Here is an 89,304-nt window from a genome sequence, read left to right as displayed (position 1 = left end):
CGGCGGCTTCGCCGCCGCAACCCACCACCAAAGAAGACAAGTACCGCTCTGCCGAAGGCAAAAAGAGCTGTTACGCGGCTCCTCCGTAAGGTGACTGCGTAAGTCCTGGAAATGCGAGGAGGGCAAAGATGCTCGATGAAGTCGCACGAAAACCGGCGTCGCTCAACCACGCCTTGCCGTGATTGCGCGACGCGCCAGCGCCGGATGCGCAGGCAAGCCCCCAGAGGGGGCTTGCGCGTTCTCAGTGGGGGCTTATCGAGTTTGAGCACATCATCCGGCATCGCCCGGTCAAGCCCACACAGGCGGACTTCGCTTCCCGTAGCCCGCAGCGGATGAAGATTCAGTATTTATCTGGATATACCGCCAGAGGCGCGCCGCCGCTCGTGCCCTGAGCCTGCCGAAGGGCGGGCGGCGGCGTATGCCGAACTTAATGCCTGCGCGCGCGAGACAGCGTCGGCGCAGGCCGACGCTGTCTCGCGCGCGCCCCAAGGCGCGGTTTCAACCGCCAGCCAGGGTATGCCGATGTTATAGTTCATCTCCATCAGCCGCCGGACGGGGAGAATCCGCCATCCGCCAGATTCCCTATTGCCACTGGTTATGGAGTCGTGCTAAGATGGAACGTGTGCTCGATCTGCTGCGCAGCATACTATACTATGCACGCGCAGCGCAGGGGTAGAGGGATATGGCGAACGTGAGTCACGACGCCGATCACGAGGAGCGCGTCGTTGAGTTACATTTGCCCAGCCGTCTTGGCTACGAAAAAGTCGCAATGGACGCTGCTGCGTCAATTGCACGGCGTATGGGGTTCAGCACGGATCGCATCGAGGGGCTGCGCACGGCTCTGGCTGAAGCGATAACCAATGCTATCGAGCACGGAAATGCCCACGACGCCGGTACGCGCGTGCTGGTCATCCTGACGGTGCGACCATCTGAACTCGTCGTCAGTGTCGCCGATCAGGGGTGTAAGCCGATTGACCAATCACAACTCGCTCCAGCGCCGCGCATCGAAGACTTGTTTGCCCGCGCCGATAAAGGCGGCTGGGGCATCTGGTTGATCCGCGAGTTGATGGACAAGGTGGAGTTCACCACAGCGCCAACTGGCGGTAATCAGGTGCGGATGGTCATTTATCTCGAGAAGCAACCATAACCTATGTCTGACGTATCTCCCCCTCTCTCTCTTGAGTTGTCGATTCCTAGCGAGTTTGGGTATGAACGAGTCGTTCGCGAGGCAGTGGCTTCATTTGCGCGTCGCATCGGTTTGAACAGCGAGCGGGTCGAGGATTTGAAAACGGCCGTCAGCGAAGCATGCCTCAATGCGATTGAACACGGCAATGCGCAGATGCCGGAGATGCGCGTCGGCGTTAATTGTGTCTGGGAGAACGACGGTCTGACCATCAGGGTGTTGGATCACGGCTTGAAACGATATGCCGGTCACGTGGCGCCATGCATCGTGTGCAAGGTGCATGGCGAGGCGCCGCCGCGCGGTATGGGGTTGTACCTGATTGCGCAACTGGTCGATACGTGCGGTTTCGAGACTTCGCCCGATGGCGGCAATGTGCTATGTATGCGTATGCATACCCGTTCGATGGCGTGATGGACGTGATGCGCGCCTGATCATCGTTATCAGGGAGCACTGGTGCGACGGATGCATGATTGCGTCGATGCCAGGATGAGGAGCACGGGCATGCTGGACGATGAGTTGCATGTACATATTCGTGAGCGTGAAGGGGTGGCGATTATTGATCTGGTCGGTGATGTGACGACCTTCGCCGAGGACAAGATTATCGGCGCCTACAATGAGGTTTCGCGCAAAGGCGCACGAAACATTCTGCTCAACTTTCGTCAGAACGATTATATCAACAGTGCTGGCATCGCCATCCTGATCGGAGTCGTCACCGAAGTCAATCGAAATAATCAGCGGCTGGCTGTCAGCGGATTGTCGCAACACTTTCAGAAAATCTTTCGCATGGTCGGTCTGGCGCAATATATCGATATTTATCAGGACGAAGACGAGGCGATTCGCGGCCTGACCGCCGCAATGGCTTGAGTCAGCGGGTGACGATGGACGGTTTTCTCTTGTTCGTTCTTTTCGCGGCAATTCTGCTGCTCGCTGCATATCTGTTGTGGCGCTATTGGGCTGCTCTGACGGTGGCGACGCCGGGAGAAGAGCGTTTTGAGGAGCGTATCGCCGCTTTGAACGAACGTCAGGCGCACCGTTACAGCGATGAGGAACTGACAGCGCCGGTCACTGAGGAGGATGCCTGGCGCACGATGGTCGAACGCGGACGGCGCGCAACACGCCGTGAACGCTCGACAGGCGATGTGATGCGTCGTCGCGCCAGGAAAAGCCTGACGGAACAAACACCTCGCTTGCTGCCTGGCCGCCGCGTCACGACGCCACCTCCCGACGAGGAGTGATCGCTGGCGGGGCAAATATCAGCAACGCCGCACTTCCAAGCAACGCTCCGATCAGATATGGCGCCGCCGTTCCTGCCCGATCAAAACTGACCCCCGCCACGACCGGACCGGCGATCATCGTCAGGTTGAGCAGTGCTGCGGTTCCGCCCATCAGGCGCCCCTGATCGGCGGGCGATACCCGCAGCGAGAGCCGGCTGGTCAGCGCCGGGATTGCCAGGCCGCTGCCGAACGCAATCAACCCCACCGAGGGGTAGAGCACCCACGCTGCTGGCGCCAGACCGGTTGCGACCAGGGCGCCTGCCATTACGGTCATTCCAATGCGCGCCATGCGCACATCTCCCAGCCAGCGCTGCATAAGCCCCAGCAGCAACCCCTGGGTGGTCACCGCGCATACGCCCACGAATGCAAAGAACAGCGCATTCTCGAACATGCCCCAGCCGAAGCGCGCGGCGGTAAAGAGCGGAAAGTTGCTATACAGCCCCGAGAACCCCAGATTCAGCAACACCACGACGATCAGCAGACGGCGAACCGCCGCAATCTGCAACAGGGCGATCAGGTTCGCCAGAGGGTTTGCAGTGCGCAGCAATGCGCTCAATCGCCCTTGCTTCGTGTTATCGAGACGAAATGATCGACGGCGTTCGGGCGGCAGCGACTCGGGGAGCATAACGAGGGCAAACAGCGTATTCGCCAGCGCCAGTGCGGAAGCAACCAGCGCCGGGGCGCTCAGATCGGTCAGGCTCAATACACCGCCCAACACCGGACCAACCATCAGCCCCAGCCCAAACGCTGCGCCGACCAACCCCAGACCGCGCGCCCGGCGATCCGGCGTGGTGCTGTCGGTGATGTACGCCTGCGCAATGCTCAGATTGCCGCCGGTGACGCCATCGATCAGCAGCGCCAGCGCCAGCAACGGCAGGCTGTCGGCGACTGCCAGGAGCACGTATGCCAGCGACGTTCCGCTCAGGCAGGCAATCAGCACCGGACGGCGACCAAACCGATCCGACAGACTTCCCAGCATCGGACCGACGAGAAATTGCGCTGCGGCATAAAGCCCGCTCAGAATGCCGACCAGTGTGGCGCCAGGGGCGATGCGCTGCACGTAGAATGGCAACAGCGGCACGATCATCCCGTAGCCGACCAGATCGACAAAGACCGCAAGAAAAAGAATGGCAAGCGTGTTGCGTTTCATGAGACGTTCAGCGACATACTGGCAAAGAATCATAGCGCAAAACCGGCGTTTGACAGATGTGCATAAATGTTCTATGGTGTGTTGACCGGTCAAAAAGGTGAGATGCCGCTGTTGGCGCCTTCCGTGCGAATGATGGTGATGAGACGTGGCAACCGATCACGGGTGACATTGAGTATGACCCGTCGCCGACGAATGAGATGCCACAGAGCGACTTTTCTGTCCTGCGTCGCGCCGTAGCGGTCGATATGCTTGATTCGAGCGGCGTCTACTTCAGCGCAACCGGCGGGCAGGTGTATGTCTCGCCGGATTCAGGTGATTCCTGGAGGTCCATTGTCCGCGATCCGCCGTCGATGCTTCTGGTCGTGGTTCAGACAATCCGATGATTGGAAAGGTGATCTATGGATGCAAACGCTTTTCGCCATCTCTACGAGTACCATTTTGCCGAAAATCGCAACCTTTGGGATGCCTGTGCCACACTCTCCGATAATCAATTCACGCAAGCGATCGCCTACTCGCACGGGTCGGTGCGCAATCAGATCGTTCATCTGATGAGCGTCGATGATACGTGGTTCAGCGGGTTGCGCGGGGTTGAGATTCCAGAGCCGCTCAACCCCGCCGGCTTTCCTGATCGGGCGAGCATTCGCGCGTATTGGAACCGTGTCGAGGGAACGATGCGCGCGTACCTGGCGGAACTGCGTGATGATATGCTCTTCGAGCGACCGCTGGAGGGAGAGGACCGGGATCTGATGGTGTGGCAGGTCCTGATCCACGTGGTCAACCATGGCACGGATCATCGCGCCCAGATCCTCCGAATACTCCACGATTTCGGATTGAAGACCACCTCGCAGGATTATATCTTTTTTGTTTATGACCATCTGTAGAAGGGGCAGGTCTGCGACCGACCCTTGCAACGGTGATGACCACGGCAGGGCAGGTCTGCGACCGGGCCCTTCTATGGATTGCGGTCGATTGCAGTAAGGGTTGCGCCTTCTCCAATAAATATCTGGTATCATGTCCCCATTCCGAGAAATCTTTCACTACACTGGCATTCCCATTCTATGACCATGAACATCGTCTTTCTCTCGCCGCACTTTCCGCCAAACTGGCATCTGTTTTGCGTGCATCTGCGTCGCCTGGGCGCGAATGTCCTTGGCATCGCTGATGAGCCATATGATCTGCTGCCCCCCGAACTGCGCGCGGCGTTGACCGAATATTATCGCGTGTCAGATTTGCACAACTACGACGAGATACTGCGCGCTCTTGGCTATTTCACGCACCGCTACGGCAAAATCCAGCGGATCGACTCGCTGAACGAGTACTGGATTGAAACTGAAGCGCGGTTGCGCACCGATTTCAATATCGAAGGACCGAAAATTGCCGATCTGCCCGGGATCAAGCGCAAATCGGAGATGAAGCGCCTCTTTACCCGGGCACAGGTGGATGTGGCGCGCGGGATTCTGGTCACTTCGCCTGCCCAGGTACGCGCCTTTGCCGCCGAGGTCGGCTACCCGGTCGTCGCCAAACCTGACATCGGCGTTGGCGCCAATCATACGTTTAAGATTACCAATGAGAACGAACTCGATGCATTCCTGGCGCGCCGACCGGAGGGGTTCTTGATCGAGGAATACATCCACGGCGTTATTCAGACCTTCGACGGACTGGCGGACCGAAATGGCGAGCCGGTGTTCTTTACCTCGATGCAGTACAGCGACGGCGTGATGGAGATCGTCGTCAACGACGACGACATCTACTACCTGACCGAGCGCGACATCCCGCCCGACCTCGAGCATGCAGGGCGCCGCCTCCTCGCCATGTTCGATGTGCGCGAACGCTTCTTCCACTTCGAGTTCTTTCGCACTCCCGAAGGGCGGCTGGTGGCGCTCGAAGTCAACATGCGCCCGCCAGGCGGGTTGAGCCTCGATATGTTCAACTATGCCAGCAATATCGATCTGTACTATGAGTGGGCGAATGTGCTGATCAACAACCGTTGCAGCGCTCCGCTGGCGCGACCGTACCACGTCTGCTACGCCGGGCGCAAACCGTTTCGCCCCTATGCCCTGACCCACGAGGAAGTGCTTATGCGCTTCGGTGACCGCATCATTCACCATCAGCCGATGCCGCCGTTGTTTCACCGGGCAATGGGTGCGTATGCGTATCTGATTCGTTCGCCGGATCGTGAGGAAGTAATTGCGATTGCGCGGGAGATTCAACGGTTAATACCGTAGCCCAATCCGTCCATATCGGTCTCGATCAATCCGCATCCGTGCACATAGCGGAGATTGGTGTCACTGGCAACGCTCTCTGGCAAGGTTCGTCATTTCTTCTCGATATAGCGCACCCCTTCGATATTGGCGAAATGAACGTCTTGAGTCCAGAGTTCAGCGTCATATGCGCGCGCCGTGGCAAGAATGACGCTATCCGCCATCGCCAGTTTGTGAGCGCGTGAGAGGAGCGCAGCATTCAACGCGATGTCCTTCGTCAGGTCAACGACCAGACCGGCAGACATCCAGACGATCGCTGCCAGTGCATCTTCTTCGCCGCGCTGTTCAGCGACCCGTTTATATACCTCGTACAGACAGATGGTCGGCACGATAAGCGCATCCGTTGCCCTGATCACCGGCGCAAAAAAGTTCGCATTCGGTCCGTTGCCGAAATATTCCAGCCAGCCTGACGAGTCCACGACATTCAACGGAGTTCATCCTCCTCTTCTCGCTGAATGTCGGTGTCAAGACCTTCAAGGAACCCCTGCGCTTCTTCGATGGGAGGCACAATCACCATGCGAATACTTCGCTTATAGGGAATGAACACGACTTTCTGCCCTGGCTTCAATCCGAACCGTTGCCGCACTTCGAGCGGAATAACAACCTGATACTTGGTTGAGATTGTTGTGGCGTACATTCTTACGATCTCCTTATCCAATGAACGATGTAATACATTATATCCGGCTGAACTCTTCGGTGCAACGTCAATAGTTCTCCACTCTTGCACAAACCGCAATCCTCGGCTACACTACTGCGCGCATCTGTTCGATGGCAGGGTGCTGGCTATGATTCCGCGAGCGCTGACGCTGCAAAACTTCATGTGCTACCGCGAAGGGTTGCCGCCGCTCGTGTTCGACGGCATCTCGATCACGTGTCTGGCAGGCGATAACGGCGCCGGCAAATCGGCGCTGCTCGACGCGATCACCTGGGCGCTGTGGGGCGCGTCGCGCCTGAAGAGCGACGATGACCTGGTGGCGCTCGGCGCCACCGAAATGATGGTGGACCTTGAGTTCACCCTCGATGGGCAGGACTACCGCGTGATCCGTCGCCGCATCCGCGGCAAACGCAGCGGTCAGAGTCAGCTTGATTTTCAGGTGCGCGACGAGAACGGCTGGCGCTCGCTGACCCCCGGCGGCATCCGTGAAACGCAGCAGTTGATCATCCAGACGCTGCGCATGGATTATGAGATCTTCGCCAACTCGGCCTACCTCCGCCAGGGACACGCCGATGAGTTCACCCGCAAAGAACCGGCGAAACGCAAGCAGGTGCTGGCGGATATTCTTGGTCTGAGCGTGTATGAGGACCTTGAGAGCCGGGCGAAAGAGCGCGCCCGCCTAATCGAGGGGCAGATCCGCGGTCTCGAAGGGCAGATCGGCGAACTGCGCCGCCAGGCGGAACGGTGCGACCTGCTGACGGAAGATGTGCGTGTTGCCGAACAGCGTGTCGCCGATGTCACCGAGCGCGTCGCAGCGGCGCGGCTGGCGCTCGAGACAGCGACTGCCAGGGTCCAGGAACTCGAAACGGTGCGCGCCATCCGCAACGACCGCCAGGCGCAGATTCAGCAACGCCGCACCGAACGTGATGCGCAGGCGCAGAGTCTGGAACAGCAGCTGGCAAGGCAAAAGCGCGCTGAGTCCTTGATTGCGCGCCGCACCGAAATTGAAGCAGGCATCCGCGCCCTGCGCGCCGCTGAAGCGGAGCGTGACCGCCTCGGCGCCCTGCGCGACGAGTACGACCAACTCCAGGCGCGCCGCGCCACGCTCGTGCAGGCGATTTCCAGCGTTGAACACACCCTCCGCGCCGACGTGCGCGTTGCCGAAACTCAGGTGCAGACACTGCGCGAACGCGCTGCCCGCCGTCCCAGGCTGGTTGCAGACCTGGAGCGCCTGTCGGCGCACCTGGCGGGTCAGGCGCCGATTGCAGAAGAGTTGTCCGCTTTGCGTACCCGCCGCGCCGACCTGACCGACCGCCTCCGCCGCGTCAACGAACTGTTGCGCCGCCGCACGACGCTCGAAGGCGACATCAAACTGAAACACGACTCGCTGGTCGCCACCCGCGAAGAGCAGAAGCGTATTTTGCGCACCCTGGCGGATCAACTGAAACACGAAGCGCAGTGGCATGACGATCTTGCTGCGGCGCTTGCAGAACGTGACCGGCTCGAGGCGACTGCTGCCCGTCTTGAAGCGCTCCGCAACGATGAGCGCACCCTTGCCGAGCAGATCGGCGCAATGCGCGCCCAATGCGAGACCGTTCAGCGGCAGGGTGAACAGATCAACGACAAACTGCGTTTGCTCGGTCCTGATGTGACGGTGTGCCCGCTCTGCAAAAGCGAACTTGGGCACGACGGCATTGCCCACATCCAGGCGGAGTATGAGCGTGAACGCCAGGCGCTGCGCCAGCAGTACGCCATTGCAAAACGTGACGCCGAACAACTCGAAACGCAGCTCAAACGCCTGCGCGGCGACATTCGCGCCGCAGAAAAGCGCCTTGCCGCGCTCCCCGCTCTCCAGGGAAGCATTGCGCGCCTGGAAAACGACCTCGCCAGATGCGACACGCTCCGCCAGCAACAGATCGAGGCGCAGCGCTTGCACGACGATGTGGCGCTGCGCCTGATGAAGAACGATTACGAAACGGCGGCGCGCGAGGAGTTGAAGCGCATCGATGCCGAGATCACCGCGCTTGGCGCGGTCGAGACGCTCGATCGCGAGATTGCCGCCGTCGAACGGCAGGTTGCCAGTCTCGAGGATCGCAGCCGTGAACAGGCGACGCTCCAGGCGCAGATTGATGCGCTACGTCGTGAGATCCGGCAGATTGATGATGAAGACCCGGCGTTGCACGAACAAGAGCAGATTGTCGCGGCATTGACCAGGCGCCTGGCGCAGGACGATTTTGCGCACGACGAGCGCGCGGCGCTTGCCGCGCTCGATGAGCAGATCGCGGCATTGGGGTACAGCCGCGAGCGGTACGATCAGGCGCGGGCTGAAGCGCAGGCGTTGAGTCATTGGAAAGACGACCTGGCGCGCCTGCAACGCGCCGAAGAGTGGCTTGCCGAGCATGAAGGCGACATCGCGCGCGCGGCGGAGCGCCTGCGGCAGATCGACGCACAGATCGCCGCTGACGAAGCAGAGGTGCAGCGCCTCAACGAACGGCTGCGCGACCTGGCGCCCGCCGCGCGCGCGCGCGACGAAGCCGACGCCAGATTTAACGAACTCCACCACGAACTGCTGGCGCGTCAGAAAGACCTTGGCGAACGTCAGGCGGACCTGCGTCGCGCCCAGGAAGCTGCGCGCAGCCTCGCCGACGCGGAAGCGCGTCGCCTGGCGCTTCTTGAACGCAAGAGCCTGTTCGATGAACTGACCCTGGCGTTCGGGAAAAAAGGCATCCAGGCGATGCTGATCGAAACTGCCCTCCCCGAACTTGAGCGCGAAGCCAACCGCCTGCTCAGTCGAATGACCGACAATCAGATGCATTTGACCTTCGAGACGCAGCGTGACACCAAGAAGGGCGATGTCGCCGAAACGCTGGATATCAAGATTGCCGACGCGCTTGGCACGCGCGTCTACGATGCCTATAGCGGCGGTGAGGCGTTCCGCCTCGACTTCGCCATCCGAATCGCGCTCTCGAAACTACTGGCGCGTCGCGCTGGCGCGCGCCTCGAAACCCTGATCATCGACGAGGGGTTCGGCTCACAGGACGCGCGCGGGCGTGAACGCCTGGTCGAGGCGATCATCTCGGTCCAGCACGACTTCCGCTGCGTGCTGGTGATTACCCATATTCAGGAATTGAAGGATATGTTTCCGGTGCAGATCGAAATCGTCAAAACATCCAACGGCAGTATCTGGACGATTGCGTAGAATCGCATGCGCCGGAACGTGTACGTGGAAGAGTGTCGATAGCGCCCATGGCAGTGTCAGCTCGTTTGGAACGGAAGAACCTGATTGTCATCAATCAAGAGGGACCGATGAGTCATACTGGCTTTTCCGATCTGTTGCCGGATTTCGTCTTTGTGCCGTCGCAATCGTTCGTCATGGGCACTCCCGAACATGAACTCGGAACGCTGGCAAAAACCTTTGGCGGCACACGCGAATCGTACCGCGAGGAGTCGCCACAGCACACGCTGATCCTTCCGCCGTTCGCTATTGCGCGCACACCGGTGACCAATGCACTCTTCGCTGCATATGTCGCCAATACAGGCGCTCGCTCGCTGCTTATCTGGCGTGGCGCGACGCCTCCTGTTGAACTGTGCGATTGTCCGGCGACCGACGTGAGTTGGGAGGAGGCGCAGCGGTTTTGCCGCTGGCTGAGCGCAAAGACAGGAGTGCCGTATCGGCTGCCGACCGAGGCGGAATGGGAGTATGCCGCGCGCGGTGGCGATGGACGGCGCTTCCCCTGGGGCGATGGCTGGGACCCGGCGCGCGCCAACACCCGCGATGGCGGCAGCGGCAGGGTGATGCCGGTTGGAGTGAATCTGTCCGGCGCCAGTCCGTTCGGTTGCCTCGATATGGCAGGCAACGTCTGGGAATGGACTGCATCGCTCGATGCACCGTACCCCTATCGCCCCGATGATGGACGTGAAGACCCTCGTGCTCCCGGCAGACGCATCCTGCGCGGCGGTTCGTTCGCCAACCCGCGCGGTTTTGCCCGCTGCGCCTGTCGCTTTCGCCTTGCGCCGACGGTGTGCAATGAGTTCCTTGGGTTTCGACTGGCATTTAGCGTGGTCTGATATGAAACGCTCGACCATCAACGCCATCCTGCGCGCCGCCGATGCGTTCATCCGTGAACGCGGCTTCTACCTGCCGCCATTTGCGTCCTGGATGCCGGAAGAGTGGCGCACGCGCGGACCCGAATGCGCCGAGATCGTTGAGAACGGTCTCGGTTGGGATGTCACCGATTTCGGAACCGACGACTTCGCGCACACAGGACTGACCCTGTTCACCCTCCGCAATGGCAATCCCCGCAATCCTGCCCGGAAACCGTATGCCGAAAAACTCCTGATCGTCGAAGATGGACAGATCACCCCGTTCCATTTCCACTGGCGAAAAACCGAAGACATCATCAACCGCGGCGGCGGCGCGCTCGCCGTTCAACTGTACGCTTCTACCCCCGACGAACAGCTCGATGAGGCGCAGACCATCGACGTTTCCCTCGATGGCGTTCGCTGCACCGTCGCTGCGGGCAGCATTGTGAGGCTTCGCCCCGGTGAAAGCATCACACTCCCGCCACGACTGTACCATGCCTTCTGGGGAGAAGGAGAGCGCGTTCTGGTTGGCGAAGTGTCTTCGCTCAACGACGATGCCGCCGATAATCGCTTTCTCCAACCGATCGGGCGGTTTCCGATCATCGACGAGGATGAGCCGCCGCTCTACTTGCTCTGCACCGACTACAAGCGATTCTATGCTGCGTTTGACGAACGCCTGAGAAACCTTGACCATCCCTCATAAGCGTGTTACAGTAAACTGATACCTATGACAGTGTGTCATACACGATGGCAACAGTCACATTGCATCCCGGTAAAGAACGACCTGTGGTTCACCATCACCCATGGGTGTTTTCTGGAGCGATTGCACGCATTCAGGGACCGTTCCCTGAGCGCGGTGAAGTGGTCGATGTGCAGGCCGCCAGCGGCGAGTGGCTGGCACGCGGCTGCTGGAGCGACGGATCGCAGATCCGCATCCGCCTGTTTACGTGGAACCCGAACGAACCGCTTGACGATGTGCTGATCCGTCGCCGTATCGAACGAGCCATCGATGGTCGCCGCAGACTTGGCATGCTCACCGAAGACGGTGCGTGCCGCCTGGTCTACGCCGAGTCCGATGGCATCCCCGGATTGATTGTTGACCACTATGCCGGGTTTCTGTCAGTGCAACTGCTGACGCAGTCCATGGCGCAGCGCAGCGCGGCGATCACCCGCATTCTGGCGGAGACGCTGGCGCCACGCGGCATCTACGAGCGCAGCGATGCCGAGGTCCGTGACAGGGAAGGTCTTCCGCCCGCATCGGGCGCGCTGTGGGGCGCAACGCCGCCAGGGCGCGTGCGGGTGCGATTCCCCGGCGATCTCTGGCTTCCGGTCGATCTGTGCAGCGGGCAAAAAACCGGCGCCTATCTCGACCAGGCGTTCAACCGGTTGCGCGTCGCCGCCTATTGTGCCGGCGCGGAGATGCTGGACTGCTTCTGCTACACCGGCGGCTTTACCATTGCTGCAGCGCGCTCCGGCGCCCGCCGCGCAACGGCTGTCGATACGAGCGAGACTGCGCTGAACATGCTGCGCGATGGCCTTACGCTCAACGCCATCACCATGCCGGTCGAAACGGTGGCTGCGGATGTGTTCCAACTGCTGCGACGCTACCGTGAGGAGCAGCGGCGCTTCGATGTGATTGTGCTCGACCCGCCCAAGTTCGCCCATTCGCAAGCGCAGGTCGAGCGGGCAACCCGCGGCTACAAAGATATCAATCTGCTGGCAATCCAATTGCTGCGCCCCGGCGGGATTCTGGCAACGTTCTCCTGTTCCGGTCTGGTGTCGAGCGATCTGTTCCAGAAGATCGTCTTCGGCGCGGCGCTCGATGCGCGCCGTGAGGTGCAGATTATCGAGCGCCTGGCGCAAAGCCCCGATCATCCGGTGTTGCTGACATTTCCCGAAGGAGAGTACCTGAAAGGTCTGATCTGTCGTGTGTGGTAGATCGCCATGAGTTACAATATTATCGAAGACGGTCATATTTCGAGTCCGGCAGGATTCCGCGCCACCGGCGTCTCCTGCGGGCTGAAGGAAATTCGCGCGCGCGATCTGGCCATCGTCTATTCGCAGTCGCCCTGCCGTGTCGGGGCGCTCTTTACAACCAACCTGATCGTTGCCGCGCCGATCTTTTTCAACCAGGCGATCCTGGCGCGTAGCCGCGACAACATTCGCGCCATCGTCATCAATGCCGGCCACGCCAATGCCGGTACAGGCCGGCCGGGGCTGGCGACGGTGGTGGAGTGCGCCAAGATCGCTGCGGATGAACTCGAAGTGCCGCGTGACAGTGTGCTGATGCTTTCGACGGGGCAGATCGGCGTCATGCCGCCGCTCGACCGCATGCGAGAAGGAATCCGACGCGCCGCGTCCGAACTTGACAGCAATGGGGGACGCCGCGCCGCACTTGCTATTCTGACAAGCGATACGCGCCCGAAAGAACGCGCTTTCCGCGTGTCGCTCCGTGAAGGGCGAACGGTGACGCTGGCGGGCATGGCGAAAGGCGCACATATGGTCAGCCCGAACCTTGCCACACTGCTCTGCGTGATCACCACCGATGCGCCGATCGAGTCGCGCTTGCTGATGCGTGCGCTCGACCAGAGCGTGAGCCGTTCGTTCGGAAGACTGCACATCGACGGCGATATGAGCCCGAATGACGCGGTGTTGGTGCTGGCAAACGGCGCTGCTGGAGGACCTCCCATCGTCGATGGATCGCGCGAACTCGGCGTCTGGCAGCAGGCGCTCGACGCGCTGTGCCACGACCTGGCGCAGCAGGTGTTGCGCGATGCGGCTTTGGGCGGCAAACATATCTTCATTACGGTGCGTGGCGCTTCCACAGATGCGGCTGCCTCGCAGGTCGCGCGCGCGGTGGCGCGGTCGATGGCGGTGCGCCACATGTGCGCGCGCAATCTGCCCGATTGGGGCGGGATGCTCGTCGCGGTCGGCGCAAGCGGGGTGGATCTGCGCCCCGATCTGCTCGAGTTGCGCATTGGCGCCGTGACGGTGATGGATGATGGCGTGCCCGCACGTTTCGATCAAACGGCGCTGGTTCAGGCGTTATCTGGACCAGAAGTAGAGTTGTTGATTGACCTGCATACAGGCGCCGGTACGGCTACGGTATGGACGTGTACGGCCGGTGTGGAGCCATAAACCTATGAAATTACCCCTCTTCCCGCTGCATACGGTGCTGTTTCCGGGCGTACCGATCTCGCTCCATATTTTCGAGGAACGGTACCGCCTGATGATCGGTCAGTGTCTGGCGCAGCAACAACCGTTCGGGGTTGTGCTCCTCCGCTCCGGCAGCGAAGTCAGCCCCGACGACCCGTTCATTCGCAGTTTGCGCCGCCAGCTCGATGTGGACGATGACGATCCCGTGCGCGAGGCGGTTGTGCCATTCGAGATTGGCACCATTGCGCGCATTACCGAAAGTCAGCAGTTCGACGATGGGCGCTACCTGCTGATCGCAGTGGGACAACGCCGCTTCCGCGTGCAGTATATCATTCAACATCAGCCGTACATCATTGCCTCGGTCACACAACTGGCAGAGGACACGTCAACCCTTTCGAGCGCAGAAATCACTAAAGTGCGCCAGACATATGAACGGTACTGGGCGACGATGACGCGCGTCACCGGGAGAGAGTACGAGTACGAGGAATTGCCCGTCGATGCCGTCGAACTCTCCTACTGGCTGGCGCATCGCTTACATGTGGACAATCAGCGGAAGCAGCGCTGGCTCGAAAGCGACGTTGCTACGCGCCTGCGCGAAGCGACCGGCATGCTCAATGTGGAGATTGCCATACTCCCGCGCACCGGTTATCAACGCGCCAGCGATGTCTGGCCCTGGTCGTGGAACTAACCTGCCAGCATTCGAGCCATGATTGTTGCAGCCTGCATGGTCACTCTGCGTTTGCCCGGCATTCGCTCGTTGAAGGAGAAACGGAGCATCGTGAAATCGTTGCTGAGCCGGATGCGCAACCGCTTCAACGTTTCGGTCACTGAAGTCGATGCGCACGACAATCATGGGCGCGCCGTCATCGGCATCGCCTGCGTGTCGGGATCGGGCGATTATGTCGAAGGGCAGATCCAGGCGGTGCTGCGCTGGATCGAGGAAGAACGTCCCGACCTCGAAATTCTCGCTGCCGACATTGAACTGCTGTGAGTGCTGGCATGGAAGAGGCGCTCCCCTACCCATTCCTGGCGATTGTCGGTCAGGCGGAGTTGAAGACAGCGCTTGTGCTGGCGTTGATCAACCCGCAGGTCGGCGGCGTGCTTCTGATTGGTCCCTACGGCGTCGGTAAAACGACCGCTGTGCGTGGGTTGCTCGACGTGATGCCGCTGGTTGAGGTTGAAGAAACCGATGAGGCGGGCAATCCGGTCAAACGCCGTCGTCCGATGCGCATCATCGAACTGCCGCTCAACGCTCGCATGGAAGACGTGGTTGGCGGCATCAATGAGCGCGTGGCGCTCGAACAGCAACGGGTGATGCTCGAAGAAGGCGTTCTGGCGCGCGCGCATCGCAATGTGCTCTACATCGACGAAGTCAACCTGCTCGATGCGCGGGTTGTTGATGCCATTCTCGACGCTGCGGCGCAGGGGCGCACCTTTGTGCGTCGCGGACCGATGACGCGGCTCTATCCATCGCAATTCGTGCTGATCGGTTCGATGAATCCGCAAGAAGGGACGCTACGCCCGCAAATCCTTGATCGTTTTGGATTGCGGGTATGGGTGGCGCCGTTGATGGATCGCGATCAGCGACTGGAGATCTACCGGCGCGCGCGTCGCTTCCGCGAACACCCGGAAGCATTTCGCGCCGGCTATGCTGATGAAACCAGCAAACTCAAGCAAGAGATCGCCGCAGCACGCGAGATTCTGCCCCAGGTGACGATCGACCCGGCAGCCGAACAGTTCGCCATCGACTGCATCCAGCGCCTCGCCATTCCTTCGCATCGCGCCGAGATCGCGCTCTTCGAAGCCGCGCGCGCGCGCGCCGCCGCTGATTTTCGCCTGATCGCCACGATTGACGACATCCGGCGCGTGGCCATCCTGGCGCTCCGGCAACGACGCAGTGTGCAGATCGATGAATATGCCGCTGCAATCGCACTTGAAGATGCCGCTATCGAGCGTGTGATGAACAGCAACGGCGCTGTTTCGCCCCGGCGACGGCACTCGCGCAAAAAAACGTCTTCCGACCGCGCTGAAAGCGTCACCCTGCCCATGCCAGCAGATGCTGCCTATCAGGATCGCTTGTCAGATACGTGAGCATTTGATCGGGAACGTCGCGCAGACGCCAGATCAAGCGCTGCGCCACCTGATGATCGAAGGCGATCTGCGCATTTCGCAGCACATCCTCCGGGTCGAACAGCCCACGTCCTCTGGCATCGAAACTGTTGGCGACGTAGCGCATGACATCCTGGCGTAGACGAGGCGTCAGCGACATGCCTGCGCGCCTGAGCGCAACAGCCAGCGGCTCGGAACATTCCATGCGGTTCCACTGTGTCGAACCAATGATCTGAAACAGATGCTCACGGGCTGCAGCAGCATCACGCCGGCCAGCGCGCAGCCATAGGCGCTGCACTCCGACCGGCGCCGGCGCCGGCGCATGTGACACAGAATGGCTGACCTGCCCGGCGCGGAAGGCAATGATGCCGGCGCGACGCAGCACATCGCCGCTCAGCACACCCACGCCCTTGACCGTATTGATAGTTGCTGTAATCGAGACGTTCGAGGGCACAATCGGGCGCTCATCGTCGGGAATGCCAGGGAGACTCAGGCGCGTGCGACCTTCCTCATCAACGCTCAGCAGTGTTGTGAAATAGTAGTTCACCTCGGCCGGATGCATGCCATCGAAGCACACGACGAACACTTTGCCGGCGCTGCCCGGATCCGCCGCCTCCTGCAACAGTTCGAGGAAGCGCAACGAGGTAAAATGATCGAACAACGAGCGAAACGAGCGCTCATCACCGGTTGCCTCGAGCCAGGAGGCATTACCGTTGATCAGCGCATACTGCGGGCTGTCATGGCCAAGGAGCGTCTCGGCGAACAATGTCACCAATTCGGTCTTGCCGGCGCCCTCGATACCGGTCAGCACCACGAACGGATTGGTTTTCAGCGACACATAGTACGCAACGATCAGCGTGCGGGAGAATGGCAGTCCAGCAGTGCGCGCAAGCGCCACCATGCGCTGGATCAACTCCTGCTCACCAAATGCGGCATCCCAGTTATCGCGGCTGCTCAGACGCAACAACGGCGGTCGCGGACCATACCGGGTCGCCTTCCGCAGGCCCTCGCTGGCCACTCCCCCGGCAACGGCGCCGGCGGGATTCGGAAAGTGCAGCATACACCACCTTCAGATTTCGCTAATGTGCGGTGCGTCCGTAGCGGATTTCAGAAGAGTCTCCGACATTGAGTTCACGGAAATCACCCAGCACAACCGCGTGATCGCCGATCAGACTCGATTGCAGCGTGGCGGAGACGATCTGCGCATCGCGATTGATAATAGAGTCGCGAATGATCGAGTCCTTGACGACCGCTCCCGCCGCTATCGAGACATATGGACCGATGATCGAATTGATCACCTGCGCCGTATCGTCGATATAGACGGGCGGAATAATGATCGAACCATTCAATCGAGCGGGATCGACATGATCTCGCCCGTGATTAAGCAGGTACCGATTCGTTTGCAACACCGTTTCCGGTTTCCCGCAGTCTTCCCAGACATCGACCGTCGGCGCGGTGAAGCGGGCGCCATTCTCAACCATCAACTGAAGGGCGTCGGTCAGGAAGTACTCGCCTTTTGTCTGAATGTTGCGGAGCATGAGCACTTCAATCGCGCGCATCAGCCACTGGATATCGCGCAGATAGTACAGACCGATCATTGCCAGTTTCGAGTCATCGGTGGCCGGTTTTTCCACGAGCCTGGTAATGAACCCATCCTGGGTGAACGCCACCCCGAAGCGGCGCGGATCGTCCACTTCCTTACAGAAGATGGCGCCATCGATATCCTGTTCGGTCAGATGGCTCAAGTCCGCCTCGAAAATCGTATCCACGAACAGGATGAGCGTGGGACCATCAACGACTTCGCGCGCCAGGTAGACGGCGTGCGCCTGACCTTTCAGTTCGGTTTGTTCGATGAACCGCGCCGGGATTTTGTAGTGCGACGTGACATAGTCGGCGATTTGATTGCCCAGATACCCGGTGATGAAGATCATCTCGTCAATCGAAAAGCGCGTCAACGTATCGAGGATATGTCCGAGGACGGGCTTTCCGGCGACCGACACCAGTGGCTTGGGTTTGCTGTACGTATGCGGACGCAGGCGTGTGCCAAGCCCGGCGGTGGGAATAATGACTTTCATAGATGTCCTGTTCCTGGCGCTCTTGAGTCAGTTTTGACCGCTGCGCGAGGCGCAACCGCAGCCGCCGCCACAACACGCGCTGGTTGGCGGGTCGCCCGAGCGCCTCGATGCTGCATCCGTTCTAAGGGCGATAACGGAGATTGTGCGCCGTACCTGAGGACTGCCACACACGGGACAGTCGAGGATCTCGTCGGCGCGATGGAATGGTCGCAGCGCATCGAAGACGTGCGCGCAATCACTGCACTGATACTCGTAGAGCGGCATAGGACGTGTTGCGTTCAAGCGGAAACCATATACGTTGATTATAGCACGATTGTCGAACCATTGGAACAGCGGCAACCCCAGGCGGGGACGGTGGTGTAGCGCAGCGCGCGCAACGGTTCGCGTATCGTCCTGAACCGCAGCCCGAAACCTGTGACCTGTGCATGGCGCCGTCGGCGTGGTTGCCAGCCGTTGCGCATCGGGTGAAGGTGAGAAACGTTCAGCGTCAACGAATGGCGTGCGACAGATGAGCCTGGGGGCACGCCATCCGCGAAAGGCGCATCAGCCGTCTGGTCATGGCAAGAGCGAAGGGTGCATCACTGTGTGCGGGATGGATGAACGAAAGGAAGAGGAGTCGCGCGCCAGAAAACTCAACAACAGCATATTGAACTGATCCGGCTCGTCGAGAAACGGGAAGTGGCGACTCTTTGGCATCACCACAACCTGCGCCAGTGGCACGTGATGGAACAGATCCGCCTGATTGGGATTGACGATTTCATCACGCCCGCCGTGGACAATCAATGCCGGAACTTGCAGACGTGACAGTTCCGGGCGCAGATCGGTGTACAACATCGAAGCAACGGAACGTTGCAGCGTTCCCGCAGAAGATTTCAGACTGTCATCGAGGATCTCGTGCACCGAGGGGTCGTTGGTTTCGCCCAGAAAATGGCGGAATAGCAGGCGGCGCAGCCAAGGTGTACTGGCAAATACATTGGCGATCGGGCGATGATAGGTCAATTTAAGGAACCATGAGAGCGAGTTGCCGACAATCGGCGCTCCTACCGTCACGACTTTGGCAATGCGGGTGGGGTAATCGAGCGCTGTTTTGAGCGCCACCATGCCACCCATCGAATGGCCTACCAGCAAAACTTTATCGATCCCTAACGCATCGAGGAAGCGGATAACCTGATGGCTATAGTTGTGAATACTTTCCGACGGGCTTTTGTGGCGCGACTCGCCGAAACCCCAAAAATCGAACGAGTACGCACGGTACTTCTTCTTCACCTCTTCGATCGTCGGGTACCAGTAGCGCCAGCTCCCCATCCAGCCGTGCAGAAAGAGGACCGGACGACCACGCCCAAACACTTCGTAGTGTACCGTCTGGTTGTCAATGACAATGATGCTCATAGGTATATCGTACCATCTTCTGAACGCCTGATCATCAGGAATCCAGTCCTATATCGAGAGAACATCTGTTACGCGCCGCGCATAGTGACGGTATCGGTCAAACGGGTGCGCACCAGCGTCAGATGCTGTTCGCGCTCGCTTAACGACCGCCGCAGCCGGTGCTGCAGCGTGGCGATATCTTCCGAGATAGCGCGCAGTTGTTGCATCTCGCGCTCGAGATCATCGAGCAACTGGCTGGCTTGCAACGCTGCCATCGCGTTTGCGCGGTCACGCGACAGCGCCCACAGGCGATCCTGGATTGCCGCCAGCAACCCCATCAGATTTGCCCAGGCTTCGTTATCCTGGCGATCACGCGCCTGCAAACCGTGCTGTCGCCCATTGAGCCAGGACTGAATCTGCTCCTGGAGGTCGCTCAGCCGCAACTCCAGTTGATCGATGGTGGCCAGCAGATCCGGCGACGTTCGGGCGATGCCGCCGTTCTGCGCCAGCGCCTCGAGGCGTCCCTGCAGCGTCGAGAGGGATGCGCCGAGTTGCGCCTGGCGCATGGCGACTGCTTCCTGTTCGTTGAGCAGGTCGAGTAGCATCTCACGCAGTTGGGCGGTCTCACTGGCGACCCGCGCCGATTGCTGATGGAGCAGATGCGGCACGAACCAGAGCAGCAGCGCAAGCAGTGCCAGCACCATAATGCCAAGCGCAACGAAGAGAACAGACATACCATACACCCCCTTGTTCACTCCTGCCATTCATTATACGAGGATGCGATTACCAGGGTCAACGGTTCCTGGCTTCGCAGGATGACATGTGGATTACACCGGCTTTGACAACTTCTGTTTCGACTTCTATAATGCCACTCGCCACACGGTTCACAGAACAGCGACAGATAAGAATGCACAGAACAGACACGAAGATGCTCAGTCGTATTCAGCGTATCATCCGGCTGATAGCGATCCTCACTGCCAGCGCAGTCCTCGTTGCCTGTAGTGTTGGATCCAATACGTCCCTCTATGTGCCCGATCTTTTGGATCGCCCGCAGGAGTTTAACGGCAAAGACATTACCGTATCCGGCGCGTATCTGGATCGCGATGGACGCCAGGTGTTGGCGCTCGGCGTCAGCACCCTCGATAATGGTCTGGACGCACAACCGCTCGGCGAGACGATCTGGCTCGAAGGATTCCCGCGCGAAGCCACGACCGAACTCCACCGTCCTGGCGATGCCGTCTATGGGTTTGTGCGCGTGCAGGGGCGGTTTGAAACCGGCGGTCCATTCGGCGTTGACAATGCTTACCGGCATCGAATCATCGTGGCATCCGCCGAACCGATTGAACGGGTACGCCGTCAGGAATATCGGATCGAGAACCGTCCGCTTGGCGAAGGCAAAGTCAGTCTGTTCGATCTCGTCGCCGATCCAGCGCGGTATAACGGTCAGACCGTTACGACCCAGGGATACTATTTCTGGAACTCGCTGATCTATGTGCTTGCGGAAGGGGTTTCGACAGAAGAAGACGGGAGTAGCCCACAACCGATTGGCAAAATGGTCTGGATGGAAGGATTTCCGCCAAGCGTCTCTGGTGAACTGAACGTGGGACCGAACAATAGTTTCGTCTGGGGGCGCGTTGAAGTGACAGGTCTCTTCCAGGGCGGAGGGAATTTTGGTAAAGACGGCGCCTACCCGGCGCAGTTGCTGCTCGACCCCAATAACCCGGCAAGTGCGCGTCCGCTCGACCCAAAGAAATAAAAAGAAATAAGACGATACGAGACTGCGGTGTATTACTTCGTCGAGCGCATGACCGAAGACGATATCGATCAGGTGCAGATGATCGAGCGCGCCAGCTTCAGCACGCTCTGGTCGGTCAACACCTACCGCCACGAATTGCGTTCACCGGCAACGAGCCGATATATCGTCGCTCGCGCGTCGCCGACACCTCCGCCGCCGCGCGCGGAACGTCCCTCTTTCCGACGCGGGCTGCTCGCGCATCTGCTCTCGGGGTTTTTTGGCCAACCACCATCTCACACCCATGATTTTCCGATCGTTGGCTACGGTGGCGTCTGGCTCAGCGTCGATGAAGGGCATATTACGACGATCGCCGTAGCGCCAGCCTATCGTGGGCATGGGATCGGGGAACTGCTGCTCAACGGGTTGATCGATCAGGCGCTCGAACTGAATGCCGACGTGCTGACGCTCGAGGTGCGCATCAGCAATATCGTCGCTCAACAGTTGTACCTGAAGTATGGCTTTCGCCCTGCCGGAACGCGCCCTCGCTATTATACAGACAATGGCGAGGACGCGCTGATTATGTGGACGGATCCGATCCGCAGCCCTGCGTATCAGGAGAAGCTACGGCAACTCCGTGAGCGATTGTTTGCCCGGTTACGCGAGGAGGCGAATGAATCAGGACCGCTGCACAACGATCTCCGCCTCGAAATGGAGTAATACCTCTGTCTACACTTCCATCACGACCGGCAGCACCATTGGGCGGCGACGAGTCTGCCCGTAGAGATAGTCGCTCACCACATCCTTGATCTTGCGATTGACGAAGGCGCTGTCCATCTCTGTCTTGCCGCCGCCATTGCGCCTGGACAACGCATCCCGCACGATGTTCTTGGTCGACTCGATCAGATCGTCGGACTGACGCATATAGACGAACCCGCGCGAGACGACGTCCGGTCCTGCCACCAGTTCGCCTGTTGTCCGGTCGATGCTGACGACCACCATCAGAATGCCGTCGCGCGCCAGGAGTTGTCGGTCGCGCACGACCACCTGCCCCACATCGCCAACCGTTGTTCCGTCCACATAGACGTATCCCACGGGGACTTTGCCTGTTGTCCGCGCATAGTTGCGGCTGAATTCCATGACCGCGCCGTTTTCCGGGATGATCACATTTGAGTCGGAGAACAACCCGCCCATGCCAAGCGCAAGTTTCCGGTAGAGCATCATATGGCGATAATCGCCGTGAAACGGCACGACAAACTCCGGGCGCAGAATGGCAAGCGCCATCTTGAGCTCTTCCTGTGCAGCGTGACCTGAGACGTGCACCGCAAGCCCCGACGGGTTGTCGCTATAGATGACCTCCGCCCCCAGGCGAAACAGGTTGTTGATCACCCGATTGACCGACACCTCATTGCCGGGGATGGGGGTTGCCGACACCACGACCGTATCGCCTTCTTTGATCTTAACGTGCGGATAATCGCGGTTTGCCATGCGCGCCAGCGCCGACATTGGCTCTCCCTGGCTGCCGGTGCAGATGACCGCCACCTGATCATCGGTGAGACCGGCCGCCTCCTGCGGACGGATCAGCGTCCCCTGTTGTGCGCGCAGATACCCGAGTTCGAGTGCGATGCGCGTTGTATTCTCCATGCTGCGTCCGGCGACGACAACTTTGCGCCCATATGCTTCTGCCGAGTCGATCACCTGTTGCACCCGCGATACGTTCGAGGCGAAGGTTGCAACGATAATTCGCCCGGGTGCGGTTGCGAAGATCGAGTCGAACGCCTCGCCGACGACCTGTTCGCTCGGCGTGTATCCCTTCGACTCGACGCGCACGCAGTCGGTGATCAGCAACAACGGCGATCGCCGCCCCAACTCCGAGAGTTTGATCAGATCGGTTGGCCGTCCATCGACCGGCGTATGGTCGAACTTCCAGTCGGTCAGGTAAATTGCCAGTCCGACAGGCGTATCGATGGCCAGACCGACCGTATCCGGGATCGAATGCGCCACGCTAAACGGTTCGATAGAGAAGGAACCGACAGTAAATGGCTCGCCTGCCTGCATTTTTATCAGCCTGGCGTGATCGAGCAGGCGATGTTCCTTGAGTTTGCCCGTCAGCATGCCCAGGGTCAGCGGCGTACCATAGATCGGCGGAAAATCGAGTTCCGGCACCAGGTAGGGCACTGCGCCCATGTGATCTTCGTGCCCGTGGGTCAGCACAATGGCCTTGATTTTGTCCTTCTGGTCACGCAAATAGGTGATGTCCGGCAGCACCAGATCGATGCCGAGCATGTCGGCTTCCGGGAACATCACCCCACAATCGAGCACCAGAATCTCATCGTTTTGTTCCAACACCCACATGTTGCGGCCCACTTCACCGGCGCCGCCGAGCGGAATTGCACGTAATCTGTTTTTTGCCATAGGTGCATATGAGGCGACAACGCTTCGGTTGTTCCCGCCTCGCTCCTTTCCTTTCCGGCTGCTCCTGGAGCAGCCCCACTACAATGCAATCGACTATTGCACAGGCCGAAGCTCTCAGCCTGTTATGCCCCTGATAATGCCGGCTGCGCATCGTTCAAGCCGGCGTGCGCGCGGATTTCGCGCAACAGATCATCACGGTTTTCAACACCGGAGTAAATCGGCAAACGCCCGGCGCCGCATGCCTGCCGATGCAGCCAGCGCACTAGCGGATTGCGAATCCGAATCGATGGATCATCACGCAACGTCACCTCATCGAGAGGATCATCTGCATCGTCATTGCAGCGCCGAATGCCAACCACACTGCTCCATGGGCAGGTGAGCGCAATACCAAACGACGTAAAGCGCAACCCGGCGTCGGTCGGCGTATACTGCGCGCCCAACTCCTCGAGGATGCTCCACGCCACCAGTGGCGTCGCTACCAGCAACACGACCATGAGCAATGCGGGGATCATCTGACCAAGCGACAGCCCGCGGTCAAGGTTTTCGCGCAATGCCTGAAGCAATCCAGTAGAAGGATCACTACTGGTTGCAATCGAGATGCGCAGCGTCCACAGTGCAAACACCCAGATCAGCAGCGCGCCGATCAACAGCGCCATGGCGCTGCGCCGTGCAGACGGAGAGAGACGATACGTCGTCATGGGCAATCAGAACAATGACAGTTGTTGAACTTCGGGTTCATCCGGCTTGTCAGGAGCGACAGCCGGCTGAGCGCTCTGTGCTTCCGCCTGCGCAATGAATTCTGGCAATCGCCGAAAATCGGCTTCGATCAAGGCCCGATACTGCGGTTGATGAAGCGCCGCAGCCGGATGCATCATTGGAATGATCATGCGCCCGCCGATCCAGCGCGGCTGACCGTGAATGCGGGAGATTTTTTCGCCGGGGAACCAGCGCGCCATCGAGAAGCGCCCGAGGGTCACAATGACCAACGGGTTCAATGCTGCAATCTGCCGATCGAGAAACTGGCTGCATGCGGCGATTTCGTCCGGCTGCGGGTCGCGATTATCCGGTGGCCGATGTTTGATGACATTGGCGATGAAGACTTCACTGCGCCGTAGACCGGCAAGCCCAAGCAACTCTTCGAGAAACTGCCCGGCAGCGCCAACGAACGGCCGTCCCTGGCGATCTTCGTGGAAGCCGGGCGCTTCGCCGATGAACATAACTTTTGCGTCTGCTGGTCCTTCGCCTGGAACGGCTCTCATCGCCGACTGATGCAGCCGGCATGCGGTGCATGCGCGCACTTCGTCGGCAATTTGCTGAAGCATGTTGGCTGCGCTCAACGCTGCATTCCTCGATGGTTATGAACTTTCTTTGTTTATTATACCATCTTCGCTGCGCAATGCAGAGTCAGCCATCTGCTCTCCTGGTAGAGCGCTATTGTGATTCGATCCGGTCTCGGTATGCGTAGGCGGGACTGATGAGGGATCAAGACCGCTCCAGAGCGCAGGAGAAGGTTCCTGCCGGGGCTGGCGCCGCCACTGGCGTGCAAGGCGCACGGAATGGCGCTTCGATACTATGTGCTGGAGCACAACCAGAAGGATGCTGGCAACCAGAAAGACCCCAAGAAAGACGCTCCATGGCAAATCAGTAAACAGGCGCTGAAGGATGAAGGCTTCGACCGCAATGGCCGCCCCGACCGCCAACGCCGTTTTCAGAACGCCGTTCATCCACACCGGCTCTCTACGCTCCACGCCAATCGGATACGCTTTCAGTCGCGACGCTCTTCCTCGGGACGCACTTCGCGCCCCTGGTCGAGCGTGTAGTTCGCGGTGTCAAGGTGCGTGGGTTTGGCAGCCTGTTGCACAATGATGCCCAGCTTCAACGCGACAATAAATCCGCCAACGCCAACGACAGCAAGTATCAGGATCAAGCACAAAATCGTTGTGAGCATCGTAGTCATCGCCTATTCTCCTTGTGTATCGGACTGCAACCGGCTAATGATATCATGTCATGCTCAACATACGCATCTGGCGACGCCACGTTTCACCTTCTGCAAGTAATAATCGTTCCGACGTGCATGGAGATACGGTCTGTGCCATAATACCCAATCGACGCAGTCCCGGCGGACAGGAGTTGCACCGCATCATGTGGTAAACTCATAGAACAATCAACCCAAACCTGGACGAACAAGGGCGTGGAGCGGCTTGGGCTGCGACAGGCTCAGCCAGCGTCAGCCGCAAGTCGGTCAACACCGGCAATGATTGTGCAACATCTGATTGATCGCTCCATAAGGACCATCGTGGCGCTGGAGCAACGTATGTGTTCGGGTATGCTGGCGATATGGCTCGTCTTGCAGAAATGACGCTGCCTGCATCACTGCGCGAGCGACTGGCGCAGGGGCATCCCTGGGTGTATCGCGACCACGTTCCGGCTCACGTGCGCCTGCCATCCGGCGCCTGGGTCATCGTCCGCTGCGGCGCGTGGCGCGGGTATGCGCTGTGGGATGCGGAAGGTCCGATTGCGCTGCGGATCTTTTCGACGCGACGTCTGCCCGATACTGCCTGGCTGTGCGAACGGCTGACTGCTGCGTGGAATCTGCGCGCACCGCTGCGTGCTGTGGGTATTACTGCATATCGTTGGGTCTTCGGCGAAGGGGACGGACTGCCCGGCATTATTGTGGATCGTTACCACGACGTGGCCGTGATTCAGGCGTATTCCGCCGGTACGCTGACGCTTGTCGATGACGTGGCAACCATGATCCTCAACGTCGATCCGACGGTGCGTCGTGTGGTGCTCCGCACAGGAGCAGGGCTGCGCTCGGCAGCGCATGAAGGTGACGAGGAAGATGGCGCTGCGCGACTGCGACCGCTACGCGGCGAGCCGCCACCGCGCGAGATGGTGGTGGTTGAGCACGGGATGCGTTTTGCTGTTGCGCTCCATACTGCACAAAAAACAGGCTTGTTCCTCGATCAGCGCGAAAATCGACGGTTTATCGAAGGACTCGCTGCCGGGCGCACGGTACTGAATTGTTTTGCCTATACCGGCGGGTTTTCGCTCTATGCGCTGCGCGGCGGCGCACGGCAGGTCGTCAGCGTCGATATCGGCAAAGGTCTGGCAGCAGCGACGGCGCGTAACCTGGCGCTCAACCGTCTCGACGATGGACGCCATCGCTTCGAGACGGCCAATTGCTTTGAGTTGCTGGAACAGTACGCTGCCGCAGGGCAATGCTTCGATCTCGTCATCCTTGATCCGCCCAGTTTTGCGCGGCGAAAAGAAAGCCGATATGCAGCCCAGCGCGCCTATGCGCGATTGAACGCGCTCGGGATGCAGTGCGTCCATCCCGGCGGTTTGCTGGCGACGGCAAGTTGTACCACGCAGGTAGGACCAGACGCATTCCGGGAGGCGCTGGCGGCCGCAGGCGTCCTTGCCGATCGACGCTTGCGGATCATTCACGAAGCCGGGCAGCCGCTCGACCATCCGGTTCCGGCGCACTTTCCCGAGGGGCGATACCTGAAGTTCGTGGTTGGGCGGGTGGAGGAAGCGGTGTAAGTTGCGTGGGGCGCGCCGCTCATGCGCTTGTTGGGTAGGCGAAGGCATTGCCTTCGCCTACCCGGTCGCACTTCGGTCAGTGATTGTTCGGATAGGCTCGGAGTCACTCCCCGGAAGAAGAGAGATCTGAGGGGTCCTGATGCATCAAACGGGTGACTCAACAAAGGGCTGGTCGGAACAATCGACCCTTGTGACCACGAAGGTCACAAAGGGACACAAAGGAAATGCGCTTCATTTTCACCTTCGTGCGCTTCGTGTGCTTGATGGTTAAGCCTTTGTGCAGTGGACTCAATTATACGTTCTATTGTTTATATCGACGCATTCGTGCATTCGTCGGCATGACCCTGACTCTTATTGCGGCAATGCTGCTCTGTTCCTGCGGTTCAGCAGTTCCTGAAGGAGGCGGAACGATGACCTTCACTCTCACAAGCTCGTCATTTACCGAAGGCGGCGCAATCCCGCGCGATCATACGTGTGATGGCGCTGACCGTTCGCCGGCGTTGCGCTGGGAAGGTGCGCCGTCAGCCGCCAGTTATGTGTTGATTATGGACGATCCAGACGCGCCTGTCGACACATTTACGCACTGGGTGTTGTACGACATCCCCGGCGACCGCACAGAACTGGCGGAAGGGGAATCAACGGTCGGGTTGGCAGGCGGCAACGATTTCGGCAGGCGCGGCTATGGCGGACCGTGCCCGCCGCGCGGCAGGGGCGCGCATCGCTACTTCTTCCGTCTTGCGGCGCTCGACATTCCATCGCTGAATCTGCCGCCCGGCGCCGCCCGGCGTGATGTCGAAGCCGCCATGCGCGGTCATGTGCTGGCGACTGCCACGTTGATGGGGCGGTATGAACGCCGGTGATCATTACTGCGATGAGCGCACTGTCACCTGACGTGCGGCGTATGCGATCAATCCGATGCCGATCAAGATCAACAGCGCGAGACCGATCAGCTTGGCATCGGGGCTGATGTCGGCGATGCCAAGCAACCCGAAGCCTGCGCTCAGCCCCCAGTAGAGCGCCAGAATCTGGCGCAGTGACATGCCGCTGTCGAGCAGGCGGTGGTGGAGGTGGTCGCGTCCGCCGCGCATCGGTTGTTTGCCGCTGGCAGTGCGCGCGACAATCAGCCAGGCAACGTCGAGGATCGGCACCCCCAGCACCAGCAGCACCGTTGCCAGTTTCGCTCCGCCGATGATCGCGCTAACGCCGAGGATGAACCCGAGAAACTCTGCGCCGCTGTCGCCCATGAAAATGCGTGCGGGGGGAAGATTGAAGATCAGGAACCCGGCGCATGCCCCGGCGAGCGCGAGCGGCAGCAGCGCGATCGTCGTTTGTGGTGGGTCGAGCCGGAGGGCGTGCAGCGCCAGCATCACCGCTGCGATCAGCGACACGCCGGCCGCCAGGCCGTCGAGGCCGTCTGACCAGTTGATAGTGTTTGCCATCCATCCCAGCCAGAAGATTGTCGCCAGGATTGTCAGCCACGGACTGACATCCCATAGACTGACCTGGCCGACAAATGGCGCGTTGAAGGCGGTCAGGAGAATGCCACGCGCCTCGGTGGGCAACCCCAGCGCATCGGGATAGCGCCGCTGATCCCAGAGGTATGGACCGACTGCAATCAGTGCTGCGCCGATCTGAGCGATGAATTTAGGGAGCCACGGGAGTTCGACGACATCATCGAGCCACATCACCAGGAAGATGAGCGTCCCGCCAGCCAGGAGCAACCCGATGCGCAGCACCTCGAACTCCGAGCGACGCAGCGCCGGATCGAGCGTACTGAAGATGAAGGTGGCAAGCAGCGCAGTCACGAAGCCGGCATAAATGGCGATACCCCCGACATTAGCGGTAGGGCGCGCATGGGTGCGGCGTCCGCCGGGGCGCTGCACCCATCCACGTCGCTCACAGAGGCGAATGACCGGGGGAACCGTGAGTGCGGTCGCAACAAAGGCGATCAAAAAGGCGCTTATCAGCGCCACAATGGTCAAAAGTGACATGACGCTTCGCAAGTCGGCGGCGCCGATGCATCATCCTGATAGAGCGTGTGAGCGTGTGTCCGACAACGCGCCTTATGAGGCGTGGTTGGGCAGGCGAAGGCAACGCCTTCGCCTGCCCTGTTGACTTTTTCAGACATGCGCTGAGACATCTGGAGCGCTTCCACATTACCCTGTGCCGAACAGCCGGTCGCCTGCATCCCCCAGACCGGGAATGATATACCCGCGATCATTCAGATGATCGTCGAGCGCCGCCAGATGGATCGGCACGTCGGGATGCGTCTCGTGCAGCGCCCGTACTCCTTCGGGTGCGGCGATCAGCCCGAGGAACTTGATCCGGCTTGCGCCCCATTCCTTCAGTACGGTCACGGCGGCAACCGCTGAGCCGCCGGTGGCGAGCATGGGATCGAGCACCAGGCAGAGATCGACATCCACCTGCGGCGGCAGTTTGTTGTAGTACGTCACCGGCTTGAGGGTGGCGTGGTCGCGGTAGAGACCGAGGTGCCAGACATGCGCCGTAGGAATGAGGTCGAGGATGGGATCGACCATCCCCAGACCTGCGCGCAGAATCGGCACCAGACCGATGCGCTCGGCAATCTGATGACCGTGGTAGGGCGCGAGCGGCGTCTCGACGCTGTGTTCCTGAAGGGGCAGATCGAGGGTTGCTTCGTACAGCAGGAATTGCGAGAGTTCGCGCACCAGTTCGCGAAACTTCTTCGGTTCAGTCGTCGCACGGCGCAGCAGCGTCAGTTTGTGATGGACGAGCGGGTGCTGCGAGATACATACCTGTTTCATAGCGCCTCCGGTTGCCATGTTGTCGTTCGCGCTTTTCGCAGGAGCGCGGATGCGTTGCCTGTCAGCGACGGGAGTTACGTATTGACCTCACAGACAAGCCGCGTGACGGCTTTTTTACCTTCGGCAGAGCGGTACGTGTCTTCTTTTGCGGTGCGGTGCGGCGGGGGTCCATGAATTGTCAGACGGCAAGCAAGCGCGTCTCTGCTGCGCTGCGCCCTGGCTGGCGACTGAAGTCGCGCCGGGCGGGCGTTCCGCCGGGCGTCCACCTGCGTGGACACTGTCGTTCCCGTCCGCGCAGGCGGACGGTCGGCCGCAGGTCCATCAGGGGCGATTTCAATCGCTGGCAGCCGGAGCGTCGTTTCCTGACACCTCATGCCTGCACCCGTGCGGCGGCAAAGCCGCCGCACCGCACCGCCTTAATCGGGAGCGCCACACTGCCGCAGGCTCTGGCGAAGCCAGAAAATGCACTTCTGCGTAAGTTCTGTCAGCGACAGGAGTTACGCATTAACCTCACGGACGAACCGCGTGACGGCTCCTTTTGCCTTCGGCAGAGCGGCGCTTATTTTCCTGCGGTTGGCGTTGGCTGAGCCTGTCGAAGCCAACGCCAACCACACGACGATCAACTCGGTCAAGATTGTGCAACCTCTGATGACGGCTCCGTGAGAAAACCCTTCAGATGCACAGTATAGTCCCCAGAACGACGCCGCCCGCCGTATAATACCATGTGATTGATAGATTCATATGAAACGATAGGACCAATGAACGTTGTACGACGACTCTTCCGAGTTCAATTGCCAATCTGGCTGGTGACGCCGCTGCTGGCATTCGTGCTGACGATGGGGGTCGGAGGCGGCTATCTGCTGGCGTTGCGCGTGACCACTCCCTGCCCGCTTCAGGCGGAAGAGTGCGCCGCGCTGAACAATTTCTGGCGCGTCTGGCAACTGGCGCGCGACAACTTTGTTGACCCTGCCGCCGTCGATCCGCAGCGTATGAGCGATGGCGCCATCAACGGCATGCTCGATAGCCTGGGAGACCAGGGGCACACGCGCTACCTGAATGCCGACGAAGCGGGGCGGGAGCGTGAGGCGCTTTCCGGCAGGTTCGAGGGGATCGGCGCCTACATCGATGTGCGCGATGGTCAGCCGCGGATTGTCGCTCCTATCGAAGGATCGCCAGCCGAACGCGCCGGGTTGCGCCCCGATGACCTGATCCTGCGCGTCGATGGAGACGATGTGCGGGGAGTGACAGTTGAAGAATTGCGCAATCGGGTGCGTGGACCGAAGGGCACACAGGTGGTGTTGACGATCCAGCGCGCCGGTGTGGCGGCGCTGTTCGATGTGACGATTACGCGCGAGGAGGTGAATGTTCCCAGTGTGACCTGGCGCATGCTGCCCGACCGGGTCGCTCTCATCAAGATCAACCGCTTTGCCGAGCGCACCGGAGCGGAACTGCAACAGGCGCTGCTGGAAGTGCGGGCACAGGAAGCGCAGGCGGTCATTCTCGATCTCCGCAATAACCCCGGCGGGCTGGTCACGCAACTGGTCGCCGTGGCAAGCCAGTTTATGCCGGAAGGAACGACCGTGCTGATCGAACAGGACCGTGACGGGGCACAACGTCCATACACCACCGGCGAAGGCGGGCTGGCGCTTGACATTCCGCTGGTCGTGCTGGTGAACAGCAACAGCGCCAGCGCCGCCGAGATTCTTGCGGGCGCGTTGCAGGAGAATGGACGCGCGCGTGTGATTGGTCAGGCGACATTCGGCACAGCGACGGTTCTGCGCCCGTTCGATCTGGAAAGCGGCGCGCAGGTGCGTCTGGGCACATCGCAGTGGTTAACGCCAAAGGGGAAGGTCGTGCGTGGCGTCGGCATTCAGCCCGATGAACTGATCGCGCTGGCGCCAGGCGTAGCGCCGCTCACCCCGGCTGAGGCGGCGGCGCTCAACCTGGAGGAACTGCAACGCAGTAATGATATTCAGTTGCGGCGCGGATTGGAAGTGGCGCGTGAGGCGCTGGTGCAAAAAACGCCGTGACATGCCGTTCTTTCTCATCGGTATCTCAACGTGCAACAAGAAGAGAGGAGAAACCGCGTGCCATACATCCGACGCTCTGGATTCGTCTGCCTGCTGCTGGCGGCGCTTCTGCTAATGAGCGCCTGCACCGGACCGTCAACAACGGTTCCTACGACCGTCGCGCCCACGACTGCACCCGCCACTGCGCCACCCTCCGCCGGGTCGCCGACCGCTGCGCCTGCACCTGCTACTCCACCAGCGGCTACAGCGATGCCCGCGCCAGCAAATGCCATCTTGCCTGCGCCGCTCTACGTCCTCGACACCGGGCAGATTGTGCGTGTCGAGCGTGACGGCATGACACGCAGGCAGATTACGAATGAGGCGCCGCCTGCGCCGGATGCACTGGCAATCGTGCAGTTCGATGCGTCGCCTGTGGATGGCACGCTGGTGTACATCGTCCAGGGGGTTGGAACGCCGCCGGTACTGGTGCGCACCGCCGCCGACGGCGGCAATCGCACGGTTCTGCTCGATACCCTGCCCGTCGCCGCACCCCTTCTTTCGCCCGATGGCGCGACGATCGCGTTGCGTGTCTTCGAAGACTATGAGCGTCCAGGAGTGAACACGCCCGGTCTTTACCTGATGCCGGTCGCTGGCGGCGAACCGCGTCTGCTCCTGGCGGATGAGCCGGTGACCGATCCCTCGGTCGAACGTGGCGATGGACGCGGCTTCGAGGCGGTTGCGTGGTCGCCGGATGGCACGAAATTGCTGGTGAACGCCTTCTCGCTCTCGGTCGAAATCTGTGAACTGGCTATCGTCGATGTCGCCAGCGGCGCGATCGTCTATCTGAAGGCGCCTGAGCCGGATCTGGTCGCCGCCTGCACTGCCGCCGCCTGGACGCTCGACAGCAAAGCGGTCTACTTCAGCATCGCCAATCCGGGGAACTGGTTCAACGAACCGGGCATCTGGCGGGGTGACGCCAGCAGCGGCGCGGCAACCGCTGTGCCTGTCGAACCGGCAAACGCGCTACTGCGTATGCCGTTTTTCGCAATCGACCGGTTGTATGCGTTTGTTGCGACTGCGCCTGGCGACAACCCGGCCTACTCGCCTGCCGCCGATCCGTCGGAGATGATGGCGCTCTCATATACCATGAGCAGCGTGCCGTTGACCGGCGGGACATTTGCAGCACTGCGCAGCGATGCCTATGAAATGTACCAGGGCTTATGGGCGCCGGACGGCTCAGGTGCGGTCATCTTCGAAAGCAGCGATCCGTCCGCGGTTCGCCTGCTCTGGCTGCCCACCGATGGATCGCCCGGTGTTGAGCTGGACAAAGGAACAGACCTGTACTCCGTGCGTTGGGGCAAGCCATAGTTGCGAGCGATCAGAGCGCCCCGCGCTGTTCCAGTGCATAGGCGATGCCCTGCTGCAAACTGCGCAGCGCGACCATTTCACTCATCTCTGCACCGATATGGACGAGCGTCTGCGCTATTTCGGCGCTGATCCCGCTAAGCACAACGCGCGCGCCGAGCATGCGCGCCGCCTGCGCAGCGCGGACCAGCGCCCCGGCGACCTGTGTATCAACCACCCGAACGCCGGTGATGTCGAGGATGGCGATGTCGGCGCTGTGGGCGGCGATACCTTCCAGGAGCGTCTCCATGATCTGCTGGGCGCGGCGACTGTCGATCGAGCCAATGATCGGCATGACGACCACGCCCTCCGCAATGGGCATCAGCGGCGTGCTCAGTTCGCGCAGCGTCGCCTGTTGCGCTTCGATGATCTGTTGTTGCAGGGCGCGTTCGCGGATGGCTTCCTCGGCGCGCCGTCGCACCGTAATGTCAGTCAACGAGACCATACCGTAGGCGATGCGTCCCTCCGCATCACGAATCGGCGCGCCGTGGATCTCGATGAGAATACGGCCATCAGGGCGCTCGATCTCCATATCATCGACCGATGACGTCTCACTGCTCAGCGCGCGTACCAGCGGCATGCGCTCGGTGGGATAGAGTTGATCGGTTCCAGCGACGAAAGCGCGATAGACCTCGGCAAGCTGGTCGGTGGTGGCATCCGGCATAATGCCTTTGCCCAACAGTTCGGTTGCGCTGCGATTGGCGTAGAAAGGGCGCCCATCAGGTTCGACGACGAAGACGCCGACCGGTAGGGCATCAAGGAAGCGCAGCAGGCGCTGTTCACTTTCACGTAGTGTCGCTTCGATCTGTTTGCTCTCGCTGATGTCGCGCAGCACGGTCGAGAAGTGCGTCACCTCACCGGCGGCATTCTTGTGCGCAATAATGACCTGCGCAACCGGTCGCTCCCTGCCCTGTGCATCGAAGACGGCGGTTTCGCCGCTCCAATATCCCTCGTGCGCTGCGTGCGGCAGGGCTTCGTTGAGGATCAGCGCCGCCGCCCAGTCCGGGTGGAATTGCGGGATGCGCTGTTCGCTCATCGCCGGATCAGAGGGCGCGCCAAGCAGGCGTCGTCCCGCCTGATTAATGTACACAATCCGCCCTTCTGCATCAGCCGTGCTGATAGCGTCCGGCGTATTTTCGATGATCGCGCGCAGGCGTTCGGTTACTTCATCGTTCTGCCGCTGCTGCTCCAGCAACGCTTCAAGTTCGGCGATGCGACGGCGCAACTGTTCGGTTTCAGCGGTTTGATCATTTATCGATGACATAGAGCGACTCCTGATGCTTCGGATGCCCCCGGTTCCGGCAGCGCCACACGAATGAGTCCACTGCACACAGGCTTAACCACCAAGGACACGAAGCGCACGAAGGTTCATAAACATGAAGCGCATTGCCTGTGTGTCCCTTTGTGACCTTCGTGATGAGCTTTGTGCCGTGAAGTCAACAATGAGTCCACTGCACACAGGCTTAACCACTAAGGACACGAAGCGCACGAAGGTTCATAAACATGAAGCGCATTGCCTTTGTGTTCCTTTGTGACCTTCGTGGTGAGCTTTGTGCCGTGAAGTCACGAATTCAATATAGACGATTGCGATCCCTCACGACGCTTGCGCAGCGCCAGCATGACATAGAGCGGGTCGGAGCGATCAAACCGTTCTTCGAGCGGATGGATCAGCCATGCCAGCAGCAGGTCTTTCAGCACCAAACGGCGCCAAAACCTGGTCAGGCGAGTCTCGTGGTATCGTCCGTTGAGGATGCTGCGCCCGAATGCGCGACGTTCGACGACCTCAGCATTTGCTGGTTCAATGTAGGTCCGGCGAATGTCATCATCGGTGTAGAAGCGGAAGAACGACCCGGGTTTCCCTTCCTGCACAAAGGCATTGCGCATCACCTGTTTGAACGGGCGGATTCCGGCGAAGAACGAGGTTCGCTCGCTTATGGTGAATGGCAGCGTCAGCGCCACAACCCCGCCCGGCGCCAGCACCCGCCCGATCTCGCGCCCGACGGCAGCATCGTCGGGGATGTGCTCAAGCGACGAAACGGCGCTGATGTACTGGACCGCCTCATCGCGGAACGGCAGCCGGGTGGCGTCGGCGACGATCGGCAGCAACTCGCCGTCGCCGGGGCGCGCCGTTGCGCGGCGTTTGTCGCGCTGCCAGCGTACGCGATGTTGTTCGATCTCGACCACCACGACATTCACGCCTTCTTTCGCCAGCATATGCGGAAACGAAGAGGTGCCGGAACCGATGTCAACGACAGTGTCGCCCCGCGCGACGCCGAGCGCACGGGTAGCCCAGGGATACTCGATGAGCCGCCAGAGGCTGAAATCGTTGACTGTTTCCCACAGAACGCGCAGACTGTTCAGCGCAACTTCGTACAGCACACAGCGCCACGCCGGAAGCGAGACCGGACTGCGACGCGCTGGCGCTCGTTCAACCGCAGTTTCGGCAGAGACCATACCATCCTTCCTTTCAACAGGCGCTCAAGTATAGCATATCTGCGGGAGAACCAGGAACTGAGAACTGAGAACTGAGAACTGAGAACTGAGAACTGAGAACTGAGAACTGAGAACTGAGAACTGAGAACTGAGAACTGAGAACTGAGAACTGAGAACCGAGAACCAGGAACCAAGAACTGATACTAAATCGCGGTCATTCGTGCAATACTGCCGGGGCGCTGCGGGCGAAAGCCCTTGTTGAGGACGCGGTTCGACTGCGCTCACCGCACGTGCAAGCCCCGCTGGGGCTGCTGATGCCAGGGCGCGGTCAGCGTCCACGACTGTCGGTGCGCGTTGACCGTTGCGCCTTGCCAGCCGCGTCCGTGAGGGGTGGGTCTAAGCCCCGCCTCCGTCTGATTTGGTGCGGGCGTTCGCATTTGCGTGGGTGTCGTCTGCCAGAGATGCTGTGGTTCCGGTCGCATCGTGCTGGCGCGCCAACACTCTGGTTCCTTGACAGCGCCACGATCATCGTGTACGATCTCAGGCCAGTGATTGATTCTATCATTTGGGAGACAACCGGCATGGCGGAAAAGAAGTCCAAAACCGACGTTACTGCCCGTGACAAGACCGGTCGGGCCACCAACCGGCATTGCAATCACTGCGGGCAGCGGATTATGAACGACCGCGAGATGATTGTGATCATGGACGGACGGCGTTGCAACAAGACGTACTACCGTCGAGACTGCTTCAACCGTCTGGTTGGCGCAGAGCGGGAACTGGGGCTGGATGGATCGCAGACCTGCCCGCTGCGCTGATCCTGTTGAAAAAGGGATGTATTATGGCGAAGTGTGATCTTACTGGCAAGAAAGTCGCCTTTGGGCGCAATATTCGTCACAAGGCGTCGGGAGGATGGGCGCGCCGCGCGCCGAAGACAAATCGCACCTTCCGTCCCAATGTTCATCGCCACACGATCTACGTGCCAGAGATTGGGAAAAGCGTTACTCTCAATCTGTCGACGAAGGCGCTCAGAATTATCAACAAGAAGGGGTTGCTGGCAGCAATACGCGATCAGGGGCTGTCGGTCGAAGCATTTCTCAAGGAGCACGAACGATGACATCTCAAGATGGAGGACGGCGTATGCGCGGACGTGTCGGGCGCAAGAAAGTCTGTGAGTTTTCGCGTCTTGGTATTCTGCCCGATTATAAAGACCCAGAGCGGCTCAAGCGGTTTCTGGGACCGACGGGAAAAATCCTGCCGCGCCGTCGCACCGGTCTGACGGCGAAGATGCAGCGGCGGTTGACGATTGCAATCAAACGCGCCCGGCATATGGCGCTGCTGCCGTTTGTGGAACGCTCGATCACCGACCGGCGGCGCTAAATACTGTACCCTCGCAAACCCCTTGAATTACTGGAAATGCCTCGTATAATCAGGATATCGGGCGCATGGCGAGCGTTTACCTGGTGAAAGGAGGCTTTCCGTGACTCATACCATCCACGATCCGCATTCTCATGTACACAGCGAACATTGCGGACATCTGCGCATTCTGCACGACGGGCATGTTGACTATCTCCACAATGGGCATCTGCATCACCCGCACGAAGGACATTACGACGAGCACGTGATCGCTGTGAGCGCCGAGAATCCAGACGGATGCGCACCTGTTACGTGTCAGTGCGGGCATGACGATTGCGGGCATCCGCTGGTTCCACACGGCGATCACGTCGATTATCTGGTCAATGGGAGACTGCACCACCGTCATGGTGATCACTGTGATGACCACGGTCTGGTGACGGTGCTGTGAGGATGTTGTTCCTGCAGGGCGGGTCTGAGACCCGCCCCTTCGGGCCTGCCCCTCGATATCTGCCCGTGTCCGGGCGGGTCTGAGACCCGCCCCTTCTATGCCAGATCGAACGTCCGCGCCCTGGGGCCGCGATCGCTCGCTTCAACCGTCACCGAAATCTGATCGCCTTCCTGGATCGACCGGCGCACCTGGCTGAAGAGCGACCCATGGACGTACACATCGAACTGCGGGTTGTCGACGCGGGCAAAGAGAAAGCGCCCGGCAGGATCGATCCGCACAATCGTGGCATTGACCGGACCCGATGGCAGCGGGCCAGTGTATGGTTCGCGATCGCGCCGCGAGCGGTCACCCGACCAGCCGCGCGACTCGCCGCGCGGACGATCATACGAGCGCGACCAGTCGTCTGAACGCCGCGAACGCGCTGCGCTGCTGGCTTCGTTCGCTTCGTCAGTGATGCGTCCCTGACCGGAGACATCGTTTGGGCAGATACGTCCGCCGGCGATGTCGGTTAAGCTTCTCCCTTCCTTGCGCGCCCGACGCCCTGCCGGACAACGGGTCGGATCGTTGGTGAAACCTTTTTGTGCGTAGAACTCCTGCTCGCCCGCCGTGAAGATGAACTCGCCACCGCAATCCTTGCACGGAATGCGCCTGTCCTTAAAACTCATAGCCGGTGTCCTTACTGTCTCCTTGTTGTCCTGATGCGCCCGGATGCGGTCGTTCCTGTGTGCGACGAGCGAAGGAGAGGTGTTGCGCGCCTGTCGTCAACCTGTCCACAACCAGTGGAGAACCGATGCCGGGATGGAAATGATCTTGCCTATCATTTGCATGATGTATGATACCGTATCAGGTAAGCGCCTGTCAAGGATGTTTGTGCGGGCGGGCGTGGGTTCTGATACTCATGAGCGGTCATTCGTGCCATATTGCCGGGGCGCGCAGCGAGACGCCGGGGCGCTGTGGGCGAACGCCCTCGCTGAGGACGCAGTTCGACCATGCTCACTGCATCCGGTTCGACTGCGCTCACCGCAAGTGAAAGCCCCGCCGGGGCTGCTGATGCCAAAGCGCAGTCATACACCCACGACCGCCAACGCGCGTTGTAGAGCGTTACGCCTTCGAACATCGTGTCTGACTGACCGCACGTGAGTATGATTTGCCAGGAAACGCCGTATTGCTTTCAGTGAATCTGCGCCGCTCAGTCGCGCGCCCTCAGCGGGCTAAAGATGTGGAAGCCCCCGCAGAGGCTTCCCGATCTCAGTCAGGGCTTATGGAACATTAAGAATGAGCCCACTGCACAAAGGCTTAACCACCAAGGACACGAAGCGCACGAAGGTTGATAAAAATGAAGAACATTTCCTGTGTGTCCCTTTGTGACCTTTGTGGTTGCTTTTTGCAGTGAAGTCAAGAATGAAATCCGCCAGATCCTGCGCAGGCAGGCTTCGCAACCGTAGCCCGCGGCGTCAGCCGCCGGGCGCCGGGCGAGTGCCGGATGCTTTTGTGCATGTTCATCAGCCCGCAGCATCCGGCGATGTTACCGCTACTTGAGCATGAACGTCGTATACAGCCCGACCAGAATAAAGAAGGCAAACCAGGCGCCCAGCATGCCGGTGGCAATCGAACCAAACCGCTCCACTCGCGGTGACACCTCGCTATTGCGCGTTGTTCCACCCGACTGATACAACACCAGCGCCAGGTAGGTCACCACGGCAACGCCGACCAGCGTCGTCACGCCAAACACCAGGATCGACCCCCAGTCCATGATGTACGGATAGTTCGAGACGCTGTACCCGAAGCGTGCCAGTGAGACAGCGCGAATACTCTCCCGCACCACGCCGACGGTCAGCAGCGCGACGATCCAGACCAGCAATGTGCGTGGCGCTTGCTGCATCGGTTGCTTCAAGAAGAAAAAGTAGCCGGTGAGCGCCAATCCGACGGCGGCAAGCGCAATCCCAACCGGCACGCCAATCCCGAACTCGACCCCCTCCGTCGCTGCCCAGAGCAAACCGGCAACCGCGTACAGCGGACTGATCACCAGCCCCAGCCATCGTCCCCGGTCGGCAACCCAGTTCATGAAGGGTGCGTCTTCCTCGATACGCCGGAAGTACCAGGCGAACAGCGTCAGCACGACGGACAGGCTCAACCCGGACTGGAGCGGCAGGAGGAATATCAGGCGCGGGATATTCCAGGCGTGGAACGCAATGCCGCGAGTGTCAATCACGCCATTCGGGGCGTACCAATCCATCCAGCGCTCCGGGCGGATCGATACGGACGCCAGGACGTGCATCACCCACCCGGCAAAGAAGAGCAGCACGAACGATGCCACCGCCGACCAGAGCAATTTCCCGTCGGCGCTCCCCTTCAAGTAGAACAGATATGCCAGGCTATAGCCGCCCATCACCACGAAGATAAAGCTCACCGACCAGAACCCGCTCAGGGTATTGCTTGCATACCAGATGGGGTCGTAGATCGTCTGCACGAAAAGCAGCGGGGCAATCCCGGTGACAATGCCAAGCCCGACGGCGTTGGGCGTCAGGCGCGCTGCGACGCGCGCCAGGCGCAGACGATGCTCACTCGGTCGCAGAAAGCCCAGGATCGAGTACGCGCTTGATCCAAGCGCCAGGGTGACGAAGAAGATATGGAACACCCACGTGACGACCAGCAAGACCTGCAATGCCGGCGGATAAAACGGCGCACCCAGCGGATCGCGCATTCGTTCGAGCATATCGCCGATGTCCATGGTTCACCTCCTGGCCTGCGCCTGTGGCTGTGGCGCATGCTGTTGTTGCACGAAGTACTCCAGATACAGCGCCATTGCCGCCCGCTCTTCGGGCGTGCCGATGACGGGATGCATGTAGGGAAACGCGCCAATACCGTTCAGATAGGTCTCGATCTTCGGTGCTGTCGTCATTTTGCGCCGTTCGAGCAACTGCGCCAGTGAACGCAGTGCCAGGCGTTGATCGAACACAGTGATCGCCGTTTGATTGCTCACGTTATGACAGGCGGCACACTGTTGAATGACCAGCACCCGCCCCATGGCGACCTGATGACCGGCGCTATTCGTCGCGGCAACCGAAATCTGTTCCGGCCGCGGCAGAAACGGCAGCGAGCCGAGCATGCCGGTCTCGTTCAACTGCTGCTCTTCGCGCAGAACGCCACGCGCAGGAATATCGTTGAACACCAACTGGTTCGACGACATATAGCCGGCAATGATGTCGGGCTTGCGAATGACCTCGCGCGTGCGCTCGGCGCCGAAGATTGCGGCGAACAACACCAGCATTGCGCCTAGCGCGATGATCTGATGCTGACGGCGCGGCATGACGAGCGCAAACAGCAGCCCGAGGAATGTGGCGATCAGCCCGCCGATGATGATGGTGAACGTGATCGGCGGAATGGCCGGAGAGCGCAGGATAGTCTTTGCATGCGCCGGCAGCGCGGGGTAGTACCAGAAGAACCAGATGCTTAACGCAACCGCCAGCCCGCCCAGGCCCATCACTGCGGCGATGCGAATAATCCGCTCACGCGCGAAATACTCCCTCGGCAGCCCGGTTACGATCAGCAGCGCCCATGCCGCCGTGATGGTGAACATCAGAGCGAACCGCATGAACAGTTGGGGCCAGAAGGTTGGGTTGAAGAACCCGTTCAGGCTTTCCCCCGTGGCAAACCATAAGCCAGGCGTCAGTTTGAAGGACAGAATACCGACGATGATAGCCAGCGTACCGGTGCCGCCCAGCGCCAGAATCCATGCCAGGCGCAGGTGCGTCTTCGGATTGACGCGCTCGAAGGTGTAGTAGTAGGTGATGATCCCCACCACATCGATGAGAAACATGTACCACTCCGACCCCCAATAGAGGACGAAGTTGTGGATGAGGGTGGAGATGCCGCGTGGGTTAGCGGCAGTGGTCGTTTGCCAGATGCCCACGCCTGTCATAGCGCCGAAGACATACGCAAACACCAGCAAACCCAATGCGCTTCGCTTGAGGTAGACGTACAGCTCCGGGCGATTCTCGTATACCGCGCGTCGCTCCAGGTACAGATTGAACCACGCGGCTGCAACCGTCAGGTGCGAGGCAAGCACGTGGAACGCGGACACGACGGCAACGAACATCGCCGAGTGAATGAAAAGACCTTCCCATACCGGATACATATGCGCTCCTTGTGGTTGAGTGCTACGACCGCCACAAGATCGTGATGAACTTCACGATCTTAGTATTGTAATAATAATCACAAAGTATCCGGCTGTCGTTGCGCTGGTGCAAGTTGACCCAACTGCGAGGTGTTGCAAACAGTTGAGGATCGTTAACCGAACAGGAGGTACGCGGTCGACTCACTGGCGAGCCGCGTGATGACTCTTTCTGCCTTCGGCAGAGTGGTACTTGTCTTCTTTTGTGGTGCGGTGCGGCGGCAACGCCGCCACACCGCACCACCTTGATGGGAGCGCCACACTGCCGCAGGCTCTGGCGCAACCAGAACAGGCGCCGCTGTGCAAGTCCTGTAACTGATACCAATGTCATTCGTGCAATACTGCCGGGGCGCTGCGGGCTAAAGCGGGCTAAAGCCCTCGCTGAGCAAGTGAAAGCCCCTCTGGGGCTGCTGATGCCAGGGCGCAGTCATGCGTCCACGACACGCCTGCCGGTGCGCGTTGTGGGTTGCGCCGTGCGAACCAGGCGCCTGAACATCTTGTCTGACTGGCCGCCACTTGTTATGAGAGAGTGCAGATTAATCAGGTGCGGTATCCGCAAGCGTCATCAACCGCTGGCGGTCAATGATGACGACTCGCCCCCGCTGCGCCTGCACCAGTCCTTGCTGCTGCCAGAGGTGCAGCAGGCGGCTGACGGTGTAGTGACTCACTCCAATCAGATCGGCGAGATCGCGCTGCATGAGCGGGAGCGTCACATGTTCCGGGTCGTCTGCCGGCAAACCGTGGTGATCCGCCAGACGGATCAGCGTATGCGCCAGACGCTGTTCCACATGTTCGGTTGCCAGTTCGAGCAGTTGCTGTTGTAACGTATCACGATATTCGGCGAGTAACTGAAGACTATTGCGCTGGAGCGCCGGATAGCGCCTCATCAAGTCCTGGAGATCATCGCTCTGCCATACCATCAACCGGCACACCGAGATCGTTTGCGCCGAGAGGGTGTAGCGCGCATCGGGCAAAACCGCACTGATGCCGACAACGTCGGTGGGACCGGATAAACGTATCACGCTCTGTCGTCCATCGACTGCAATCTTGTAGAGACGGATCCAGCCTTTCTGAATGGCGTACAGTCGTGCAGCCGGCGTATCTTCTTCCAGCAGAACGACGTCGCGCTGAACATCAAGAAGCCGCGCATACGCGGCAATGTCGTCGAGCGCCGCTTGATCAAGTCCCTCGAAAAGACGGTAGTGGGTGAGATGATCCATGGTATATCCTTTGAGCGAGCATGTGTTTGAGTCGCTCGTTGCACAGTAACGAGATGTGGAGTCTTCAACAATACACGGGCATTGTGCCGGCGCCGACGACCTGAAGCGACGAGACGCTTCTCTTTACCCTTCGTTCGGCTCCACAACCGCCGCGGGTGAGCGTCTATCCGAAAACCTCACATTGCCATCATTGTGAGGTGCGCCTGTGTCACGGCCATCTTCTTCTTCCGTGGGACGAGGAGATGGCTTCACTGTGCTCGCACCGACTCCTGTCGGACAGGAGTCTGGATCGGCGCGTATGACAGAAGCGACATGTTGATTTGTACTGGCGGTCAGCAGGGAAACCCAACGGGAGCACCGGCGCTGCGCGGCGGAGGAGTCAGTGGAGGCGCCGACTGGCGGAAGGGAACAGTCCATACGGGCACAATGGAACCGGTAACCCGCAGAGAACAGACAGGCGCCAGCAGCGTCGCCAGCAGCACAAGTTGAATGATCTCGGGCAGGGGCATCTTCGATGGGGTCGGCACATCCTGGCTCGATGCGCGTCCACCGAAATCGCAGACGAACAGCGGCAGTGGCTGCTCAAAGCGTTGCTCAACCCACGGCATCACCTGGCAATGCACGATGCAGACAACGGATGCGTGCGCTGCAATGCACCAGAACAGGAAGAACACAAAGATGCGCACAGTCGCGGGTTTTGGGCTGCGACTCAACAAACGATGCAGACGGTGAATCGTAGACGGTGCTGCCGCTGCTGGCGAGACTTTAGCCACAACGCCTCATCAACCTGCGCTTGAACATCGCGGATGACCGAGAGCCTGCCCGGCAAGGATCGTGGATCGGGCGAAGGCAGTGCCTTCGTCTACCCAGCCGCATTTCACACGGTTGGCGTTGGCTGAGCCTGTCGCAGCCGACGCCGATCACGAGATTGTCTGATATCCAGTTGATCTTCCTACAAGGTCAGAAGTGCAGAACGCTCAGGAAGCGATTCTGCACATGTACCAACTGTTTTCATGATAATGGAATGTGAAAGAAGGCGCAAGCAATTGGTGGCTGCGGGGTCCGGTCATCCATTGAGGTGTTCGTGGTCACGGGAGGCGAGGATTGCAGCGTTTTGCGGTGCAATCGCTGCACGTACCGCTGTCTGACCATGCATGTCCGAACCCCTGAGGTGTTGCGAGGCGCTATCAACTCGTACTGCGGCTATGATACAATAGGGACAAGCAATGCTGCCTGGACTGAAGGAGCGCTACGATGAGCCGTTTTCTCGAAGAGCGACGACATATGCTGCCGCCAGCAGTGACGGATCTTGCCGAACAACTGGCAGCCGCCGGATACAAAGTGACCCGTCCGCGCCTGGCGGTGCTCAAGGCGATCACGGCCCTGCCAGGCGCATTCAGCGTTCAGGAGATCGAGCAGTGGCTGGTCGAGCGCAACGAGTCGCCGGGGATCGCCAGCATCTTCCGCACCATCAGGCTTCTCTGCGATCTCGGCATGCTGCAGCGCATCCACGGTCTCGACGATTGCCACCGCTACTGCCTGGGAAGCGGGCATGCCCATCATCTGGTGTGCACCCAGTGCGGCGTGATCGAACGGTTCGACAACTGCGGGTTGCAGGGGGTGATTTCGACGCTTGAGCAAGCGACGGGCTACCGTATCACCAACCACGTCGTCGAACTCTTCGGCCTCTGCCCGCAGTGCCTGGCGATGTCAGCATAGTCCATCACCGCTCAGGCAAACAGCCAGTTGAGCAACAACCCCAGCAGCGCTATGTAGATAGCGTACCAGAGGACGACCTTAACGGCGCTTGCCCGACCAACCAGCCGATTGAGCATGGCCCATTCGGGGATCGAAGAGACGGTTGTTGCCATCATTGCCGCCACCAGCGTTCCGATCGGCACAATCTGGTGCAACGCCACCAGAATTGGCGCTGTTGACGCGGCATTGATGTCGAGCGGCAGACCCAGAACCGTTGCGGCGAGCGGTCCCCACCAGGCGGCGCCCGCCTGCGTCAGACTTTCAACGAGTGTCAGGTTGAAATTGACCAGGATCCCCGCCAGGAATCCGCTGAACAGGATGACGCCAAACAACCGCTTGAACAGGGCCCACGCTTCACGGTGTGCGCGAACCAGAATGCTCTCCTGTTTCGCCGAGCAGCACGTGTGTTGTGGCACAATCTGCTGCACAAAACGAGCCGGGTCCAACCCCAAAAGCGGCGCCAGATACGCAGTTGCCAGCGCGGCGGCAAACCCCGCAACTACATAGACCAGCCCGCCGAGCGGTCCGACGATGACAAACATGAAGATAATAGCAAACTCGTTCAACGCCGGGCTGGCAAACAGAAATGCCGAGGAAGCGCGCTGACTCGCACCGCCGGCCACGATGCCCGCGTAGATGTTGGTGACCGTGCAGGAACAGACCGGTGTCGCCATGCCCAGCACTGCGCCGCCTGCTGCTCCGGCCAGGTCATTCCTCCCGATTGAGCGTTCGATCCATTTCATGCTGATGCGCAGACGCAGCAGCGTCATTCCATAGGTTGTCAGAAAAAGAATGATCGGTAGTTTGAACCATTCGTAAATGGTGTACGACGCTGTGTATTTCACGTCGAGTGGTCCGAACGGGGTAGGGATGATCCAGGCGGGCATCCAGGAGGTGAGCGCAGCGCCGAGCGCCTTGCCGGCATTGGCGATTGGCGCCTCAAAAACCGGAACCACATGCTTCATCTCGGCGCCCGACACCCAGGCGCTCACACTCTGAAACGCCACCTGAGCCGCGATCAGCGCCAGAACGATCAGCGAAACGACCGGGATCACGCGCTCGAATGACTCGCGCTTGACGGGGAAAACAGCCCGGCTGGACATACATCCTCCATAGATGATAGTTCCTATCATTTATGGTGACTGTACATCATAACATTCTCCCTGTCAAGAGAGAAGAGCGCTCTGCTGCACCAATTGTTGCCATTCCTCAACCAGACGTTCCACCGGAATGGAAAAGGTCTGCTTCGTTGACTCTGAGACGCACTGTTGCCGGTATTCGATGCCGCAGGAGTCGCGCACCCATGTTTCGTACTGTGCAATCCATTCGAGTAACGCAACGAACTGCCGGCGCATCCGTTGCTGCACGTCTGTTTCGCGAGGAATGACCGTAACACGCATCTGATCGGGAAGCCACGGTAGACGCCGGGTGTCGATCCGGGGAATATATTGTGGAGTAAACTCGTATCGCTTGAGATAGACGCCGCCGTTCGCCGGGCTGCCGCAGAATGCGCCAAACCCCCAGAGCACGATGACCATGTCTGCATCAGTTGTCTTCATATATGCGCTACTTCCCGCGGCTCCGGTCGGCGGACGCTGGCGGCTGAACCCGTATTCCAGCAGCAGGTTCCCTTCAGGACGGCGAATGTCGCACCCCCAGAGCCAGCACTGGAGATGCAGCAGTTCTGCGCCGCGTTGCCGCAGGCGCGCCGGAAGCGGCAGCCATGAGCGAGTGGTCATTAATGCGCTCCTGTTGTCGCCAGAACGTCTCGCAACAGTATAAATGATAGTCGCTACCGTTCATTAGATGATAGGCGCTCTCGACGATTTCGTCAAATCGCTCATTGCGCTGCCCGACAGGTCTACTGCCGCCTGACCGGTTGTCTTCGAGCCAGGCGACTTAAGGGCGGGTCTTAGACCCGCCCTTGTGCTCTGCTGCTTTGCTGAGACCATTCCATATTCCCGTGCGTGGGCGATGTGGGGGGCTTTTGCCGCTGAAGTGCAAGATGGAAGGCGCTGTAGGGGCGTTCCTGCGTGGGCGTCTCACTGCAACCGTCATCGAGGGTAGGTGCAGCCAGGATCAGGTGCGTTCCCCGATAACCTCTTCGTACACCGCAATAACCTGGCGAACCAGTCGCTCTGGCGCGAAACGCTCATTCAATGCGCGTTTGCCGCCGGCTATCAGGCGTTCGCGCAGGTGCCGGTCTTCAAGCAATCTCAGGATTGCCTGTGTTAGTGCATCGGTGTCATCATAGGGGGTGAGCAGCCCGTTTTCGCCGTGAGTCACAATCTCATTCACGACTGGAATATCGGTCGAGATCACGGGCACGCCAGCAGCCATACCTTCGAGGAGCGGCAATCCAAACCCTTCGTACCGCGACGGGAAAGGGAGCACGTCGCTGGCGCGCAGCAGTGCCAGTTTTTCTTCCTCGCTGATCGTGCCGAGAAAATGCAGGTTGCGTTCGACCCCCCGTTCGGCGGCGCGCCGCAATAGATCGGCGCGCTGCGCCTGGTTGTGCGTCACAAAGACGAACGATGCCTGCGGATAGCGGTGGACAATCATCGGCATGGCGTCGATGATCATGTCGTAGCATTTGCGGACGGTCAATTGACCGATGTACGGAATGATTGGTCGGGTCAGCGGCGGAGGCGCCGGAGCAGGACCGTTCATGAACTCCATATCGATCCAGAGAGGTATAACCGGTCCCATTCGTTTGCCAAAGCCGAGGCTTGTCAGCACATCGGCTTCGTGGCGCGAGCAGGGAATGAAGCGATTGACCTGACGCAACGGCGCGTGAATCGCATAATTCCGCCAGAGGTCGCGCGCTTGCCACGGTTCCCGCAGCACACGGCGCGCCAGGGCGCGCGCGGTCATGATCAGTCGTTCAGGGTGCGGCGGGTGCTCGTAGGGACGCTCGCGGTCGTCCACCAGCCAGCGATCATGAAACGGTCCCAGCCATGTCCAGCAGATCGGGACGCGCATCCGGCGCATGTGGCGCACGGTTTCCCACGCCAGAACGTTGCGCGGGTGCATCAGGTGCACGACATCCGGTTGCGGAATGCCGCGCAGGATAGAAACGAGATCGCGGTTCGGCGCGATGCGCGGGCGCACACGAATGACCCGCACGCCATCGATGGTTTCGGCGCGCTCGACGAGACCGAGGTGCGGCGCTTCGGGCTGCCAGTATGTCAAGGCAAAGACCTCATGACCGGCGCGTACCAGCGATTGCCCCAGGGTTCGTTCGGGCCAGTTGCGAAAATGGCGACTGATGCCGCCAAGACCGATGATCAGGATGCGCACATGTGTTCCTGGGAACCAAGAACTGAGAACCAAGAACTGAGAGCCAAGAACTGAGAACCAAGAACTGAGAACCAAGAACTGAGAGCCGAGAACTGAGAACCAAGAACTAATAGAGCGATCAACCAAAACCTGGATGATCTAAGGATGTGCAGCAGCTGACGTTGGCTGAGCCTGTCGAAGCCAACGTCAGCCGCAAGACGGTCAACACGGGCAATGATTGTGCAACATCCGGTTGATCACTCTATAAGAACCAGGAACTGAGAACCGAGAACTGATACTCATTCGCGGTCATTCGTACAATAATGAGTCGACTGCACGCAGGCTTAACCATCAAGGACACGAAGCGCACGAAGGGGAAGAACCATGAAGCGCCTTTCCTGTGTGTCCCTTTGTGACCTTCGTGGTTACCGCTTTGTGCCGGGAAGTCAATAATGGTTTTTGAAAAAATAATCCGGCATCGCCCAGTCAAGCCCGCGAAGGCGGGCTTCGCAACCGTAGCCCGCGGCTTTAGCCGACGGACGGACTGATGCCACTGCGCAGTCATGCGTCCACGACCCGCCTGACGGAGCGCGTTGACTGTTGCGTCTTGTACAACGAACACGCGAACATCTTGTCCGACTGACCGCAAGTTAGTATTGCCTCTTTCTCTTTACCCTTCGCAATGACACTGCTCCGCCGGTTATTTGGAGAGGCGCTTATCGTCTGATGATCGCCTCTGCCGCGTGTGGGCGCGTATGAGCGGCTCGATACGCTGCTTCGACACGATCGGCGACGGCAGACCATGAGAACTGCGCAGCCCATTCCGGCGCAGCGGCAGCCATTGCACGGCGACGGGCAGGATCATCGAGGAGCGAACACACCGCTTCCGCCAGCGTCGCCGGATCGCGCGGCGGCACGAGCAGGCCGGTGCGCCCTTCATCGATCACTTCCGGGAAGCCGCCAAAACGCGACGCGACCACCGGCAACCCGCATGCCTGCGCTTCGACCAGACCGATACCGAAGGTTTCGCTGGCAAAACTGGTAGCCAGCAACAGATCGGCGGCGGCGTACATCGCCGGAAGACGTTCGCGCGGCAGCGCTCCCAGAAAGCGCACCCGGTCCGCCAGTCCCAACTCCCGCGTCAGGCGCTCCAGATCGGCGCGGGTTTCGCCGTCGCCGACGATGACCAGGTGCGCGCGTGGAATCTGGCGCAGGGCGCGAATGGCGACATCGACCCCTTTCCACGGTTGCAGGCGACCAACCCACAGAAGCAGAGGCGCACCACTGAATCGGGCAAGCGTCGGCTCAGGCGCCACCGGGCGAAACAGGGCGGTGTCGATGCCATTGAACACAACTGTCGGCTCGAACCCATAGCGCGCCGCCACTGTGCGCGCGTTGAAGCGGCTGCACGAAACGGCGGCATCGACATATGGCGCAAGCAATGCATCGCCGGGGTAGAAGTCTTCGCCATGACATCCCAGCACCACCCGCGCTCCGCCGAGCCGCCGCGCCAGCAGCGCCGGACCCAGATCATACGGCTTCTGGATATGGACGATGTCGTAGCCGCCGCGGATCAATTCCGGCAGCGCCGCCACTGCCAGCGAGAGGCGTTCGAGGAGTTTGGCTTCAGCGTAGGCGCGGCGCAGGAGCGGCAGCGCCTGAAACCGATACCGGTCGATAAACGGAAACGTCAGCACCCGCACCCCCGGCGCCATTTCACGGCGTTTCCCCACCCCGCCGATGATTGTCACGGCATGGCCACGACGCGCCAGCTCGCGCCCCAGGTCCCACACAAAACTTTCGACGCCGCCGTATTTTGTGGTGGTGGTCAGATTGTAGAGTGCGATGTGCATCGTTCTGCCCTGGAATAAGTTCATTTCGGCTCCAGAACATAGTCAGAAATGCGCACGTTCAGCGCCACGACGCTCAACTCACGGCGGGAGTACGAGTCATACGTCGTTGGTGCGCGCAGGCGCAGCATGACTTGCCCTGGCGGGATGGTCGCTCCCACGTGATAGGTGCGTACCGGGCGCTGCACCTCCCAACGCGCCAGCCGGTGCGTCCCATGCCATAGTTCCACCGGGTCGGGCCGTTTCATACGACTCCAGCGTCAATGCCAGTTTGACGTAAATGGGCGAGTCATACGGATTGACCAGCACGATGGCGTTGTCGGCGCCACCCCAGCGATGGAGACCCTCGTCGGTGCGTTCACTGTCGTGCCGTCCCTCGTGTCTGGCGGCACTCGTGAACGCCATCCGGTCTGGTTGACGTTCGAGCGGTTTCCATCCATCGCCCAGAAACACAACCGGCGTAACCTCCCAGGTATCTGGAACGACGTAGACTTCCAGCGTCTCATCGGCAAAAACCGGCGCCGCGATACCCATCTCGGCGAGCAGCGACCGCACACGAGCAAAATAGTCATCTGCGCCACTCTGCAGGTCCATTGTAATATATCGGAAACGATACGCCGCAAGCGCCCGTCGGGCAGATTCGGGCCAACCAGGTGATACCACGTCCTGGCGTTCGACTTCACCGTACCGAATCTCGCGGATGCCAGGGGTATACTGTGTAAATGAGTATGCGGGCGGGCGACATACCCGCCGATGATGGGTCGTCCATGCCCCATTTGCGCGGTCATATTCTCGCTGCGATTGACGTTGAGATACAGCGGCAACGGTATCAGTGCACCGTCAGGAGCAGTGAGTTGCGTATAGAACGGATGGATGCGGCGCTCGACGAGAGTGTGGGGTCCGGCATATCCGTCAATAGCGGCAACGAACACAATCAACGCAAGCGCCATACTCCACACATGCACCGTCGAGGCGCGTTGTATAAGGCGCTGTTGCAACACGATGAAGCCGTGCGCCGCCAAAACCGAGAGGCTCAGACTGACCATTACTGCCATATGGTTGGGCCGCTGCCCGGAGCGAATGACGGGCATATCCTGGATCAGGGCATACGGCAGCGGCAGACCGGTATGCCAGCCGGCGATCTTCAACTCCGGTCCTAGCGCGAAGATGAGACACGCCAGCGCCAGCAGCGACCAGCGCCAGGAGAAGCGGCGTGCGGCAAAAGCGCCGAGCAATCCCAGGCTCAACGCCACCCATCCCAGCGCCACATTCCAGATCACTGCATTGGGATAGATCTGATTGCGCCAGGCGCGTATTGCCGGACCCCCACCCAGGATGGACTGGGTTCGGCAGTACGGCATCGATCAGGTCAGCAGCGCGTTCGCGCTGCACCTGACGCATATCCCAGAGCGTTTCATCCACTCCGGCGGTCAAGAGCGCAAACAGTGACGGAGTGAGCGCCAACGCCCAAATGATCAGCGGCGCGACGCCCCATGCGATCTGCTGGAGTCCGCAGCGCAGTCGTTGAGCGCTTGCAGAGGTGCGGATAACGCCATACGCCCAGATGCTGGCGGCGCATGCGGTGGTGATCGCCGCAAACAGTCCGTAATACCAGCTTCCCAAGCTAACCCAGATAAGCAGAGCGCCAGCCGCTAGCGCCCGACGCCAAGATGGGCTATCGAGCAATAAAAAGAGCGCATATGCATAGAACGGAAGCCGGTGAATAGCAGCGACCTCCAGGTTGCCATCGATTATCTTCTCCATATGATAGGGCGAACAGATGAAGGTCGCCCCTGCTATCAATGCAGCGGCGGCATTGCCGGTCACGCGTCGTGTAAAGAGAAAGGTCGCGTATCCGCCGATGGTAAAACTGGTGAGCACAATCCAGTTGACCGCAGCGACCGGTCCCAGGGTGAGCGTCACCGGCAACGCCAGCACGCCCTGACTAAAACCAATGGGCTGCCAGAACAAATCAACGCCATCGGGGTAAAACAGAAGCGGGGAATAGAAGGGGTTGCGCAGTGATGTAAGCGCCCGTGCGACCCACTACAAATTCCAGGCATTTTGATAAGCATCGACGCCGCCGACGGCGCCGATCACGCCGCTCGTTAGATGCAGCGCCAGGGGCCAGGTCAGCAGAATGCCGAGCAGTGTGTAGATTGCCAGAGCAATCAGATGCGGAGCAGCACCTGCTATCGCAGTGTGTCGAGCAATGGAAGGCATGGCGAGCCTGTGGGAGTCTGTTGCTCGAGAGAAGCGCTGAAAGGCATATAATGTACTTTGGCGCTTCCGCGTAATCTGTCGTGTCATGATACTGCGAACCGTTCGTTGTGATATGTAATTTGCGCCTTTCGGCGACAATCCAGTCGAGACTTGTGACATAAGCGCATCGATCATTCCAGGAACCTTGGAAATTGCTGAACCCGGCGGTGTCGCATCAGCGAGCGCTTCTTCACGGCGATGTCGCCGTCGGTCTTCTTTTTCGGAGGATGTGTGGCCCTCCGCACCTTTCCGCGTTGCACCAACCGTCTTGCTGGGAGCACGGGCATCGCACCCGGAGAGACGCTGGTTAGCGCTTCCTCCAGACGACTACGCCGCCAGCCTTTGTTTTCCAGAGGCTGCGTTGCTCTCCACACCTCTCTGCACTAAAGCGCCCGCAATAGCCAACGACGTCCCGGCAGGCGCATCTTTGCCAGTTGCTCGCGGTCCTGCGGTTCCAGCCCGCCGGTCGCTCGGAGCGCACCAATGAAGACGCCGGCGCCGATGAGCGCAACGCCTGCCAGCAGCGCCGCTTCGCGCAGCCGCAGCACAATGCCGGCATTCGGCGGCAGTTCGGGCAGCAGCAGCGCCATTCCGGCAACAACCAGCGCCATAATGCCGCTCGCCAGCAGCACACGCAGTGTAAACCGCCAGGGCCAGCGCACTCCCAGCAGCCGATACCCGCTGATCGTCGCCCATGCGCCAGCCAGCACACGCGCCAGCCCGAATGCCAGCGCCACACCGACAACTCCCAGCAGCGGCGAGAACAGGATCAACAACGGAACCACCGAAAGCGTCAGCAGACGTGAAATGACAATCACCCGCAGATGTTCGTAGACGATCAGCGCATTATGCGCCGTTGTCAGCATACTTTCGAGAAAGAGGCATGGCACAAGCACCCACACGAGCGGCGCTGCGCCAGCGTATTGCGGCGTCAACACCGCCAGCGTCGGGCGCGCCAGCAGAAGCAGCCCCACAGCGCCAGGGATCAGCAGCAATGCCTGGAGGCGCGCCAGCGACTGATAGGCGCCCAGCAGCGTCCCCCCCTCGCCAGCGCGCACGCGCGTGAACAACGGCACCTGCACCCCCACCATCGGCGTGTACAGATACCCCAGCACCATCCCGACCACCGACGCTCCCGCCCAGAGGAGCGCCACATCGCTGATGTCATTCGTCAGAAAAATCGCAAACGACTTGCTCGCCAGAAAGTCGGTCAGCGTCATCAAAAACGATACTGCGCAATAGCGCACAAAACCAGCCGGGATTGCGCGCCACAGTGACTGAGCCGGCGCATCCGATGTCCAGTAGCGGGCGTCTGTCATCCACAACCGGTAGACATTCCAACCCGCCAGCGTAACTGCCAGCGCAGGCGCAACGAACATGGCGATCAACACGCCAATGATCGCAGTACGATCAGGATCGGGCGCCAGGCGGCTGAGCAGGATGGCGGCGGCGCTCAACAACGGCGGAAGCAAACCCGCTGCCAACGCCACGCTGTTCCAGGCGCGCTGCTTGAAGAAACTGTTCAGATACGCCATCAGCATATCGTAGCAAATGCCCAGAAACAGCATGATCAGAATAGTCAGGATGATCAGCCAGCCGAACTCACCGATGAACTGAACCAGAGTCGTCTGCTCCACGGGCGGAATGCGCCCGTCGGCGAGCACCTTGCCCTGCAATTCGCCAATATAGCGGTCATACCCGACGATCAACCCGACAAACACCAGCGCCAGCACCATCATCTGCGCCGCAAGGACGGCGGTGAGCAACCGCAGAACGGCGCGCGGTCCCCCGGCGCGATTGGTTTCCGGGATATACTTCGGCAGTGCGCGGGTCGTCCCCAGATCGATCCAGGTGCCCAGACCATTGCTGGCGCCGCTGACCAGCGCCAGCAGACCATAACTGGTCAATGGCAGCACCGTCAGTTTGAGGAGCGTCGCCACAATCTCGGCGACCATGCGCAGCGGCACAAAGACCGCATTCCACACCACGGCGCGCGAGACCTGTGCGGCGAGCGAGGGAGCGCGGCTGGTTGTCGGTTCGGTTGCCATCTACTGCCTGATCAACCCCAATTCGAACATACCTGCATACCAGTCGCGCTGCAGGCGATACGCAGCGCGTTCCAACCCCAGGCAACGCAGCGCGGCGCGCACGATGCGGCGTACCGGTTTGGGACTGTGGAGCGTACCACGCAACAGATCTTCTTCACGAAGATCGCGCACACTGAACCCATGGCGCGCCGCGAGCGCAACGAAGGCATGGTACTCAAAATAGTGCATATCGCTCAAGCGTTGCATATCGCGGAACGCGGCGCCCTGCTTGGTGCGCCCGCGGCGCGTGATCAGCCATTCCGCCCAGAGGCGCGGCAGCCAGTTGATGCCGCGCATATGGTAGTGCGGATCGACCCAGGCGCGCCGGTTGATGACCGTCACGAGCGCAACGCCTCCGGGGCGCAGCACCCGCGCAATTTCGTGCAGCACCCGATCCGGCGACTGCACGTGCTCGATAACATCCCAGCATACCACAGCATCGAAGAGCGTGTCGGGCAGTGGCAGCGCTTCGCCAGCGGCGTTGATCACCGGCAGACGCAGGCGATGACGTTCCGCCCGTAATCTGGTGATCCGACAATACGCCGGATTGTACTCGCAGGCGACGACGTGCGCGCCGCGCAACGCCGCCGCCACCGCAAATCCGCCCATGCCTGCACCCAGGTCGAGCGCCTGCAACCCTTCGAGGCGTCCGGCAAGTTGCTCCAACCGTGCCAGCCGCTCGCCCTGATACGCTTCCTGATTCATACGTCGCTCGCGCCAGCGGGCAAAGTCGCGCCGCCAGCGCATGTGGGCAAGCCAGGGATCGATGGCGCGTTCGAGTTCAGATGAGGCGGCAGGCGCTGGCATTATCGCTTTCCCTCCGGCAGCGCAGGATGTGCGAGGCTCATACGAAACGCCATGATACTGATCATCCGGTTACTCTGCGGATCAGGCGCGGCTGGCGCCCGCAAGGTTATCGGATTGATCCCCTGATTGACTGGCAGGAGGAGTGTGTAGGTTCGAGGGTCAGGCGATACCTCCCAGACGTCCAGCAGGCGACCGTTATACCATATTTCTGTGGGGCGCACCGTCTTGTATGCTGCAAGCCTGAGTGATACCATCGCAGGAAACGATGTCGTATACGGGTTGGCGACGATAATCTGGCTCTCTGCATCCGCCCAGCGGTAGAGCGCCATTGCGGCGTTCTGCTCAACAGCATGCCAGCCTTTTCCAGGGTACACGAAGGGCCGGCAGGCTTCGGAAAACAAAGGCAGTTCATACCGGCGGTACTGTGCATCTCTGTATGCTGGCGCAACCGGACGACCGATGAGACGCGCGAGCGTCTGTTCCAGGTTGTTCTGTTCGCGCCACGTCGTCAGGTCGGTGCGCACCACCACGTGGCGCACCGGTGCAAAGCACTGCATTGCCATCAGATCGGCCTGACGGAGCGGGATAACGTCGCCTTCCGGCAGCGCGCGCATTGCGCCAATCGCCCGAATGAGCGGAATGTCAAACGATGGATACGCTGGGCGGCGGGCGATGAACCCGCCAAGAATTGGCTGACCGTGGATCATCTGATTGCGTAGCGTGCGACTTGTTTCGAGCACATCGAGCGGCAGGTCGGCGACGGCGCCGGGACGCTCTGCGATCTGTTCGTATACTGCTGGTCGTTCCAGCGGCAGAAAGATACGCCCCGACGGCAACCAGAGTTCGAAGATTCCGAGCAGCGTTACTACGACAATCAGAGCAGCGCGCCAGGCGGACGGCAGGCGATTTTGGAGCGTCTCCAGCCCTAGTGCCGCCAGCACGCTCAGAATGACCAGCACCGGTGCGACAAAAAGCGCCGGTTTGCGCGCCGCGCCAAATAGCGGCAGCCGGTCGAACCAGGCGTAGGGCAGCGGGATGCCGCTATCATGCCCGAATATCCACAGTGTTGGTCCCAAAGCCGCCACCCACAGACAAAAACCAATGATGATAAGATGCAGTGCGCGCCGCCAGGAAGACCAGATGCCAATGATCGCCAGCGCCGCCAGCGTCCATCCAGCCCCCACATACCAGACGCTTGGCGTGAATGGTTCGGCAACCGGGCGCAGCATGTGTTCGACCTGCGCTCCCCAGAGCGGATGGTAGACGTTGGGGAAAAGCAAACCCAACAGGTCCGCCGAAGAGTAGCGTACATATGCTTCCCAGATAGTATCACGCGCACCTTGCCCCACGGGCAGAAATTTCCAACTGGCGATCATTCCGGCGCCAAAAGGTGCGAGTGTCAGCAATGCACCTGCCGCGAAGAGCGCATAGCGCCGCACCAGCGCCCATCGTTCACGCACCAGCGCGAGCCGCGCGATTACCCACACGATGGTAAGCACGCCACACACCGATGCCCAGTACCAGTCGGAGAGCACGACCAGCGCCGCCGTCCCCGCCGCATACCCGATGCGCCAGCGACCTCCGTGCTTATCCAGCAGGGTCAGGGCGTGGATGTAAAATGGTATCCATTGCATGCTGAACAGATGATTATGGCTGTTCTGCAACTGCCCGAGATGGAATGGTCCCAGCGTAATGAGCGCGCCGCAGAGCAGCGGACCCCAAAATCCGCTGGCGTACTGGCGCGCCAGCAGAAAGACGCCGAAGCCGGTGAGGGCGAACCCCAGGACAATGACCGTGTTGAACGCCGCGACCGGTCCTGCCAGGAGATGCACTGGCAGGGTGATGACCGCGTTCGGCGCGCTCATCGTTTGCACATACAACTGCACGCCGTCGGGATAGAACAGCAGGTTGGTCCAGAACGGGTTGTCGCCGTGCAGGAGCGCCTTGCTCACCCACCACAGGTGCCACAGGTGCAACCCGGCTTCTTCGTACCCGGCAAAGCGAAACCGGCCAGGTGCATTGTCGATGCCGCCGAACAGCTCGGCGTTAAAACGCAGCGCCAGGGGCCAGGTGACGAGCAGTGCCAGCGCCAGGCAACACGCCAGTGCGAGCAGATCAATGCCGATAGCGCGAAACCGGGCAATTACGGTGGTATCTTCAGACAAAAGGCGCAGTGTTCGGATCATGGATCTCCCTCTCTCTCGACAATGACGCCCAACCGTCCGATATGCGGACAGGCTCATTGTCTCCTGCTCTCCTCAGCCGAACACACTGTTATCGTTCGATCCGCACTTCCTGAACCGCTACGCCCGCGTACCACGGCGCCTGCTCCAGATCGATCAGGTCCGTTTCGCTGGCGATGCGCACTGTCAGTTCGGGTTTGAATTCACATTCGCGAATACTGGAGAGCGCAAGACGCACGTCCTGTGTTTCGCCAGTCATTGTCACCCGTTCGCGAATGCCCCAGTCGTCGATGCTGATGTCCACCGGACGCCCAGCCGGTCCGTGCAACTGTACGACCAGCGTGCCGCACCCTCCGTGCACCCGCACCCGCCCTGCTCCCAGCGTCCAGCGCCCGAATGCCAGATCAGGAGTAGCAGGGGCAAACCCGGCATACAGCCCCAGCGCCATGGGATCGCCGGGAACGACGCGATCCGGCACAGCGCCTTGCCGCGCATTCCACGCCCATTCCAGCAGATCGTTGCCTGAGCGCCAATAATGATCGATAGCCTCCAGCCCCGCTATCGTCTCGTCAGGCATCCCCAGCGATGCGCCGGTCAGAGCGCGCATCGCCTGTGCATACAGGCTGCGGCGTTCTATCTCTGCTGCACGACGATACAGATCGAGCGCTGCCTGCTCGTCGCCCTGCGCCAGCCGCAGATCGGCGAGATCGATCACACGCAGCGGGTTCTCCGGGTTGGCGTCGTGCGCCAGCGTCATCAGCGTTTCAGCCCGCTGGAGATCACCCGTTTCGAGCGCGGCTCGCCCTGGCACAGCATACCACATACCTGCACCCCACGGAATGTACCGTGTGCTGACCATCAGCGCCAGGAACACAGCGATTCCACCCAGCGCCGTATAACTGCGCCGGTCGCGCAGCAACTGACGGGTGTGCCGCCACGCCGCAGGCAACCGGACCAGCGCATACGCGGCGAATGGCAGGACCGCCGCAACAATCGGCAGGCGCAGTCGCGGGTGTCCGATGGTCAATGCCGCCAGCAGAGTCGCCAACCCCACCCAGAGCAATGTCGGAACCGCGCGGGCGGGATGCGGCGCGAAACAGACGCCGATAATCGCCAGGATGACGAGCGCCGCATACTGTACGTCCGCCAGTAATGTGATGGGCAGGGAATATTCGCCCGCGTTCTGGACCAGCGGCGTACCGCGCGAGTCGATGGAAATGACATCTCCAACCGCATAACTGCGCGTTTGCAGCGCGTAGAGCGATGCGATCTTGAAACGCATGCGCGTCAGGAATCGCGCTGGATCGCTCTGGATGTTTTCCCAGGCCATCTGGAGCGCGAGCGACTGCCGATCGGCAAGATTGGGCACAGACGCCAGACGCGCTTCGCCAGACGCCTGTTCGGCGTCATCGCGCACCGTGCCGTACCACATACTGATGCCGCCATTCGTATCGCTCAGGATCACGCGCCCATGCACCAGGTAATTCCGCGCTGCCCACGGTCCGACAACCAGTATTGCCCCCAGGATCAGGAAGATTGCCAGTTGATAGCGCCGCGCTTCTGAACTCCCCCCACGCCGCACATGCCAGACAATCCACACGGCCGCCAGCGGGATCAGGTACAGTCCCACGGCGCGCGTCAGCGCTGCCAGCGCCAGCGCCACGCCGGCGCCAAGCGCCGCCCAGGCTTTGCCGCGAACAGACGCACGGTCGAGCAGAGCCAGACCGGCAACCAGAAGTGTGACAAACAGCGCTTCGGCGTAGAGCGAACTGGCATACGACGCCAGCGGTACGAATAACGCTGCCAGAAGCGCCGTCATCAGCCCTGTTGGGCGTCCGAAGAGTTGCGCGCCGAAAGCGTAGAACGCCAGCGTTCCAATGCTCAACACGCACGCCTGAAGCAGCAGTGCTGCGGCGACGTTCATTCCCGCCAGCGGCAATGCCAGCGCCAGGAAGGCGGGATAGACCGGCGGGCGCAACCACTTGCCGGTATCGTGGTATCCGCCATGTAGGATATGGACAGCGGCGCGATAGTACTCTTCCGGATCGCCAGGCGGCACAGCGCCGGAACGCGCCTGCACCTGCCAGAACCAGAGGCGCGCCGCCAGCGCCAGAGCAACAATGGCAACCAGCGAAATCAGATAAACGGTCGTCACGGACCGCGTGCTGCGCAACGTCTGTTGAGCTTGCATGAATGTACGATCTATGGCGCCCGCTGCGCCTGGCGCAGCACCAGCAGGTCCTCTTCTTCGGCGATGACCTGCCAGCGCCCGGACTCGCGCAGTTGTTGAACGAAGTTGTGGTGGCGTTCGGTGCGCAGCGCCGCAGCGCGGGTGTCGATGAAGAGATACTCCGCACGCTCGAGCGGCGGGAATGACTCATCCGGCGGCATGTAGTAGATAAAGCGTCGCGGCATCATGCGCGGCGCCAGGAATGATGTCACTCCCAATGGCGCATCAGGCGGGATCAACGCTGCCAGGCGCTCCATCGCCGCCAGGCGCTCCGGCGACTCGCGGTAGATCACCGTGGTGACGACGGGATTGCGATACACCAGATTGGTGACCGTTGCAATGCCAACTGCGCCGATCGTGAGCATCGCCGCCAGGCGAGATAGACCCGTCCGGTGTTGCTGATCGCCAGCAGCGCTGGCGCGCGGCGCCTGCGCCCGCTCACTGCGCACCTGCCACCACGACCACAACCGCGCCGCGCCGATGATCGCTGCCAGGATGAGACCAGGGATCACAAGCGCCTGGTATTGCTCACGCACGGTGATCTGAAACGGACGCAGCGAGAGCAAGTTCATCGCCAGCGGCGGCGCCGCCAGGAGCGCGACATCCGGCGCGAGCAGCGGGAGCAACGCCAGCGGAAGCAGCATCAGCGCCAGATAGACCACCTTATCCGGTGTGAACATCAACTGGAGCACATCGAATGGACGGCTCACAATCGTCCAGAGAATGGCGCCAGCGCTATCGCCGAGATGCGAATAGTAGGCTAGTTGCGGGCTTTTGCCGGGCCAGACCTCAGAGTAATCGCCCTCGGTCACGGACCCGATCTCTCCTTCACGCACCTGATAGTCGGGCAGGTAGAACGATGGCACAATGACGCTCGTTGAAAGATAGAACCATGCCAGCCCCATAACGAGCGGCGGCAGCGCCCAGCGCCAGCCGGCGCGCCACAGCGCCGCCAGTACGCCAAACGCCGCCACCACCAGCGATACATCGGTGCGGGTGGTCAACGCCAGCGCCAGCAACCCCAGATATGCGCCCCACTCCCGGATGCCTGTACGGCGCAGCGTTGCGCGTTGCAGAAAGAAGAACGCGCCGAGCAGCGCCGGGATCGCCAGCGTGCGCGGTTGCCACGGTGCGCTCATCGTCACGAACCAGAGCGACGGATAGAGCAGATAGACAAGCGCCCATCCGAGACCCGCAAGACGCGAGTCGCCGAAGCGATCGCGGGCAATGCCATAGACCGGCAGCGCGCCAAGCGCCATGAAGAGCGCCTGGAAGAAATTGAGCGTCAACGCCGACGGAAACAGCGCATAGAACGGAACGATCAACAGGATCGCCGGAATGAAATCCATTCCCCAGAGGTGATTAGTATGGCGATAGTGCGAAATCTCGAGAAAGCGCCCCTGGGTCGTATTCCAGATCGACTGCTGATAATCGATCTGGTCGTACCCCTGCGCCCAATTGAAATACTTGAACGTCAAACCAAAGAACAGAATCGCAATGTACAGCGCTATGAGCGCTGCCAGCGCCAGACCCGCCCGCCGCTCAACTGTTGCGAGCATGGACGCAACGCCTGTGTTGGAACGTTCATGGCGTGATGCAAGAGCCTGTGTCATAATGCTGGACCTATGGCCAACTGAGCCAGATGCCTGTTATCAACTCACACAAAGGCGCGGAGTTTTCCTTACTACTCGTCACTTATCACTTTTCCCTTCCAATCGCTCCCTCGCCCTTCTCGCCTCTTTCTTCGCCCCTCTCGCCTCCTCCCTCGCCTCTCGCCTCTTTCCTCGCCCCTCTCGCCTCCTCCCTCACACCACCGGCGACCGCAAAATACGGATGATCCACAGATCGAGCGCTGTCGCCAGCGTGAACACGTAGATGGCGACGACCAGCACTTTGCCCCACCAACCGCGTTGCCAGAAGCGTGCGGCGTAGACCCCCCAGCAGAGACAGATCGCCGGAACGATGTAGAACAACTGCTTGTCCACCATCGACACGCGATACCCGACAAGCATGAAGAGTGTCCCGACCGAAAACCACGCCGCGAGCATCACCCACAGCAGCGGCTGCCTGCGCAATGCGACAAAGCCCGGAATGACGAACATCAGCGGAATGAGCAAGCCGTAGTAGAGAAAGCCGTCCGGGCGCATATCATAGCGGAGATGACGCCAAAACGAGAGCATATACTCGCTGAACGGCGGACGCTCCACCCCAACGCTCTGTGGACCGGCTGTCGCCAGGTTTAGCACATATGGCGCCGTGCGCTCCAGTATTGGTGAAATATACTGTCCATAGTAGATCAGCGTCGCAGCCAATAGCGCCATTCCCAGCGACAGCGCAACCGGTTGCAGCGGTTTGCGTTCGACTCTCACTGGCGCAATCAGCGCCAATACAATAAAGGAAACGACGAACAACACGTGAAAAACCGCCATGACCGTGTAGAACAGCAGCGTAATGGTGGTCAGCACGGTGAGCAGCGCAAACGGTCCACGTTCGTGGAGGCGCGGATAGAGCGCGACCATGACGATCGAGGTGAGGAGCGTCCACCACATGCCTGACGTTGTCGGGACATTCCCCCATGAATGCAGCAGGAACGTCACCGGTGTGACTGCATAGATCAGGGCGGCGAAGAGGGTTACACGGTTGCTCAACCCTGCCCTGCGCGCCAGGAGCGCAATCAGGAAGACGCGGCTATTATCGAGCAGGGCGCTGAAGAGGTTGGCGCTGGTTTCGAGGGACCAGGGGAACAGCGCAAAGAGCGTCGAAAACAGATGAAAGAACGGCGAATAGGGAATCACCGGACGGTTCGGACCCCACTCGTTGATCGGCATTACCGACTCCGAGAACGCGCCGGGGAGATACATCTCCGCCCAGTGCCCATCGAGAATCCAGCGCACCCGATCCATATGCCAGCCGACATCGATAGCGCGCATATAAGGAAAGAGCAACCCGCCGCCTTTTACCCAAAGACCAACGAGAAAGATGGCGAGCAGCGCATAGCGCAAACCGGGATCGAGCGGCGCATCGAGTTTGCGAAAGATCCATGCCACACCGCGATCAACGAGCGGCGTCAACGCCAGCGTGAAGAGCATGAACCATGCCAGCGGTCCCAGAAACAGCCCCGTCGGGTAACGATACGCAACCAGCGCCCAAGCCCCCAGAAGCGCGACTGCCACGGCAGCGCCACACGCGCCCCACGGCGGAACCCGCGAGAAACGGAGCGCGCCATAGACGCTCAACACGAGCGTGAGAGCGGGCAAAAGCGCACTCCATGGCGGCAACGCCATCGAAGGCGCACCGGTCAGCGGCGTTACCGTCACACGCTCCAGCGACACTCCCAGCGGGCGCGGATCACGGTACGGATCGGCAGTCAGTTCCAGGGTCAGATCGCCATTATCGAGAACGCGCGCCGGCGCCATCAACTGATACCGGCGCATGCCGGGCATGTCCGGCAGGTTGGCGATCAACTCGCCATTGGCGAAGACGCGCGCATTGACGGGGCTGCCATCCGGGTGTGCGACGAGCGCCTGCAACTCCACCCGCCAGTCGCCATTGCCCAATGCCGGAAATGTTATCGTGGCGCGCTCGCTTGTCCAGCGGTATGTCTGCGCTTTGGCAACCTCGACGGCAATCAGGCTCACGGGCGGCACATCGAGGGTGCGATCCGGGATCGCTTCGATACGCAGACGCACGCCGCCAGACAGGTTGATGTCTTGTGAGATCAGAACACGGAAATGACGATTGCCGCCACGATCATCGAGCGTATTGATCCGCCGATCATTGGCATACACAGCGATCAGCCGGCGGGAATGCAGCGCATCAGGTTGCCAGTCGTCCAGGGTGAGCGTCGCCATGTACACATCTTTATCGAACGGCTGATCGATGACCACTTCATTGGCACCGGGCAACGCCTGTACCTGCGCAACCGTCATCTGTGCTGTGAATTCGCGGCCATGCATGCCGCGAATGTAAGGGTAATCGAACGGCGCGCCAACGTCGATGGCGACGAACGGCTGAGTGGCATACGCTGCCGCCAGTGCAACGAGGACGCTGAGCGCCGCCAGGAACAACGACAGCCTGGGCTGCCAGCGATGCAGATTGATCAACGCGCCAGACCATGTGACTGGAGCGCGTGTTGCTTTCGGCGCGGCCAAACCGGGTACCCCTGCGCAGTGAGATAATCCGCCGCATTATAGCATACGCAAAATCGGGGTATACTTGGAAGTGGTTCTCGGTTCTCAGTTCTCGGTTCTCCCATGGAACTCGTCTGGCACTCATCATTTGCCTCGCTCACCGGCTACAGCGGCTCATCGCTCGCCTTCGTCCTGGGTCTTGATGCGCGCGGCGCGGCGGTGCGCCCGCTCTACCTGTACGGCGCTGACCGCGACGAACACGTGATGATGGGGCGCATCCATCCGCGCATTGCCGAGTTGCAGCGCGCGCCTGTGCGACTCGATGCGCCACAAGTCGTCTATGCGCCAGGTGATCGTTTCTCAAAAAACAGCGGGCGCTACCGCATCGGCTTTACTATGCTCGAATTCGACCGCCTGCCGCAAACGTGGGTTGAGCAAGCCAATCAGATGGACGAGGTCTGGACGCCGACCGCATGGGGCGCCGGGGTCTTTGCGGCGAGCGGCGTCAGCCGGCCCATCCACGTTGTGCCGCTTGGTGTAGATCCAGGGCGCTTTGCGCCGGGAGAACCACGCACCCATTTGACCGACCTTACAGTGTTGCTCTCAGTCTTCGAGTGGGGACCGCGCAAAGGATGGGATATTCTGCTGCGCGCCTATCGTGCGGCTTTTCGCGCCGGCGATCCGGTTGTGCTGGTGCTGAAGATCGACTGCCGCACTCCTGGCGACAACCCGGCGCCTGAACTGGCAGCGCTGCTGCCGGCGCCATCGCCGCCGGTTGTGCTCCTCTACAACCGCTCCCTGGATATGCAGCGCATGGCGGAACTCTACCGCAGCGCCGACTGCTTCGTGTTGCCGACGCGCGGCGAGGGATGGGGCATGCCGATCCTGGAAGCAATGGCATGCGGCATCCCTGCAATTGCCACCGACTGGAGCGGGCTGACGACATTTCTCAACCACGAAAACGGCTATCCGCTCCCTATTCGTGGTCTCGTACCTGCCGATACAGGCGGCGCCTATGGCATTGGCGCACAATGGGCGGAACCGGATGTCGATACGCTGGTAGATCTGCTGCGTCATGTTGTGCGCCATCCCGAAGAACGCCGCCGCAAAGGGCGGCGCGCCGCTGAAGATGCGCGCCGTTGGACATGGGATCGCGCCATCGACGCCGTCTATCGCCGATTGCAGACGTGTGCGGGGTGAGAGCCTATCCGAAAACTCGCCATGTGACATGTAGCCGGGTAGGCGAAGGCAATGCCTTCGCCCGCCCTGGATAGGCTCTAGGGGGGAACCGGGCGCCAGGACGCTGCCGCATTCTGACGCCCCCTTCGCCCCTGCTGGGAGAAGGGGGCGGGGGATGAGGGGGATCGAGACGCCGCTTTGTTTCAAAGCCCCCTTCGCCCCTCGTGGGAGAAGGGGGTAGGGGGGATGAGGGGTAACGCGAGCGTCGGGATGCCGGACGCTCGCGCAGGCTGATGAATATTAAGAATTGATTCGGTATAGCCCGCGCAGGCAGGCTTGGCAGCCGTAGCCCGCGGCTTCCGCCGCCGGGCGGACTGGGGACCGGGGCGCGCCCCTTGGGCGCATCGGCGCTTGAGGGCATTCGGACGCCAGCACGGGCGAAGCGTCGCCGCGCGAGAACGTCCAGGCGAGAAGGCGCCTGGTTAAGTCATGATAAGATTGGAATGACAGACATTGCAACAGACGTCAACCTGCGCCTGCTATGCGGGAAACTCCTTCAGGAAGGCTGTCTGACTTGTAGACGATGACGATCCTGCTATCTAAGAAGCTTGTCCCTATGAGCGCCGCACCCCGACATAAAACTGGTCATGCTTTCCAGCCAGCAGCACTCCGATATTCTGGCGTCGGCAATAATCCGACCCCGGTGAAATGCACTGAATGTTCCAGGCATGCAACGCGGCACATCGAGGGCTTTATCCCTCATTCCGTAGCCATTGATGCGCTGTTCTCCAGAAAGCGCTGTATACCATAATCCGTTGGCGATAGGCGTCGATCGCGTTTGTTTTCGTTCTTTCCAAATCCGGCAGCGAGCGAAGCGATAGTATGGAGTTCGTGCTCATCTCCTGGTCTCTGGTCATCAGTGGCAGCGCAGCAATTGTGCTGGCGCTCGTCATTCTGCAACATCGCGAAGCCAGCGGCAGTATCGCGTTTGCGCTGGTCATGATCGCTGGCGCTATCTGGTCGTGGGGATATTTTCTCCAGATTAATGCCCTCTCTCTCGACCTCGCAATGTTCGCACTGCGGGTCAAGTATATCGGCATTGTCAGCGTGCCAGCGTGCTGGCTCTGGTTTACACTGACGTACACCGACCGCGCTGCTCGTCTGACGAAGCGCCAGGCGGTTGCACTGGCATTCTTCCCGATTCTGACCCTGATCATGAATAGCACCAACGACTGGCATAGTCTGTTCTACCAGCGCATCAGCGTGACGCTGCCGGATGTGTTGCCCCGCCTGAGCTTCGAGTACGGTCCCTGGTACTGGCTTAACATAGTCTACTCGTACACCCTCATTCTGCTGGGTGTCGGGCTTTTGGTGCGCTTCTGGAGAAGCGCTCTGCAACTGCATCGCTTCCAGATCGCACTCTTGATAGGCTCATTGCTCTGCATGACCATCATAAGCCTGTCATTTTATGTGAGCCAGCAGTTTAGAGGTCTCTTCGACATCACTCCGATTCTGCTTGCTGTGAACGGCACATTCTTCTACCTGGCGCTGTTCCGTTCCAGTCGGATCGACACACGCCCGATCGCTTACACCCGCTTGTTTGAACAACTGAGCGATGGGGTGCTGGTCTTTGATGTTCGGGGAACGATTATTGACTGCAACCCGGCGGCGCGTCGGCTCCTCGATCTGTCGAATCCTGTCGGGCAGGCGGTGCAGGATGCACTGCACCGCTGGCCCACGCTGGCGGATTATTGTATCAGTGCTCATATGAGCGAACCAATGCGGGTAGAGCAGAGCGGCCAGGTGCTTGATGCGCGCTGCACGACGCTGCGCGACCGTCGTGGACGGCAGAGCGGGTACATGCTGGTCGTGCGCGATGTGACGGACCAGTGGCGGATTCAGCAGGCGCTCGCCGCAAGTGAAGCGACGCTGCGCGAGGAACGTCGCATGTTCGTCAGCGGTCCGGTCGTTGTCTTCCGCTGGGATGCGCTCAAGGATTATCCCGTTTCGTATGTGTCGCCCAATGTGCAGGAACAATTCGGATATGCGCCCGAAGCATTCACCAAAGGCGGGTTAATCTATCTGTCGCTGATCCATTCCGATGACCGTCAGCGCATCCAGAACGAAATCATCGACTATGTGCGCCAGAAGGCATCCTGGTATCGCCAGGAGTACCGATTGCGACGCGCCGATGGCGCATATCGTTGGGTTCACGACCATACCACCGTTATCTACAATGATCTCAATGAACCGATCTACTTTCTTGGCTACATTCTCGACGTCACCGACCAGAAACGTGTCGAGACTGAGCGGCTCGACCTTGAGCGTCGGCTTCAGCACACCCAGAAACTGGAAAGCCTGGGACTGCTGGCAAGCGGCGTCGCGCATGACTTCAACAACCTGTTAATGGCGATTATGGGAAATCTTGACCTTGCTTCGCTGCTGCTCGTCAAGACATCGGACGCCTACCGGCACGTGCGCAATGCGATGCTGGCGACTCGTCACGCCGCCGGGTTGACGCAACAACTGCTGGCGTATGCCGGGAAGGGGAGCAATCAGTGCGCCGAGGTCGATCTCACCAGGATCGTCGAAGGTATGGCGGATATGCTGCGCGTATCGGTTGGTCGGCATGTGCGCCTTGAATTGGATCTTGCCCCGCACCTTCCGCCATTTCAGGCGGATGCTTCGCAGATCCAGCAGGTTGTGCTCAATCTGATCCTCAACGCGGCTGAAGCGCTTCCGCCAGGCGGCGGAACGATCCGCCTGCGCACAGGCATACGCTTCTGCGATGAGTCGTTTCTGGCGACGAACCGCATCGACAACCAGTTGCCGCCAGGCGATTACCTCGTGCTGGAAGTGTCCGACACGGGATGCGGCATGGATGAAGAAACGCAGCATCGTATGTTCGATCCCTTCTTCACCACCAAAACGATGGGACGCGGATTGGGCATGTCGGCCGTGCTTGGCATTGTGCGTAACCATCACTGCGGGATCGTGGTCGATAGCGCCCCTGGCTGCGGCACAACCATCAGCATCCTGTTGCCGCCAGCGTCAACAATTGAGGACAGGCGCGACGCCGCCGTTGATCTGGAGCCGATAGCCACACCTGAGCCGACGACGATTCTTGTGGTGGACGACGAATCTGATGTGCGCGATGTGACGGCGCGCCTGCTCATCCACCTCGGCTTTCGCGTGATCGTGGTTGCCGATCAAGAGTCCGCCGTCCAGGCTCTGAAAGAACACCTGTCAGATATCGTCTGCGTCCTGCTCGATGCCAATCTTGGCGGCATTGATGGACCGACCACGCTACGAGCGCTGCGCGCTCTTGCGCCGTACGTGGCGGTGGTGGTGACGAGCGGGTACAGTCAACCCGATATTCTGAATCAATTCGCCAATGCGACGATTGAAGGCTTTCTGCAAAAACCGTACCAGATGACCGAACTGTATGGCGCTATCCAGTGCGCCATGCGCCAGACGATTATGGCGACAGTTCCGGCGCCGCTTTCAGACGCTGATGCAACCCCTGAAGCGCAACAAATGCCGGACGCGGACTCCAGTCGGGATTGAGCAAACCAAACGACGCCTGCTCGTGGTTTGGGTTCCCTTGCGCCCCCCACAGGACGGCAAAGTTCATATTCCATAAAAACATTGCCCCGACCCACGGACGCCCTTCCGTATCGCGGTACTGTTCATACACCCGCGTGATCGCGCGAACGATGTAGTCTGCCTGATCCTCAAACGTCAGCAGGTTGCCGAATTCAAACCCTGGCGTGTCGTTCGGCGTCGCCCATCCGTATTCGGTGATCCAGATCTGACGGTCGCCAAGACCGTGCTCGACCATCAACGCCCGTACATTCTCGACGTGGCGGAAGTAGTGGGTTGAATGGTCGTTCCAGCCCGGACGATCGCCGGGAAATTCGGGGTAGAGCCAGTCGGGAGAGTTTGCCGCGCCGCCCGGATGCACTGCCTGCGCGTCGAAATAGTCGCGCATCATGCCGTCTTTGTAGGTGTACATGGCCCGCAGATACTCCATGTCGGGAATGGCGCGCTCCGGGTCGAATACGCCGGTCGATGCCGGCGCCGCCGCCAGAACGTAGATGTTGGGATTGATCGCCTTGATGCGACGGTAACACTCTGCCAGGATTTCCACGTATCGCCCCGGATCTTCGGGCGTCACGCGACCGCCATTTTCGACCGCCAGATTTGGCTCATTCCAGATCTCGACAGCGGCAATGCGGTCACCGTATCGTTCCACCATTGCTGCCACAAAATTGCCCATGACACGCGGATCGCGCGGCTTGCCGCCATTTCCGGGAGGGTAGAACGCTGGCGATTGGACGATGTTCACCAGCAACTTCAGGTTGCTGGCAGATACATCGGCAACGATGTGGTCCAGCTCGTCCCAATAGTACACGCCCGGCGCCGCCTCGATGTCTTTCCAGTGCACCTGTTGCCGCACCCAGTCGAAACCGGCGATCTTCGTCAGCATCAGCACACGGCTGCGGTCGGTATAGTACAGGTGCGCCACCACGCCGAATTGCAGCGTAGACGTGCGCAGAAAGCGCGGCTGCGGCGTTGCGGGGTCCGGTGTATTCGCCGACGACGGTAACGCCGGCGTGACGCTCAGCGGCGGTTGAACTGTGGTCGTGGGGGGCATCACGTTCGGATTGGGGCGGGTCAGTGGATTGGTTGCCGCCGAGCCACAGCCGGTGAGCAGGGCGACAATGATACTGCACCACACGACCCAGCACAATAAACGAATGGCAGAAGAGTGCATGGTAATGATATGTTCCTCATCGAATCCTTATCTGAGCAATGGATCAAGGCAGTGAGAGCGAACGTATTATAAGCGATGCGGTATTTCCGGCAAAACAAAAGTTTTGGCAACAGTGACATCTACTTCCAGTATAATTCCCATAGAAAGAGAACATGATGCAGGCGACCGGGGACATCATGACCGAATCGACCGCTACTGAGGTGCAGCAGCTGATTGCCGAAGGGCGCGCCGCTGCGCTGGCAGGCGACACCTTCACGGCGCGTTCGCGGTTTCGCCGCGCCACTGAACTCGACAGCGAGAATGTCGATGCCTGGATTGGCCTGAGCAGCGTTGTGCCGATCCTCGCCGAGAAGCGCGATTACCTGCAACGCGCCCTGGCGATCGATCCGACCAACGCCGAGGCGACGGCGAGCCTGGCGTATGTCGAGAAGTTGCTGGCTGAAGGGCTGCAAATCGCCCCATCGCATCGCCGTCAGGAACGGCAGGCGAGCGGCGATGCTTCGCCATTGCTCTCTGCCCCGGAGCCGCCGACAACAACGGTCGAGGTTGCCTATTGCTATATCCACCCCGACCGCGAGACCGGATTGCGCTGCGTGCAGTGCAATCGCCCGATCTGCGGTTCGTGCGCACAAATGACCCCAGTTGGACAACTCTGCCCGGAGTGTCGCAAAGCGCGCCGTCCGCCGCACTATCAGGCAGACCTGTCGCATATGCTGATCGGCGGCGTCACCGGGTTCTTTGCGGCGCTGATCGGTTCAGTGCTGGTCGTTGTGCTTGGCGGCGTGCCGTTTCTGGGGTTGTTCCTGGCGATGCTGGCAGGACCGCTGACCGGCGGGTTGACAGCGCGCATTGTGGAGCAGTTGACCCGCAAACGCGGCAGGGCGATGCAGGCATCGGTCGGCGTTGGTCTGGGCCTTGGCGCGCTGCCGCTTTTTGGGTTCGGCGTCATTGCGCTGCTGAATGGCGCCTTCCTGCAACTGTTGCTCATCGGGTTGTGGGTGGCGCTGCTGATTGTGACGGCCGTTGCGCGGCTGCAGTAGCGGACGGGTCCCGGATCGACCGGCGCGTGTCTGAACACTTGCATCATTCATGTGAGATGCTTGGGTGGGCGAAGGCACTGCCTGCGCCCACCCAATCGCCTGCGCCCACCCATCAGACACGCTCTTAACTCGATGGTCGCGCAATGGATACCACGAATTCGTTCCCGGCAACGAACAGGTCTGGCTCTCGACCAATGGCCTGCCGGACTAACCGGATGGCGCGATACACGCCGCTGCCAATGCCGGTGACCAGCCCCCAGCGGCTGAACAGGGTGTACACTGTCGGATTGCGGAGCACATGAGCCGCCCCCATCTGAATGGCGTCAATCGTGACGGTGTTGGGCAACCCGCCTGGTGTGCGGATTTCCACCCGATTGTCAAAAACAAAGACCCGCACGGGTGCAGTGATCGTGTAGTCGCAGTGTGCCAGGGCATTGACCAGCAACTCGCGCAGCGCCTCCGGCGGCAGTTCGGGGAAGACTTCCGGCTCAAGGTCGCGGATACGGTGCGTCGTTGTCAGATGAATGTTCAGAAAACGCCTGGCGTCTTCCAGAATATCGAGCAAACGACCGCCGATCTGCTTGGCGTCTGAGGGTGCCGCGCTGAGATCGGCGCCCGGAACGCGCGCCGCCGCCAGATGCGATTGCGGAAGGAATTGCTGCGGGTTGTAGCCGAAAAAGAGCATGGCTGCCACTGTAGGGCGGATTATCCCACCGTGTTCGCGCGCTAGACGCAACTTCCGCAACAGGGTCTCAAGACCACCGCTCTCCTCCACCGAACGCTGATATGCCTGCTGCGTGAAGCGCTCGATAGCGCTGCCATCCAGATCGGCCAGTGTCGCCTGCACCAGGAGCGTCTCATCGTAGTAAAGGCTCTCGGCGGACTGAAACAGGCGCAGCAATTCCTGGCGCGAAGCGCGCCGACGACCCGAACTGGTGCGGATAAAGAAATCACCTCGTTGCTTTGTCTGGTAGGGTCGCTGGCCGCCTTTGGGTACATTGACAATGAGTACAGCGCGCCTCGCCTCGTCGTGCACGGTCTCCTGCACGACGGTGATCGGCGGCTCGCAGTTGTTGTAAGCGATCTGGTCCACGCGCCGCGCCAGACGATCAGCGTCGGCCACGCCAACAATGCGCCCGTCGTCGGTTACGCCGAAGATGAGTTGCCCGCCGTCAGTATTGGCGAACGCCACCAGCTCCGACGCGATGTCGTCGGCATGCACCTCGGCTTCTTTGAACTCGGTGTGCAGATGTTCGCCGCGATGGAGACGGTCGAGCAATTCCAGGAGCGTCATAGCGATTACCGGAACAGGACACGGACAGGCATGGATATTGTATCTTAATCCGTGCCTGTCCGTCGTATCCGCAGGCATTGGCGCGCTATGCGAAGGCGTCACGCCCTGCCATACACCGGGATCGCCGCCCCGCTGATGATGCGTGCATCGGGACCGACGAGGAACAGGATGACGCGCGCAATCGCTTCCGGCGCAACCCAGCGGCTGTGGTCGGCATTCGGGTCGGCGGCGCGATTGGCCGGTGTGTCGATCACACTGGGCAGGATGGCGTTGGCGGTAATGTTGGAGTCGCGCAGTTCAGCGGCAAGCGCCTCGGTCAGTTGCAACACCGCACGTTTGGCGGCGCCGTATGCCGCCACGTTTCTGGCGCTCTGCGTCGCTGTGCGGCTGCTCACGTTGACAATCGATCCGCCGCCGCGCGCCAGCATATGCGGTACACCGGCAGCGCTGGAAATGACCGCAGTCTTGAGATTGATGTCCAGTTGCTGTTGCCAGAGCGACCAGGGGGTGCGATGCACCGGTTCGCCGCCAGCGAAGCCCCCGGCGATATTCACCAGAATGTCGATGCCGCCATAGGCGCTGGCAACCTGAGCATACGCCTGTTGCACCGCCGTCTCATCGGTCAGATCGAGCGGCGCGCCATCCAGCCTCGCGCCAGTCGGCACGGTCAGACGTTGTCGCAGGCGGTCAAGGTCATCTGCGACAACATATGGAACCCATACCGTCGCACCGGCTTCGAGCAACGCCTGAACGACAGCGCCGCCGAGCGCTCCGGCGCCGCCGGTGACGATAGCAATTTTTCCTTCGAGCATCATCCTCTACCCATTTCTAGAGCGTTTCTCAGAAATAAAGACGCGAAGACGCAGAGTGCATCTTTGCGCCCTTGCGTCTCCGCGTTCATCTCTTCGAGCAATGCTGTCGCGCCTGGTAAGCAATGCGGTTATACGCCTGACAACAACGCTACGACATCGGCACCTGCGGGACGATCTTACCCTCGATGCGTTTGAAGATCTCCGCGATCGAATGGCCGGTGATGGTCAATCCGTGGTTCTTCAATCCAATAACCGCGCGCGACGGATCGGGCGCCTGGCGCACCAATTCGGCCACTTCAGCCGCCAGTTCGTAGGTGCCGCACGGGTAGTTCACCTGCGTTGACGGAATGGGGTCACGCCACCAGGCGTGGATGTGAATAATTGCGTGGACCTGCGGATGTTCGCGGTAGATCATGTAGTGCTCGATGGCGTCGACCGACACGCGACGCGGTTCGATATGCGGCGGCACGCTCAGGTTGATTTGCAGGTTTTCCGGGTCATATCCGGTCACCAGCAGAATATCGCGCCCGACGACATCGAGGCGGCTCTTATCCACCCCCGACGCCGACATCCAGAAATACTCCGGGTTGTGCAGCGCGCGGGCGCTCAGGTTGCCATAACTGAGACCGCCAATGCCGTACAGTCGCTTGACGTGGCGCAGTTCGCGCTCCGACAAATACTCCTGAATCGGGATGGCTGCCGGGAGCAACCCCATGCTGTCGAGTTTCATGCCCGCCCAACGGATCTGGCGGGTGGCTTCATCACCGTTCCAGAGATGATCCGGCAGGTCGGGCGTGAACTTATTGTTGATCACCAGATGGCTGCATGCCAGCGGTTGGATGCGCCGGTAGATCTGATCGAAAAACGCATGTTCGTCGCCATCGAGTCGCACGGTGTAATGCCCCTGTTCGATGGTGACGAAATGGCTCTCGAGCACGCCATCCACGCGCGTATTGTAGATCACCATGTTTGCCAGCGAGCGCACAATCAGCGGATAGGCCGCCTTCATCACATCCTGCTGATTCTCTTCGCCTTCGACGATCGTCACGACGAACGTTCCCTGCCCGCGACGATGGATCGGTCGGGGACGATCAATGTCGCACAGGTTCAGCACCAGGCGCGCGGACGGCGATTCGGTCGTTTCGTCGGCGCCCGACGGATCAGCAGCGATGAACGTATGGCCGTGGCGTGTCAATGCCGCGTTCAATCCCTGGGCAAACCAGTGGACAAAAGCATTGTGCGTGTTTTCGGCGGTTGTAAAGGTCAGATGTTCGTCTGGGGCGAGCCGCGGCCCCATCAATGGCGTCCAGGTATCCTGATGCATGGCAGTTCCTCGAAGATGTTGCAACGTGTCGAGCAACCTGCTCGTCTGCACAAAATCTTACGCAAGAATAGCCGCACCAGGCGTACCTGTCAAATTGAGAGGGTTTCGGCAACGTCCTCCTCGGCGCGTTCACGGGCAGAGCCAATCGAGAAGTATTTCGCCTCCGGGTGATGAATGACGATAGCTGCCGTGCTCTGCTCCGGAACCAACTGCCAGGCGTCGGTCAGCGAGACGCCGATCTGTTCGGCGGGCAGAACACTGAACAACTTCTCGTGCTCTTCGAGGTCCGGGCAGGCGGGGTACCCCCACGAGTAGCGTTTGCCCTGCGTTCCTTTCAGCCCCAACTGCTGACGGATGAGGCGGTTCGTGTACTCGGCGAGCGCCTCTGCCAGCGACACGCCCAACCCGTGGATGAAATAGGCGCGCGAGTAGTCGCCGGCGTGTTGCAGCGCCTCGGTCAGGTCATCGACCTTTCGCCCCATCGTGACGATTTGCAGCGCCACGACGTCATACTCACCGCTCTCGCGCGAGCGGAAGTAGTCGGCAAGGCAGAGGCGCTCACGCTCCGGTTGACGCGGGAACACGAAGTGCGTCAATTCGCGCGGCTGTGCGCCGTTCAGCGTCGAAGGCGGGTCGTAGACGATGACCTCGTGCCCGTCGCTCTGACAGGGGTAGTAGCCGTATACCACCTGTGGTTCGAGCCATCCATCGCGTTCCGCCTCACGCACCAGGTCGCGCACTTTTGCATCAAACTCCGCCTTCAGGCGCTCCCACTCCTCGCCTCTGGCGTTCTTTGCCCCCCATTGCAGGCGATACAGCGCGTTGCGGTCCAGGCACTCGACCACATCCACCAGTCGGATGCGGCGAAGGACCTTTGCCCCCCAGAACGGCGGGGTTGGAATCGGCACATCGGTGCGCACCGCCGAACGCACCTTCGACGTATCGCTCAGCGTCGCGCGTCCGAGTTCCGCCAGCGCCACGCGACCACGCTGTTTCTTGCCGAGCGACTCGGCGGCTTCCGCTTTCACGCGCTCAACGAACGCCTCGCGGGCTGCCGGGTCCGCCAGAGCATCGACTGTCTCCAGCCCTTCAAATGCGTCCTTGCAGTAGAAGACGCCTGGTTCGTAGGGGGTGTTCTCATCGACGAACAGGATGCGCTGGCCGTACTGCTTGTTGATCGCCGCACCACCGACCAGCACCGGGAACTTGAGACCGCGCCGGTAGAGTTCCTGCACACAGAGCGGCATCTGCTTCGAGGTGCTCACCAGCAGCGCCGACAATCCGATCGCGTCGGCATTGACCTCGACCGCCTTCTCGATGATGGTGTTGATCGGCACCTGTTTGCCGAGGTCGTAGACGGTGTACCCATTGTTGGCAAGAATGGTGTGCACCAGGTTCTTCCCGATGTCGTGGACATCGCCGTACACCGTCGCCAGCACGATTCGGCCTTTGGTGACGCCTTCCAGTTTTTCCAGGTACTGTTCCAGGTGCGCAACGGCGCGTTTCATCACCTCCGCGCTCTGCAACACGAAGGGCAGGATCAGTTGCCCGGCGCCGAACAGATCGCCGACCTCTTTCATTGCCGGCAGCAGGACGGTATTCAGCACATCAACCGCGACGGCGTTGCGGAAGGGCGATGCGAAGAGCGACTCACGCGAGCGTTGGGCAGGATCAACAACGCCATTGCTGCCGCCGGCGTGCGTCTCCGCTTCACAAATCCGCTCGGCGATCACCTGGTCGATGTCCGCCTCGATGCCTTCCTTCTTGCGATGGACGATCTTCCAGTGGATGCGTTGCGCAGCGGTCATCCCCGCGGTCGGGTCGGCGCGTTCGGCTTTTGCATCCGCCGTGTGCTCCTCGAAGAACTGAATGAAGCGCGCCAGCGCCTGATCGTCGCGGTCGAAGATCAGGTCCTCACAGACTTTGATCTGCTCCGGCGGGATCTCGGCATACGGTGTGACGTGCGCCGGATTGATAATCGCCGTATCGAGACCGGCATCGACGGCGTGCTTGAGAAACACCGAATTGAGCGTGGCGCGGGCATGCGGCGCGACGCCAAAACTCAGGTTGCTGACGCCGAGAGTCGTGAAGCATCCAGGGATGTGTTGCTTCACCAGGCGAATGCCTTCAATGGTTTCGATGGCGGCGCGGCGCAGTTCTGATTGACCGGTGGTGATCGGGAAGGTCAGCACATCGAAGATCAGCGCTTCAGCCGGCACGCCATACTCGTCCTGCGCAATCTGTGCAATGCGTTTTGCGATCGCCAGTTTGCGTTCAGCGGTGTGCGCCATCCCTTCCTCATCGATCGTCATAGCGATGGTTGCCGCGCCATAGCGCGCCACCAGCGGCAGCGTGCGGTCGATCTTATCGCCGCGCCCGCCTTCGAGCGACACCGAGTTGACCACCGCGCGACCGGGGTAGATCGCCAGCGCCGCTTCGAGCACATCGGCTTCGGTCGTGTCGATCACCAGCGGCAATTCGACGTTCATCGTCAGCTTTTTGACCAGTTTGACCATCATCTCGCGCTCATCAGAGCGTTCGGTCATTGCCACGCACACATCGAGCAGATGCGCGCCCGAGTCGACCTGTTCGCGCGCCACTTCGAGCACGCCGTCGTAATCCTCGTTCAGCAGCAGGCGTTTGACCTTGCGTGAACCGAGCGTATTGACCCGTTCGCCGATGATGGTCAGCGTGCCTTCCTGCTGCAGTGCAGCCGCGCGCACTCCTGATGAAGCGCTCGGAATGTACTCGATGTCGCGGACTTTCGGCGGAACGACGCCAACCACCTCGCGCAACCGGCGAATATGCGCCGGGCGCGTGCCACAGCACCCGCCGACGACCGCCACGCCATAATCGTGGACGTACTCACCCAGGATGCGCGCGAATGGTTCTGGTTCCATCGGGTAGACCGTCTCGCCGTTGACCTCGATTGGCAGACCGGCGTTGGGGATACACGAGATCGGCTTACGCGAGTGCCGCGTCAGATACCGGATCGCCTCGCGCATATGCTCAGGACCGGTAGAACAATTCAGGCCGATCACATCGACCGGCATCGCTTCGAGGGTGGCAATGATTGCGGGAACCTCCGTGCCGAGGAGCATCTTGCCGGAGAGATCGAGGAACACCTGCGCCTGCACCGCGACATCCGGGCGATTGAGTGCGGCTTTGGCGCGGCGAATGCCGTCGAGCGCCGCTTTCACTTCGAGAATATCGACGCTCGTTTCGACCAGCAGCACATCGACGCCGCCTTCGATCAGCGCCGTTGCCTGCTCGTAGAAAATATCAGACAACTGATCGAACGTAATATCAGAAAGCGCCGGGTCGTCAGACGAAGGAAGTTTGCCGGTAGGACCCATCGAACCGGCCACGTAGCGCGGCCTGCCGTCGCGCGCCTCGAATGCGTCGGCGACGCGCCGCGCCAGGCGCGCAGCCGCGACATTAATGGCGTGCGTCTGCCCGGCAAGTCCCCATTCTTCCAGGCGCGGGCGTGTCGACTGGAAGGTGCAGGTTTCGAGCACATCCGCGCCCGATTCCAGAAAGGAGGCATGAATCTGCTCGATCACGTCGGGGCGGGTGATGACCAGATAATCGCGCGCGCCGAAGGTGCGCTCGCCGCCATAATCGGCAGGCGTCAGATCGAATGTATCGATGCTGGTGCCCATGGCGCCGTCGTAGATCAGAACACGCTCGCGCAGGGCTTCGAGGTATGTGGGTCTCTTCGTCAAGGAAACACCTCGCAATTTGGCTTGATGACAGGTCCTGTCTCGATCAGGAATCGCATCCGGCTGGATGTGGCAGGGGTTGCTAATGAAAAACCTCACGCACCTGCGCGAGGTTCCCGGAAGCCTCATCACCACTCATCTTCCAGCCTGCGCTGCCGAAGTTGCCACCCTATAGCCGGGGATCGTGCGATCGTTTGACCTGCTCGATCCGGCGGTTACGGGTTGGCGGAGCTTCATCGGGCCGGTCCCTCCACTCCTCTGGATGAGCATCTTTATGTGGTAGTATAGCATAGCGAAGAAAAGTGCGTCAATGTCAATTGATTCATAAGTCCACTGCACACCGGCTTCACCACCAGGGACCCGAAGCGCACGAAGGGGAAGAACCATGAAGCGCATGTCCTTCGTGTCCCCTGGTGACCTTCGTGGTTTCGTGGTTACCGCTTTGTGCAGTGAAGTCATTCGTCCATCGCTTGACATCCCCCGTCTGGAGTGCTACCATATATCTCGCAGAAGGGCGGTTAGCTCAGTTGGTTAGAGCGCCACGTTGACATCGTGGAGGTCACTGGTTCAAGTCCAGTATCGCCCACCAGTGTCACATGAGAATTGAGAATTGAGCATTTCGTCTCAGTTCCAATTCTCTTTTTGTTTGCGGGTTAGAGATTAGGGATCAGGGATTGGAGCAATGAGATCAATGAACTTAACCCTCACCCCCTGACATCCCCTCCTTCACAGCCATGATGCGAGTGTTGCGCGTCTTGTTGTCCAGTCTTCTGCTGACCTGCCCGGCATGCCAGCGCGGGCGCATGTTTCGTTCGCGGTTCACGATGAATGTACGCTGCCCGGTGTGCGGCATTGTGTTCGAGCGTGGCGCCGGTGAGTTCAGCGGCGGGATGGCGATCAATACGGTGGCTACCTCGTCGGTTGCGGTCAGCGGTGCAGCGCTGGCGTTTTTTACCGATATGCCGGTCTGGCCTTTGATTGTCGCGCTGACGCTTGTCTCGGTGGCGTTCGCTATCTGGTTCTACCGGTATGCGCGCGCGTTGTGGGCAGGCATTCTGTATCTGACCGGCTCGATACGGGAAGATTAATCAATGGCTCTTTACGAACATCTGCGCGATGTGATCGTGCGTCTGGCGGTGGAGCGTCCGGCAAAGGGGCGCTCTACTGCCGATTGGGCTGATACGCTTGCGGCATCGGGAGCAAAACTCAAGGAACGCATGGTCGCCAGCGCCGATACGCCTGCCAATTGCCGGCAACTCAGGCATATCATCGGATTGGAGCGCTGGGGGCAGCGCCGAATGCGCGTTGCGCTCGGCGAGCCGTTCATCAACGATGAGATGGACGGGTATCAGCCACCGGTGGACTTAAGCCTCGCCGAACTGATCGATGTCTTCCTCAACACGCGTGACGAAACAGTGCAACTGGCGCGGCGCTGCGCCGCCGATCCCCGCGCTGAATCCACCCTGGTGAGGCATAATCAACTCGGTCCGCTCAGCATTCGTGGTTGGTTGCAGTATCTCGATCTGCACGCCAATCTTGAGGCGCGTCGGTTGCGTTGACCGACGCTACGAAGGCTTCGAGCCAGCGCCAGACTGCTGCCAGCGCCTCGACATCAGCCGTCAGATAGGCGATAGCCGGCGCCAGTATGTCGAACAGCGATGGTTGCCCCTGCCATTGCCGGTATGCTTCCCATGCCAGTGTCCAGTGATCGGCGCCAGGGGGCCACGTCCACCCCAGCCAGCGCGCAATGGCTTTCAGCCCGCCGCCGCGCTGATCGCTCAAACGGGGAACGGGCAGTGCGACACGCCGGTTCAATTCGCGTTGGGCATCGATCATGAACGGCGCAAGGTTCTGGCGTGTTTGCGGATCAGCGCTCTGTGTCAGCATCAGGCGCTCGGCTTCGCCCCAGTGCGCCAGCGCGCCGCCAACGATATGCGCTGTGTCGAGCACGTGCTGCCATCCTTCCTCAGCATTCCGCACCCATAGAACGGGAACGCCGTCGATCCGCGCGTTCTTGCCGGCAAACAACGGTTCCACCACGATCACGAAGCGATCTCCCGGCGCGCTGGCAAGCCCGAATGCCCACGGCTCACGCGTCTGTGGGTCGCTCTCAATATCGAGAAAGAGCCGGACGTCGGGAAGTGTCGGAAGGGCGGCGCTGACCGGCGCCGGTTGATCGGCGAGCAATGCCTGCGCCTGGCGCCGGAGACGCGCGCCTGACGCAGGTGAGCGTTCCGGCAGCGCCGCCAGGATCGCGGGATCGAGCGTCACAACCTGATCCATCCGGTGGATGCCGCGCCGCCGCAGGGCGCTCCCCTGCCGCTGGCTCAGTCCAGGAAGCAGGGCGATGTCGCGGGTTTCGCGCGCCGTGGCATCGCACGCCGTGCGCCATGGACAGAATGGACAATGGTCACTGTCGAACCAGATGACCGGGGCTTCTCCATTGGCAATCGCAGCGGCGCGGCGCACGTGGGCAGTGAATCCGGCGAGCGGCGCCGACTGACGCTTGATCAATGCTGGAGCATGACCATTTGCGCCGAGCCATAGTTCACCCGGCGGATCGATCGCATCTCCGCGCGCTTGCCTGACAAGCCAGCGCCACGAGTCGAGCAGGAGCCGATCCCAACGGGCGGGACGGGTATGCAGCACAATGGCGACCGGCTCGTATGTCCATCCGCCTGATAAGGCGGTTGTCCGCCGTTGGAGAAGATCGGGAGCGCCGCGCAACAGGCGATCGCCAATTGGCGCTTCGAACGCGGCGCCAGCGATTGCTGCCGCGCCCCGTTGCATCGCATGGTATGTCCGTGTCACCCGTTCGTCCCATGTGAATGCGGAGAGATCTTCGACATTCTCGATGGCGGAGATGACTCTGTATTTGTGGTTGGCACGCAGTGCAATGCGCGCCCGGGCATCGGCGGTAGGCGCAGTCTGTGGTGGTTGACCGCCGCGCCGGTCGAGCCAGATGCGGCGCTCACACCGCACCAACCACGCCAGGTCGGCGGCGTCGAGCAATGAAAGATCGGTGAACCGTGGGCGCCCGTCCGTAGGTTATCTCCTGCCAGGGGTTGCAACTTCGGACTCATCGGCGTCTATCGGGCACGTAGGGGTTTCACCACGCACGCACGACCAGAAAGCGCTGCACCGTCGCCATGCGGCGTGTCGTGCCGTGTGCGCCGCCGAGCCAACGGCAAGGGTAATGCGACCGGCGAGGGAAGATGCGAGCGCCACCTGATGATCGTTCACATGCAGCAGTACTGCGCCATCGCCGCCGACTGCCAGCACTCCGGCGTCAGCGCCGGGGGCGACCCCCTGCTGCGCCAGGAACGCTGCCGCTGCCGGTTCGACATCGACGGCAGCAATAACGCCGCGCATTCCGGCAGTGCACGCAGTGAGCGGTTGCGGCGCCCGGTTGACGGATGTGCGCGTTTCGGGATCGCTCTCCAGAAAGGACTTGAGCGCTGCAACCAGACGCTCCGAGGTGATGTGTTCGAGCTGGCACGCCAGCATATCGGCTTCCTCTGGATCGATGCCCAGATTCTCGACCAGGAAGATGACCCAAAGGCGGCGACGCGAGAGAATGCGCTGCGCCCACTCCTCACCATCCGGCGTGAGGGTGACGCCCTTGTACGGCTGGTATGCGAGCAGCCCCCGCTCTTCCAGCCGATGGCACATTTCATTGGCAGAAACCTGTGAGACCCCGAGTTTGTTCGCCAGCAACGACAGCGGCACCGGCTGATCCGGCGCACTGCGCAGGAGTGCGGTCATCACCAGGTACATTTCGACGCTTTCGCTCACGCGCTCCTCCCGCCATATTCGGGCATGCCATACATCTCATGGGTAGCATACGACGGCGAGCGCAGGCTGTCAACTCATCGAGCCGGAAGTTCACGCGGCGCGCCATGATCCGCCGGGCAATATGCGCCAGCGAATACGGCGGATCATGGCCAACCTTGCAGTCTCACTGCGTCCGCCTGAAAGTGCAGTGATGGACACTGAGAGTCTCGATCTCCGCGAGGATGCGGATCTCCGTCGTCTTCGTGTCGAACGCTGGCGTATTATCTATGCAGTCTATGACATCGAGCAGTGGTCTGGATTCCGGCGCTGCGTCGCCGTCCCCTATGAATGATTATGATTATGAGGATATTGCACGACTGAAGGAGTGACCTTTATTAGCCTTTTCGTTCACTCTGGAGCGCGCTCTCGAACGCCTGGATCAACGTTTGCACCGCCGTCGTCACCGGCAGCGTCCCTTCGACGACCGCCTGTTCGATGGCGGGCAGTCGCTCCTGCACGACGGGATGCCCGAAGAAGCGGGAGCGCAGGTGGTCTTCGATCAGGGTGTAGACCCAATCGCGCGCCTGATCGCGGCGTCGCGCAGCGAACACGCCCGACGCCGTCGTTTCGTCGCGGAAGCGTTCGATCTCGCGCCAGATTTCCGCGATCCCCTCACCAGTCTGCGCCGAGCAGATATAGGCGCGTGGACGCCACCCTTCCGTGGCCGGCGTCAGATAGCGCAGCGCGTGGGTATATTCCGCCTGCGCCGCCAGCGCACGCGCACGGTTGTCGCCGTCGGCTTTGGTGATCAGCAGGGCATCCGCCAGCTCGATGATTCCTTTCTTGATCCCCTGCAATTCGTCGCCGGCGCCTGCCAGCATCAGGAGCAAGAAGAAATCGACCATTCCGCGCACGGCGATTTCGCTCTGACCGACGCCGACGGTTTCGACCAGCACAATATCGAACCCTGCGGCTTCGCAGAGGAGAAGCGTTTCCCGGCTTTTGCGCGCCACGCCGCCGAGGCTGCCGCCCGTCGGCGACGGGCGAATATAGGCGTTCGGGTGCCGTGACAGACGCTCCATGCGCGTTTTGTCGCCGAGGATGCTGCCGCGCGAGATACTGCTCGACGGATCGACCGCCAGCACCGCCGTGCGATGCCCGCGCTCGCAGAGCATCGTGCCGAGCGCCTCGATAAATGTGCTCTTGCCGACGCCGGGCACGCCGGTGATGCCCACGCGCAGCGCGCCGCCGGTGTACGGCAGCAGCGCGCGCAACACCTCCTGCGCCAGCGCCATGTGCGCCGGCGCATTACTCTCGATCAGCGTAATGGCGCGCGCCAGGATCGACCGATCGCCGCTGCGCACGCCGGCCACATACTCGTCAACCGTCAGCAGGCGGCGACGGGGAGAAGGCGGCGCTGCCGACGCATTCACCTGCTGCCTCGGCAACCCGTCATGCCCGCCGGTTACCCCTTCCACCACCGAAAGACCAAACGGCATCTCTTCAGAGGAAGCGGAGTTTTGCCCGTTGCTCATGCTGCATCTCGCGTCTGAACTGTCGGACCGGTCTCGACGCCATCGCCGTGCAGCCGCCGTTGCAATTCGAGGAGCAGTTTCTCCGCTGCCACCGGGATGATCGTGCCCGGACCGAAGATCATGGCGGCGCCGTGCTCGCGCAGGAACTCATAATCCTGCGCCGGAATGACACCGCCGATCACCACCACAATATCGTCGCGCCCCAGTTTGCGCAGTTCTTCGACCAGTTGCGGCAGGAGCGTCTTGTGCCCGGCTGCCAGCGAACTGATGCCGACCACGTGCACATCGTTCTCGACTGCCTGACGCGCCACTTCTTCCGGCGTCTGGAACAGCGACCCGATATCCACATCGAATCCCAGGTCGGCGAACGCCGTCGCCACCACTTTGGCGCCGCGGTCATGCCCGTCCTGCCCGATTTTAGCGACCAGGATACGCGGACGGCGCCCTTCACGCGCAGCGAACGCATCCGCCAGCGCGCGCACGTGGTGAATCTGCTCGACATCGCCGAACTCGCTGCTGTAGACGCCCGACACTGCGCGGATGGTTGCCTTGTAGCGCCCAAAGACCTTTTCCATCGCCATTGAAATCTCTCCCAGCGTTGCACGCGCCCGCGCCGCCTCGACCGCCGCTTCCAGCAGATTGCCTTCGCCGGTTGCGGCGACGCGGGTCAGCGCTTCGAGCGCCGCCTGTGTGCGCGCCTCATCGCGCTCGGCGCGCAGTTTCTTCAGCCGTTCGATCTGCGCCTGCCGCACTGCCGTGTTGTCCACTTCCAGGATTTCAATCGGCGCTTCGTAGGGCAAGCGATACTTATTGACCCCGACAATCGTCTCGCGCCCGGAGTCGATATGCGCCTGACGGCGCGCTGCTGCCTCTTCGATGCGCAGTTTCGGCACCCCGGCTTCGATGGCTTTCGCTATGCCGCCCAACTCCTCGACTTCCTGGATATGCGCCCATGCGCGCCGCGCCAGCGCATCGGTCAGCCACTCGAGGTAGAACGCGCCGCCCCACGGATCGACCATCTTGCAGATGCCGGTTTCCTCCTGGAGATACAGTTGCGTATTGCGCGCAATCCGCGCCGAGAAGTCGGTCGGCAGCGCAATCGCCTCGTCGAGCGAATTCGTGTGGAGCGACTGCGTGTGACCCAGCGCGGCAGCCATCGCCTCGATACAGGTGCGCGCCACATTGTTGAACGGGTCCTGCTCGGTCAGGCTCCAACCCGACGTCTGGCAGTGCGTGCGCAGCGCCAGCGAGCGCGCGTCTTTGGGCTCGAACTGCTTGATAATCTTCGCCCACAGCAGACGCCCTGCACGCATCTTGGCAATCTCCATGAAATAGTTCATGCCGATTGCCCAGAAGAACGAAATGCGCGGCGCAAACGCATCGATGGACAACCCCGCCTTCAACCCGGCGCGCACATATTCCAGACCGTCCGCGAGCGTGTACCCCAGTTCCAGGTCGGCGGTTGCGCCCGCCTCCTGCATGTGGTAGCCGGAAATGCTGATGCTGTTGAACTTCGGCATGTGCTTCGCCGTATAGGCGAAAATATCGGCGATGATGCGCATCGACGGCTCAGGCGGATAGATGTACGTATTGCGCACCATGTACTCTTTGAGGATGTCATTCTGAATGGTGCCGGTCAGTTGCTCCTGGCGCACCCCCTGCTCCTCGGCGGCGACGATATAGAACGCCATCACCGGAATGACCGCGCCGTTCATCGTCATCGAGACCGACATCTGATCGAGCGGGATGCCGTCGAACAGGATTTTCATGTCGAGCACCGAGTCGATCGCCACGCCTGCCTTGCCGACATCGCCGACCACCCGCGGATGGTCGGAGTCGTAGCCACGGTGGGTCGCCAGGTCGAAGGCGACCGACAGCCCCTTCTGGCCGGCTGCCAGGTTGCGCCGGTAGAACGCATTGCTCGCCTCGGCGGTCGAGAACCCGGCATACTGGCGAATCGTCCAGGGCTGGGTCACATACATGGTCGGGTAGGGACCGCGCAGATAGGGCGGGAGGCCGGCAGTGAAGCGCAGGTGCTCCAATCCGGCAATATCCTCGGCGGTGTACAGAGGACGTACATCGATCTGTTCCATCGTGCGCCAGACCAGCGCATCGAGCGGTTTGCCTGCCTCGCGTTCAGCGCGCTCGCGCCACTGCGCCGGCGTGGGAGCAGCGGCGCCATCACGATAGGGAAGCGTCGTAAAATCCGGGGTTTTCACGCGACAACTCCTTTCAACTGCTGCAACCGCACCAGGGTCTCGTAACAGTTCGCTCGAAGATGAATAAACTCATCGACCCCGGCCGCCCGATGGGCTTCGACCTGATCGGCAGGATACCCTGCCAGCACGACGGTGATATCGGGACGATTCGATTTTATCAGATTTGTCAGTGGTGGCACAATCTCCGGATATGTATCGTCGGTCGAGCAGATCGTGACGATGCCTGCTCCCGATGCCAGCGCCGCCTGCGCCGCTTCTTCGACGGTGGCGAACCCATCGTTGCCGATCACCTCGAAGCCGCCCGCCTCGAAGAAGCCGGTTGAGAAATCGGCGCGCGCCTTATGCTGCGGAATTGGTCCCATATTGGCGAGGAAGACCTTCGGGCGCGCACCGGTGCGCGCGGCATACGCCTCCGCCGCCAGGCGCAGCGCCTCGAACTGTTCCGCCGCGCGGTGCGCCGGGATCGGTTCGACCGTCGGACCTGCCGCGTCGCCCGACGCCAGCGCCGTCGAGAGTTCGCCAAGGGTGGCGCCGGCGCGCACTGCTGCCAGCGTCAGTTCCACCAGGCGATCCGGCTGCACTGCCGCCAGTGCGTCGAGCGCCGCCTGACAGACCTGCGAGTCACGTGTCCGGCGCACGCGCTGCACATCGGCGGTGCGCTCCGCCTGGACTGCGGCATGATCCACCGGGCGCACCGTCAGCGGTTTCTCCTTCAGGTTCGGATACATGTTTACGCCGATGATCACCTCGCGGCGCTGTGCAATCGCGGAAAAGCGCTCGCTGCGGATTGCGGCTATCTCAGATTGCGGGAAGCCGTCCATCAGCGCAGCAGCCATACCGCCGCGACGCTCGATCTCCTGGAAGAGCGCCCATGCCTTCTGCGCCACCTGATCGGTCAGCGACTCAATCGCCCAGGAGCCGCCAGGCGGATCGATCAGGCGGATAAAATTGCACTCCTCCTGAAGAATGGTCTGTACATTGCGCGCAATCCGGCGCGAAAACTCGTCGGGCAGGCCCCACGCCTCATCGAAGTGGCTGACGTGCAGGCTATCGACGCCGCCCATCACGCCGGCCATCGCCTCAGCCGTGGCGCGCAACATATTGTTGTACGCATCGAACCGCGCCTTCGTCCAGGCGGATGTGCGCCCGTGGATGCGCATCTTCTGCGCCTCCTCGCCGCCGCCAAACGCCTCGACGACACGCGCCCACAGCATCCGCGCTGCGCGCAATCGGGCAATTTCCATAAAGAACTGTGAACCGATTGAGAACGCAAACAGCATGCGCGGGGCAACCACATCAACATTAAGTCCGCGCTCCTGCATCGCGCGCAGGTATGCCACTCCGGTCGCCAGTGCGCACGCCAGCTCCTGGACTACCGTCGCGCCGCCATTGTGATACCCGTTCGTCGCTACGGCTATCGTCCGCAGGCGTGGTGCGTGGGTCTGCGCCCATGCCGTCCAGCGCGCCATCAGGTCGTAAGAGCGATCCAGCGACAGCGGCAACGTCCCGGAGGTTGCGAGCGCGCCGAGCGGATCGGCGCCGATGCATCCCTGAATCTGATCGTGCGCGATACCGTACCGTTCTGCAGCAGCCAGGATCAGCGCCGCAACCGGCAGCGCATCGGCGCCGGCTACCACGAGCAGTGGCATGCGGTCGATCGCCACGCCATCGAATAGCGTCACCGCATCATCGGCACAGGCGAGCGATGTGCCGCCTGCGCCGACCAGGTCTACCGGCGCGGCGTCCGGGTCAAGCCCGTGGAGCGTCGCCCGATCAAGCGACAGGTTGAGCGTCGTCAACCCGCGCGGCAGATCATCGCGCGCCGCCTGATTGACCTCGCGCGCCGTCGGATACGGCAGTTCCTGACACACCTCCCAGCGCCCGACGACATAGCCCAGCGTCCGGGTGCTGCGCACAAATGGCGCAAAACCGGGGAGTGAGTTGACGTGCGGCAGGGATGCACTATCTTCGGCGTTGTAGATCGGCTGAAGACCGATCTGCTCATAGGTTCTGGTGATCAGTCGCTTCTCGAACGGCGCGCCTTTGAGCGTTTTTTCCGCTGCTGCACGCCATTCCTCGTAGGTAGCGGGAGGGAACATATCGAATAGCAGTTGTGTTGCTGCATCGCCAGCCGTAGTGGTCTGCGCCTCATTGCTCATAGCAGTGCTCCTCGCCGGCAGTCTTATGATGAACGCACACAGGATAAGAGTAGTATATCAGTAAAAATGCGCGTTTGGTTACTATTATCAGAGAACTCATGACGGTTTTAGAGCAGGCTCCTCTTCTCGATGCCGTAATCATAAGATGTGTGTAAGAATCTCAGTTCCTCCACGTATGTTACAGTCCCACAACCGGTTGAGCCGGGTCGTGCTGTTGGGGTGCAGGCATGCATTGTCAGGCGGCAAGCACGCACCTTCCCGAGGCGATGCGCCCTGGCTGGCGACTGAAGTCGCGCTGGGCAGGCGTTCCGCCGGGCGTCCACCTGCGCGGTTCGGCATGCTCACCGCGCGTGGACGCCGCCGTTCCCGTCCACCTGCGCGGACGGTCGGCCGCAGGCTCCCCAGGAGCGATTTCAATCGCTGGCAGCCGAAGCGTCGTTTCCTGACAAATCATGCCTGCACCCGTGCTGTTGTTGCCCCTTGACAGTCGCCATGGATAGTTGTATACTCCAAATAGTTTGATTTATCAAACTATTTGGAGTATCGAATGTATCACCAACACGATCCGCCCTACACTCCAGAGCGCGTGGCTGAACTGTTCAATCTCGTGCAAAGCGAGCTCATGGGGCAGAGCATGGAGGCGCTCTTGCAATTTCTTCAGCGCACCAGTCTTTCGATGCCGCGGCTGGTTTCGCTCATGTACATTCATCGCCGCCACACGACGACTATCTCGTCGTTGAGTGAGCATCTCAATCTGGCATTAGCCACCACCAGCCAGATCATCGACCAGTTGGTGCAGGACGGACTGGTTGAGCGCAGCGAAGCGCCGCACGACCGGCGACAGAAGCTGATTTCGCTCACTGCCGCTGGCGCGGCGCTGGTTGCCGAAGCGCGCCAGATCCGGCTGAACGAAGCCAGTCGCCATCTCCAACGCCTGCCGCCCGACGTGCTGGCGCAACTGGGGGAGGCGCTCAGCGCCGCATGTCGCGAGTGGAGTCTGGCCACCCCATCCTGAGCGCATGGTTTCGGAATACCAGGCTGGCAGGGCAATCCGCCAGCCGACGTTCAGCGCCGTTGTTCATCGATGGCGCTATGGAAGCGTGCTGTCAAGAAATGACGGATCATCGACACACAGGAGTATCACAACCGTATGGCAACGACAACTTCTCCGGCTCTTGCAGCCACAACCCGAATCGATTATGCAGCGACGCTCGATCAGCGCAGCAAACTGCTGATTCTGATCGGCGTATTGCTTGGACTCTTCCTCGCGGCGCTGGATCAGACGATTGTCTCGACTGCTCTGCCGCGCATTGTGGCTGATCTCCACGGCATTGAGATGATCGGCTGGGTATCGACCAGTTATCTGCTCGCTTCCACGGCAATGGTGCCGATTTACGGCAAGATCTCGGACATGTACGGACGCAAATATGTCTTGCTGTTTGGGATTGTCGTTTTCCTGCTTGGCTCGTTGCTCTGCGGGCTGGCTGGCGATATGACCCAACTGGTGTTCTTCCGCGGCTTGCAAGGCTTTGGCGCAGCGGCGCTGACCTCGATCGCATTTGCCATCCCGGCCGATCTGTTTGCGCCGCTGGAACGGGCGCGCTATCTGGGATTGTTCGGCGCAGTGTTTGGTCTGTCGAGCGTGGTAGGTCCGTTTATTGGCGGTTTGCTCACCGACAACCTGAGCTGGCACTGGGTCTTCTTTGTGAATCTGCCGCTTGGCGTAGTGGCGCTGAGCTTTATTGTCGCTAAACTGCCGCGCCTGCACAGCGGACTCAAGCCGGTGATCGACTATGCTGGCGCAGCGACGCTGCTGCTCACCGTGATTCCCTTTTTGCTTGCGCTGACGCTTGACAAGAATGATCACCCGTGGACGTCGCCGCTGATTCTGAGCTTGTTCGCTATCAGCGCGGTTGGTTTAATCCTCTTTCTGGGGATCGAACGACGTGCCGAGTCGCCGATCCTGCCGCTGTACCTCTTCCGTATCCCACCTTTACCCTGATTGCCCTGATTGGCGTGACGGTGGGCGCAACGCTGTTCGCTGCGATCTTC

At 60.6% G+C, this 89,304-nt stretch carries 81 protein-coding genes, 1 tRNA gene and 1 riboswitch (1 of these 83 cut by a window edge); of the genes, 37 read left to right on the top strand and 45 right to left on the bottom strand.

From position 1 onward, the window contains the following. Nucleotides 1-682: 682 nt before the first annotated feature. From AC3EA7_RS00765 to AC3EA7_RS00750, 4 genes are all read left to right on the top strand, one after another. Nucleotides 683-1,147 carry an ATP-binding protein gene (locus AC3EA7_RS00765; RefSeq protein WP_488612108.1) on the top strand — a complete coding sequence of 155 codons (465 nt, stop codon included), beginning with the start codon at nucleotides 683-685 and terminating at the stop codon, nucleotides 1,145-1,147. A gap of 3 nt (nucleotides 1,148-1,150) precedes the next feature. After that, nucleotides 1,151-1,594: an ATP-binding protein gene (locus tag AC3EA7_RS00760; RefSeq protein ID WP_488612107.1), complete on the top strand. Its 444-nt coding sequence runs from the start codon at nucleotides 1,151-1,153 to the stop codon at nucleotides 1,592-1,594. Nucleotides 1,595-1,684: 90 nt separating this feature from the next. Further along, nucleotides 1,685-2,047, top strand: coding sequence for an STAS domain-containing protein (locus AC3EA7_RS00755; RefSeq protein WP_488612106.1), 363 nt, complete (start codon nucleotides 1,685-1,687; stop codon nucleotides 2,045-2,047). A 14-nt stretch (nucleotides 2,048-2,061) separates the two neighbouring features. Beyond that, nucleotides 2,062-2,418, top strand: coding sequence for a hypothetical protein (locus AC3EA7_RS00750; protein WP_488612105.1), 357 nt, complete (start codon nucleotides 2,062-2,064; stop codon nucleotides 2,416-2,418). On the opposite strand, the gene AC3EA7_RS00745 is transcribed toward AC3EA7_RS00750, so the two are convergent. After that, nucleotides 2,390-3,607, bottom strand: a complete 1,218-nt coding sequence (locus AC3EA7_RS00745; protein ID WP_488612104.1) for an MFS transporter — start codon at nucleotides 3,605-3,607, stop codon at nucleotides 2,390-2,392. The genes AC3EA7_RS00750 and AC3EA7_RS00745 overlap by 29 nt on opposite strands. Nucleotides 3,608-3,804: 197 nt before the next feature. Between AC3EA7_RS00745 and AC3EA7_RS00740 the strand changes: the two genes are divergently transcribed. From AC3EA7_RS00740 to AC3EA7_RS00730, 3 genes are all read left to right on the top strand, one after another. Continuing rightward, a complete protein-coding gene (locus AC3EA7_RS00740; RefSeq protein WP_488612103.1) occupies nucleotides 3,805-3,990 on the top strand; it encodes a hypothetical protein in 186 nt (61 codons plus the stop codon). Nucleotides 3,991-4,005: 15 nt separating this feature from the next. Next, a complete protein-coding gene (locus AC3EA7_RS00735; RefSeq protein WP_488612102.1) occupies nucleotides 4,006-4,488 on the top strand; it encodes a DinB family protein in 483 nt (160 codons plus the stop codon). A gap of 177 nt (nucleotides 4,489-4,665) precedes the next feature. After that, the gene (locus AC3EA7_RS00730) at nucleotides 4,666-5,832 is read left to right on the top strand and encodes an ATP-grasp domain-containing protein (RefSeq protein ID WP_488612101.1); all 1,167 of its coding nucleotides are present in this window, start codon (nucleotides 4,666-4,668) and stop codon (nucleotides 5,830-5,832) included. 89 nt (nucleotides 5,833-5,921) lie between these two features. On the opposite strand, the gene AC3EA7_RS00725 is transcribed toward AC3EA7_RS00730, so the two are convergent. Both AC3EA7_RS00725 and AC3EA7_RS00720 read right to left on the bottom strand, forming a co-directional pair. Continuing rightward, nucleotides 5,922-6,287 carry a PIN domain-containing protein gene (locus tag AC3EA7_RS00725; RefSeq protein WP_488612112.1) on the bottom strand — a complete coding sequence of 122 codons (366 nt, stop codon included), beginning with the start codon at nucleotides 6,285-6,287 and terminating at the stop codon, nucleotides 5,922-5,924. Between the two features lie 5 nt (nucleotides 6,288-6,292). After that, nucleotides 6,293-6,505 (bottom strand): AbrB/MazE/SpoVT family DNA-binding domain-containing protein, encoded by a 213-nt coding sequence (locus AC3EA7_RS00720; RefSeq protein WP_488612100.1) that lies wholly within the window; start codon nucleotides 6,503-6,505, stop codon nucleotides 6,293-6,295. A 148-nt stretch (nucleotides 6,506-6,653) separates the two neighbouring features. On the opposite strand from AC3EA7_RS00720, the gene AC3EA7_RS00715 reads away from it, so the two are divergent. The 8 genes from AC3EA7_RS00715 to AC3EA7_RS00680 are packed head-to-tail and all read left to right on the top strand — an operon-like array spanning nucleotide 6,654 to nucleotide 15,853. Beyond that, on the top strand, nucleotides 6,654-9,722 hold the full coding sequence (locus tag AC3EA7_RS00715) for an AAA family ATPase (RefSeq protein WP_488612099.1): 3,069 nt from the start codon (nucleotides 6,654-6,656) through the stop codon (nucleotides 9,720-9,722). Between the two features lie 47 nt (nucleotides 9,723-9,769). Then, nucleotides 9,770-10,591: a formylglycine-generating enzyme family protein gene (locus AC3EA7_RS00710; protein ID WP_488612098.1), complete on the top strand. Its 822-nt coding sequence runs from the start codon at nucleotides 9,770-9,772 to the stop codon at nucleotides 10,589-10,591. A gap of 1 nt (nucleotide 10,592) precedes the next feature. After that, nucleotides 10,593-11,309, top strand: a complete 717-nt coding sequence (locus AC3EA7_RS00705; RefSeq protein ID WP_488612097.1) for a D-lyxose/D-mannose family sugar isomerase — start codon at nucleotides 10,593-10,595, stop codon at nucleotides 11,307-11,309. A 44-nt stretch (nucleotides 11,310-11,353) separates the two neighbouring features. Next, nucleotides 11,354-12,544 (top strand): class I SAM-dependent rRNA methyltransferase, encoded by a 1,191-nt coding sequence (locus AC3EA7_RS00700; protein WP_488612096.1) that lies wholly within the window; start codon nucleotides 11,354-11,356, stop codon nucleotides 12,542-12,544. A gap of 6 nt (nucleotides 12,545-12,550) precedes the next feature. Then, entirely contained in the window at nucleotides 12,551-13,744 is a 1,194-nt protein-coding gene (gene argJ, locus AC3EA7_RS00695) for a bifunctional ornithine acetyltransferase/N-acetylglutamate synthase (protein ID WP_488612095.1), read from the top strand. A 4-nt stretch (nucleotides 13,745-13,748) separates the two neighbouring features. Next, nucleotides 13,749-14,450 carry an LON peptidase substrate-binding domain-containing protein gene (locus AC3EA7_RS00690; RefSeq protein ID WP_488612094.1) on the top strand — a complete coding sequence of 234 codons (702 nt, stop codon included), beginning with the start codon at nucleotides 13,749-13,751 and terminating at the stop codon, nucleotides 14,448-14,450. A gap of 18 nt (nucleotides 14,451-14,468) precedes the next feature. Further along, a complete protein-coding gene (locus tag AC3EA7_RS00685) occupies nucleotides 14,469-14,753 on the top strand; it encodes a DUF503 domain-containing protein (RefSeq protein WP_488612093.1) in 285 nt (94 codons plus the stop codon). Next, complete coding sequence (locus AC3EA7_RS00680) at nucleotides 14,750-15,853, top strand: magnesium chelatase ATPase subunit I (protein WP_488612092.1); 1,104 nt, start codon at nucleotides 14,750-14,752, stop codon at nucleotides 15,851-15,853. The genes AC3EA7_RS00685 and AC3EA7_RS00680 overlap by 4 nt, the downstream gene beginning before the upstream one ends. On the opposite strand, the gene AC3EA7_RS00675 is transcribed toward AC3EA7_RS00680, so the two are convergent. The 5 genes from AC3EA7_RS00675 to AC3EA7_RS00655 all read right to left on the bottom strand — a co-directional run bounded on the left by AC3EA7_RS00675 (nucleotide 15,798) and on the right by AC3EA7_RS00655 (nucleotide 20,048). Continuing rightward, nucleotides 15,798-16,931 carry a hypothetical protein gene (locus AC3EA7_RS00675; RefSeq protein WP_488612091.1) on the bottom strand — a complete coding sequence of 378 codons (1,134 nt, stop codon included), beginning with the start codon at nucleotides 16,929-16,931 and terminating at the stop codon, nucleotides 15,798-15,800. The two genes, AC3EA7_RS00680 and AC3EA7_RS00675, sit on opposite strands and share 56 nt — an antisense overlap. Before the next feature lie 19 nt (nucleotides 16,932-16,950). Next, nucleotides 16,951-17,946, bottom strand: a complete 996-nt coding sequence (locus AC3EA7_RS00670) for a sugar phosphate nucleotidyltransferase (protein ID WP_488612090.1) — start codon at nucleotides 17,944-17,946, stop codon at nucleotides 16,951-16,953. Between the two features lie 27 nt (nucleotides 17,947-17,973). Next, the gene (locus AC3EA7_RS00665) at nucleotides 17,974-18,210 is read right to left on the bottom strand and encodes an FmdB family zinc ribbon protein (RefSeq protein ID WP_488612111.1); all 237 of its coding nucleotides are present in this window, start codon (nucleotides 18,208-18,210) and stop codon (nucleotides 17,974-17,976) included. 291 nt (nucleotides 18,211-18,501) lie between these two features. Further along, nucleotides 18,502-19,335: an alpha/beta fold hydrolase gene (locus AC3EA7_RS00660; protein WP_488612089.1), complete on the bottom strand. Its 834-nt coding sequence runs from the start codon at nucleotides 19,333-19,335 to the stop codon at nucleotides 18,502-18,504. A gap of 68 nt (nucleotides 19,336-19,403) precedes the next feature. Then, a complete protein-coding gene (locus tag AC3EA7_RS00655) occupies nucleotides 19,404-20,048 on the bottom strand; it encodes a hypothetical protein (protein ID WP_488612088.1) in 645 nt (214 codons plus the stop codon). A 194-nt stretch (nucleotides 20,049-20,242) separates the two neighbouring features. On the opposite strand from AC3EA7_RS00655, the gene AC3EA7_RS00650 reads away from it, so the two are divergent. Together AC3EA7_RS00650 and rimI are read left to right on the top strand one after the other, a co-directional pair. Continuing rightward, nucleotides 20,243-21,070, top strand: coding sequence for a hypothetical protein (locus tag AC3EA7_RS00650; protein ID WP_488612087.1), 828 nt, complete (start codon nucleotides 20,243-20,245; stop codon nucleotides 21,068-21,070). A 48-nt stretch (nucleotides 21,071-21,118) separates the two neighbouring features. Further along, nucleotides 21,119-21,766: a ribosomal protein S18-alanine N-acetyltransferase gene (gene rimI, locus AC3EA7_RS00645; RefSeq protein ID WP_488612086.1), complete on the top strand. Its 648-nt coding sequence runs from the start codon at nucleotides 21,119-21,121 to the stop codon at nucleotides 21,764-21,766. A gap of 9 nt (nucleotides 21,767-21,775) precedes the next feature. Here the strand turns inward: rimI and AC3EA7_RS00640 are convergent, their stop codons facing one another. The 4 genes from AC3EA7_RS00640 to AC3EA7_RS00625 form a co-directional block, all read right to left on the bottom strand. Then, nucleotides 21,776-23,461, bottom strand: coding sequence for a ribonuclease J (locus AC3EA7_RS00640; protein WP_488612085.1), 1,686 nt, complete (start codon nucleotides 23,459-23,461; stop codon nucleotides 21,776-21,778). Between the two features lie 122 nt (nucleotides 23,462-23,583). Continuing rightward, nucleotides 23,584-24,159, bottom strand: a complete 576-nt coding sequence (locus AC3EA7_RS00635) for a hypothetical protein (protein WP_488612084.1) — start codon at nucleotides 24,157-24,159, stop codon at nucleotides 23,584-23,586. 6 nt (nucleotides 24,160-24,165) lie between these two features. After that, nucleotides 24,166-24,798 carry a uracil-DNA glycosylase family protein gene (locus AC3EA7_RS00630; protein WP_488612083.1) on the bottom strand — a complete coding sequence of 211 codons (633 nt, stop codon included), beginning with the start codon at nucleotides 24,796-24,798 and terminating at the stop codon, nucleotides 24,166-24,168. Between the two features lie 428 nt (nucleotides 24,799-25,226). Beyond that, nucleotides 25,227-25,418, bottom strand: a complete 192-nt coding sequence (locus tag AC3EA7_RS00625; RefSeq protein WP_488612082.1) for a hypothetical protein — start codon at nucleotides 25,416-25,418, stop codon at nucleotides 25,227-25,229. A gap of 380 nt (nucleotides 25,419-25,798) precedes the next feature. Between AC3EA7_RS00625 and AC3EA7_RS00620 the strand changes: the two genes are divergently transcribed. Then, nucleotides 25,799-27,007 (top strand): class I SAM-dependent rRNA methyltransferase, encoded by a 1,209-nt coding sequence (locus tag AC3EA7_RS00620; RefSeq protein WP_488612081.1) that lies wholly within the window; start codon nucleotides 25,799-25,801, stop codon nucleotides 27,005-27,007. Between the two features lie 410 nt (nucleotides 27,008-27,417). After that, the gene (locus AC3EA7_RS00615) at nucleotides 27,418-27,867 is read left to right on the top strand and encodes a YbhB/YbcL family Raf kinase inhibitor-like protein (RefSeq protein ID WP_488612080.1); all 450 of its coding nucleotides are present in this window, start codon (nucleotides 27,418-27,420) and stop codon (nucleotides 27,865-27,867) included. Nucleotides 27,868-27,870: 3 nt separating this feature from the next. On the opposite strand, the gene AC3EA7_RS00610 is transcribed toward AC3EA7_RS00615, so the two are convergent. From AC3EA7_RS00610 to AC3EA7_RS00600, 3 genes are all read right to left on the bottom strand, one after another. After that, on the bottom strand, nucleotides 27,871-28,998 hold the full coding sequence (locus AC3EA7_RS00610; protein ID WP_488612079.1) for a glycosyltransferase family 4 protein: 1,128 nt from the start codon (nucleotides 28,996-28,998) through the stop codon (nucleotides 27,871-27,873). A gap of 165 nt (nucleotides 28,999-29,163) precedes the next feature. Beyond that, a complete protein-coding gene (upp, locus tag AC3EA7_RS00605; RefSeq protein ID WP_488612078.1) occupies nucleotides 29,164-29,790 on the bottom strand; it encodes a uracil phosphoribosyltransferase in 627 nt (208 codons plus the stop codon). 178 nt (nucleotides 29,791-29,968) lie between these two features. Then, nucleotides 29,969-30,112: a hypothetical protein gene (locus tag AC3EA7_RS00600; protein WP_488612077.1), complete on the bottom strand. Its 144-nt coding sequence runs from the start codon at nucleotides 30,110-30,112 to the stop codon at nucleotides 29,969-29,971. A gap of 203 nt (nucleotides 30,113-30,315) precedes the next feature. Here AC3EA7_RS00600 and AC3EA7_RS00595 point away from each other — a divergent pair, with 203 nt between their 5' ends. The 3 genes from AC3EA7_RS00595 to AC3EA7_RS00585 all read left to right on the top strand — a co-directional run bounded on the left by AC3EA7_RS00595 (nucleotide 30,316) and on the right by AC3EA7_RS00585 (nucleotide 33,167). Next, nucleotides 30,316-30,453, top strand: coding sequence for a hypothetical protein (locus AC3EA7_RS00595; RefSeq protein WP_488612076.1), 138 nt, complete (start codon nucleotides 30,316-30,318; stop codon nucleotides 30,451-30,453). Between the two features lie 95 nt (nucleotides 30,454-30,548). Then, entirely contained in the window at nucleotides 30,549-31,820 is a 1,272-nt protein-coding gene (locus AC3EA7_RS00590) for a S41 family peptidase (protein ID WP_488612075.1), read from the top strand. 57 nt (nucleotides 31,821-31,877) lie between these two features. Continuing rightward, on the top strand, nucleotides 31,878-33,167 hold the full coding sequence (locus AC3EA7_RS00585) for a hypothetical protein (RefSeq protein ID WP_488612074.1): 1,290 nt from the start codon (nucleotides 31,878-31,880) through the stop codon (nucleotides 33,165-33,167). Between the two features lie 10 nt (nucleotides 33,168-33,177). Here AC3EA7_RS00585 and AC3EA7_RS00580 read toward each other — a convergent pair whose 3' ends face one another. Both AC3EA7_RS00580 and AC3EA7_RS00575 read right to left on the bottom strand, forming a co-directional pair. Then, complete coding sequence (locus tag AC3EA7_RS00580) at nucleotides 33,178-34,467, bottom strand: PAS domain S-box protein (RefSeq protein ID WP_488612073.1); 1,290 nt, start codon at nucleotides 34,465-34,467, stop codon at nucleotides 33,178-33,180. A 299-nt stretch (nucleotides 34,468-34,766) separates the two neighbouring features. After that, nucleotides 34,767-35,657 carry a class I SAM-dependent methyltransferase gene (locus tag AC3EA7_RS00575; RefSeq protein ID WP_488612072.1) on the bottom strand — a complete coding sequence of 297 codons (891 nt, stop codon included), beginning with the start codon at nucleotides 35,655-35,657 and terminating at the stop codon, nucleotides 34,767-34,769. 416 nt (nucleotides 35,658-36,073) lie between these two features. On the opposite strand from AC3EA7_RS00575, the gene AC3EA7_RS00570 reads away from it, so the two are divergent. The 4 genes from AC3EA7_RS00570 to AC3EA7_RS00555 all read left to right on the top strand — a co-directional run bounded on the left by AC3EA7_RS00570 (nucleotide 36,074) and on the right by AC3EA7_RS00555 (nucleotide 37,437). Beyond that, on the top strand, nucleotides 36,074-36,451 hold the full coding sequence (locus AC3EA7_RS00570; RefSeq protein WP_488612071.1) for a hypothetical protein: 378 nt from the start codon (nucleotides 36,074-36,076) through the stop codon (nucleotides 36,449-36,451). Nucleotides 36,452-36,474: 23 nt separating this feature from the next. Continuing rightward, on the top strand, nucleotides 36,475-36,750 hold the full coding sequence (gene rpmB, locus AC3EA7_RS00565; protein ID WP_488612070.1) for a 50S ribosomal protein L28: 276 nt from the start codon (nucleotides 36,475-36,477) through the stop codon (nucleotides 36,748-36,750). After that, nucleotides 36,747-37,013, top strand: a complete 267-nt coding sequence (gene rpsR / locus AC3EA7_RS00560) for a 30S ribosomal protein S18 (RefSeq protein ID WP_488612069.1) — start codon at nucleotides 36,747-36,749, stop codon at nucleotides 37,011-37,013. The genes rpmB and rpsR overlap by 4 nt, the downstream gene beginning before the upstream one ends. 100 nt (nucleotides 37,014-37,113) lie before the next feature. After that, on the top strand, nucleotides 37,114-37,437 hold the full coding sequence (locus tag AC3EA7_RS00555; protein WP_488612068.1) for a hypothetical protein: 324 nt from the start codon (nucleotides 37,114-37,116) through the stop codon (nucleotides 37,435-37,437). A 95-nt stretch (nucleotides 37,438-37,532) separates the two neighbouring features. Here AC3EA7_RS00555 and AC3EA7_RS00550 read toward each other — a convergent pair whose 3' ends face one another. The 5 genes from AC3EA7_RS00550 to AC3EA7_RS00530 all read right to left on the bottom strand — a co-directional run bounded on the left by AC3EA7_RS00550 (nucleotide 37,533) and on the right by AC3EA7_RS00530 (nucleotide 43,604). Beyond that, on the bottom strand, nucleotides 37,533-38,102 hold the full coding sequence (locus AC3EA7_RS00550) for a zinc-ribbon domain containing protein (protein WP_488612067.1): 570 nt from the start codon (nucleotides 38,100-38,102) through the stop codon (nucleotides 37,533-37,535). Between the two features lie 866 nt (nucleotides 38,103-38,968). After that, nucleotides 38,969-40,168 carry a hypothetical protein gene (locus AC3EA7_RS00545; RefSeq protein WP_488612066.1) on the bottom strand — a complete coding sequence of 400 codons (1,200 nt, stop codon included), beginning with the start codon at nucleotides 40,166-40,168 and terminating at the stop codon, nucleotides 38,969-38,971. Between the two features lie 3 nt (nucleotides 40,169-40,171). Then, a complete protein-coding gene (locus AC3EA7_RS00540; protein WP_488612065.1) occupies nucleotides 40,172-41,575 on the bottom strand; it encodes a c-type cytochrome in 1,404 nt (467 codons plus the stop codon). 572 nt (nucleotides 41,576-42,147) lie between these two features. Then, nucleotides 42,148-42,831: a Crp/Fnr family transcriptional regulator gene (locus tag AC3EA7_RS00535; RefSeq protein WP_488612064.1), complete on the bottom strand. Its 684-nt coding sequence runs from the start codon at nucleotides 42,829-42,831 to the stop codon at nucleotides 42,148-42,150. Between the two features lie 332 nt (nucleotides 42,832-43,163). Beyond that, the gene (locus AC3EA7_RS00530; protein WP_488612063.1) at nucleotides 43,164-43,604 is read right to left on the bottom strand and encodes a hypothetical protein; all 441 of its coding nucleotides are present in this window, start codon (nucleotides 43,602-43,604) and stop codon (nucleotides 43,164-43,166) included. 481 nt (nucleotides 43,605-44,085) lie between these two features. Between AC3EA7_RS00530 and AC3EA7_RS00525 the strand changes: the two genes are divergently transcribed. After that, entirely contained in the window at nucleotides 44,086-44,550 is a 465-nt protein-coding gene (locus AC3EA7_RS00525) for a Fur family transcriptional regulator (RefSeq protein WP_488612062.1), read from the top strand. Nucleotides 44,551-44,561: 11 nt separating this feature from the next. On the opposite strand, the gene AC3EA7_RS00520 is transcribed toward AC3EA7_RS00525, so the two are convergent. The 13 genes from AC3EA7_RS00520 to AC3EA7_RS00460 form a co-directional block, all read right to left on the bottom strand. Further along, nucleotides 44,562-45,692, bottom strand: a complete 1,131-nt coding sequence (locus tag AC3EA7_RS00520; RefSeq protein ID WP_488612061.1) for a permease — start codon at nucleotides 45,690-45,692, stop codon at nucleotides 44,562-44,564. Between the two features lie 63 nt (nucleotides 45,693-45,755). Beyond that, nucleotides 45,756-46,328: a hypothetical protein gene (locus tag AC3EA7_RS00515; RefSeq protein WP_488612060.1), complete on the bottom strand. Its 573-nt coding sequence runs from the start codon at nucleotides 46,326-46,328 to the stop codon at nucleotides 45,756-45,758. A 340-nt stretch (nucleotides 46,329-46,668) separates the two neighbouring features. Continuing rightward, on the bottom strand, nucleotides 46,669-47,889 hold the full coding sequence (locus tag AC3EA7_RS00510; protein WP_488612059.1) for a glycosyltransferase family 4 protein: 1,221 nt from the start codon (nucleotides 47,887-47,889) through the stop codon (nucleotides 46,669-46,671). A gap of 695 nt (nucleotides 47,890-48,584) precedes the next feature. Further along, entirely contained in the window at nucleotides 48,585-49,745 is a 1,161-nt protein-coding gene (locus AC3EA7_RS00505) for a glycosyltransferase family 4 protein (protein ID WP_488612058.1), read from the bottom strand. A 72-nt stretch (nucleotides 49,746-49,817) separates the two neighbouring features. Continuing rightward, on the bottom strand, nucleotides 49,818-50,312 hold the full coding sequence (locus tag AC3EA7_RS00500) for a hypothetical protein (protein ID WP_488612057.1): 495 nt from the start codon (nucleotides 50,310-50,312) through the stop codon (nucleotides 49,818-49,820). Between the two features lie 318 nt (nucleotides 50,313-50,630). Further along, nucleotides 50,631-51,689 (bottom strand): hypothetical protein, encoded by a 1,059-nt coding sequence (locus AC3EA7_RS00495; protein ID WP_488612056.1) that lies wholly within the window; start codon nucleotides 51,687-51,689, stop codon nucleotides 50,631-50,633. A 75-nt stretch (nucleotides 51,690-51,764) separates the two neighbouring features. Then, nucleotides 51,765-51,941, bottom strand: a complete 177-nt coding sequence (locus AC3EA7_RS00490; protein WP_488612055.1) for a hypothetical protein — start codon at nucleotides 51,939-51,941, stop codon at nucleotides 51,765-51,767. Nucleotides 51,942-52,363: 422 nt separating this feature from the next. Further along, the gene (locus AC3EA7_RS00485) at nucleotides 52,364-54,028 is read right to left on the bottom strand and encodes a hypothetical protein (RefSeq protein ID WP_488612054.1); all 1,665 of its coding nucleotides are present in this window, start codon (nucleotides 54,026-54,028) and stop codon (nucleotides 52,364-52,366) included. Continuing rightward, nucleotides 54,029-54,874, bottom strand: coding sequence for a class I SAM-dependent methyltransferase (locus AC3EA7_RS00480; protein WP_488612053.1), 846 nt, complete (start codon nucleotides 54,872-54,874; stop codon nucleotides 54,029-54,031). After that, nucleotides 54,874-57,060, bottom strand: a complete 2,187-nt coding sequence (locus AC3EA7_RS00475) for a hypothetical protein (protein ID WP_488612052.1) — start codon at nucleotides 57,058-57,060, stop codon at nucleotides 54,874-54,876. Before AC3EA7_RS00475 ends, AC3EA7_RS00480 begins: the two co-directional genes overlap by 1 nt. A gap of 88 nt (nucleotides 57,061-57,148) precedes the next feature. After that, nucleotides 57,149-59,212 carry a glycosyltransferase family 39 protein gene (locus tag AC3EA7_RS00470; RefSeq protein ID WP_488612051.1) on the bottom strand — a complete coding sequence of 688 codons (2,064 nt, stop codon included), beginning with the start codon at nucleotides 59,210-59,212 and terminating at the stop codon, nucleotides 57,149-57,151. Nucleotides 59,213-59,259: 47 nt separating this feature from the next. Further along, nucleotides 59,260-60,846 (bottom strand): DUF2079 domain-containing protein, encoded by a 1,587-nt coding sequence (locus AC3EA7_RS00465; RefSeq protein ID WP_488612050.1) that lies wholly within the window; start codon nucleotides 60,844-60,846, stop codon nucleotides 59,260-59,262. Between the two features lie 246 nt (nucleotides 60,847-61,092). After that, on the bottom strand, nucleotides 61,093-63,438 hold the full coding sequence (locus tag AC3EA7_RS00460) for a hypothetical protein (RefSeq protein ID WP_488612049.1): 2,346 nt from the start codon (nucleotides 63,436-63,438) through the stop codon (nucleotides 61,093-61,095). A 102-nt stretch (nucleotides 63,439-63,540) separates the two neighbouring features. Here AC3EA7_RS00460 and AC3EA7_RS00455 point away from each other — a divergent pair, with 102 nt between their 5' ends. Both AC3EA7_RS00455 and AC3EA7_RS00450 read left to right on the top strand, forming a co-directional pair. Beyond that, complete coding sequence (locus AC3EA7_RS00455) at nucleotides 63,541-64,617, top strand: glycosyltransferase (protein WP_488612048.1); 1,077 nt, start codon at nucleotides 63,541-63,543, stop codon at nucleotides 64,615-64,617. Between the two features lie 861 nt (nucleotides 64,618-65,478). Continuing rightward, entirely contained in the window at nucleotides 65,479-68,163 is a 2,685-nt protein-coding gene (locus AC3EA7_RS00450) for a histidine kinase N-terminal 7TM domain-containing protein (protein ID WP_488612047.1), read from the top strand. On the opposite strand, the gene AC3EA7_RS00445 is transcribed toward AC3EA7_RS00450, so the two are convergent. After that, the gene (locus tag AC3EA7_RS00445; RefSeq protein WP_488612046.1) at nucleotides 68,075-69,373 is read right to left on the bottom strand and encodes a hypothetical protein; all 1,299 of its coding nucleotides are present in this window, start codon (nucleotides 69,371-69,373) and stop codon (nucleotides 68,075-68,077) included. The two genes, AC3EA7_RS00450 and AC3EA7_RS00445, sit on opposite strands and share 89 nt — an antisense overlap. A 176-nt stretch (nucleotides 69,374-69,549) precedes the next feature. On the opposite strand from AC3EA7_RS00445, the gene AC3EA7_RS00440 reads away from it, so the two are divergent. Then, complete coding sequence (locus tag AC3EA7_RS00440) at nucleotides 69,550-70,413, top strand: B-box zinc finger protein (RefSeq protein WP_488612045.1); 864 nt, start codon at nucleotides 69,550-69,552, stop codon at nucleotides 70,411-70,413. Nucleotides 70,414-70,537: 124 nt separating this feature from the next. Here AC3EA7_RS00440 and AC3EA7_RS00435 read toward each other — a convergent pair whose 3' ends face one another. The 4 genes from AC3EA7_RS00435 to AC3EA7_RS00420 all read right to left on the bottom strand — a co-directional run bounded on the left by AC3EA7_RS00435 (nucleotide 70,538) and on the right by AC3EA7_RS00420 (nucleotide 77,568). Then, nucleotides 70,538-71,707, bottom strand: coding sequence for an RNA-binding domain-containing protein (locus tag AC3EA7_RS00435; protein ID WP_488612044.1), 1,170 nt, complete (start codon nucleotides 71,705-71,707; stop codon nucleotides 70,538-70,540). A 98-nt stretch (nucleotides 71,708-71,805) separates the two neighbouring features. After that, nucleotides 71,806-72,519, bottom strand: a complete 714-nt coding sequence (locus AC3EA7_RS00430; protein WP_488612110.1) for an SDR family NAD(P)-dependent oxidoreductase — start codon at nucleotides 72,517-72,519, stop codon at nucleotides 71,806-71,808. Nucleotides 72,520-72,667: 148 nt separating this feature from the next. Continuing rightward, complete coding sequence (locus AC3EA7_RS00425) at nucleotides 72,668-73,843, bottom strand: class II aldolase/adducin family protein (protein ID WP_488612043.1); 1,176 nt, start codon at nucleotides 73,841-73,843, stop codon at nucleotides 72,668-72,670. Between the two features lie 89 nt (nucleotides 73,844-73,932). After that, a complete protein-coding gene (locus AC3EA7_RS00420; protein ID WP_488612042.1) occupies nucleotides 73,933-77,568 on the bottom strand; it encodes a methionine synthase in 3,636 nt (1,211 codons plus the stop codon). Nucleotides 77,569-77,697: 129 nt separating this feature from the next. Next, nucleotides 77,698-77,834, bottom strand: a riboswitch (SAM riboswitch). Between the two features lie 243 nt (nucleotides 77,835-78,077). On the opposite strand from AC3EA7_RS00420, the gene AC3EA7_RS00415 reads away from it, so the two are divergent. The 3 genes from AC3EA7_RS00415 (at nucleotide 78,078) to AC3EA7_RS00405 (ending at nucleotide 79,124) form a co-directional block, all read left to right on the top strand. Beyond that, nucleotides 78,078-78,154 (top strand) — tRNA-Val (locus tag AC3EA7_RS00415). A gap of 169 nt (nucleotides 78,155-78,323) precedes the next feature. Beyond that, entirely contained in the window at nucleotides 78,324-78,653 is a 330-nt protein-coding gene (locus AC3EA7_RS00410) for a DUF983 domain-containing protein (protein ID WP_488612041.1), read from the top strand. Between the two features lie 3 nt (nucleotides 78,654-78,656). Then, nucleotides 78,657-79,124 (top strand): hypothetical protein, encoded by a 468-nt coding sequence (locus AC3EA7_RS00405; protein ID WP_488612040.1) that lies wholly within the window; start codon nucleotides 78,657-78,659, stop codon nucleotides 79,122-79,124. Here the strand turns inward: AC3EA7_RS00405 and AC3EA7_RS00400 are convergent. Together AC3EA7_RS00400 and AC3EA7_RS00395 are read right to left on the bottom strand one after the other, a co-directional pair. Beyond that, a complete protein-coding gene (locus tag AC3EA7_RS00400; protein ID WP_488612039.1) occupies nucleotides 79,057-80,577 on the bottom strand; it encodes a TM0106 family RecB-like putative nuclease in 1,521 nt (506 codons plus the stop codon). The two genes, AC3EA7_RS00405 and AC3EA7_RS00400, sit on opposite strands and share 68 nt — an antisense overlap. A gap of 36 nt (nucleotides 80,578-80,613) precedes the next feature. Further along, nucleotides 80,614-81,360, bottom strand: coding sequence for a metal-dependent transcriptional regulator (locus tag AC3EA7_RS00395; RefSeq protein WP_488612038.1), 747 nt, complete (start codon nucleotides 81,358-81,360; stop codon nucleotides 80,614-80,616). 190 nt (nucleotides 81,361-81,550) lie between these two features. Between AC3EA7_RS00395 and AC3EA7_RS00390 the strand changes: the two genes are divergently transcribed. Then, nucleotides 81,551-81,691 carry a hypothetical protein gene (locus AC3EA7_RS00390; RefSeq protein WP_488612037.1) on the top strand — a complete coding sequence of 47 codons (141 nt, stop codon included), beginning with the start codon at nucleotides 81,551-81,553 and terminating at the stop codon, nucleotides 81,689-81,691. Nucleotides 81,692-81,734: 43 nt separating this feature from the next. On the opposite strand, the gene meaB is transcribed toward AC3EA7_RS00390, so the two are convergent. From meaB to AC3EA7_RS00375, 3 genes are read right to left on the bottom strand one after another with little or no spacing between them, the layout of a single operon-like run. Continuing rightward, the gene (meaB, locus tag AC3EA7_RS00385) at nucleotides 81,735-82,874 is read right to left on the bottom strand and encodes a methylmalonyl Co-A mutase-associated GTPase MeaB (protein ID WP_488612036.1); all 1,140 of its coding nucleotides are present in this window, start codon (nucleotides 82,872-82,874) and stop codon (nucleotides 81,735-81,737) included. Continuing rightward, a complete protein-coding gene (gene scpA / locus AC3EA7_RS00380; protein WP_488612035.1) occupies nucleotides 82,871-85,093 on the bottom strand; it encodes a methylmalonyl-CoA mutase in 2,223 nt (740 codons plus the stop codon). Before scpA ends, meaB begins: the two co-directional genes overlap by 4 nt. Next, on the bottom strand, nucleotides 85,090-87,252 hold the full coding sequence (locus AC3EA7_RS00375; protein ID WP_488612034.1) for a methylmalonyl-CoA mutase family protein: 2,163 nt from the start codon (nucleotides 87,250-87,252) through the stop codon (nucleotides 85,090-85,092). The genes scpA and AC3EA7_RS00375 overlap by 4 nt, the downstream gene beginning before the upstream one ends. Before the next feature lie 547 nt (nucleotides 87,253-87,799). Between AC3EA7_RS00375 and AC3EA7_RS00370 the strand changes: the two genes are divergently transcribed. The 3 genes from AC3EA7_RS00370 to AC3EA7_RS00360 all read left to right on the top strand — a co-directional run. After that, entirely contained in the window at nucleotides 87,800-88,267 is a 468-nt protein-coding gene (locus tag AC3EA7_RS00370) for a MarR family winged helix-turn-helix transcriptional regulator (protein ID WP_488612033.1), read from the top strand. Between the two features lie 135 nt (nucleotides 88,268-88,402). Further along, the gene (locus AC3EA7_RS00365) at nucleotides 88,403-89,254 is read left to right on the top strand and encodes an MFS transporter (protein ID WP_488612032.1); all 852 of its coding nucleotides are present in this window, start codon (nucleotides 88,403-88,405) and stop codon (nucleotides 89,252-89,254) included. Nucleotides 89,255-89,274: 20 nt separating this feature from the next. After that, nucleotides 89,275-89,304, top strand: the start of a protein-coding gene (locus tag AC3EA7_RS00360; RefSeq protein ID WP_488612031.1) for an MFS transporter. It continues 963 nt past the right edge of the window; 30 of the gene's 993 nt are visible here — the first part of the coding sequence; it begins with the start codon at nucleotides 89,275-89,277; its stop codon lies beyond the right edge, outside the window.

The organism is Roseiflexus sp. (assembly GCF_057785375.1).
Note: the sequence above shows the minus strand (reverse complement) of the source record. Positions and strands in the feature narration are given on the sequence as shown.

Coding starts and splice junctions, on each gene's coding strand:
- argJ (WP_488612095.1), top strand. CDS start 12,551: ATGAGTTACAATATTATCGAAGACGGTCATATTTCGAGTCCGGCAGGA.
- AC3EA7_RS00465 (WP_488612050.1), bottom strand. CDS start 60,846: ATGCTCGCAACAGTTGAGCGGCGGGCGGGTCTGGCGCTGGCAGCGCTC.
- AC3EA7_RS00515 (WP_488612060.1), bottom strand. CDS start 46,328: ATGACCACTCGCTCATGGCTGCCGCTTCCGGCGCGCCTGCGGCAACGC.
- AC3EA7_RS00545 (WP_488612066.1), bottom strand. CDS start 40,168: ATGGACATCGGCGATATGCTCGAACGAATGCGCGATCCGCTGGGTGCG.
- AC3EA7_RS00375 (WP_488612034.1), bottom strand. CDS start 87,252: ATGAGCAATGAGGCGCAGACCACTACGGCTGGCGATGCAGCAACACAA.
- rpsR (WP_488612069.1), top strand. CDS start 36,747: ATGACATCTCAAGATGGAGGACGGCGTATGCGCGGACGTGTCGGGCGC.
- AC3EA7_RS00480 (WP_488612053.1), bottom strand. CDS start 54,874: ATGCCAGCGCCTGCCGCCTCATCTGAACTCGAACGCGCCATCGATCCC.
- AC3EA7_RS00490 (WP_488612055.1), bottom strand. CDS start 51,941: ATGCCTTCCATTGCTCGACACACTGCGATAGCAGGTGCTGCTCCGCAT.
- AC3EA7_RS00750 (WP_488612105.1), top strand. CDS start 2,062: ATGGACGGTTTTCTCTTGTTCGTTCTTTTCGCGGCAATTCTGCTGCTC.
- AC3EA7_RS00610 (WP_488612079.1), bottom strand. CDS start 28,998: ATGTCACTTTTGACCATTGTGGCGCTGATAAGCGCCTTTTTGATCGCC.
- AC3EA7_RS00650 (WP_488612087.1), top strand. CDS start 20,243: ATGCTCAGTCGTATTCAGCGTATCATCCGGCTGATAGCGATCCTCACT.
- AC3EA7_RS00660 (WP_488612089.1), bottom strand. CDS start 19,335: ATGAGCATCATTGTCATTGACAACCAGACGGTACACTACGAAGTGTTT.
- AC3EA7_RS00625 (WP_488612082.1), bottom strand. CDS start 25,418: ATGACTACGATGCTCACAACGATTTTGTGCTTGATCCTGATACTTGCT.
- AC3EA7_RS00455 (WP_488612048.1), top strand. CDS start 63,541: ATGGAACTCGTCTGGCACTCATCATTTGCCTCGCTCACCGGCTACAGC.
- AC3EA7_RS00450 (WP_488612047.1), top strand. CDS start 65,479: ATGGAGTTCGTGCTCATCTCCTGGTCTCTGGTCATCAGTGGCAGCGCA.
- AC3EA7_RS00715 (WP_488612099.1), top strand. CDS start 6,654: ATGATTCCGCGAGCGCTGACGCTGCAAAACTTCATGTGCTACCGCGAA.
- AC3EA7_RS00615 (WP_488612080.1), top strand. CDS start 27,418: ATGACCTTCACTCTCACAAGCTCGTCATTTACCGAAGGCGGCGCAATC.
- AC3EA7_RS00690 (WP_488612094.1), top strand. CDS start 13,749: ATGAAATTACCCCTCTTCCCGCTGCATACGGTGCTGTTTCCGGGCGTA.
- AC3EA7_RS00735 (WP_488612102.1), top strand. CDS start 4,006: ATGGATGCAAACGCTTTTCGCCATCTCTACGAGTACCATTTTGCCGAA.
- AC3EA7_RS00655 (WP_488612088.1), bottom strand. CDS start 20,048: ATGTCTGTTCTCTTCGTTGCGCTTGGCATTATGGTGCTGGCACTGCTT.
- AC3EA7_RS00540 (WP_488612065.1), bottom strand. CDS start 41,575: ATGTATCCGGTATGGGAAGGTCTTTTCATTCACTCGGCGATGTTCGTT.
- AC3EA7_RS00590 (WP_488612075.1), top strand. CDS start 30,549: ATGAACGTTGTACGACGACTCTTCCGAGTTCAATTGCCAATCTGGCTG.
- AC3EA7_RS00730 (WP_488612101.1), top strand. CDS start 4,666: ATGACCATGAACATCGTCTTTCTCTCGCCGCACTTTCCGCCAAACTGG.
- AC3EA7_RS00445 (WP_488612046.1), bottom strand. CDS start 69,373: ATGCACTCTTCTGCCATTCGTTTATTGTGCTGGGTCGTGTGGTGCAGT.
- AC3EA7_RS00675 (WP_488612091.1), bottom strand. CDS start 16,931: ATGCTGCACTTTCCGAATCCCGCCGGCGCCGTTGCCGGGGGAGTGGCC.
- AC3EA7_RS00520 (WP_488612061.1), bottom strand. CDS start 45,692: ATGTCCAGCCGGGCTGTTTTCCCCGTCAAGCGCGAGTCATTCGAGCGC.
- AC3EA7_RS00365 (WP_488612032.1), top strand. CDS start 88,403: ATGGCAACGACAACTTCTCCGGCTCTTGCAGCCACAACCCGAATCGAT.
- AC3EA7_RS00485 (WP_488612054.1), bottom strand. CDS start 54,028: ATGGCAACCGAACCGACAACCAGCCGCGCTCCCTCGCTCGCCGCACAG.
- AC3EA7_RS00550 (WP_488612067.1), bottom strand. CDS start 38,102: ATGAGTTTTAAGGACAGGCGCATTCCGTGCAAGGATTGCGGTGGCGAG.
- AC3EA7_RS00505 (WP_488612058.1), bottom strand. CDS start 49,745: ATGAACTTATTCCAGGGCAGAACGATGCACATCGCACTCTACAATCTG.
- AC3EA7_RS00525 (WP_488612062.1), top strand. CDS start 44,086: ATGAGCCGTTTTCTCGAAGAGCGACGACATATGCTGCCGCCAGCAGTG.
- AC3EA7_RS00425 (WP_488612043.1), bottom strand. CDS start 73,843: ATGCATCAGGATACCTGGACGCCATTGATGGGGCCGCGGCTCGCCCCA.
- AC3EA7_RS00535 (WP_488612064.1), bottom strand. CDS start 42,831: ATGGATCATCTCACCCACTACCGTCTTTTCGAGGGACTTGATCAAGCG.
- meaB (WP_488612036.1), bottom strand. CDS start 82,874: ATGAGCAACGGGCAAAACTCCGCTTCCTCTGAAGAGATGCCGTTTGGT.
- AC3EA7_RS00635 (WP_488612084.1), bottom strand. CDS start 24,159: ATGACGACGTATCGTCTCTCTCCGTCTGCACGGCGCAGCGCCATGGCG.
- AC3EA7_RS00700 (WP_488612096.1), top strand. CDS start 11,354: ATGGCAACAGTCACATTGCATCCCGGTAAAGAACGACCTGTGGTTCAC.
- rimI (WP_488612086.1), top strand. CDS start 21,119: ATGACCGAAGACGATATCGATCAGGTGCAGATGATCGAGCGCGCCAGC.
- AC3EA7_RS00435 (WP_488612044.1), bottom strand. CDS start 71,707: ATGACGCTCCTGGAATTGCTCGACCGTCTCCATCGCGGCGAACATCTG.
- AC3EA7_RS00705 (WP_488612097.1), top strand. CDS start 10,593: ATGAAACGCTCGACCATCAACGCCATCCTGCGCGCCGCCGATGCGTTC.
- AC3EA7_RS00640 (WP_488612085.1), bottom strand. CDS start 23,461: ATGGCAAAAAACAGATTACGTGCAATTCCGCTCGGCGGCGCCGGTGAA.
- AC3EA7_RS00755 (WP_488612106.1), top strand. CDS start 1,685: ATGCTGGACGATGAGTTGCATGTACATATTCGTGAGCGTGAAGGGGTG.
- AC3EA7_RS00670 (WP_488612090.1), bottom strand. CDS start 17,946: ATGAAAGTCATTATTCCCACCGCCGGGCTTGGCACACGCCTGCGTCCG.
- AC3EA7_RS00580 (WP_488612073.1), bottom strand. CDS start 34,467: ATGTCATCGATAAATGATCAAACCGCTGAAACCGAACAGTTGCGCCGT.
- AC3EA7_RS00600 (WP_488612077.1), bottom strand. CDS start 30,112: ATGGACCTGCGGCCGACCGTCCGCCTGCGCGGACGGGAACGACAGTGT.
- rpmB (WP_488612070.1), top strand. CDS start 36,475: ATGGCGAAGTGTGATCTTACTGGCAAGAAAGTCGCCTTTGGGCGCAAT.
- AC3EA7_RS00440 (WP_488612045.1), top strand. CDS start 69,550: ATGACCGAATCGACCGCTACTGAGGTGCAGCAGCTGATTGCCGAAGGG.
- AC3EA7_RS00370 (WP_488612033.1), top strand. CDS start 87,800: ATGTATCACCAACACGATCCGCCCTACACTCCAGAGCGCGTGGCTGAA.
- AC3EA7_RS00475 (WP_488612052.1), bottom strand. CDS start 57,060: ATGATCCGAACACTGCGCCTTTTGTCTGAAGATACCACCGTAATTGCC.
- AC3EA7_RS00720 (WP_488612100.1), bottom strand. CDS start 6,505: ATGTACGCCACAACAATCTCAACCAAGTATCAGGTTGTTATTCCGCTC.
- AC3EA7_RS00575 (WP_488612072.1), bottom strand. CDS start 35,657: ATGGTCTCTGCCGAAACTGCGGTTGAACGAGCGCCAGCGCGTCGCAGT.
- AC3EA7_RS00760 (WP_488612107.1), top strand. CDS start 1,151: ATGTCTGACGTATCTCCCCCTCTCTCTCTTGAGTTGTCGATTCCTAGC.
- AC3EA7_RS00745 (WP_488612104.1), bottom strand. CDS start 3,607: ATGAAACGCAACACGCTTGCCATTCTTTTTCTTGCGGTCTTTGTCGAT.
- AC3EA7_RS00390 (WP_488612037.1), top strand. CDS start 81,551: ATGGACACTGAGAGTCTCGATCTCCGCGAGGATGCGGATCTCCGTCGT.
- AC3EA7_RS00665 (WP_488612111.1), bottom strand. CDS start 18,210: ATGCCGCTCTACGAGTATCAGTGCAGTGATTGCGCGCACGTCTTCGAT.
- AC3EA7_RS00500 (WP_488612057.1), bottom strand. CDS start 50,312: ATGGACCTGCAGAGTGGCGCAGATGACTATTTTGCTCGTGTGCGGTCG.
- AC3EA7_RS00710 (WP_488612098.1), top strand. CDS start 9,770: ATGGCAGTGTCAGCTCGTTTGGAACGGAAGAACCTGATTGTCATCAAT.
- AC3EA7_RS00740 (WP_488612103.1), top strand. CDS start 3,805: ATGCCACAGAGCGACTTTTCTGTCCTGCGTCGCGCCGTAGCGGTCGAT.
- AC3EA7_RS00620 (WP_488612081.1), top strand. CDS start 25,799: ATGGCTCGTCTTGCAGAAATGACGCTGCCTGCATCACTGCGCGAGCGA.
- AC3EA7_RS00765 (WP_488612108.1), top strand. CDS start 683: ATGGCGAACGTGAGTCACGACGCCGATCACGAGGAGCGCGTCGTTGAG.
- AC3EA7_RS00405 (WP_488612040.1), top strand. CDS start 78,657: ATGGCTCTTTACGAACATCTGCGCGATGTGATCGTGCGTCTGGCGGTG.
- upp (WP_488612078.1), bottom strand. CDS start 29,790: ATGAAACAGGTATGTATCTCGCAGCACCCGCTCGTCCATCACAAACTG.
- AC3EA7_RS00430 (WP_488612110.1), bottom strand. CDS start 72,519: ATGCTCGAAGGAAAAATTGCTATCGTCACCGGCGGCGCCGGAGCGCTC.
- AC3EA7_RS00685 (WP_488612093.1), top strand. CDS start 14,469: ATGATTGTTGCAGCCTGCATGGTCACTCTGCGTTTGCCCGGCATTCGC.